Origin of the sequence: Aurantibacter sp., assembly GCF_039941195.1 — a bacterium.
In the GTDB taxonomy this organism is placed as follows: Bacteria; Bacteroidota; Bacteroidia; order Flavobacteriales; family Flavobacteriaceae; genus Aurantibacter_A.
Map to the genome: position 1 here is coordinate 1 of NZ_JBDVFA010000012.1, position 115343 is coordinate 115343.

Annotated in this window: 99 protein-coding genes and 1 other RNA gene (1 of these 100 running past the window's edge); 43 read left to right on the top strand and 57 right to left on the bottom strand. The window is 34.1% G+C overall.

Features of this window, described 5'->3' with window-relative positions:
• Window positions 1-627 (bottom strand): TGS domain-containing protein (locus ABJF52_RS01760; protein WP_348145409.1); only part of this gene is annotated, 627 nt, incomplete at its 3' end.
• 196 nt (window positions 628-823) lie between these two features.
• On the opposite strand from ABJF52_RS01760, the gene ABJF52_RS01765 reads away from it, so the two are divergent.
• From ABJF52_RS01765 to ABJF52_RS01775, 3 genes are read left to right on the top strand one after another with little or no spacing between them, the layout of a single operon-like run.
• Window positions 824-2701: a DUF1080 domain-containing protein gene (locus ABJF52_RS01765; protein WP_348145412.1), complete on the top strand. Its 1878-nt coding sequence runs from the start codon at window positions 824-826 to the stop codon at window positions 2699-2701.
• An 18-nt stretch (window positions 2702-2719) separates the two neighbouring features.
• Window positions 2720-4666, top strand: a complete 1947-nt coding sequence (locus tag ABJF52_RS01770; protein WP_348145415.1) for a sulfocyanin-like copper-binding protein — start codon at window positions 2720-2722, stop codon at window positions 4664-4666.
• A 29-nt stretch (window positions 4667-4695) separates the two neighbouring features.
• Window positions 4696-5328: a hemolysin III family protein gene (locus tag ABJF52_RS01775; protein ID WP_348145418.1), complete on the top strand. Its 633-nt coding sequence runs from the start codon at window positions 4696-4698 to the stop codon at window positions 5326-5328.
• 34 nt (window positions 5329-5362) lie between these two features.
• Here ABJF52_RS01775 and ABJF52_RS01780 read toward each other — a convergent pair whose 3' ends face one another.
• Window positions 5363-6283 (bottom strand): ThuA domain-containing protein, encoded by a 921-nt coding sequence (locus ABJF52_RS01780; protein ID WP_348145421.1) that lies wholly within the window; start codon window positions 6281-6283, stop codon window positions 5363-5365.
• Between the two features lie 136 nt (window positions 6284-6419).
• Between ABJF52_RS01780 and ABJF52_RS01785 the strand changes: the two genes are divergently transcribed.
• Genes ABJF52_RS01785 through ABJF52_RS01795 form a run of 3 tightly spaced genes read left to right on the top strand, consistent with a single transcriptional unit; the run spans window position 6420 to window position 10476 of the window.
• Complete coding sequence (locus tag ABJF52_RS01785) at window positions 6420-7661, top strand: PmoA family protein (RefSeq protein WP_348145424.1); 1242 nt, start codon at window positions 6420-6422, stop codon at window positions 7659-7661.
• A 5-nt stretch (window positions 7662-7666) separates the two neighbouring features.
• Window positions 7667-9043: a Gfo/Idh/MocA family oxidoreductase gene (locus ABJF52_RS01790; protein WP_348145427.1), complete on the top strand. Its 1377-nt coding sequence runs from the start codon at window positions 7667-7669 to the stop codon at window positions 9041-9043.
• A 50-nt stretch (window positions 9044-9093) separates the two neighbouring features.
• A complete protein-coding gene (locus tag ABJF52_RS01795) occupies window positions 9094-10476 on the top strand; it encodes a putative oxidoreductase C-terminal domain-containing protein (protein WP_348145429.1) in 1383 nt (460 codons plus the stop codon).
• A gap of 98 nt (window positions 10477-10574) precedes the next feature.
• Here the strand turns inward: ABJF52_RS01795 and ABJF52_RS01800 are convergent, their stop codons facing one another.
• Window positions 10575-11003, bottom strand: coding sequence for a DUF4268 domain-containing protein (locus ABJF52_RS01800; RefSeq protein ID WP_348145432.1), 429 nt, complete (start codon window positions 11001-11003; stop codon window positions 10575-10577).
• Complete coding sequence (locus ABJF52_RS01805; protein WP_348145435.1) at window positions 11003-11674, bottom strand: ZIP family metal transporter; 672 nt, start codon at window positions 11672-11674, stop codon at window positions 11003-11005. The genes ABJF52_RS01800 and ABJF52_RS01805 overlap by 1 nt, the downstream gene beginning before the upstream one ends.
• Before the next feature lie 78 nt (window positions 11675-11752).
• On the opposite strand from ABJF52_RS01805, the gene ABJF52_RS01810 reads away from it, so the two are divergent.
• Window positions 11753-12910, top strand: coding sequence for a THUMP domain-containing protein (locus ABJF52_RS01810; protein WP_348145438.1), 1158 nt, complete (start codon window positions 11753-11755; stop codon window positions 12908-12910).
• Between the two features lie 9 nt (window positions 12911-12919).
• On the opposite strand, the gene ABJF52_RS01815 is transcribed toward ABJF52_RS01810, so the two are convergent.
• From ABJF52_RS01815 to ABJF52_RS01830, 4 genes are all read right to left on the bottom strand, one after another.
• Window positions 12920-13705 carry a DUF6048 family protein gene (locus ABJF52_RS01815; protein ID WP_348145440.1) on the bottom strand — a complete coding sequence of 262 codons (786 nt, stop codon included), beginning with the start codon at window positions 13703-13705 and terminating at the stop codon, window positions 12920-12922.
• Window positions 13686-14183, bottom strand: a complete 498-nt coding sequence (locus tag ABJF52_RS01820; RefSeq protein WP_348145443.1) for a DUF6452 family protein — start codon at window positions 14181-14183, stop codon at window positions 13686-13688. Before ABJF52_RS01820 ends, ABJF52_RS01815 begins: the two co-directional genes overlap by 20 nt.
• Before the next feature lie 3 nt (window positions 14184-14186).
• Complete coding sequence (gene rlmD, locus ABJF52_RS01825; RefSeq protein WP_348145446.1) at window positions 14187-15596, bottom strand: 23S rRNA (uracil(1939)-C(5))-methyltransferase RlmD; 1410 nt, start codon at window positions 15594-15596, stop codon at window positions 14187-14189.
• Window positions 15597-15771: 175 nt separating this feature from the next.
• Window positions 15772-16944, bottom strand: a complete 1173-nt coding sequence (locus ABJF52_RS01830; RefSeq protein WP_348145449.1) for a mechanosensitive ion channel — start codon at window positions 16942-16944, stop codon at window positions 15772-15774.
• 257 nt (window positions 16945-17201) lie between these two features.
• Between ABJF52_RS01830 and rocD the strand changes: the two genes are divergently transcribed.
• Window positions 17202-18446 (top strand): ornithine--oxo-acid transaminase, encoded by a 1245-nt coding sequence (gene rocD / locus ABJF52_RS01835; RefSeq protein WP_348145451.1) that lies wholly within the window; start codon window positions 17202-17204, stop codon window positions 18444-18446.
• Between the two features lie 75 nt (window positions 18447-18521).
• Here rocD and ABJF52_RS01840 read toward each other — a convergent pair whose 3' ends face one another.
• Together ABJF52_RS01840 and ABJF52_RS01845 are read right to left on the bottom strand one after the other, a co-directional pair.
• A complete protein-coding gene (locus ABJF52_RS01840) occupies window positions 18522-18854 on the bottom strand; it encodes a CCC motif membrane protein (protein WP_348145453.1) in 333 nt (110 codons plus the stop codon).
• 6 nt (window positions 18855-18860) lie between these two features.
• On the bottom strand, window positions 18861-19181 hold the full coding sequence (locus tag ABJF52_RS01845) for a DUF2752 domain-containing protein (RefSeq protein WP_348145455.1): 321 nt from the start codon (window positions 19179-19181) through the stop codon (window positions 18861-18863).
• Between the two features lie 54 nt (window positions 19182-19235).
• Here ABJF52_RS01845 and ABJF52_RS01850 point away from each other — a divergent pair, with 54 nt between their 5' ends.
• The gene (locus ABJF52_RS01850; RefSeq protein ID WP_348145458.1) at window positions 19236-19784 is read left to right on the top strand and encodes a Smr/MutS family protein; all 549 of its coding nucleotides are present in this window, start codon (window positions 19236-19238) and stop codon (window positions 19782-19784) included.
• 4 nt (window positions 19785-19788) lie between these two features.
• Here the strand turns inward: ABJF52_RS01850 and ABJF52_RS01855 are convergent, their stop codons facing one another.
• Window positions 19789-20292, bottom strand: coding sequence for a hypothetical protein (locus ABJF52_RS01855; RefSeq protein WP_348145460.1), 504 nt, complete (start codon window positions 20290-20292; stop codon window positions 19789-19791).
• Between the two features lie 102 nt (window positions 20293-20394).
• On the opposite strand from ABJF52_RS01855, the gene ABJF52_RS01860 reads away from it, so the two are divergent.
• Window positions 20395-21543 (top strand): cysteine desulfurase family protein, encoded by a 1149-nt coding sequence (locus ABJF52_RS01860; RefSeq protein WP_348145462.1) that lies wholly within the window; start codon window positions 20395-20397, stop codon window positions 21541-21543.
• A 10-nt stretch (window positions 21544-21553) separates the two neighbouring features.
• On the opposite strand, the gene ABJF52_RS01865 is transcribed toward ABJF52_RS01860, so the two are convergent.
• From ABJF52_RS01865 to ABJF52_RS01875, 3 genes are read right to left on the bottom strand one after another with little or no spacing between them, the layout of a single operon-like run.
• Window positions 21554-22222: a hypothetical protein gene (locus ABJF52_RS01865; protein WP_348145464.1), complete on the bottom strand. Its 669-nt coding sequence runs from the start codon at window positions 22220-22222 to the stop codon at window positions 21554-21556.
• A gap of 24 nt (window positions 22223-22246) precedes the next feature.
• Window positions 22247-24715: a TonB-dependent receptor gene (locus tag ABJF52_RS01870; RefSeq protein WP_348145466.1), complete on the bottom strand. Its 2469-nt coding sequence runs from the start codon at window positions 24713-24715 to the stop codon at window positions 22247-22249.
• A 6-nt stretch (window positions 24716-24721) separates the two neighbouring features.
• A complete protein-coding gene (locus ABJF52_RS01875; protein ID WP_348145468.1) occupies window positions 24722-26413 on the bottom strand; it encodes a M23 family metallopeptidase in 1692 nt (563 codons plus the stop codon).
• A gap of 203 nt (window positions 26414-26616) precedes the next feature.
• Between ABJF52_RS01875 and ABJF52_RS01880 the strand changes: the two genes are divergently transcribed.
• The 5 genes from ABJF52_RS01880 to ABJF52_RS01900 all read left to right on the top strand — a co-directional run bounded on the left by ABJF52_RS01880 (window position 26617) and on the right by ABJF52_RS01900 (window position 29651).
• Window positions 26617-26907 (top strand): hypothetical protein, encoded by a 291-nt coding sequence (locus tag ABJF52_RS01880; protein WP_348145471.1) that lies wholly within the window; start codon window positions 26617-26619, stop codon window positions 26905-26907.
• 18 nt (window positions 26908-26925) lie between these two features.
• On the top strand, window positions 26926-27222 hold the full coding sequence (locus ABJF52_RS01885) for a cell division protein ZapA (RefSeq protein ID WP_348145474.1): 297 nt from the start codon (window positions 26926-26928) through the stop codon (window positions 27220-27222).
• A 55-nt stretch (window positions 27223-27277) separates the two neighbouring features.
• Window positions 27278-27388, top strand: a non-coding RNA gene (gene ssrS / locus ABJF52_RS01890) — 6S RNA.
• Window positions 27389-27515: 127 nt separating this feature from the next.
• A complete protein-coding gene (gene rny, locus ABJF52_RS01895) occupies window positions 27516-29084 on the top strand; it encodes a ribonuclease Y (protein ID WP_348145477.1) in 1569 nt (522 codons plus the stop codon).
• A 147-nt stretch (window positions 29085-29231) separates the two neighbouring features.
• Window positions 29232-29651, top strand: coding sequence for a CBS domain-containing protein (locus ABJF52_RS01900; protein WP_348145480.1), 420 nt, complete (start codon window positions 29232-29234; stop codon window positions 29649-29651).
• 105 nt (window positions 29652-29756) lie between these two features.
• Here the strand turns inward: ABJF52_RS01900 and ABJF52_RS01905 are convergent, their stop codons facing one another.
• From ABJF52_RS01905 to ABJF52_RS01925, 5 genes are all read right to left on the bottom strand, one after another.
• The gene (locus ABJF52_RS01905) at window positions 29757-31028 is read right to left on the bottom strand and encodes an adenylosuccinate synthase (RefSeq protein WP_348145483.1); all 1272 of its coding nucleotides are present in this window, start codon (window positions 31026-31028) and stop codon (window positions 29757-29759) included.
• Window positions 31029-31041: 13 nt separating this feature from the next.
• The gene (locus ABJF52_RS01910) at window positions 31042-31497 is read right to left on the bottom strand and encodes a transcriptional repressor (RefSeq protein WP_348145486.1); all 456 of its coding nucleotides are present in this window, start codon (window positions 31495-31497) and stop codon (window positions 31042-31044) included.
• Window positions 31498-31612: 115 nt separating this feature from the next.
• A complete protein-coding gene (locus tag ABJF52_RS01915; protein ID WP_348145489.1) occupies window positions 31613-33817 on the bottom strand; it encodes a RelA/SpoT family protein in 2205 nt (734 codons plus the stop codon).
• A 99-nt stretch (window positions 33818-33916) separates the two neighbouring features.
• The gene (locus ABJF52_RS01920) at window positions 33917-35095 is read right to left on the bottom strand and encodes a M48 family metallopeptidase (RefSeq protein WP_348145492.1); all 1179 of its coding nucleotides are present in this window, start codon (window positions 35093-35095) and stop codon (window positions 33917-33919) included.
• Between the two features lie 76 nt (window positions 35096-35171).
• A complete protein-coding gene (locus tag ABJF52_RS01925) occupies window positions 35172-35981 on the bottom strand; it encodes an RNA methyltransferase (protein WP_348145495.1) in 810 nt (269 codons plus the stop codon).
• A gap of 62 nt (window positions 35982-36043) precedes the next feature.
• Between ABJF52_RS01925 and ABJF52_RS01930 the strand changes: the two genes are divergently transcribed.
• From ABJF52_RS01930 to ABJF52_RS01965, 8 genes are read left to right on the top strand one after another with little or no spacing between them, the layout of a single operon-like run.
• Complete coding sequence (locus tag ABJF52_RS01930; RefSeq protein ID WP_348145497.1) at window positions 36044-36844, top strand: DUF6503 family protein; 801 nt, start codon at window positions 36044-36046, stop codon at window positions 36842-36844.
• A gap of 41 nt (window positions 36845-36885) precedes the next feature.
• A complete protein-coding gene (locus ABJF52_RS01935) occupies window positions 36886-37128 on the top strand; it encodes a MoaD/ThiS family protein (protein WP_348145500.1) in 243 nt (80 codons plus the stop codon).
• Window positions 37128-37547 (top strand): molybdenum cofactor biosynthesis protein MoaE, encoded by a 420-nt coding sequence (locus ABJF52_RS01940; RefSeq protein WP_348145503.1) that lies wholly within the window; start codon window positions 37128-37130, stop codon window positions 37545-37547. Before ABJF52_RS01935 ends, ABJF52_RS01940 begins: the two co-directional genes overlap by 1 nt.
• A 9-nt stretch (window positions 37548-37556) precedes the next feature.
• Window positions 37557-38264, top strand: a complete 708-nt coding sequence (locus ABJF52_RS01945; protein ID WP_348145506.1) for an amino acid racemase — start codon at window positions 37557-37559, stop codon at window positions 38262-38264.
• A gap of 11 nt (window positions 38265-38275) precedes the next feature.
• Entirely contained in the window at window positions 38276-38749 is a 474-nt protein-coding gene (gene moaC, locus ABJF52_RS01950) for a cyclic pyranopterin monophosphate synthase MoaC (RefSeq protein WP_348145509.1), read from the top strand.
• Window positions 38733-39329, top strand: a complete 597-nt coding sequence (locus ABJF52_RS01955; RefSeq protein WP_348145512.1) for an NTP transferase domain-containing protein — start codon at window positions 38733-38735, stop codon at window positions 39327-39329. The genes moaC and ABJF52_RS01955 overlap by 17 nt, the downstream gene beginning before the upstream one ends.
• Complete coding sequence (locus tag ABJF52_RS01960) at window positions 39326-40393, top strand: HesA/MoeB/ThiF family protein (RefSeq protein ID WP_348145514.1); 1068 nt, start codon at window positions 39326-39328, stop codon at window positions 40391-40393. The genes ABJF52_RS01955 and ABJF52_RS01960 overlap by 4 nt, the downstream gene beginning before the upstream one ends.
• Window positions 40384-41172, top strand: a complete 789-nt coding sequence (locus ABJF52_RS01965; protein WP_348145517.1) for a sulfite exporter TauE/SafE family protein — start codon at window positions 40384-40386, stop codon at window positions 41170-41172. The genes ABJF52_RS01960 and ABJF52_RS01965 overlap by 10 nt, the downstream gene beginning before the upstream one ends.
• Here ABJF52_RS01965 and ABJF52_RS01970 read toward each other — a convergent pair.
• Both ABJF52_RS01970 and moaA read right to left on the bottom strand, forming a co-directional pair.
• The gene (locus ABJF52_RS01970) at window positions 41169-42389 is read right to left on the bottom strand and encodes a molybdopterin molybdotransferase MoeA (RefSeq protein WP_348145519.1); all 1221 of its coding nucleotides are present in this window, start codon (window positions 42387-42389) and stop codon (window positions 41169-41171) included. The genes ABJF52_RS01965 and ABJF52_RS01970 overlap by 4 nt on opposite strands.
• Before the next feature lie 75 nt (window positions 42390-42464).
• Window positions 42465-43448, bottom strand: a complete 984-nt coding sequence (gene moaA / locus ABJF52_RS01975) for a GTP 3',8-cyclase MoaA (RefSeq protein ID WP_348145522.1) — start codon at window positions 43446-43448, stop codon at window positions 42465-42467.
• Between the two features lie 96 nt (window positions 43449-43544).
• Between moaA and ABJF52_RS01980 the strand changes: the two genes are divergently transcribed.
• On the top strand, window positions 43545-44555 hold the full coding sequence (locus tag ABJF52_RS01980) for an XdhC family protein (RefSeq protein ID WP_348145524.1): 1011 nt from the start codon (window positions 43545-43547) through the stop codon (window positions 44553-44555).
• A gap of 68 nt (window positions 44556-44623) precedes the next feature.
• Here ABJF52_RS01980 and ABJF52_RS01985 read toward each other — a convergent pair whose 3' ends face one another.
• From ABJF52_RS01985 to ABJF52_RS02000, 4 genes are all read right to left on the bottom strand, one after another.
• Complete coding sequence (locus ABJF52_RS01985; protein WP_348145527.1) at window positions 44624-45691, bottom strand: DUF3810 domain-containing protein; 1068 nt, start codon at window positions 45689-45691, stop codon at window positions 44624-44626.
• A 72-nt stretch (window positions 45692-45763) separates the two neighbouring features.
• A complete protein-coding gene (locus tag ABJF52_RS01990; RefSeq protein ID WP_348145530.1) occupies window positions 45764-46906 on the bottom strand; it encodes a peptidylprolyl isomerase in 1143 nt (380 codons plus the stop codon).
• Between the two features lie 79 nt (window positions 46907-46985).
• A complete protein-coding gene (gene gldI / locus ABJF52_RS01995; protein WP_348145533.1) occupies window positions 46986-47537 on the bottom strand; it encodes a gliding motility-associated peptidyl-prolyl isomerase GldI in 552 nt (183 codons plus the stop codon).
• Entirely contained in the window at window positions 47534-48547 is a 1014-nt protein-coding gene (locus ABJF52_RS02000) for a bifunctional oligoribonuclease/PAP phosphatase NrnA (RefSeq protein ID WP_348145536.1), read from the bottom strand. The genes gldI and ABJF52_RS02000 overlap by 4 nt, the downstream gene beginning before the upstream one ends.
• 183 nt (window positions 48548-48730) lie before the next feature.
• Between ABJF52_RS02000 and ABJF52_RS02005 the strand changes: the two genes are divergently transcribed.
• Window positions 48731-49150 (top strand): nucleoside-diphosphate kinase, encoded by a 420-nt coding sequence (locus tag ABJF52_RS02005; RefSeq protein ID WP_348145539.1) that lies wholly within the window; start codon window positions 48731-48733, stop codon window positions 49148-49150.
• Between the two features lie 84 nt (window positions 49151-49234).
• Here ABJF52_RS02005 and ABJF52_RS02010 read toward each other — a convergent pair whose 3' ends face one another.
• The 3 genes from ABJF52_RS02010 to ABJF52_RS02020 are packed head-to-tail and all read right to left on the bottom strand — an operon-like array spanning window position 49235 to window position 51043.
• Window positions 49235-49531 (bottom strand): DUF721 domain-containing protein, encoded by a 297-nt coding sequence (locus ABJF52_RS02010; protein ID WP_348145542.1) that lies wholly within the window; start codon window positions 49529-49531, stop codon window positions 49235-49237.
• A complete protein-coding gene (locus ABJF52_RS02015) occupies window positions 49531-49962 on the bottom strand; it encodes a hypothetical protein (RefSeq protein WP_348145544.1) in 432 nt (143 codons plus the stop codon). The genes ABJF52_RS02010 and ABJF52_RS02015 overlap by 1 nt, the downstream gene beginning before the upstream one ends.
• A 1-nt stretch (window position 49963) precedes the next feature.
• On the bottom strand, window positions 49964-51043 hold the full coding sequence (locus ABJF52_RS02020; protein WP_348145547.1) for a DNA replication/repair protein RecF: 1080 nt from the start codon (window positions 51041-51043) through the stop codon (window positions 49964-49966).
• Window positions 51044-51156: 113 nt separating this feature from the next.
• Here ABJF52_RS02020 and ABJF52_RS02025 point away from each other — a divergent pair, with 113 nt between their 5' ends.
• The 7 genes from ABJF52_RS02025 to ABJF52_RS02055 all read left to right on the top strand — a co-directional run bounded on the left by ABJF52_RS02025 (window position 51157) and on the right by ABJF52_RS02055 (window position 57421).
• On the top strand, window positions 51157-51924 hold the full coding sequence (locus ABJF52_RS02025; protein ID WP_348145550.1) for a tetratricopeptide repeat protein: 768 nt from the start codon (window positions 51157-51159) through the stop codon (window positions 51922-51924).
• Window positions 51925-51929: 5 nt separating this feature from the next.
• A complete protein-coding gene (ribH, locus tag ABJF52_RS02030) occupies window positions 51930-52409 on the top strand; it encodes a 6,7-dimethyl-8-ribityllumazine synthase (RefSeq protein WP_348145553.1) in 480 nt (159 codons plus the stop codon).
• Between the two features lie 157 nt (window positions 52410-52566).
• Window positions 52567-52866 carry a riboflavin synthase subunit beta gene (locus ABJF52_RS02035; RefSeq protein ID WP_348145556.1) on the top strand — a complete coding sequence of 100 codons (300 nt, stop codon included), beginning with the start codon at window positions 52567-52569 and terminating at the stop codon, window positions 52864-52866.
• Window positions 52866-54707 (top strand): DNA mismatch repair endonuclease MutL, encoded by a 1842-nt coding sequence (mutL, locus tag ABJF52_RS02040; RefSeq protein WP_348145559.1) that lies wholly within the window; start codon window positions 52866-52868, stop codon window positions 54705-54707. Before ABJF52_RS02035 ends, mutL begins: the two co-directional genes overlap by 1 nt.
• A 3-nt stretch (window positions 54708-54710) precedes the next feature.
• Entirely contained in the window at window positions 54711-55457 is a 747-nt protein-coding gene (locus ABJF52_RS02045; RefSeq protein WP_348145562.1) for a rhomboid family intramembrane serine protease, read from the top strand.
• A 55-nt stretch (window positions 55458-55512) separates the two neighbouring features.
• Entirely contained in the window at window positions 55513-56397 is an 885-nt protein-coding gene (locus tag ABJF52_RS02050) for a rhomboid family intramembrane serine protease (protein ID WP_348145565.1), read from the top strand.
• Window positions 56398-56401: 4 nt separating this feature from the next.
• Window positions 56402-57421, top strand: coding sequence for an endonuclease/exonuclease/phosphatase family protein (locus tag ABJF52_RS02055; RefSeq protein ID WP_348145568.1), 1020 nt, complete (start codon window positions 56402-56404; stop codon window positions 57419-57421).
• On the opposite strand, the gene ABJF52_RS02060 is transcribed toward ABJF52_RS02055, so the two are convergent.
• The 9 genes from ABJF52_RS02060 to udk form a co-directional block, all read right to left on the bottom strand.
• Window positions 57422-57733, bottom strand: a complete 312-nt coding sequence (locus ABJF52_RS02060; protein ID WP_348145571.1) for a DUF6122 family protein — start codon at window positions 57731-57733, stop codon at window positions 57422-57424. It lies immediately after the preceding gene.
• A complete protein-coding gene (locus ABJF52_RS02065) occupies window positions 57726-58358 on the bottom strand; it encodes a WbqC family protein (protein WP_348145574.1) in 633 nt (210 codons plus the stop codon). Before ABJF52_RS02065 ends, ABJF52_RS02060 begins: the two co-directional genes overlap by 8 nt.
• 79 nt (window positions 58359-58437) lie before the next feature.
• Window positions 58438-60138 (bottom strand): signal peptidase I, encoded by a 1701-nt coding sequence (gene lepB, locus ABJF52_RS02070; RefSeq protein WP_348145576.1) that lies wholly within the window; start codon window positions 60136-60138, stop codon window positions 58438-58440.
• 99 nt (window positions 60139-60237) lie between these two features.
• On the bottom strand, window positions 60238-60939 hold the full coding sequence (gene dapB / locus ABJF52_RS02075; RefSeq protein ID WP_348145579.1) for a 4-hydroxy-tetrahydrodipicolinate reductase: 702 nt from the start codon (window positions 60937-60939) through the stop codon (window positions 60238-60240).
• Between the two features lie 11 nt (window positions 60940-60950).
• Window positions 60951-61598, bottom strand: coding sequence for a DUF5683 domain-containing protein (locus ABJF52_RS02080; RefSeq protein ID WP_348145582.1), 648 nt, complete (start codon window positions 61596-61598; stop codon window positions 60951-60953).
• Window positions 61591-62493, bottom strand: coding sequence for a ParB/RepB/Spo0J family partition protein (locus ABJF52_RS02085; RefSeq protein WP_348145584.1), 903 nt, complete (start codon window positions 62491-62493; stop codon window positions 61591-61593). The genes ABJF52_RS02080 and ABJF52_RS02085 overlap by 8 nt, the downstream gene beginning before the upstream one ends.
• Window positions 62493-63266, bottom strand: coding sequence for an AAA family ATPase (locus ABJF52_RS02090; protein ID WP_348145587.1), 774 nt, complete (start codon window positions 63264-63266; stop codon window positions 62493-62495). The genes ABJF52_RS02085 and ABJF52_RS02090 overlap by 1 nt, the downstream gene beginning before the upstream one ends.
• Window positions 63267-63496: 230 nt before the next feature.
• Window positions 63497-63823, bottom strand: coding sequence for a septum formation initiator family protein (locus ABJF52_RS02095; RefSeq protein ID WP_348145590.1), 327 nt, complete (start codon window positions 63821-63823; stop codon window positions 63497-63499).
• Window positions 63824-64435, bottom strand: a complete 612-nt coding sequence (gene udk, locus ABJF52_RS02100; protein ID WP_348145593.1) for a uridine kinase — start codon at window positions 64433-64435, stop codon at window positions 63824-63826.
• Between the two features lie 164 nt (window positions 64436-64599).
• Between udk and ABJF52_RS02105 the strand changes: the two genes are divergently transcribed.
• Entirely contained in the window at window positions 64600-65817 is a 1218-nt protein-coding gene (locus ABJF52_RS02105) for a multidrug effflux MFS transporter (protein WP_348145596.1), read from the top strand.
• Between the two features lie 68 nt (window positions 65818-65885).
• Here ABJF52_RS02105 and acs read toward each other — a convergent pair whose 3' ends face one another.
• The 3 genes from acs to ABJF52_RS02120 all read right to left on the bottom strand — a co-directional run bounded on the left by acs (window position 65886) and on the right by ABJF52_RS02120 (window position 69754).
• On the bottom strand, window positions 65886-67793 hold the full coding sequence (gene acs / locus ABJF52_RS02110) for an acetate--CoA ligase (RefSeq protein WP_348145599.1): 1908 nt from the start codon (window positions 67791-67793) through the stop codon (window positions 65886-65888).
• Between the two features lie 29 nt (window positions 67794-67822).
• A complete protein-coding gene (locus tag ABJF52_RS02115; RefSeq protein ID WP_348145602.1) occupies window positions 67823-68188 on the bottom strand; it encodes a DUF779 domain-containing protein in 366 nt (121 codons plus the stop codon).
• A gap of 66 nt (window positions 68189-68254) precedes the next feature.
• On the bottom strand, window positions 68255-69754 hold the full coding sequence (locus ABJF52_RS02120) for an aldehyde dehydrogenase family protein (protein ID WP_348145604.1): 1500 nt from the start codon (window positions 69752-69754) through the stop codon (window positions 68255-68257).
• A gap of 214 nt (window positions 69755-69968) precedes the next feature.
• On the opposite strand from ABJF52_RS02120, the gene ABJF52_RS02125 reads away from it, so the two are divergent.
• Window positions 69969-70886 carry an AraC family transcriptional regulator gene (locus ABJF52_RS02125; RefSeq protein ID WP_348145607.1) on the top strand — a complete coding sequence of 306 codons (918 nt, stop codon included), beginning with the start codon at window positions 69969-69971 and terminating at the stop codon, window positions 70884-70886.
• Window positions 70887-70900: 14 nt separating this feature from the next.
• Here ABJF52_RS02125 and ABJF52_RS02130 read toward each other — a convergent pair whose 3' ends face one another.
• The 6 genes from ABJF52_RS02130 to nagB form a co-directional block, all read right to left on the bottom strand.
• On the bottom strand, window positions 70901-72613 hold the full coding sequence (locus ABJF52_RS02130; RefSeq protein ID WP_348145610.1) for a sodium:solute symporter family protein: 1713 nt from the start codon (window positions 72611-72613) through the stop codon (window positions 70901-70903).
• 80 nt (window positions 72614-72693) lie between these two features.
• On the bottom strand, window positions 72694-72954 hold the full coding sequence (locus tag ABJF52_RS02135; RefSeq protein ID WP_348145613.1) for a DUF4212 domain-containing protein: 261 nt from the start codon (window positions 72952-72954) through the stop codon (window positions 72694-72696).
• 73 nt (window positions 72955-73027) lie between these two features.
• On the bottom strand, window positions 73028-74107 hold the full coding sequence (locus ABJF52_RS02140) for an anhydro-N-acetylmuramic acid kinase (RefSeq protein ID WP_348145616.1): 1080 nt from the start codon (window positions 74105-74107) through the stop codon (window positions 73028-73030).
• Complete coding sequence (locus tag ABJF52_RS02145) at window positions 74107-75267, bottom strand: glycoside hydrolase family 3 N-terminal domain-containing protein (RefSeq protein WP_348145619.1); 1161 nt, start codon at window positions 75265-75267, stop codon at window positions 74107-74109. The genes ABJF52_RS02140 and ABJF52_RS02145 overlap by 1 nt, the downstream gene beginning before the upstream one ends.
• Window positions 75268-75333: 66 nt before the next feature.
• A complete protein-coding gene (locus ABJF52_RS02150; RefSeq protein WP_348145621.1) occupies window positions 75334-76848 on the bottom strand; it encodes a family 10 glycosylhydrolase in 1515 nt (504 codons plus the stop codon).
• A 62-nt stretch (window positions 76849-76910) separates the two neighbouring features.
• Window positions 76911-78860, bottom strand: coding sequence for a glucosamine-6-phosphate deaminase (gene nagB / locus ABJF52_RS02155; protein WP_348145624.1), 1950 nt, complete (start codon window positions 78858-78860; stop codon window positions 76911-76913).
• A 187-nt stretch (window positions 78861-79047) separates the two neighbouring features.
• Here nagB and ABJF52_RS02160 point away from each other — a divergent pair, with 187 nt between their 5' ends.
• A complete protein-coding gene (locus ABJF52_RS02160) occupies window positions 79048-79797 on the top strand; it encodes a DeoR/GlpR family DNA-binding transcription regulator (protein ID WP_348145627.1) in 750 nt (249 codons plus the stop codon).
• A gap of 6 nt (window positions 79798-79803) precedes the next feature.
• On the top strand, window positions 79804-80613 hold the full coding sequence (murQ, locus tag ABJF52_RS02165) for an N-acetylmuramic acid 6-phosphate etherase (protein ID WP_348145630.1): 810 nt from the start codon (window positions 79804-79806) through the stop codon (window positions 80611-80613).
• A 2-nt stretch (window positions 80614-80615) separates the two neighbouring features.
• Here murQ and ABJF52_RS02170 read toward each other — a convergent pair whose 3' ends face one another.
• Complete coding sequence (locus ABJF52_RS02170) at window positions 80616-81017, bottom strand: cytochrome c (RefSeq protein ID WP_348145633.1); 402 nt, start codon at window positions 81015-81017, stop codon at window positions 80616-80618.
• Between the two features lie 61 nt (window positions 81018-81078).
• Window positions 81079-82203, bottom strand: coding sequence for a PQQ-dependent sugar dehydrogenase (locus ABJF52_RS02175; protein ID WP_348145636.1), 1125 nt, complete (start codon window positions 82201-82203; stop codon window positions 81079-81081).
• 129 nt (window positions 82204-82332) lie between these two features.
• Here ABJF52_RS02175 and ABJF52_RS02180 point away from each other — a divergent pair, with 129 nt between their 5' ends.
• The 3 genes from ABJF52_RS02180 (at window position 82333) to ABJF52_RS02190 (ending at window position 93150) form a co-directional block, all read left to right on the top strand.
• Complete coding sequence (locus ABJF52_RS02180) at window positions 82333-90825, top strand: T9SS type B sorting domain-containing protein (RefSeq protein ID WP_348145639.1); 8493 nt, start codon at window positions 82333-82335, stop codon at window positions 90823-90825.
• A 100-nt stretch (window positions 90826-90925) separates the two neighbouring features.
• Entirely contained in the window at window positions 90926-91642 is a 717-nt protein-coding gene (locus ABJF52_RS02185; protein WP_348145642.1) for a prolyl oligopeptidase family serine peptidase, read from the top strand.
• A 20-nt stretch (window positions 91643-91662) separates the two neighbouring features.
• The gene (locus ABJF52_RS02190) at window positions 91663-93150 is read left to right on the top strand and encodes a sulfatase (protein WP_348145645.1); all 1488 of its coding nucleotides are present in this window, start codon (window positions 91663-91665) and stop codon (window positions 93148-93150) included.
• Window positions 93151-93156: 6 nt separating this feature from the next.
• Here the strand turns inward: ABJF52_RS02190 and ABJF52_RS02195 are convergent, their stop codons facing one another.
• The 9 genes from ABJF52_RS02195 to tsaD all read right to left on the bottom strand — a co-directional run bounded on the left by ABJF52_RS02195 (window position 93157) and on the right by tsaD (window position 108520).
• The gene (locus tag ABJF52_RS02195) at window positions 93157-94500 is read right to left on the bottom strand and encodes a VCBS repeat-containing protein (protein WP_348145648.1); all 1344 of its coding nucleotides are present in this window, start codon (window positions 94498-94500) and stop codon (window positions 93157-93159) included.
• Between the two features lie 227 nt (window positions 94501-94727).
• Window positions 94728-98288, bottom strand: a complete 3561-nt coding sequence (locus tag ABJF52_RS02200) for a VCBS repeat-containing protein (protein ID WP_348145650.1) — start codon at window positions 98286-98288, stop codon at window positions 94728-94730.
• Window positions 98289-98389: 101 nt separating this feature from the next.
• Complete coding sequence (locus ABJF52_RS02205; RefSeq protein ID WP_348145653.1) at window positions 98390-100141, bottom strand: RagB/SusD family nutrient uptake outer membrane protein; 1752 nt, start codon at window positions 100139-100141, stop codon at window positions 98390-98392.
• A gap of 17 nt (window positions 100142-100158) precedes the next feature.
• The gene (locus tag ABJF52_RS02210; RefSeq protein ID WP_348145655.1) at window positions 100159-103497 is read right to left on the bottom strand and encodes a TonB-dependent receptor; all 3339 of its coding nucleotides are present in this window, start codon (window positions 103495-103497) and stop codon (window positions 100159-100161) included.
• 317 nt (window positions 103498-103814) lie between these two features.
• Window positions 103815-105002 carry a class I SAM-dependent methyltransferase gene (locus ABJF52_RS02215; RefSeq protein WP_348145658.1) on the bottom strand — a complete coding sequence of 396 codons (1188 nt, stop codon included), beginning with the start codon at window positions 105000-105002 and terminating at the stop codon, window positions 103815-103817.
• 7 nt (window positions 105003-105009) lie between these two features.
• Window positions 105010-106098, bottom strand: a complete 1089-nt coding sequence (locus tag ABJF52_RS02220) for an AI-2E family transporter (protein ID WP_348145661.1) — start codon at window positions 106096-106098, stop codon at window positions 105010-105012.
• A gap of 3 nt (window positions 106099-106101) precedes the next feature.
• A complete protein-coding gene (locus ABJF52_RS02225; RefSeq protein ID WP_348145664.1) occupies window positions 106102-106749 on the bottom strand; it encodes a DUF4159 domain-containing protein in 648 nt (215 codons plus the stop codon).
• Window positions 106750-106758: 9 nt separating this feature from the next.
• On the bottom strand, window positions 106759-107466 hold the full coding sequence (locus tag ABJF52_RS02230) for a 16S rRNA (uracil(1498)-N(3))-methyltransferase (protein WP_348145667.1): 708 nt from the start codon (window positions 107464-107466) through the stop codon (window positions 106759-106761).
• 22 nt (window positions 107467-107488) lie between these two features.
• Window positions 107489-108520, bottom strand: a complete 1032-nt coding sequence (gene tsaD, locus ABJF52_RS02235; RefSeq protein WP_348145670.1) for a tRNA (adenosine(37)-N6)-threonylcarbamoyltransferase complex transferase subunit TsaD — start codon at window positions 108518-108520, stop codon at window positions 107489-107491.
• Window positions 108521-108655: 135 nt separating this feature from the next.
• On the opposite strand from tsaD, the gene ABJF52_RS02240 reads away from it, so the two are divergent.
• From ABJF52_RS02240 to ABJF52_RS02255, 4 genes are all read left to right on the top strand, one after another.
• Complete coding sequence (locus ABJF52_RS02240) at window positions 108656-113050, top strand: translocation/assembly module TamB domain-containing protein (protein WP_348145673.1); 4395 nt, start codon at window positions 108656-108658, stop codon at window positions 113048-113050.
• Between the two features lie 126 nt (window positions 113051-113176).
• Window positions 113177-114163 carry a 6-phosphofructokinase gene (pfkA, locus tag ABJF52_RS02245; protein WP_348145676.1) on the top strand — a complete coding sequence of 329 codons (987 nt, stop codon included), beginning with the start codon at window positions 113177-113179 and terminating at the stop codon, window positions 114161-114163.
• 23 nt (window positions 114164-114186) lie between these two features.
• Window positions 114187-115188, top strand: a complete 1002-nt coding sequence (gene gap, locus ABJF52_RS02250; RefSeq protein ID WP_348145679.1) for a type I glyceraldehyde-3-phosphate dehydrogenase — start codon at window positions 114187-114189, stop codon at window positions 115186-115188.
• 98 nt (window positions 115189-115286) lie between these two features.
• Window positions 115287-115343 carry the 5' end (the start) of an N-acetylglucosamine kinase gene (locus ABJF52_RS02255; RefSeq protein ID WP_348145682.1) on the top strand. The gene runs 795 nt beyond the window's last position, so only the first 57 of its 852 coding nucleotides appear in the window; its start codon is at window positions 115287-115289; its stop codon lies beyond the right edge, outside the window.

Sequence of the window (115343 nt, forward strand, 5' to 3'; positions counted from 1 at the left end):
GTTTTCATCGCCTTTATAGTAAGCGCCTGCAACACTTAAGATTTTTACGGCTTTAACAACTCCCGTATTAGGAATGTGGCCACCTCTACATAAATCAGTAAAAGTGCTATGGTCACAGAATGTAATTGTGCCATCTTCCAAATTGCTGATAAGATCAACTTTATATTCGTTTTTGCCTGTATAGTAGGACAATGCTTCTTGTTTGCTAACTTCTCGCATCTTGAAGTCGTGTTTTTCACGAGCAATTTGAAGCATTTTGTCTTCTATAGATTTAAAATCTTTTTCAGACAGTGTTTCATTACCAAGGTCTACATCATAATAAAAACCATTCTCTATAGCTGGACCTACCCATAATTTCACATTTGGATAAAGTTCTTCTAAAGCCTGAGCCAAAATATGAGCAGATGAGTGCCAAAATGCTTTTTTGCCTTCATTAGAACTCCAGGTATAAAGTATAAGCGACCCATCAGTTTCCAGTGGTGTTGTAGTTTCTACAATAGTATCGTCAAATTTGGCAGAAATAACATTTCTTGCTAATCCTTCACTAATACTTCTGGCAACATCAAAAGGTGTGACACCCTTATCGTATTCTTTTATGCTTCCGTCTGGTAATGTAATTTTAATCATATTCTACTTCTCAAAATAAGATGGCAAAGATAATGAACTCAAGCCTACTAATATATACTTAGGGCGGTACTTTTTAGAAGGTAATAAAGTTTTATGATTTTTTGAGTATAACGCTATATTGTACAATTTAAATTTATGGAGTTTTCTTGTATATTCACATAGTTTTTAACCTCCCCTTTTTTTAAATATTTGATTTATGAGGATTTTTATATGCCTAATTTTCACCGCACTTTTCTTTTATTCTTGTGGAGATAAACCTGTTGATGTTGAATCAACTCAAATAGAAATCGACCCCGTCAATTATTTACCTTTTGAAAAGATTAAATTGGAAAATTTGTCAGATTTCGAGCAAGTTTCTGAAAATTGGACAATAGCGGCAAGTGCTTTTGTAGACAGGACTGAAGATAAGACTATTACTTCAACTGAAGGAGTGGGAGTATTAGTGAATAAACCGGAGGAAGGGAGAATGGGTAATCTCTTTACTAAATTTGAACATGGTGACATAGAGTTAGAAGTAGACGTTATGATGCCTAAAAATTCGAATTCAGGGATATACTTTCAGGGTCGATATGAAATTCAACTATTTGATAGTTGGGGAGTTGAAAAACCAACTTATACGGATATTGGTGGAATTTACGAAGGTGATGAACATGAAGGCGTAAAAGGATTTGACGGGCAGGCACCAAATATTAATGCCGCTAAATCACCTGGACTCTGGCAACATTTCAAAATAATTTTTCATGCACCAAAATTTGATGATTTGGGCAATAAAATAAGGAATGCACAATTTGAGAAAGTTTGGTTAAATGGGGTGTTAATTCATGAGAATGCTGAAGTTACCACTCCTACAAGAGCGTCTGCTTTTAAAAATGAGCAGAAGACAGGACCGCTAATGATACAGGGCGATCATGGTCCCGTTGCCTTTAAGAATATCAGCTATAAATTATACGATGATAAAAGTGTTTCACTTTCGAATTTGAAATTGATTGAATATGAGAATAAGGAACAATTAATGCCTAACATAGATAGTTTAGTGCCGATAAGAGAAATAGTTGTCGATTCTATTTCTGTTCAAATGGTAAGTGGCGTTCGAACTCAAAGAATTTTAAAGTTTACAGGTGAATTACAAATACCTAGCAACGGTGAGTATCTTTTTGATTTAAAAGTTAATCAAGGTGGCGCTCAATTTATAGTTGATTCCGACACACTAATTAATCTAAATGGTAATTATTATTTGGATTCTTTAGGATTAGCAACCGTCAATTTGAAGACAGGCCTAACACCATTTACACTTATATATAATAAGCACAATCCTTGGGTAAAAGGTTTTAGTTTAGAAGTAGAGGGTCCAGGACTACAAAAGAGAGCTCTACAAGCCCCTAAATCTCTAGATTTGTCAAAGAATAAACCGACAGAAAGCATTAATGTTGACGTCTTGGATGAGACTATTACACAACGTAGTTTTTTAATGCATAATGGAAATAAAAGGACACATTGCATTTCAGTTGGCACACCAGAAAAAATTAATTATGCCTATGATTTAAACTTAGGAACATTATTGAAAGTGTGGAGCGGAAGATTCTTAGATGCTACACCAATGTGGCATAGTAGGGGACAAGAACAATTAGCTCTTCCTGCTGGTTTTACCGTTTCGTTTGATGGAGATTTAGCATTTTATAAACTAGAAAACAACAAGGCCATTTGGCCAATGGAAGGGAAGGTAAATAGAAAGCAAATGGGCTATGAGTTGGACAGGAATAGGGTGCCAACATTTTTATCGCAAATAGGGAATAGTGTTATTTCTGATAAAATGATACCATCTAACAAGCAACGTGCCATAAAACGAATTATTAATATAAAAGGTGATGAAGAAATTTGGCATAAAATTGCATCAGGAGAATCAATAGTTGCTCTGCCTGATGGCACATACCTTGTTAATGACGAGAGTTATTTTATAGCTTTTGATGTAGGAGATTCCACGAAGCCGATAATACGAAATAGCGAAGGAATGGATCAGTTGTTAATTGAAATTCCGGCTGGAGAACATTTAATTGAATATAATATTATCTGGTAAAATATGAATATGAGAATTATGAAGAAACTAATATTAGTATTTATATTATTAGGAATTGTAAATGTTAGCTATGCCCAAGAGAAATCGGATTTGGCTAAAAAAGAATCGAATTATTACAAAATAGTTGACGTGCCGATTCCTGATGATATAGAACTTGAGGTTGGTGGATTAGTGCTTACAGATAAGGATAAATTAGGAGTTTCCACAAGACATGGTGACGTTTGGCTAATTGATAAGCCCTATAGTCAAAAGCCTAATTATACTCGTTTTGCTCAAGGTCTTCATGAACCATTAGGTTTAAATTATAAAGATGGTAGTTTTTATTTGTCACAAAGAGGTGAATTAACACGTTTAACAGATAATGACGGAGATGATAAAGCCGATAGTTATAGAACTATTTATTCTTGGCCGCTTTCTGGTAATTATCACGACTATTCATACGGACCGAAATTTTTAGAAAATGGTGATATGTTGGTTACTTTAAATTTATCTTGGATTGGCCATGGGGCAAGTCTTGCAAAATGGAGAGGTTGGATGTTGAAAATTACACCTGAAGGAGAAATGACCCCATTTGCCACTGGTTTGCGCTCTCCATCAGGATTTGAGATTAACGCTGAAGGAGATATTTTTTATACGGAGAACCAAGGAGATTGGGTGGGTTCTGGCAGGATGACCCATTTAGAAAAAGGAGATTTTGCTGGTAACCCCGAAGGCTTAGTCTGGTCTGGCGATGAACAGTCACCGTTAAAGCTCAAAATGGAGGATATCGAAAGGGAATCAGGACTTAGTCTTTATGAGTACTCTAAAAAGGTTCCAGAATTAAAAGCGCCTGCAATTTGGTTTCCACATACTATACAAGGCATTTCAACTTCCGATATTTTATATGATACCACAGGGGGTAAATTTGGTCCGTTTGAAGGTCAAATATTTGTTGGGGATCAAGGGCATAGTAAAATAATGCGTGTTTTCATGGAAAAAGTTAACGGAGTCTATCAAGGAGCATCTTTTAATTTTGTTGAAGGGTTTTCCTCGGGCATACTTCGTATGATTTGGGGTAGCGATAACAGTATGTTTGTTGGTATGACGAGTAGGGGGTGGAGATCTACTGGAGGGGCTGAATTTGGTTTACAGCGTTTAATTTGGAATGGTAAAACTCCTTTTGAAATAAAAACAATGAAAGCCAAAGCTGATGGATTTGAATTAGAATTTACAAAGCCAATAAATATTAAAATGGCGAATAAAATTGAGAGTTATCAGATTACAAGTTTTAACTACAAATATCATTATAACTATGGTAGTCCCATAGTTGGACAGCAAAAAGCTTTGGTGACAAATGCTGAAGTTTCCAAAGATGGCCTTAGTGTTAAGTTAACCGTTGATGGTATGCGATTAGGTTTTATTCATCAACTTAAAGTGCCTAATTTGGAGTCAATTAATGGAGAAAAGATATTACATGATACTGGATATTACACCTTGAATGAAGTACCTGGAGGTAAATTAATTTCACAACCAACAGAAAGTATGGCGAATGCAAAAGCAGGTGTACTTCAAGAGAAAAGGGTTAATATAATGCCAATAACTTGGATAAATGGGGTTGATAAACAAATAGTTATTAGCACTAAGCCTGGTCTTAAATACGATATTGAAGAATTAGAATTGGAGGCAAATACTAAAGTTGAAATTACATTTAATAATAATGACGATATGATGCATAATCTGGTGATCACGCAAAAAGATGACGCCGTTGATGAAGTAGCACAATTAGCATTAAAATTAGGATTAGACGGTCCAGATATGAACTACGTGCCAGAAACTGATTTAGTTATTGCCCATAGTGGAATACTTGAGCCAGATTCTTCTGAAAAGGTTTTCTTTCAAACACCTAAAACCCCAGGTCAATATTGGATTGTTTGTACCTTCCCAGGTCACGCAAGTGTTATGCGTATTAAGTTGATTATAAAGTAAAGTTATAGCTAAAAACTTGTACAGATTTAATGCGTCAGAATACGGAATTAGAAAATGAAGAACGCTTAAATACCATTTCTCATGGTGTAGGATTCGTTTTGGCGATTTTAGGAATGATATTATTGTTGTTGCAAAATTCAAAAAAATCTCATTTTTCCACGGTGAGTATTGTTGTCTATAGCTTAACGTTAATTTCTATGTTTGGAGTGTCTACGCTATATCACTATTCTAAAAATCCAATTTTAAAAAAGAAATTACGAATAGTAGACCACATTAACATTTACTTCTTAATTGCAGGGACATATACACCTGTAGCACTAATTACATTAATAAGTGGTAATGGATGGTTAATTTTGTATGTAGTGTGGGCTTTTGCAATCTTTGGCACTTTTTTCAAGATATATTATACAGGCAAGTTTGAATTTTTGTCCTTGTTGTTATATGCCATTATGGGTTGGTTAATAGTGATTGATATTGATAATTTATCCAATTCACTGCCGAAATTGGGGATGTATTTATTATGGTTAGGCGGAGCATTTTATACAATTGGAATTATCTTTTATGCGATTAGGCGTATTCCCAATAATCATTTTATTTGGCACTTATTTGTAATAGGTGGAGCTATAAGTCATTGGTTAATGATTTATTGGGCAGTGGTTTAAAGTAATAACAACTATTTTCGAAAAAAGATAAAAATCAAGGTTTGCCAATTGGGGAATCGTCACATTTTAAATCTCCTACTACGTATTGCATACCATCCAAGAAAAATTGTAGTAATTCTGGATTCTCTAAACTTTGGGCATTATGCGATGGCGATGTGTAAAAAACTCTTCCTTTACCATATTTTTTTATCCATGCAACATAAATAATCTCATCCTTAACTTCTTTTTTCTGTCCTTCAATTTTATCTACTTCCATATAAAGCAAAGGTCTAAAGTTAAGTTCTGAATATGCATTTTTAAAAAAGTACGGTTCATCAACATGAGTTAGGCCATTCCCTTTAAATGCTTGTACCATTGGATGATTTGAGTCTACTTCTTTTACATGTATTTCTTGTTGTTTTGGGTGATAATCAAAACTTCCACCTGTTAGTCTACTAAATGGCATCGAGTTATTTTGAATAGTAATAGCGCCATGTAGTAACATTAATCCACCACCTTTAGCAATGAAATTCATGAAGTTTTGTTCATATATAGCAGCTTTCGTTTTAATTTCGATATCGCTTAAAGAAGTATTCTGGCTTAGTAAATCATTAAATAAATCACGATTCGGTCCACTAGGGTTAGAATTATTTAAGATAACAGCATCGTATTTATTAAGGTTTTTCTTTTCAAATTGTTCAATATCAAAGCCGATATGTACTTCAAAAACACCTGACTTTTTTGCCATAATTTTCAGCAATTCTATATTATGCGGAATAGTCCAATGATCAAAACCTGTAGCTTTCGAAAAAACTAATATTTTCTTTTTAGTTACATTTTTAACTGTTGGCTCAGAAGGAGCTAGCTTTTCAATTTTAGATAGCCATTCATCATCGATTTTAACTACCTCTAAGCTTTGAGCTGAAATGGTATTAATAAAAAAAAGAAGTAATAATGTAGATAAAAATCTATTCATGGTTGTCGTTTTTTGTGATTTATCGTTAACGTTAACGTTTTTGTTGCACACTTTTTCTATTTTTTCAAAAGTAATTGTAAATTACGGAATAATTACAAGAATTTAAGGTATTATTTTAATTGTCAAAAGCAAGTCAATGAGAATTATAAAAGGAAATTTAACGCTATTCTTTTTCCTAGTTTTATGTATAAGTTGCAAACAAAATGATGAACTTACTTTTGAGGTGGACAGTTATAAGGATAAGATGGGTGTTGTTCCAATCTTTGTAAATACAGATATTTTAAGAGGAAAAAACATTGACAATTACGCGCTTTTTCAAAATAAAAACAATGTTAATTATCAGCTAGAAGGAGATAAAGTTTGGTTTTTGCATAACCCTGATAAAGGTAATTCTTACGTTTTTAAGGAAACACAGAAAGATGGTAATTCTTCATTAGTTAATAATTTGGAAGTTGAAAAGAAAAATGGAAACCTTCAATTAATGCTCAAAGAATCACCAGTGGTTTCGTATCGATATGAAATGACGTACCCACCGGAAGGAATCGATTCAATTTTTAAAAAATCAGGATTTATTCATCCAATACTTACGCCAAAAGGAGACACTTTAACTAGAATTCAACCGTCAGATCATTATCATCACTATGGTTTATGGGGGCCATGGACACATACTAGAATAGACACAACTAGAGTAGATTTTTGGAATTTGGGTGAAGGGATGGGTACCGTACTATTTAAAGAAATTAAGGATACTATATCGGGCGATATATTTTCGTCATTTACTGCTGCTCAAGAGCATATCGATTTTAAAACACAAGATGCACCACAAGTTGCTTTAAATGAAAATTTACAAGTGCAAATTTGGGATTTAGATCGAGATGATCGCTATATGTTTGATTATAATACTTCGTTTAGTTCTCCATTAGAAAATGGTATTTTATTTGAACAATATAGATATGGAGGCGGCATTGGTTTACGATTTAATGAGCGCTGGAAAGCAGATAATTGCACCGTCTTAACTTCTGAAGGAAACGACAGGATAACAGCTGATGGTACAAACGCGAAATGGTGTATCGTAACAGGTGAATCTTCTGATGGGAAGGGTACAAATGGAATTTTGTTTATGAGTCACCCTAAAAATCGAATGCATCCAGAACCTATGCGAATTTGGCCTATTGATGGAAATGGTGGAAGAGGAGATATGTTCTTTGAGTTTTGTCCGATTCGACATGAAGAATGGAAAATAGAACCGAATAAGATGTATGACTTAAAATATAGAATGGTGGTTTTCGAAGGTGAATTAAATGCTGAGGAAGCTGAATTTTATTGGCAAACATTTGCTGCTCAACCAAAAGTAAAACAAATAAATCAACTCAATTAAAAAATATGAAACGAAGAAATTTTATAAATAAAACGGCACTAGGTACAGTGGCCGCTGTAGGTTTTCCAACAATTGTTCCTTCACATGTATTAGGGAAGGACGCACCAAGTAATAAAATCAATATTGGACAAATTGGATGTGGTAGAATTGCTCGAGACCACGATATTCATGATACGATTAGATTTGACCAGGCACATTATGTAGCTGTTTGTGATCTCGATTCAAAGCGTGCAGCAGATGCTAAAGTTTTAGTGGATTCTTTTTACCAAGAAAAGACGGGTAAAAAGAAATACATGAACACTAAGGTTTATGGCGATTATCGCGAAATGTTATTAAATAAGGATATTGATGCAGTGGTAATTAGTACACCAGACCATTGGCATTCGCAACCAGCTATGGAAGCAGCAATTGCTGGAAAGGATATTTATGTACAAAAACCCACTTCATTAACAGTCCGAGAAGGACAACAATTAAGAGAAGCAGTTCAAAAAAATAATGTGATTCTTCAAGTAGGTACACAACAACGAGCAATGCCGCAATTTAGGGTGGCTGCGGAGTTGGTAAGAAATGGAAGAATTGGAAAAGTGCATACAGTTAAAATAGGTTTGCCGGGGGATCCAGCAGGTCCAGAAGCTCCTGCAATGCCAATACCAAGCAATTTGAATTTTGATATGTGGTTGGGTTCTACTCCAGAAGTAGATTATACCGAAATTGGTGTTCACCCTCAAAATGATTATAGTAGACCTGGATGGTTACGTTCAAGAAACTATGGAGCAGGTATGATTACAGGTTGGGGACAACACCATTACGATTCAGCAGCGTGGGGAATGGATACTGAATTAACAGGTCCGATTTCAGTAGAAGCGTTAGCCGAGTTTCCAAAATCTGGTTTATGGAATGTTCATGGAGACTTTTTCGTAAAGCATGAGTATGCAAACGGTATAACGGTTTACACCAGTGGAGGCTATACAAATGGTATTAAATATATTGGTGAGGACGGATGGATATTTGTATCACGAGGTTCGTATACGGCATCAGCTAGTGATCCAGTAGATAAAGAAAAAAGTGCTAAGGCACTTAACGCTTCGGATCCAAAAATTTTGGAAAGTGTAATTGGGGAAAATGAAATTCACTTAGAGAAAATAGATGACCAACATGGAAATTGGCTTGATTGTATTAAAACTAGGAAGCAACCAATATCGCCAATAGAAAAAGGACACAAAGCTTGTACTGTTTGTTTAATAAGTGATATTGCCATGCAGTTTGATAGGAAATTAGATTGGAATCCTGATACTGAGATGTTTATAAATGATGATGAAGCTAATGCCTTGTTGCGTCGCGAACAACGTAAACCTTATGGTACAGATAATGTAAAAGTGTAACTATTATTTCATTATTTTTAGCTAATAAAGATGTCAATTAAATTAAAATAATGAAAAATAGCCTTACTGCATTTCTTGTGTTTTCTCTCCTAATTTCGTGTGGAGAGAAAAAAACTGTTGATTCGAATATGAAGGAAGATAAAGTTGAAAAAGTGAAATTGATGACCCTTGATCCTGGTCATTTTCATGCAGCTTTGGTGCATAAAAAAATGTACCCCCAAGTAGATTCTACGATTTATGTGTTTGCACCAGAAGGACCAGAAGTTCATGATTTTTTAAAGAAAATTGAAACTTATAATACGCGTGAAAGCGAGGCAACAGATTGGAAAGTTTTAGAAAATGTTTCAGATGACTATTTGAATAAAATGGTTTCTGAGAAACCAGGGAATGTCATGATAGTTGCTGGTAAAAACTCCAAGAAAATCGATTACATTTTAGCGGCAGTGAATGCAGGTTTAAATGTCTATGCAGATAAACCTTTGGTTATAAATTCTGACGGGTTTGAAAAGTTAAAGAAGGCCTTTAAGTTAGCGAAAGAGAAAGATGTACTTATCTATGATATTATGACAGAGCGTTTTGAGTCTACGACGATGATGCAAAAGTTGTTTTCGACAATGCCTTCAGTTTTTGGAGAGTTAATAGAAGGTACTCCAGAAGATCCCGCAATAGTAAAAGAAAGTGTACATCATTTTTTTAAGTACGTTTCAGGTCAAGCACTAGTTCGACCACCATGGTTTTTTGATATTAATGAGGAGGGAGAAGGCATTGTAGATGTTACTACCCATTTAGTAGATCTCGTTCAATGGGAAGCATACCCGAATCAAATTATAGACACTAGCGATATTGAAATGGTAAATGCCAGACGTTGGCCGACTGTACTTACAGATGAGGAGTTTGAGGGAGTAACTGGGTTAAGTGAATTTCCCGATTATTTAGATAAAGATTTGGTTGACGGAAAACTAAATGTTTATAGTAATGGTGAAATGACATATAAAATTAAAGACAAATATGCTAAGGTTTCTGTGATATGGAACTACCAAGCACCAGAAGGAACAGGAGATACACACTTTAGTATAATGAGAGGTACTAAAAGTGATTTGATAATTAAACAAGGACATGGTGAAAACTACAAGCCTGTTTTATATGTGCGACCTAAAAATAAGGAGGGGTTTGATGAGGTTATCAATGAAGCGATTGCAGGAGCAGTACAAATGCAATTTGAAGGAACAACAACCGAGTTAATGAAAGACGGTACATGGCGAATAAACATTCCAGATGAATTTAAGATTGGTCATGAAGCCCATTTCGGTCAAGTAACCTCTAATTATTTAAAGTATTTGGAAGAAGGTAAATTACCAGAATGGGAAGTGCCTAATATGGTTGCAAAGTATTATACAACTATTGAGGCCTACAAATTGGCGCGTGAGAAGTAATCTTTGAGAAAATATAAATTGCAATAATCAATTTGCTCATTTTCATCAACATAATTTATTCCCGGAAGTATGATTCCTAGAAGCTTTAGTTTGTTTGATTAAATATCAATAATATCTTTATATTCTAAGAAAAAATCTTCCAGTAATTTCATGTTTTTATCGAGAAACTGCATTGTTTCTTGCCAGGTGTTTTTGTTGTGAATGGAGACATTGTTTAATTCAAGATACACTTTAGATATCTCTTTACCATTTTCAAGAAAATAGGAATCATCAAAAATTGCTTCGGGCCAATATTCATCAGTTATTATCGATTTTAAAGAAATTAGCTTCTCCCATAGTGTAATTCTTTTCTCTAAGTCAACGGTATCTATGTCCATTGATACTCGAGCCTTTTTTACATCGAAATCGAATTTGAAAAGCAGTCCTTTTATTTTGGTATTGTATAAAATCCATTTACGAGGATACGATTTACCAAAGGCAATCCAGAAATCTTGACGTAATTTTTTAGATTCTTCTTTACTAAACATTAGATGAAATATGCAATTACTATACCGAGCATAATTACGGCTAATTTTCTAAGGTTAAAACTATGACCTTCTGAACTTTCGAAAAGGATAACCGTAGAAATATGAAGAAATACACCAATTACTAATGCCGTAATGGGTACATGATATTTGTCAAGTGCATCAAAATTTGCAGCGATGTATGTTCCAAGTGGAGTCATTAGAGAAAATAACGTTATGAAAACAAAGGCCTTCGAGCGCGAGATTCTTGAATTAAATAAGAAGATACTTAAGATTATAGCAATAGGTACTTTATGAATTAAAATTCCATATATAATACTTCCATCATGATCTATTGGAAAACCTTCTAAAACTGAATGAATGCATAAGCTGATAAAAAGCAAAACTGGAAAGTTGCTTTTTTCACTATCAATATGCACATGGCCATGTTCAGCACCTTTAGAGAAAAATTCAAGAAATATTTGCAACAATATTCCCGTCATAATAAATAATCCAACAGTTTTAGAATCGGATTGCTCATATACTTCAGGTAATAATTCGAAAATAGTAAGTGCCAATAGAAAACCACCACTAAACGCAAGAACGAGCTTAAAGTTGCTTTTATTCTTTAGTCTGGTAACTCGGACTAATATATAACTGAGCAAAACTGCAAGAATGGGTAATATATAAATCATTAAGTAAATTGGCTTTCTTGTAATTTGAGTGTCAAGGCGCAAAAATACTGTATTTTTGCGGCACAATTTATCATGGGTATGAACAATAATTTTAAAATGGTCGCGAAGACCCTTTTTGGTTTTGAAGAGATTTTAGCTAAAGAAATACGGAATTTGGGCGGCGGAAATGTAGTTCCAGGAGTACGAAGTGTGAGCTTTGAAGGGGACACAGGGTTTATGTATAAGGCTAATCTTTGTGCGAGAACGGCAATAAAAATTATTAAACCTATTCATTCATTTACAGTTAGAACTGAAAATGAACTATATCGTAATATCTACGCTATGGATTGGGTAGAATATCTTGCTGTTGATATGACTTTTGCAATAGATACTACAGTAAACTCTGACAATTTTACACATTCTTTATATGTGTCGCAAAAAGTTAAAGATGCGATCGTTGATAAATTTCGAAGTACAGACGGTAAGCGACCAGATGTAGATGTTAAAAATCCTGACTTGAGAGTCAATATTCATATTCAAAAGGAACATTGTAATGTTTCTATCGATAGTTCAGGTAGGTCTTTACACCAACGAGGTTATCGTACTGCTACGAATATTGCACCTATTAATGAAGTTTTAGCTTCTGGATTATTATTGATGAGTGGTTGGCACGGACAGTCCGATTTTATGGATCCAATGTGCGGTAGTGGTACTTTCTTAACTGAAGCAGCTATGATTGCATGTAATATTCCAGCAAATATTAATAGAAAAGGGTTTGCGTTTGAAAAATGGCACGATTTTGATGAAGAACTTTTTAATAAAATTGTAGATGTCAGTTTAAATAAAACAAAGGAATTTAATCACAAAATACTAGGATATGATAAGGCACCATCCGCAGTTAGAAAGACAGGTGATAATGTCGAAAATGCAAATCTAGAGGACTATATAACAGTAGAACGAAAGAATTTTTTTAAAACAGAAAAAAATACAGAAGGTCCACTTCATATGGTTTTTAACCCTCCATATGGAGAGCGATTAAATCTTGATATGGAAGAGTTCTATTCTTCAATAGGCGATACGTTAAAACAAGGGTATCCAGGAACAAATGCATGGTTAATTACTTCTAATATGGAAGCTTTGAAGTATGTAGGTCTACGTACATCAAAGAAAATAAAAGTTTTCAATAGTCATTTAGAATCCCGTTTTGTAAAGTACGAAATGTATGAGGGGAGTAGAAAAAGGAGAGATAAGCATTAATGCAAATAATTATTCTTCTGATTTTGGTTTCGGTTTTTCTTTTTCTTTAACTTTTTTTGGTTTCTTAGTTTTTTTATAGAGCGGTAAAAAATAAGTTAGCGTATAATTATATCCAACTCCAAATTTACTTCCATCAGTTACTTTGTTGAAACCTGGAATAAAGAGATCGTGAAAATTCGTATCACGATTAGCGTTGGATAGAAGGAATCCTATTCTAGCGCTAAATCCGAGGTATATATTTGCAAAAAGTTCACCTTTTATACCAACAACACCTTCAAGCCAAGACGCTGTTCTACCATCAAATTCTTTAATTTCTTCACTACCTAAGGAAAATTCTGTGCCATTCCAGTAACGGTCAGCATCATATATTCGATAATTATTTACTGTTTGACTATAGCTGCTAAAAGCGTAACGAGCACCAACAAATATTGAATTTTGTTCCCCATACCAATTGGCATACGTATTATAATCTATACCTAATTTTCCATAACTACCAGAAGTGGTAAAATTATATAAGGTTTCTTGCTTTGTTTTTTTCTCATTCCCAAATTCGCCCGCGATATATAATTTGTAATTCAAACGGTAATCGGCCACAAATTCAATTCCACTATATTCATCAGCTATCAGCCCAGTAATTGGTCTACTTAAATCTACACCAAAACGAATTCCATATTTTTGTTTATGGGTTACAATAGAAGAATCTATAGGAGTCGCCACTAATGTATCCGACTCTGTTTGAGCAGCGCCTAAAGCAAATACAAATGCAAAACAAAAACTAATGAAATATTTTAACATTTGTTATAGTGTCGTTTTGTGTTAGTGATGGGGTTAAAACTTCAATCATTTTTATCCAATTATTAATGGTTGGTCCTGTGCCCTCAATATTCTCAAAATTCATAACAAAACCACAGGCTCGTGATTTAAATTGTTCATTTAAGTCATAATTAAATACTACGGTGTCGATATCAGCTGTAGTTGAATCTGTAGGGGTTAAATTTCTTGTTATAAGAAAAGATGTTGATGTTCCATCCACACGAAGGGGAACTTGAATTTCGGTCGTTGAAACATTTTCGATTACTGGAAAGACAACATCATCCAAAATTCCTTGAACATTCAAAGAAGTAACCTCTTTTAACATTGAAGAGTCAAATTGATCATAAAAACGAATTACCATTTGTGGGGTAGCAGCATCTATACAAATGTCATCCTTTTCGCATCCCGAGAAAAATATGATTACTGTAAGAATACTAAAAACTAAAGCAATTTTTTTCATAGGCTATCGCTTTTCCAAAAGTACAACATTTTCAACATGGTGCGTTTGTGGAAACATGTCTACGGGCTGCACTTTTTTAATTACATAATCAGCGTCCATTAATTGTAAGTCTCTAGCCTGTGTTGCACTATTACAGCTAACGTATACTATTTTCTTCGGCGATATATTTAAAATTTGTTGTACCACATCTTTGTGCATTCCATCCCTAGGAGGATCAGTTATAATTACATCGGGTTTACCATTAGAAGCAATAAATTCTTCATTAAATACGTTTTTCATGTCTCCTACAAAGAAATCTGCATTTACAATTTCATTACGCAGAGCATTTTCTTTTGCATCCATAATTGCTTCAGGAACCGCCTCTATCCCTACAACTTTTTTAACATCCCTTGAAACAAATTGGGCAATAGTACCTGTTCCTGTATATAAATCGTAAACAAGATCGTCTTTAGTTAAGCCAGCAAAATCCCTTGTAATTTTATATAATTCGTACGCCTGATTAGAATTGGTTTGATAAAATGATTTGGCATTAATCTTAAATTTCAGCCCTTCCATTTCCTCAAAGATATGATCTCTGCCAGCAAAGCAAACTATTTCTTGATCGTATATCGTATCGTTTTGCTTTTGATTTATTACATATTGCAATGACGTAATTTCATTAAATGTATGCTTAATATGATTTAATAATAATTCTCTTTTATCGCTATCATCTTCATAAAACTGAATCATTACCATAATTTCACCAGTAGATGATGTACGTATCATTAAAGTACGTAATAGTCCACGCTGATTTCTTGGATTGAAAAAAGTAAGTTCATTTTTTTCTGAAAAATCTTTTATTTCATTTCTAATAGCATTTGAAGGGTCTGCTTGTAGATGACATTTCTCAATTTGTAGAATTTTGTCCCACATACCAGGAATATGAAATCCCAGGGCATTTTTATCATCAAAGATAATATCAGATTGTAATTCTTCTAATGTTAACCAACGGCTATCCGAAAAAGAAAATTCCATTTTATTTCTATAGAAATATTGTTCTTTAGAACCTAAAATCGGAAATACTTCCGGAAGCTGAAGATGACCTATTCGTACTAGATTATTTTCTACCTCCTTTTGTTTATAAAAAAGTTGGTGTTCGTAACCCATATCCTGCCATTTACAACCGCCACAAACTCCGAAATGCTGACAAACAGGTTCAACTCTTTTGTCTGAAAGTGTATGAAAATTAGTTGCAACACCTTCAAAATAAGACTTTCGCTTTTTAGTAGTTTGTACGTCTACAATATCACCGGGCACAGTATTTGTCAAGAAAATAACTCTACCATCAGGGGCTTTACCTATAGTTTTTCCTTTAGCGCCTGCGTCAACCACTTCAACATTTTCAAATATCTGGCGTCTTTTCTTTTTTCGCATGGGTCAAAAATAAGAATAGTAAAGTTCTCTAGGAGCTAAATTTTGTGGGGATACTATTAAAAAAAGTTAAAACTATTTTATTTGGTATAACTAAGCAGTACTATTTAATAGAAAAAGGCCCATCTCGCGACGAACCCTTTCCATACAAACAACCTAACCAAACTAATTTTATAATTTATTTTTGAGAATTGAATTTTTCTAAAATTCTACCCATTTGTTTTCCTGCTGCTTCTCTGCCTCCTAATCCAAAGGAAAGGGCAATGGTTATGGCAACCGTTCCGAGTGTGATACCAAAAGCCATGTTTATAATATCATCACCAATTCCCATAGTTTTAAGACCCATAGCTAAAAATATTGCTAGCACGCAAATTCTTACTATTGAAGCTATAAACGTATTATCATTTGTTTTAGCGATACTATTTTGTGCAATAGTAGAAACCCAATTACCGATAATAAGTATTATCAATCCGAATAAAATATTTCCTGATATATTTATAATGGTATTTAAAATTTCAGTAAGCCTAACAAATTCTAGTTTTTCAATGGCAGTCATAATTCCGAAAATCATTATAAAGAAATAGCAAATATCTCCGATTACATTTGATACATGAACTTTTTCTGAAAGACTACCTAAATTCATATTCTTTAGTAACTGGTCTAATTTTAAGGTTTTCAAAAGATCTTTTAATAGTTGCGTTACGAATCTACCACCTACTGCAAAGAATATGATGATAACTACAGCGACAAGTATTTTTGGGATTGCCACAAAAAATTGTTCTAACATATTGGTTGCCGGTAATGAAATGGTATCCATATTTAATATGTTTAAAGCAGCAATTAGTAGGGGAATGAAAATAAAAATAAAAACTATTTTTTTAAGTATGGCCACCAAATTTATATTCTCAGGTAGCTTTAATTTGGGCACAAATTTTTGAATAGTATCACCAGAAAGACCAACTAATTCGGATACTATTGTAGCTAGCATATAGCCAATATATGCTACTAAACCGGCTCCAATAATGTTTGGAATGAAAGTTAAAAAGCTGTTTAGTAAATTCTTTACAGGGTCTAAGACGTTTGTCATACCTAGTTTTTCTAAAACTAGCATAAACACAAAAATCATAATGAGAAAATATAGAAGCTTACCTATAAATTTTGAAAGCGTTATTTTATCGGTACCTAACTTATCATCAACCTTAGTTCTCTTGATAAGTTTTGTTATAAGTCTTTTAAGAAAACCAGCAACAATCCACCCTATAATTAAGATAGCTAAAGCTGCCAATGTGTTTGGAAGGTAGCCCCCGATAGAATTTGATAAGCTGTCCGTAATATTTTGTAAGAATTCCATATAGCGAAAAAAAAATGGTTAGTGTCTACTATTACGACACAGAATAAATAGATAAGTCACTTTTTTTAAAAAATAAAACTGATTACACGGTTTTTTGATTATCGAAAATTGACACAAAAACAAGATGAATTAAATAAGTTTTATTAGTTTTGGGGCTCTACAAGGATGATTTCTCTCCCACGCTGAATTTTCGAATCTTCGAAAGGAAAAAGGTATAGAAGGAATTACTGAAGTTTTATATTAAAGTAATTTACATCATGTCAATTTTACAAAAAATGTCATCTAAAGATGCGATAGCATTGGAAGAAAAGTACGGAGCACACAATTATCACCCGTTACCAGTTGTGTTAAATAGAGGTGAAGGTGTGTTTGTTTGGGATATGGAAGAAAAAAAATATTATGACTTTCTTTCAGCTTATTCTGCAATTAATCAAGGACATTGTCATCCAAAAATAGTGGATGCTTTGATTAGTCAATCACAAAAATTAACCTTAACATCAAGGGCCTTTCACAATAATATGCTTGGCAGGTATGAGGAATACGCTTGTAATCTTTTCGGATTTGATAAGCTATTGCCAATGAATACAGGTGCAGAGGCAGTTGAAACGGCCTTAAAAGTATGTAGAAAATGGGCGTATGAGAAAAAAGGAATCACGGAGAATGATGCACAAATTATTGTTTGTGAAAATAACTTTCATGGGCGTACTACTACAATTATTTCATTTTCTAATGATCCCGTCGCACGAGAAAATTTTGGTCCTTTTACCGATGGATTTATCAAAATTGAATACGATAACCTTAAGGCGTTGGAAACTACATTAGAAAGCAATTCGAATATTGCTGGATTTTTAGTTGAGCCTATTCAAGGTGAGGCGGGAGTATATGTGCCTTCAGAGAACTATTTAATCAATGCTAAGGCTTTGTGTGAAAAACATAATGTGCTTTTTATTGCCGATGAGGTGCAAACGGGCATTGCAAGAACAGGTAAAATGCTGGCTGTAGATCATGAAAATGTAAGACCAGACATATTAATATTAGGTAAAGCACTTTCTGGTGGAGTATATCCTATTTCTGCGGTATTGGCTAATAATGAAGTTATGGATGTAATTCATCCTGGAAACCACGGCAGTACATTTGGTGGAAATCCTATAGCAGCAGCTGTTGCCATGGCTGCATTAGAGGTAATTGAAGAAGAACAATTGGCTAATAATGCGCTAGAATTAGGTGAATTGTTTAGATGTGAAATGAATGCTTTTATTTCAAATTCTAACATAGTTAAAAAAGTACGAGGAAAAGGTTTACTAAATGCTATTCTAATAAATGATGCTGAGGAAAGTTCTACCGCTTGGGATATTTGTATGGCATTAAAGGAAAATGGTTTACTTGCCAAACCTACTCATGGTAATATAATCAGATTTGCACCACCATTGGTTATGGATAAAGAGCAGTTGTTAGACTGTGTGGATATTATTAAGCGCACGCTAATTAATTTTGAAAAGTAGGATAAAAAAAACCTGCCCTAAGTAAATTTTAGGGCAGGTTTTTTTATTTCTTATTAATTACAATTATTCAATCGGTTATTCACCTAGCATTTCTTCAATTTTTTCTTGCATTAATTCTTGATCTTGCAAACTCTCAAGTCCAAAAGTAGAAACTGCCCATACAGACATTAATAGGTAAATAGCACTTAGTGCAATACCTATGTAGGCTAAAATTTTACCAGTTTTTACATTTCCAAAATCAGTATACATTTCAGGGTTTTGATTGTATAGGGCAGTCGCTTTGTTCGCCATTACAACGGCAATAATTCCAAAGACAAGCCCGAGTACCCCATAACAGCAACAGGTTACAATTGAAAGAATTCCAAATACAAGTATAAGGGTAGCATTAGGTAGTTTTTGTTGTTCCATAATTTTTTAGTGGATTAGATGGTTCATTTTTAAAATATAGTTTATTATTATTGTTGTTCCTGTTAATATGCCTAGAAATATTTTTATTTGTGTTTCGAAACGGAATTTCACAAATTGACTAACAATTACGAATAAAACAAGAGCGACTAAGCCATAAATTGCTGGGTACATATCAAATGCTGCTTCAAATTCGCCTTTGACTAGATGAATTGCGGAGCGTTGCATACCACAACCCGGACAATCAATACCAAAAAGTTTTTTATTCATACACGGAAGCATAAAATCTTCTATAGAAACTAAAAGTGGTATTAAGGGTATTTTCATCATTACATTAATTACAAGCTGAAAATTAGCATTATTTTTGGAAAATATACTAAAAGCATGACTGTTTTTCAATTAGGAGATAAGGTTGAAGTGTTGGACGACACTATTTCAGGTGTGGTGATTTCTATTGATAATGATGAAGTTAGCATAGAAACTAATGAGGGGTTTGAAATGAGTTTCGAGGCCAAAGAATTGGTTAATGTTGAATCAAACGAAGATTTTCGAGTAAGTAGTTCTGATGTTTCTAAGGCAAAAGCTGAGAAGGAATTTGTAAAAAGAAAAAAAGTCAGAATAACCAGTAAAAAGGAACGAAATGCACCAAAAATGGAAGTTGACTTACATATAAATCAGTTGGTAAAATCTCCTAAAAACATGACTAATTTTGATATGCTAAATATCCAATTAGAAACAGCAAGACGGCAATTGGAGTTTGCTATTCGAAATCGTATTCAAAAAATTGTATTTATTCATGGAGTAGGGGAAGGTGTTCTTAAGCAAGAACTCCATACAATGTTTCGAAGATTTGAGAATTTAAAATACTATGATGCCGAATATAAAAAGTATGGTACAGGGGCAACAGAGGTATATATTTATCAGAATTCTTAGAAATCTATTCTGATTTTATAGAAGTAAATGTGCCGAAATCGTTTATAGTCAAGTCAGTAATTCGGTTATTAGTATCTGTTTCAAAAGTTACATCAGTCAATTCTATTGAATGTTCGAAAGTAGTTGAGTCAATTTCTATAGTATTAATTAATACCGTGCCATTGGAAGCAACAATTTCACTTATTGCTTGAGGATCAATAACCGGTACATCATCACAAAAATAGGTCTTACTTACAGTTCCGGAAAACAAACGATAGGTAAGGGTTGATCCCGAGCCAATTGTACTCTCTATTTGTTCAGCAGAGGCTTCGTTTAATAACTTTCCATCTTCTAGTTCCAAAATTAAGGCCTCATCATCATTAATTTTGAAAAATAGACCCGTGTCAATAGACCCCGTTTCACAAGTCTCAATATCTACACTATCAAAATCAATGGTTTCAATCTCAATGTCACCATCATCACAGGAAAATAATAGAAACATTAAACCTAGAAAAAAAGTTTTTTGCATGCTTCAAATTTAATGAACTTCTAGCTTTGTTTTAACGCCTATTGGGGAGAAATTAACGTTAATTAAATTATTTTTGCAAGATTAAATTAGGATTCAAGAAAAATGGAGAATGTTTATTTAGATAACGCCGCAACTACCTGTGTACGAAAAGAGGTAATTGATAAAATGCAAAAAGCATTAGCAGAATGTTATGGCAACCCTTCCTCAACACATAGTTTTGGTAGAACTGCAAAAACAGCCATAGAAACTGCTAGAAAAACTATAGCGAAATATTTAAATGCACATCCTTCCGAAATAATTTTTACTTCTGGTGGTACAGAAGCCGACAATATGATTTTGCGTTGTGCAGTACGTGACTTGGATGTAGAAACAATAATTACTACCAAAATTGAACACCACGCTGTTTTACATACCGTTGAGGATCTTGAGAAAGAGGGAAAAATAAAAGTGCATTATGTTAATTTGGACGAATTTGGAAATCCAGTTATTGAACATTTAAAAGTCTTATTGCAGCAGGATGATTCTAAAAAGTTAGTTAGTTTAATGCACATAAACAATGAAATAGGAAATAAAATTGATATTGATGCAGTTTGCGGCATTTGTAAGGAAAATGAAGCGCTTATTCATTCAGATACTGTTCAGTCTATAGGTCACTATATTTGGGATGTTAAGAAAACTCCAATTGATTTTATGACGGCAGCAGCTCATAAATTTCATGGACCTAAAGGAATTGGGTTTGCGTATTTAAGGAGAAATAGTGGGTTAAAACCGATGATTTCTGGTGGGTCTCAAGAGCGCGGATTTCGGGCAGGAACAGAATCTTATCATAATATTATTGGGCTTGAAGAAGCTTTTGTACAATCATATGATAATTTGGCTGTTGAAAGAGCGAAAGTACTAGCATTGAAAGAATATTTTATTGAAAGATTAAAACAGGAAATACCAGGAGTAAAATTCAATGGTTATTCTGCAGATAATCATAATAGCACTTACACTCTTGTTAATGTAAACCTGCCAGTTTCACCAGAAAAGGCATTAATGTTACTATTTAATTTAGATGTGAAAGGTATAGCATGTTCTAAAGGGAGTGCTTGCCAGTCGGGCAGTAATTTAGGTTCGCATGTATTAAATCAGGTGCTAACAGACGATGATTTACAAAAACCATCATTACGCTTTTCATTTTCAATATATAATACAATAGAAGAATTGGATTATACGGTTTCGGTAATTAAGGAGTTCATAGAAAAATAGGCAGAACTATTTATTTGTTAGTTCCTTCTCTTTTCTTTCTATCTTTTTTACGCTCTCGATCGTAAGGGAATTTTCTCGCTGCTTGCTTCATCATTTGGTCAATAAGGTCAATAGTGTTTTTGCCTGTTTTTTTATTGATTTTCTTTTCGTATTTCCAAAGTAACTTTCCTGTTTTACCATCACTTATTTTTATACCGATTCTGCCATAATCAGATGCTCCAGAGAAATAATCAAGAATACTAAAGTCGGTAGGAATGCCCTCCGATAATAAAATTGTTAGGTCTATATTACCACTTATTACACCGTCAACACCGAGAATTTCAGCGAGCTGTTTTGTGGTGTAAATATCCATATTTTCATAGTCAATGTTATTCTGTGTTAATATGGCTTTTGTGTCTTTAGTGTTTTGAAATTCTACAACAAATTTTTTCTTCTTTTTTCTTTTAGAAAAATAAGTTTCTAAAGCGTTTTGTACGGCATAACCTTCTCTTTCTTCCAAAGCTTTTAACTCTTTTTTCGAGAGTTTTTCATCTAAATTGAGGTTGGTTAAGAAGGGTAATATTGCTAGAGTCTGTTGTTCAGCAGCTAATTCGTCAAATCTAGTGTTCTCATAAATATTCTTCTGTGCATTTATTACAAAAGTTACCATTAATAAAAACGGTAGAATTAAATTTTTCATGATACCTCTTTTGATGTACATATTTTAAAAACGCATTTTCAATCTTAAATTTAAAACTCTACTTGTCATAAAATTAGGAATAGCATATTCATATTTGCTATCAACATCGCGTACCCAAGTATTGGTAATAGAATTTTGATTGTTGAACATATTAAAAATTTCAATACCGATGCTCAAGTCTTTAAATTTATTCAACCAATGTTTTCTTGGATAGTTCTTATCAGCATCTGCAAAAATATAGGAAATTCCCAAATCAGCACGTTTGTAATCAGTTAATCTATTCTGAAAAATATAGGGGTCGGCATAACTTGGTGAACCACCTGGCACTCCTGTATTATAAACTAAATTTAAATACATTTTTAAATTAGGAATGTTAGGAATATAATCTTGAAACAAAAGGGCAACTTTTAGGCGTTGATCAGTTGGTCTAGAGATGTAACCCTTCGAAGCTATATTTTCTTCAGTTTGCAAATATCCAATACTAACCCAAGATTCTGTACCAGGTACAAAGGCACCATTCAATCTTACTTCTGCACCGTAAGCGTATGCGATAGCATTGTTGTTTGCACTGTAGCGTATCCGTACATCATCTAAAGTATATGTGTTTACGTTATTAAGATTTTTATAATATACTTCACCCGTAAGATTAAATGGACGTTGCCAAAGTAAAAAACTATATTCCGTACCCAATACGGCATGTATTGCATTTTGAGCTTTTACATCTGAATGAATAATTCCTTCGTTATCTCGAAGTTCTCGATAAAATGGAGGTTGATGATAAAGACCTCCGGACAATCTAAAAATAATATCCTTTTCCCAATTTGGCTTTACTGCAAATTGTGCTCTTGGACTAAATACACTTTGTTGAATTTTGGGTACATCTGTACCGCTAACCGTCCACAAATGTCCGCGAATACCTAAATTATAATAAATATCTGTTGCTCCCCATTGATCTCGCTTACTAATTTGAGCAAAGGCTGTAAAACGATTTGTTTTTACAAAATTCGTTGCATTTAAACCGGTATAAGGGACTAATTCTTCATCATAAACTTCGTAAGGTTCGTTATTAGAAAAATCTGTTATAGGAGGGCGAATACTAAAACCAACTGAATCGATAAATTCTGATTCTCTTAATTGGTCGCGAATATCTTCGTGTGTGAATTTTGTACCCCATTCTAATTTAGTCTCATCTTTGCGATAGGTACCTTTGTGTTGTAAATTAAAAATAAGTGCGTCTAAGTCATTTCTAGTTCTGTTATATTGAGATGCCAGTCCTCTAGAAGCTACGGGGTCCCCTAAAAAATTTTCATCCAAATCAGATGCAATTCCTCCCAATTCATATGTTGCAATAATATCTGAATATTCTTCTTCTGTTGTATGGTAAATTGATGAAATTAATTTAAGATCAATATCGTCATTTAAATGATAGGTGCCTTTTAATGCCCCAAATAAGGTGCTATATCTATTTTTTTCATTTCCTTGGTATAGAACAGTAAGCTGTCTGGGTTGATTTAATGTTCCAAAATTCGTTTCTCTATTTAAAGGTTCATTTTGATAATCGTTAACCGAAATATTTCCTAAAAACCCTAAATCAAATTTATTTGAAAAACGATAGTTGGAGTAGCTCTGAAGGTCAATAAAAACCGGATTGAAGTTAGCTGTGGTTTCTTTACTATTTACCAATAGACTATTGTTTCTGTATCGCAAACCGGTAATGCTTCCGAATTTTTTATTTTTAGATAGCGTTTCTACAGCAGCACTGGCTCCTAAAAAACTTAGGTCTAATTGAACTTCGAAAGTAGTAGGATTTTTATAAGTAATGTCAAGCACAGAAGATAGTTTGTCGCCATATTTTGCTTGAAACCCGCCTGGAGAAAATTTTACATTTTGTGTGAGGTCGCTATTAACAAAACTTAAACCCTCTTGTTGGGCAGCTCGAATTAGAAAAGGGCGATACACTTCAATTTCATTGATGTAAACTAAATTTTCATCGTAATTACCACCTCGAACAGAGTATTGCGTGCTTAGTTCATTGTTAGAAGAAACGCCAGGGAGTAATTTTAAAATGTTTTCAACACCTGCATTTGCACCTGGTATACGACGAACCAGTTTTGGAGGAACGGTGGTAACGCCTTCTACATTTTTTTCGCCAGTTGGAGTAACTGTTACTCCATCAACCTGAATAGCATTGGCCTTCATAATTGGGTTAAATTCAAAAATCTCATTTGTGTTTAGAATAAGATTTTCAACCACTATATTTTTTAATCCTAAAAATGAAAATGTAATAGAAGTTTCTTTATCCGCTATTATATTAAGTAAATAAAAACCATTTTCATCGGTAAATGTTCCACCACCAGAAGTACTAATATTTACTTTAGCTATAGGTTCATTTTTTTCATCAAGTACAATGCCAGTAATTGATGCAGTTTGTCCAATCAAATGATTCGATTGGAAAAAGAGAAGTATTATAAAAATGGTTTTTAGAAACTTCAAACCGTTTTATTTTCTGTAGAAAGTACTTGTAAAGGTAGACGTATTCCCTACATTATCAGTTACTTCAACTTTTAAAGTGCAATCTTTTTTATCGAGAATTTTATCATCAAAATTATAAGTGAGAGTACTCCTTTTTGGTTCATACTCCATTAAAATCCATTCACCATTTAAAGTGGCTGAATAGGTATTGATACCGCTGAGGTCGTCAGAAATTCTTAATCTTAGATAACTATAATTGTTTAGCCATTGTTTTTCTTTAAAATTTGATGCTTTAATTTTAGGAGCAACAGTATCTTTTGCCAAAGTATAAGTACCTAAATTTCTGGTACGGGTCGTAAAAGTTTCCCCTCTTTTATAGGTTGATGAATAACTTGGCTTGTTGTACTTTCCTAAACGCGCAATGAAAAGTTGTTTGCGTTCCTCCTTAGAATATTTTGAAACATCAAAAGTTATGGTAAAATTTCTATGTGCGGCAACACGACTATTGTGAATGGTGACCGTATCTTTTCCTTTTTTAAGATCTATAAAGAAATTATTGTAAAATGTATTTGTTGGGAAATATACATTTGCAGCCCCTAAATCATAATTGTTTGGTTTTTTAGCTACTATATAGTTTTCTGTTTTTTCAGATTTATCTACATTTTTAAGAACTTCTTTCATGCCACGTACTGGTATAATAGCTTTTACCTTATTACCCTCAAAATCTTTAAGCAAAATCTCGACATTATAATCCAGTCCTTCTTTAATATCAATTTTTCCGTTGTTGTATAATTCAGTATATATACTTAATTTATTACTGGGAGTCTTAAAAAGCCTTTGTATTTTTTGTCGGTACTTCCCGTAATAATCATAATCAATTAATGTATTGATGTATCTACTTTCAGTAAAAGAGAAAGTTTCAAACTCGTATTCTGAATATACTTTGCCGTTTATGGTTTGTGTGGCAGAAAACAGTCCATTTTTGTTAGCGGCCAAATCTTGTCGATCAAAAGCTATCACACCAAATCCAATAGTGCCTATTGCTGTAACCTCGTCTGCCAAAAAAGTGCCGTCTTTTTGTCTTTTAAAATTTATTGCTGTTCTAGTATTACTTTGGTTTATTTGTGAATTATCTGAAAGCGGATAGCCAAAAAGCTTCACCAAACTTGGATTTGTTGCATCGAGAACGTGAAACCCATAAAAAAGAGGATTAGTCGGTTTTTCACTAACACTACTTCTAATTTCAAAATGTAAGTGTGGCCCAGAAGAGCTACCCGTATTTCCACCATAGGCGATTACTTGGCCCTTTTCAACTTTCACTTCACCAAAATCAGGAAACACTTCAACTTCGTAAGAACGTTTTTTGTATTGTACTTTTTTGATATATTCTTCAATTTCTGGAGCGAATTTTTGCAAGTGTCCATAAACTGAGGTGTACCCATTTGGGTGTGCGATATAAATTACTTTGCCATAACCCCAGTGCGCTATTTTTATTCGCGTAACAGTTCCATCACCAATTGCGTAAATGGGTAAGCCTTGTCGTTGTTGTGTTTTTATATCGATACCAGAATGGAAGTGATTTGACCTAAGTTCACCAAAAGAACCGGCCAAAATTAAGGGTATATCCATCGGAGACCTAAAGGCATCTTTGGGATATTTATCTTGTGCAAATATGGTTGTGCACAATAAAAGTAATAAACCAAATGTGGTTTTTTTCATAATCAAAATCAAGGTAAAGCGAAGGTAATTAAACACATCGACTTCAAAAAAAGTCGGTCAAAATATATTTTCGCCCTTCATTTTAACGAAAAATACCTTATCCTGTTGCCTAGTTAAAGTATTACTTTAAGAAATTTTGGAAAAAGCATTGCTAAATTGTAAGATGTATGTTAACTTTGTGTATAACGCATTGAGTTTAGTAAATGAGCGAATTGGTCAAAATTGTTGACTCACTGGAGAACAAGATTAGTAAATTGTTGCATAAACTAGAGCTTTTAAATCAGGCAAATAGTAAATTGGAACAAGAGCTAAACTCCATTAAAAATAATCACCAAAGTGTGCAAAACTCTGTTTCAGAATGGGAAGAGAAGTACAAATCGCTGGTGTTAGCAAACTCAATGCTTGGCAGTAATACAAATAAAACAGAAGCTAAGCTTAAGATAAATACATTGATTCGTGAATTGGATCATTGCATTGCCCAACTGGCTGAATAATAAATAGTTTATATATTAATGGCGGAAAAGCTCAAAATAAAGCTTTCGATAGCAGATAGAGTATACCCTCTAACGATTGACCCCAGTCAAGAAGAAGGTTTACGCAAAGCCGCTAAAAATATTGAACAGTTGGCAAAGAAATTTGAACAAAACTATGCCGTTCGAGATAAGCAAGATGTGTTAGCCATGTGCGCACTTCAATTTGCTTCAAAAATAGAACAGCGTGGAATAGATAGTTCATCAGGTACACAAGAGGCCGTTGATCGCCTTTCTGCACTAGATGATTTGGTTAGTTCAAAGCTTGGTTTAAAATAAATACGTTCTTTAAAATACATTAGTTACTGCCCACATTGGTAATATCTTTTGACAAACTCAACATTAATTTTGTTTAAAAAGGGTGAGTTTAAGTTGTAAAAGCAGGCCTTACTTGTATAAGGATCCTTGATCAGCTTGGTAGCCCTAAACCTGTTTACTGGAGTTTGTACAAAACTTCTCCAATGTGGGCTTTTTTTATGCAAAACTTAAGGTTTTGCTAATGCGGCTAAGAGGTCGCGTATCAGACTCAAAATGCTCTAGTTAACACTAAAGTAGTACTTAAATTTAATCATATGGATAATATCACAATAGCGGTTGCGGCCGTTGTAGGCCTAGTAATAGGTTTTTTAATAGCAAAGTTTATGGAAAAAGGTAAAGCCTCCAAGACTGTTGCTAATGCTAAGAATGATGCTAATAGCATTATAAAAGATGCAAAATTAGAAGCTGAGAGTATTAAAAAAGATAAGATTTTTCAAGCAAAGGAGAAATTCCTTGAACTAAAAGCAGAACACGAAAAAGTTATAAATAATAAGGATAAGAAAATTAATGAAGCTGAAAAACGTACACGTGATAAAGAATCACAAATTAGTAGTGAACTAGCAAAGAATAAAAAATTGAATGATCAGTTGGGTCACAAGCTTAAAGAGGTTGAACATAAAAATGATTTTTTAAGTAAGAAGCAATCTGAGCTTGAAAAATTACATACCAGTAAAGTTCAGCAATTAGAAGTGATATCAGGTTTATCTGCTGATGACGCGAAAGGACAGTTAATGGAGTCGTTAAAAGAGACTGCCAAAACTGAGGCCATGGCATTTATTCAAACTACTGTGGAGGAAGCGAAACTTACAGCACAGCAAGAAGCTAGGAAAATTGTTATTAATACAATTCAAAGAGTAGGAACAGAAGAAGCTGTTGAAAATTGTGTTTCAGTTTTTAATATAGAATCTGATGATGTTAAAGGAAGAATTATTGGTAGAGAAGGGCGTAATATTAGGGCGCTAGAATCTGCTACCGGTGTTGAGATTATTGTAGATGATACACCCGAAGCAATTATTTTATCATGTTTCGATTCTGTTCGTAGAGAAGTAGCTCGTTTATCATTACATAAATTGGTGACAGATGGAAGAATACATCCAGCTAGAATTGAAGAAATAGTAAAAAAGACTGAAAAGCAAATTGAGCAAGAAATTGTAGAAGTAGGAAAGCGTGCGATAATTGATTTAGGTATTCATGGTTTACATCCCGAATTGGTACGAGCAGTGGGTAGAATGAAATATCGTTCGTCTTATGGTCAAAACTTATTACAGCATTCAAGAGAGGTTTCTAAGCTTTGCGGTATTATGGCAGCCGAATTAGGTTTAAACCCTAAAATAGCTAAACGAGCTGGTCTTTTACACGATATTGGTAAAGTGCCAAATACAGAGGCGGAAATTGAAACACCACATGCTATTTTAGGAATGCAATGGGCAGAAAAATATGGCGAAAAAGAAGATGTTTGTAATGCCATAGGAGCTCACCATGACGAGATTGAAATGAAGAATTTAATCTCTCCAATTGTTCAAGTTTGTGATGCAATTAGTGGCGCGAGACCTGGAGCAAGAAGACAAGTGTTAGATTCTTATATACAACGTTTAAAGGATTTAGAAGAAGTAGCTTTCGGTTTTGCCGGTGTTCAAAAAGCTTATGCAATTCAAGCTGGTAGAGAACTTCGGGTTATTGTAGAAAGTGAAAAGGTAACTGATGAAAAAGCTTCGCAATTGTCTTTTGAAATTTCACAAAAAATACAAACAGATATGACCTATCCTGGTCAAGTTAAGGTAACAGTTATTCGCGAAACACGTGCAGTGAATGTAGCGAGGTAACGATCAAACTAATTTATTTTAACGGGGCTTTTTAGCCCCGTTTTTTATTAAATTAACATTTATTCTTTTCCGTCTTTTTATGATTATTATCATGGTTTTAGAGTCCGTTAGTTTGTAGTTTTAATTTGAATTTAAAATTAGATTACGATGAAAAAGCGAACACCAATTTCTGAGATTATGACTAAAAAAGTCATTACTTTAAATACTACTGATGATTTGGATACTGCCGAACGTCTTTTTAAAAAGAATAATATTAGGCACATTCCTGTTGTATCTGGAAAAGAGGTAATTGGAATGTTAAGTTTAACGGATTTGCTTCGAATTAGTTTTGCCGATGCAACAGAAGACGAGGATGAATCTGTTGAAACTATAGTGTATAATATGTTTACCATTGAACAGGTGATGGCAAAGAATTTAATCAGTGTTTCTTCTACAACAACGATAAAAGAAGTGGCACAAATATTATCTAAAAAGGAGTTTCACGCCATTCCAGTAATTGATAATGGAGCGATAAGCGGCATAGTAACTACAACCGATTTAATTAATTATTTAATCGAGCAGTTTTAAGTAAGAATAGACTATTATCTAATAGCTCCTAAGAAAAATAGATTCATTAAAAAAGCCCTTTATTGACACTAAAATAAAGGGCTTCTAATAAAAGTTATAGAATTTTTATCTATGAATTGTTTGTGTTCTATCGGGACCTACAGATACTATTGAAATAGGTACTTCTAGTTCTTTTTCTAAATAGTCGATATAGGCATTAAGAGTTGCCGGCAATTCGGAATCAGAACTCATTTTGGTAAGGTCATCCTCCCAACCATCGACTTCCGTATAGATAGGGGTTACATTTTCAGGTTCTATATTATAAGGCAAATGCGATATTTCTTTTCCTTGATAGTTATATGAGGTACATATTTTTAGGGTATCAAATCCACTTAAAACATCACCTTTCATCATCATAAGGTTGGTTACACCATTTACTTGTACGGCATATTTTAACGCTACTAAATCTAACCAGCCACATCTTCTTGGACGGCCCGTTGTTGCTCCAAATTCATTACCTACTCTTGCCATTGTTTTACCATCGTCATCAAACAGTTCGGTAGGGAAGGGGCCACTTCCAACTCGCGTGGTATAAGCTTTAAAAATTCCAAAAACCTTTCCAATTTTATTTGGTGGTACACCCAATCCAGTACAAGCACCAGCTGCTGTTGTGTTAGATGATGTAACAAATGGGTACGTGCCAAAATCTATATCAAGTAGGGAACCTTGAGCTCCCTCTGCTAATATTTTTTTACCTTCACGTTGTGCTTGGTGTAAGTATTCTTCACTATCAATAAAAGTTAACTTTTTAAGTTCTTCAACACCTTCACAAAATTCTACTTCCAAATCTTTTAGGTCGTATTCTAGATCAACATCATAATAGTCAATCATACTTTCATGCTTATCCGCTAATGCTCTGTACTTGTCTTTCCAGTTATCAAGTTCAAGATCACCAACGCGCATACCATTTCTACCGGTTTTATCCATGTAGGTTGGACCTATACCCTTTAAAGTTGAGCCAATTTTAGCTTTACCTTTAGAAGCTTCAGATGCAGCATCAAGTAAACGATGCGTAGGTAGAATTAAATGAGCTTTTCTGGAAATAAAAAGCTTTGACTTTGTATCTAGATTGAACTTTTTTAAATTGTCAAGTTCTTTTTTAAATATTACGGGATCAATTACTACACCATTACCTACTACGTTAACAGCATTATCGTGAAATATGCCTGATGGAATGGTATGCAATACATGCTTAATCCCATCGAATTCTAAGGTGTGTCCAGCATTAGGGCCACCTTGAAAACGGGCTATGATATCATAATTCTTAGTAAGTACGTCAACTATTTTTCCTTTTCCTTCGTCGCCCCATTGGAGGCCTAACAGTAGATCTACCGCCATGTATTAAATGCAATTATTGGTTAGTGGATTTTTCTTTATTTTTTGTTCCGTAAAAATATAGTGAGTGGTTGTTAATTTTTATGTCAAAAACTTCTTCTATTGTTTTTTTTATGGATTGTATTCTAGGATCACAAAATTCCATTACTTCACCGGTATCGGTTAAGATAACATGGTCATGTTGTCTATCAAAATACGATTTCTCGTATTGCGCTTGATTTTTGCCAAATTGGTGTTTCCGCACCAATTTACATTCAAGTAAAAGTTCTATTGTATTATAAAGAGTAGCTCTACTAACCCTATAATTTTTATTCTTCATATTAATATATAACGACTCGATATCAAAATGATCTTCGCTTTCATATATTTCTTGAAGTATAGCGTAACGTTCCGGAGTTTTTCTATGTCCGTTTTCCCCTAGAAAAGAGGTGAATACACTTTTTACAATGTCTTGATTTTTATTTTTCGCCATGATAGTACAAATACCGCCAAAGATGTAAATGTACGGCTATATTTCAATATAGATTACGGAGTAAGCTCGAAAGTTTTCAACCTAAAATTGTATAATTAATAGGGTGCACCGAAAATTAAAGCCTTCGCACCTTATCTATACCGTTAATATCTTTCAATTTCTCGGTAAGAATTTTAATCATTGCTTTGTTTTTTACCACTACGGTTATTTTACCTGTAAAGGTTCCACCATCAGTACTAAAATTTAAATTACGCATATTTACGTTCAAATTATCTGAAATCACTTCTGTAATATCACTTACAAGACCAAGATTATCAATACCTGTTAATTGTATCACAGCCTTAAATTCTTCTTGAGATGAGTCAATCCATCGCGCATTAATAATGCGATACGCATAATGTGCTTGCAATGAGATTGAATTCGGACAATTTTTATTGTGAACTTTTATTCCTTCATTAACACTTATAAAGCCAAAAACTTTATCTCCTGGTATGGGGTTACAACATTTTGATAAGGTATATTCTAATTTTTCTTCCTCCTTACCAAAAACTAACATGTCATATTTAGAAGTAATTTCTTCTTTGTCAATGTTTTCTTGTACAGGGCTCCTTCGCATTTTATTCTTAAAGAAACTGATGAAAGCATTGTTGTATGATGATGCGAAGTCTTTAATCATTTGATTATCAATAACCCCAATGCCAATGCGATAGAATAAGTCTAGACTCGTACTTAGTTTAAAATGGGCTACCATTTTATTAATTGAGTCTTCATTTAATTTAATTTTTTGCGACTTTAATTTTCTCCGCAAAGTTTCTTTTCCTTCAAGCGAAATTGATTTTTTCTCTTCTCTTAATGAAGATTTTATTTTTGCCCTTGCCCTTGCAGTAGTTGCATAATCTAACCAGTTCTGATTTGGTTTTGCTTGATCAGAGGTCATAATTTCTACTTGATCTCCACTATGGAGGGTAGTATTTAATGGAACTAGTTTTCCATTAACCTTGGCACCTCTTGTTCTTAGTCCTACTTCTGTATGTACATTAAAAGCAAAATCTAAAGGAGTAGCTCCTTTCGGCAGTGATTTTAATTCACCTTTTGGGGTGAAAACAAATATTTCTTTTGAATAAAGGTTAAGCTTAAATTCCTCAACGAAATCTACAGCGTTAGTATTAGAACTTTCTAAAGCTTCTTGCAACTTGTTTAGCCATACTTCAATTCCCTGTTCCTTTTGGTCTCCATGTTTATACTTGAAATGAGCAGCATATCCTTTTTCAGCAATTTCATGCATACGTTCACTACGAATCTGAACTTCAACCCAACGTCCTTTTGGCCCCATTACAGTAATATGTAGCGCCTCATAACCAGTGGATTTCGGAGATGAAATCCAATCGCGTAATCGAACTGGGTTGGGTGTGAAGTGGTCTGTTACAATCGAATATATTTTCCAAGCTATAAACTTCTCATTACGTGCATCAGCCTTGTATATAATTCGGATTGCAAATTTGTCATAAATCTCATTAAAATTTACATTCTGCGCTTTCATTTTTCTACGAATAGAAAAAATAGATTTCATTCGACCTTTAATGTAGTAATTAAGCTTTTCCTTTTTTAAAGTAGCATCAATTATTCCAGAAAACGCATCAATATAAGCTTGTTGTTCTTCCTTAGATTCTTCAATTTTACTTGCAATATCTTTGTAAACATCTGGCTCGGTATATTTTAAACTAAGATCTTCGAGATCGGTCTTAATATTATAGAGTCCAATACGGTGTGCTAAAGGCGCATATATATAAAGTGTCTCAGACGCCATTTGAACCTGTTTGTGTTCAGGCATGGCATCCATGGTGAGCATATTATGATATCGGTCAGCAATTTTTATGATAATTACTCGAACGTCATCGTTCAAAGTAAGCAGCATTTTCCTGAAGTTCTCTGCTTGTTGCGAGGTACTCGTATCTTTTTTAAGGTGAGCAATTTTGGTCAATCCATCAACTATTCTGGCAATAGTTTCTCCAAACATTCTTTCAATGTCATCAAGAGTGTACTCTGTATCTTCAACAACGTCATGCAGTAAAGCAGAAGCAATGGAAGTGGCATCTAATCCTATTTCAGAAGCTACAATTTTAGCTACAGCGATAGGATGAAAAACATAGGCCTCGCCAGATTTTCTTCGCTGATTTTTGTGCCCATCAACAGCAACCTCAAATGCGGAACGTATCAGTTTTTTATCATCGTCAGAAAGCGTTTGATAACTGATACCCAGCAATTCTTTGTACTGCTTGGCAATTTCCTTATTCTCTTGTTCTATAGCTGTTTGCGTCATACTATATTAAAAATACGCCGATCTTTAATAGTACACAACAAAAATTACATCTAGTGTATATTTAAACGACCAATGTAGAATAGGGGGTTAGTGGATATTTTATGACCTCAAGTTTCGAATTCTTTCAACTAAAGGAGGGTGAGAATAGTGCATGAATACAAAGGCCGGATGTGGGGTAAGATTGCTCAAACTATTTTTAGACAATTTTTTCAATGAGGTGATTAAAGGCTGGCCTGTAAAAGTTTTTTTAGCATAATCATCGGCCTGAAATTCAAATTTACGGGAGAGGTAATTCATAATTAATCCCGTTAATTCAGATATGGGACTATATAGAATTCCAAAACCAATAAGTGCTGCATGAAAACTAGGTTGCAATACGCCTATAGCATGAGAGACCTCAGGATTATTGACAAAAAGTGAAAGAACAAATAAAGTCAATCCTGTTAATAAAAGTGAAGCAATCATATTAAAAATAATATGTTTTCGTTTATAATGTCCAACCTCGTGAGCGAGTACTGCTACAATTTCATCGACATTTAAATCATTTATTAAGGTATCGTAAAGCGTTACTCTTTTTTCTCGCCCAAAACCTGAAAAATAAGCATTGGCTTTTGTGGACCTTTTAGAACCATCAATAACGAAAATATTCTTTAATTCAAATCCAACCTTTTCTGCGTAAGTAGTGATTTTAGTTTTTAACTCACCTTCTTCAAGCGGAGTTTGTTTATTAAAAAGCGGAACAATTAATCTGCTATAAAATAAGTTCATAAATATTGAAAATACCGCTACAACCGCCCACGCGTACAACCAAAAATTATTACCTGCCCATTGAAAAAACCATAGTATAAGTGCCAAGATTCCACCGCCTACAATGGCGAGCATAAACCAACCTTTAATTTTATCAAGGATAAAAAGTTTCGGAGTAGATTTATTGAATCCAAATTTCTCTTCTATAACGAAAGTTTGGTAGTAAGAGAATGGGGTTGTAATAATGGAACTGCCAATCATTATTATTCCAAAGAATATTAGCGCAATTACAATAGGTTGATTACTCATACTCCTTGCAAGTTCGTCTACCCACTCAAATCCACCAAAAAGCAAAAATGTTAAAGTCAACAGTAATGAGAAAGTTGAACTTAGTAATCCAAATTTATAATTGGTCTGTTTATAATCTTGAGACTTACGATATTCTTCTTCGTCAAAAACATCAGCTAATTCATTAGGCACAGGGTCACTAAAGTGTTTAGCATTTAAATAATTCATAACTGTTTCCAGCATGAATTGAAAAATTAAAATTGCAATAATGATGTAGAAAAAGTAGTTCAAATTTCAGATTTAAAAGGTAAAGCGTTGACTAATTAAAATTACGTTGTCTTTTAGCTTCAAAGATAAGTATTGCTGCAGATACCGATACATTCATTGAGTCAATTTGACCACTCATAGGTATTATAAGGTTTTGGTCGGTATTGTCAATCCATTTTGCCGTTAATCCTGTAGATTCTGTACCCATAGTAATAGCTGCAGCACCTGTGAAATCTATTTCTGCATAATTTTTAGATGCCTGTAATGAGGCCGTGTAAATTAAGATGTTATTTTCTTTTAAAAAAGAAATTACCTCTTCCGAACTCGCAATAGCAACGTTATTAGTAAATACACAACCGACACTAGATCGGATAATATTCGGATTGTATAAATCAGTTTTAGAATCTGCAATTATTACGGCATCAATATTTGCTGCATCAGCTGTGCGTAACATAGCTCCAATATTACCCGGTTTTTCAGGCGACTCAAGCACCAGTATTAAAGGATTAACTTTTTTAAATTTTAAAGAACTTAAGTCGTGATCTTTAGCTTCAACTATTGCAATTAGTCCTTCAGTTGTTTCTCGATAAGCTAATTTTTGATAAACCGCTTTTGAGATTGAAATGATTTCTGAAATTTTATCGCCTAGGAACAAATTTGAAATTGCTTTAAGTTCGATTAAATCTTCCTGAAAAAATAGGCTTATAATTTTATAGTTACCATGTAACGCCAATTGCAATTCTCGCTGGCCTTCCAAAATAAATAATCCTGTTTTCTTGCGTTCACGAGATTTTTCTTTTAGTAAGAGAACTTTCTTTACTAAAGCGTTTTGAACACTACTTATATGTTTAATTTCGGTCATCAGAACAAATGTAAAGAAAAGTGAAAGGGTGCGACCAAGAGTATTCAATCTAAATGTAAAAAATGAAAAAAATTTTATCGATTATCGTAGTGTTTATGCTTTTTGCCTGTAAGGAAAACGACAAAAAAGAAGCAATTGAAGGAGTAAAGCAGAATACAAAAATTGAGGAGGTATCTGTTTCAAGAAGTAATATGGATAAAGTATTTGAAGCCCATGGAGGAATGGATTTATGGAAAAGCCAACGTACTTTAGCTTTTATGTTGCCTAATCCTGATGATGCTGAAATCCATACTATTGATTTGCGTACTAGAAAAGAAAAAATTAAAACTAATAATTGGATAACCGGATCTAACGGGAAAGATATTTGGTTGTTAGACGAAAGAAACTCTTACAAAGGCGATCCTATTTTTTATCATAATTTGATGTTCTACTTTTATAGTATGCCTTTTGTTTTAGGAGATAAGGGTATTAATTATTCAGAGGTTGAAAATTTGGAATTTGAGGGAGAGAGTTTTCCAGGAGTCAAAGTTTCCTTTGATGATGGCATTGGAGTTTCCTCAAAAGATGATTATCGATTATTTTATGACCCAGAAACATATCAAATGAAATGGTTGGGTTACACCGTTAGTTATCGAACTGGAGAAAAGTCTGATAAAGTAAGCTGGATTCGATACGATGATTGGAATACAACAGGTGGTTTAGTGCTTCCAAATTCTATAACTTGGTATGCCAACGAAAATGGTTTGATTACCGAGCCCCGCAAAACTGTTAATTTCGAAAATGTTGAAATAAGCAAAGATGCTAAACCTAGTGAATTTTACGATTTACCAGAAAATGCCAAAGTAGTTACAAAGACTAAATAAATGGGTATTTTTAAGTAAATTGAGCCTTATTTTAAATTCATATGGAATTGTTGTTATTCGGCATCGCTAAAGATATAGTTGGGAAATCTAATATTGATTTATCGCAAACTTCCGCGCTGCCAAATTCGGTAGCGGATATAAAGGTATACTTAACAAAAGAGTATCCCGATTTTTTAAAACTGTCATCATTTGCTGTAGCTGTCAATAGTGAATATGCCACTGATGATATTATTTTAAAAGATGATGACGAAATAGCAATAATACCACCAGTAAGTGGAGGCTGATGCAAAAAACAATTATTGAGATAGTTGATAATTTAAATGTTGACGGCGTATATAAGGAACTCACAGACCCTAAAAGCGGGGGTATATGTGTTTTTGTAGGTACGGTACGCGATTTTACCAATAATGAGGAAGTAGTATCACTAGAATTTGAAACGTATAAAGCGATGGCGCTAAAAGAGATGCAAAAAATTGTAGATCAAGCTATGGTGAAATGGAATTTGAATAAGGTAGTAATGCGGCACGCGGTAGGTGTTAAAGAAGTTGAAGAGCCAGTAGTTATTATTGGAGTTTCTTCTGGCCATAGAGATGCTTGTTTTGCAGCTTGTCGATTTATGATTGACACTTTAAAGGAGACTGTACCTATCTGGAAAAAAGAAGTATTTAAAAACAAAACAGTGTGGGTTTCTGCGCATCCTTAAAATTGGCACATGAAAAAAATAGGATTAATTGGAGGTATTAGTTGGGAATCAACCCAAATGTATTATAAAATAATAAATAGGAAGGTTCGAGAAATTTCTGGTGGATTTCATTCTGCTAAATGCACTATTGAATCTGTTGATTTTTCAGAAATTCATGCTTTACAGGCTATAAATGACTGGAATGCTTTGGATCAAAAAATGGTTGAAGCAGCCACAAATTTAAAAAATGCGCAAGCAGATGTAATTCTAATTTGTGCCAATACAATGCATTTGTGCAGCGATGCAATTACTACGGCGGTAGATTTACCATTAATACATATTGCTAGAGCTACTGGAGAGAAGATAAAGGCTAAAGGCTTAAGCAAAGTACTTTTATTAGGTACTAAGTTTACCATGGAACGTGATTTTTTTAGAAACATTCTTGCTGATGAATTTAACATTGAAGTATTAATTCCAGTCGAGACCGATAGAGAAGTCGTTCACAATGTTATTTATGAAGAGCTAGTTCATGGTAAAATTAACGCTGGTAGTAGAGGACAATATGTACGTATAATTTATGAGGCTGTAAAAAATGGAGCAGAAGGTGTTATTTTAGGGTGTACTGAAATCCCACTTTTAATTGAACCAGAACATGTGTCGATTCCTACTTTTAATACTACACAAATCCATGCGGAAAAAGCGGTGGAATTTGCATTAAATACTGCCGTACTAAATTAAAATACTTTAAAATGTCGAAAGAACTCTCACATATCGATGAGGAAGGCAATGCTTCAATGGTAGATGTTTCTAACAAAAAAAGTAGTGTTCGAAATGCGATTGCATCTGGAAAAGTGATTTTTCCTGTAGGTGTTTTTGAAAAACTTGCTGAACAAGATTTTCTAGGTCATAAAGGAAGTATTATTCAAACAGCAATAATTGCTGGAATTCAAGCGGTAAAAAAAACCTCAGAATTGATTCCGCTTTGCCATCAAATTAATTTATCTAAAATAAATATTGATATTATTCCAGTTAAAAATGCATTACAAGTAACTTGCCATGTAAAATGTAATGAACAAACTGGTGTTGAAATGGAAGCACTAACGGGAGTTTCAGTTGCCGCCTTAACTATATATGACATGTGTAAAGCCTTATCACACGATATTAAAATATCTGAAATACAATTAGAACAAAAAACAGGTGGTAAAAATGACTTCAATCGCTAAATTAAACGGACTAGTTTTGTCTGGAGGGAAAAGTACCCGCATGGGCACAGATAAGGGTTTGATAACTTATCACAAAGTTCCGCAACGCGAACATTTGTATAACCTATTAGGTGAGGTATGTGATCATACTTTTATTAGTTTAAGAGGTGAGCAAGAAAAAGAAATGTCCCATGGTTTTGCAACCTTAGCTGATGAAGATAAATTTAGAGGACCTTTTAATGGAATTTTATCGGCGCATAATTTTGACAAGAAAGCCGCATGGTTGGTTCTAGCATGTGATTTACCTTTAATAGATATAGCTGCATTAAAAGAATTAATTGAAGCTCGTGACCCTAATAAATATGCGACAGCTTTTGCTAATGATGAAAACCCGCTTCCAGAACCATTATGTGCAATTTGGGAGCCTCATGCACTTCAAAAAGCAATTACTTATCTAGAGGCTGGTAATGGAAGTTGTCCACGTAAATTTTTGATCAATAATGACACGAAATTAGTCTTTCCAAAAAATAAAAATGTAATCCTGAATGCAAATTCAGTACAAGATTATAATGCGGCGTTGACGAAAATATCTGTAATATGAATTCTGGCCGGTACAATAGACAAAATATTTTAAAAGGTTTTGGACCTAGTGCTCAACAGCAATTGACCAATGCTAAAGTTTTGGTTATAGGTGCTGGTGGGTTAGGAATACCTGTATTAACCTATTTAAATGCGATGGGTATAGGTACTTTAGGTATTGTGGAACAAGATAGCGTATCGGAAAGTAATTTGCATCGACAAGTAATTTATACAGAGTCTGATATTGGCCGACCAAAAATTGAGGCTATACAAGAGAAATTGATGGCCCAAAATTCGCAAACTAAATTTGTTAGTTATGATACTTTTCTCGTTAAAGAAAATGCATTAAAAATTATAGCGGATTATGATTTAGTTGTTGATGCTTCAGATAATTTCCCAACTCGTTATTTAGTAAATGACGCCTGTGTTATCTTAAATAAACCATTTGTTTATGGAGCGTTACACGGTTTTGAGGGGCAAATAAGTGTTTTTAATTATATGGGTGGGCCAACCTATCGTTGTCTTTTTCCAGAAATGCCAAAGGCTGATGAAGTACCCAATTGCAATGAGCATGGGGTATTGGGTATTCTCCCTGGTATAATAGGAAATTTACAGGCTCTGGAAACTATTAAAGTAATCGCGAATATTGGAGAGGTTTTATCAGGAAAGTTGTTGATATTCAGCGCACTTGAACAATCGTATCAAAAGATCAAGTTTAAGGTGAATACTAAAAATTTGTTGATTACTGAATTGCTAAATACGTACGAATGGCAGGACCCTTGTGAAGTAGTGCCTTCGATTTCGGCTAATAAAATTCAGAAGTTAATTACAGCTAAAGCCCAAATAATAGATTTGAGAACAAATGAAGAATATTCAGATTTTCATTTAGCAGAAAGTGTACATATTCCCTTGAATGTTATTGAGGCTAATTTACAGAAAATTGATTTCTCAGTACCGGTTTATTTACTTTGTCAATCAGGTAAACGTAGTGAGATGGCCTTGAAAAAATTGCAAAAAAAATATCCAATGACATCATTATATAGTATTTCTGGGGGACTAAATCAGTATTTGGCGACATGCTCTTAACAATACCAGAACTCGCTTTTTTAGTGTTAGGTTTTTTTATAGTTTCTGCCTTATATTCTTCAGTTGGTTTTGGTGGTGGGTCCAGTTATTTAGCAATTCTTACTCTTGTTTTTACTAGTTTTTTTGCCATACGTAGTACAGCTTTGGTATGTAATTTAGTTGTAGTTTCTGGAAGTACATATCTGTTTCATAAAAAAGGTTATTTAGATTTTAAAAAATTTCTTCCCTTTGTATTATCTAGTATTCCATTGGCATTTTTGGGTGCCCGTTTTAGATTACAAGAGCACATCTTTTTTATAATTTTAGGTACAGCTTTAATTATTTCAGCGTTGGCATTAATTGTTCAATCCGTGAGTATATCTAAATCTAATGAGGTTAATCCAAATTATCCATCGTATGTTACATATTTATTGGGGGCGGGCATAGGATTGCTTTCTGGATTAGTTGGAATAGGTGGTGGTATTTTTTTAGCCCCTATTTTAAATTATATGAAGTGGGATAAATCGATAAAAATAGCAGCTTTAGCAAGTTTCTTCATACTTGTGAATTCTATTTCTGGTATTGGAGGATTATTGACAAAAGGTACGTTCGAAGTGCCATGGGTTGAAGCCATAGCTTTAATAATTGCAGTACTTATTGGGGGACAATTAGGAGTCCGTATGAGTTTAAATCAGTTTACTGGTAAGAGTATAAAATTAGTAACTGCTGTTTTAGTGTTAATAGTAGGAGTGCGCGTTTTATTAATAAATGGCTTTCAGTTTAGTTTTTTGAATGCTTAAAAAATATTCCGAAAACGTACAAATGGGTAAACCTCACCTTTTTTAAATTCACTTTTATGTTGTGGAAGAATTAATAAACCATCGGTATGCGTTAAATTAGTAAAGTCACCAGAACCATTACCTTTTATTGGGTTAGCTACTAAATTTCCTTGTGCATTACTTTCTAATGTGGCTTCTAAAAAATAAACTAAGTTTGGTTTAAATTGGATGTCTTTTTTTAATTTAACATACAAGGTATTCTCTTGTAAACCCAACGACTTTTTTAGCCAGTATTGAATATAAATATAGGTGCAAACAAAAGAAGAAACAGGATTACCGGGAAGTGCAAAAATCTTTTTACCAGCTTCATTTGTTCCGAACCAAAAAGGTTTACCTGGTCGTTGTTGAATTTTATGGAAATGTTTTTGCACCTTTAATTCCTGTAAAACTTCAGGGAGATAATCAAACTTACCTTTAGACACTCCTCCAGTAAAAATAAGTACGTCAAAACTATCAAGTAAATTGGCAATGGCTTTGATCATTTCTTCTTTATGATCTGCTACGTGCTCAAGCTCGGCATTTATTCCCCATTCTTTTAAAGTTGCCTGAATTCCGTATACATTAGATTTTCGAATTTGATGCAATTCGGGCACTTCTTCAATTGGCACTAATTCATCTCCTGTAGAAATAATTACAGTTTTTGGTAGCTCAGTTATTTTTAGTTCAGCTTTTCCAATTGTTGCTGCGATATTTATTTCGGCACTTGATATCTGTTTGCCTTTGGATACAATTACATTTCCTTCAGCGATATCCATACCTTTAAAATGTATGTTTTGCTTGAACTTTAAGACATCTATATTTATAGTAACGGTGTTAGTCACTTCATTGATACTTAGATCTTCATATCTAATAACCGTATCTACTCCTTTAGGTAAAACTGCACCAGTCATCACCTCTATACAATTTTGATTGTCTTTCAAGGTTTTTTGAGACGTACCAGCAGCGGCAATTTCTTCAATTAGGAATTCGCGTTGTCCTTTTTTAAACTGTTCGTAAACAATTGCAATTCCGTCCATAGTAACACGATTAAAAGGAGGGAAGGGGCGATCAGCAATTAAATCTTCAGCAAGATAAGCACCGATACAATTTTCAATTTCTCGCAATTGAATTGGGAGAACACTGGTGTTTTCAACTAAAATAGATAGTGCATTTTCGTAAGTGATAAATGTATTATTCATTTTTCAGTAATTCACTTTTGGCTTTATATTTCTAGTAGCTTAAAAATTTGAGTTTCTTTTTGCTAACTGCCAACATCATCCTCCAATACTACTCATGCTTTGCAACGCTGATTCTGGTGATTTACGCATTTTTTCAGCTTCAAAGCCGTCTTTTGGTTTTAGCCGAATAAGTTCAGCAAATTTATTGGCCAATTCCTTGTCTGAAACTCCTGAGCGTACAAAGTCACGAATATTAAAAACACCATCATCGTACAAACAACTTTTAATTTCACCTTTTGCTGAAATTCGTAATCTATTACAAGTATTACAGAACGTTCTAGAGAATGCAGCTATAACTCCAATATTACCCTTATACCCGGGTACTGAAATTAAGTCGGCCGTATCACCATGCTTACTTGCTATTTTATTAAGAATTGGGTAATGGGCATTTAAATCTGCATAAATATCCTTAGCAGAATACATTTCAATGTTTTCCTTATAACCACCGTTAAATGGCATTTCTTCAATAAATCGAACATCAACATTAAAGTTTTTCGAAAGTTCAGCAAGTTCAATAATATCTTGTGTATTAATGCCTTTCATAATAACGGCATTCAGCTTTATTGCAAATCCATTTTCAATTAATAAATGGAAAGTTTTCATTACTTTTTCAAAATCGTTCCTGCGCGTAATTTTATGAAATCGCTCAGCATTTAATGAGTCAATGCTTAAATTAATTTTCGTAATTCCTAATTCTTTCAATCGCTTGATATGCCTTTGTAAAAGCGTTCCATTAGAAGTTATGTGTATTGCATTGAAGGCATCAATTTCAGAAGTACGCTCTAACAGTTTCATAAAATCTTTTCGAAGAAAAGGTTCTCCACCAGTGAACCGTACTTTTTTAAATCCTATTCCACCTAGTACTTTTAAAATTCTAGTAATTTCTTCATAAGTAAGTAATTCTTTTTTTGGCTCATATATTATGCCTTCAGCTGGCATACAATAGAAACAGCGTAGATTGCATCGGTCCGTTACCGCGATGCGCACATATTCTATTTGTCTGTTAAATGAGTCAGTCACTAGCTTTTAATTTGAACGTGTAAATTACGAACTTTCAAGATAAACATAGTGGTAATTGCTTTTGTAAATATTTTATTTTAATAACTTGCCTTAGGTATGACATATGAACTTAAAAACATAGTTGCTGCATATTTGGTAGCAAATAAATTAATGCTAAAGACTGCCTTGGCTACTGTAGTTGCTTTGGATGGCTCTTCTTACAGAAAACCTGGTGTGCGGATGTTACTAAGAGAAGATGGACAAATGACAGGTGCTGTGAGTGGTGGCTGTGTTGAAAAGGAAATTTTACAGCAATCACAAAGTGTTTTTAAGAAAGGCATTGCGAAAATGATGACCTATGATGGGCGTTATCGATTGGGTTGTGAAGGCATGCTCTATATACTAATTGAGCCTTTTGAACCAACAGAATTATTTATTTCATCTTTTGAGACTGTTTTAGAGCTACGTAAAGAAATTAAGGTAAGTTGTTTCTATTTAAAACAGGAAGGAGAAAATACAAATATTGGTACCCTTTTTAATTTTTTAGATGAGGATTATTCCGTCCAAAAATCTTTTGAAAGAGATGCGGAATTTTTAATTTTTGAGGAAATAAAAGCACCTTGTTTTCAATTGGTGCTTTTTGGTGCGGAACATGACGCAGTTCAATTAGGGAAATATGCTGCCAATACAGGGTGGGAGGTAACCGTTATTGCTGCTGCTGCAGAAGAAAAAACACAGGAAGACTTTCCAGGAATAAAGCAATTTGTTGCAGTAGAACCCGAGTTGTTTGATGCCAATTCAATTGATGAGAATACGGCTGTAATTTTAATGACACATAGTTATGTACGAGATTTAAAATATTTATTGGCCATAAAAGATACATTACCTGTTTATTTGGGTATACTTGGGCCTTCAAAAAGACGTGAAAAATTATTAAATGAATTTATTGAGCGATTTCCAGATTTGAATGAAGAATTGTTGAATCGAGTTTACGGTCCTGCCGGACTGAATATTGGAGCTGAAACAGCACAAGAAATAGCAGTGTCAATAGTGGCAGAAATATTGTCAATTGTTCGAAAGCAAAAACCAATGTTACTAAAAGACAAATCAGGTGGAATACATAGTTAGATTTATATTTTCATTAAGCAATCTAAAATATGTATTGTGAAATCAATTCTTCAATTTTAGTAGGATATTTATAAAGGATATTTCTGATGATAATTTACCAGTAAGGCTACCACTTTACTATAACTTTCAATACCGTCTTTTTGATTATTAGCCTTTAAAAACGAATTAAAAATTGATTTAAAAACTGGCTCTAATGGATTTTCATGAGCCATCCAAAAATCGGTCACTTCTTGGTAATTCTTTAATATTCCAGGGTTTAATTGAGAGTATAATCTATCGAATGTTTCTTGGTCATTCGCTCGAATATCATTTAGGCAATAGCCAATCATATAGGTGTAAGCAGAATATCTAAAATATAAATCTTCATTACTAACTGCAGCGAGGTAACCAATGAAATTTGTTTCATTCTCTGCGGAATACCCTATTTGATGTCCTACTTCATGACTACTTATAAATGGATCTCTAAACTTTGGCATTATTCCATTAACTTGAGCTTCATTGGTAAATGGATTTAAGTATCCACCGTAACCCATATAAGTTAGAAGAGTGCTAAATAAAGACCTTTTAATACTTGGTGCAGTGTAATTCCATTTCGGATATATTTCACTTAATTTTTGATATCCAATTTTGGACATCGCTAATATTTCTGATTTAGAATAGGGTATTATAACAGCCTTAGCAGTATCATTGGTAATTTGAAAGTGAATGGAATTTGACTTAGCAACCAAGTCTTCGGTTAAATTAATCAGCTCTGGTTTGGTATAAGTAATCGCTATTTCAAGTTTTTTATTAATTGGTTGCCGGTAGTAGTTTAATCCCCACAAGAAGTGAAAAGTAAAATAAACAATTGATAAAACCATTAGAACATCTCTTAGAAATGGATAGATATTATATCTAATTTTTTTTCTATTTCTGATTAAATAGCGAACAGCTAATATTATAAGGCAAGCATACAGAATATCGCCAATAGAAAAAGGAAGCCATCCAAACAGAATTCTAAATAGTTTACTTATAATTGGATAAATACCATGGCTATAATATGTTTCAATCCATTCTGGTTTTGTAGCCAAGAATTTCACCAATAGAATTTGCGGAAACAGAGAAAAAGCAATTATACTTTTTAAATAGTATCTCATTGGTAATTCATTTGGCTAAATAGTGGGTAAAAAAAGAGGCTTGCATTGCAAACCTCTTTTAGTATTTAAATTTTATTTCGCTTGATTTATACCTGTGAGTTCTAAATCAAAAACTAAGTCTGCATTTGGAGGAATCACGTTTCCGGCACCTTGAGCGCCATATCCTAAATGAGGCGGAATAAAAACGCGTAGTTTATCACCAACTTTCATGCTCAAAACTGCTTCTTTAAAACCTGCAATCATTCTTGCATCTGGGCTGTAGACTACGGGCAAAGGAGAGTAGCTACTATTCTCGTCAAAGGTGCCATATTTTTTTGCAACTTCAGCATAACTACTATCAAATAAAGAACCATCGGTTAAATAACCTGCATAATCAACAAGAACATTCTGGCCTAATTTTGGTTTATCACCAGTTCCTTCGTTTAATTTTAAAACTTTTAAACCAGAAGGTAGTTCTTCAGCTTTTTCCTTTTGCGCCGTTAACTCAGTAACAAAATCTGCTTTCATTTTATTTAGAGCTGCAATTTTTGCTTCCTCATCAGCAAAATATTGCGTCATTACCGCCACAGCATCAAAGTTTTTAGCTGCCTTACCATTTCTAATAATTGAAACAGTTTTCATAGAAACAGGGTCTATTGGTTTATCACCAGCAGCAGTTTTAACATTAGCAATGGAATCTACAACATTCATACCTTCAACAACTTCACCAAAAACAGTATGACAACTAACTCTCGGGTTTTTACATTGCTTTAGAAAGCCATTTTCGTACCCATCTAAAAAAGGAGTAGCCTTATGTGTTATAAAGAATTGGCTTCCATTGGTTTCGAATCCAGAATTAGCCATAGAAAGAATTCCCTTTTTATCGTGATGTAAAGAATCAGTTAATTCATCAACGAATTTATAACCAGGATTTCCAGCACCAGTGCCAGTAGGGTCACCACCTTGAATCATAAAATCTTTAATAACTCTATGAAAAGTCACGCCATCGTAATACTTTTTACCTTTGAATTTTTCACTTACAAACGGACTAGTTCCTTCTGCTAGAGTAATAAAATTAGCAACAGTAACTGGAGTATAATCTTGCTCAAGTCTTACAATTATTTCTCCTTTATTCGTTTGTATATCAGCAAAAAGCCCATCTCCTAAATCGGCATACTGACTCTTACAGCCTGTAAATGCAATTGCTACGGCCAGTGCAAAGATTATTTTATTCATTTTTCTAAATTTAAATATCATTTGTTTGTTTTAATTGTGATATGTTAACTGTTCAATATGGTTAAATCAATGATTATAATTATTGAATACTATCTATTGGTTTTTCAATTTTTATAATGGCCACAGTTGCCTTTAATGGAATGTTAGAGCCAATTTTATCATTATCTCCGTGATAGCCGTAAGCTAGAGAAGATGGAAATAGAAAAGTTGCAGTTTCGTTTTCTTTCATCAATTTTATACCGTCGCGAAGTCCTTGAAACATTTCTTGCTTGTCTACTTTATAGGTTTTTATTCCAATGTCTTGCATTGAATAAATAGTGTCGTTATCTAAAGCAAGAATATTGTAGGTCATGGTCACCAAATCATCTGTTTGCGCAGTATTTGTGTCCTCTTCGTTTTTCTTAATAAAAGTATACCAAGAACCAGTAGCACTATGCTCATAGGTGCTCGTTGTATCCGATGTAATTAAATTTTCAATTAATTTTTCTTCAGCCTCTAATAATTTTCTACTTCGCTCTGCAGATTCCTTATAAAAATTAGCAGATGTAACTTTTACTGGTTTTCTCGGCTCTGGACCCTCACCACAACTAACAATCGACAGTATGAGAAAGGCTGAGATTATATTTCTCATATTAAATCCGTTTTATAATTTTCTAATAATTTCGTAAACTTTTCGGTAGTTTCATTAATTGATAAATCACTTTTTCCACCAGCGGCATTATCATGACCACCACCTTCAAAATGATTTCGTGCAAACTGATTTACTGAAAAATCACCTACAGATCTAAACGAAATTTTAATAATTCCTTCTTCACTGTTCTCAATAAAAATTACCGCAAATTTAATTCCTTTTAGCGTTAAGCCATAATTCACAAAACCTTCGGTATCACCTTTTTTGTAATCACAGGAATTGAGTTCTTCTTGAGTTAGGGTGATGTAGGCAGTGTTGTAATCATTTAATATTACCATATTATTAAGCGCTATTCCTAATAATTTTAGCCTACTTGAATTATTTGTATCATAAATCTGATGATGTATTTCTGTGTTTTGCGCTCCCTTATCTATTAAGTCTGCAATAACACGATGTGTTCGGCTTGTCGTAGACCTAAATTTAAAAGATCCGGTATCGGTCATAATACCTGTGTAGATACAAGTTGCTATTTCTGGCGTTATTTTATCTGTATCATTTAGGTACTCGATAAAATTGTAAACCATTTCACAAGTTGAACTCATGCTTACATCTGAATAGGTTATTTTAGCGTAGTCTGCAGGAGCTTGATGATGATCAATCATTATAAATTGAGCGGTAGCTTCACTTAAATAATTTTGCATTTGACCAATTCTGCTTAGATGATTAAAATCTAAAGTAAAAATTAGCGTCGCTTTAGAAATTCTATCTTTAGATTGAGAATTTTCTTTTTCAAAATTTAATATAGCTTCATTTCCGGGAATCCATTTTAAAAAGTCAGGAAAGTCATTTGGTGAAACCACATCAACATCTTGCCCCATATTTTTTAAATAATGCCAAAGCGCCACAGTAGATCCAATAGCATCGCCATCGGGATTTTTATGTGGAACAATTACAATCTTTTGGGGAGTAGATAGTAGGTTTTTTACACTGTTAATATCCTCTAAATTCATGGACGCAAAGATACAACTATTAACATATTAAGGAATAGACGAAATCAAAAATAGTCAGATTTCCATCAATGCTCGAGTACTACAAATGTAGTTTGTCTTATAATAAATGCTATTTACAGAGGCATAACATGAAAAGGTTGTAGGTTCTAATGAAAACCGTATTTTTGCCCAAAATTTTATAGTATGACAACCAATAGAACGTTTACAATGATTAAGCCAGATGCCGTAGAAAATGGGCATATAGGTGCTATTTTAGAAAAGATATCTTCAGCCGGATTTAAAATTGTGGCTTTAAAATATACGCAATTAAGCTTACGTGATGCTCAGGAGTTTTATGCGATACATAAAGAACGTCCATTTTTTGGGGAGCTAGTTGAATTTATGACCAGAGGTCCAATTGTATCGGCTATTTTAGAAAAAGATAATGCTGTTGAAGATTTTCGCGCGTTAATTGGTGCTACTAATCCAGCTGAGGCTGCTGAAGGCACAATAAGAAAGTTATACGCTACTGATATTGCAGAAAATGCAGTACATGGTTCTGATAGTGATGAAAATGCAGCTATCGAAGGAGCTTTTCATTTTTCAGGAAGAGAAATATACTAAACATATAAGTTTAAGAAGAAGAATATAAAAAACCGTTAAATCGTACGATTTAACGGTTTTTTATTTGTCAATAGTAAGTACTATCTATCTCAAGACAAGTTTTCGTATCAAATCTTTACCTAATTCTTCATTTAACATTGAAACAATCTTAGATTTCCCCATACTTAGTTCATCACGTAGTACAGAAGAGGACAACGAAACATAAAGTATATGGTCTTTGTATTCAACAGAAGTAGTGTAATTATTTACACCATTACCCATTAATTTTACCCAAGCATCACGAGCTTCAACTTTTTCCATTCCTTTTTCGAGCTTATTTTTTTTTAAAAATTCGTTTAAGGCTTGGCCCATGTTAATATGTTCATTTCTTCGTTTGGCCATTATTTCAGAATATTAAAAGGTTGAAAGCGCTTGTAGTGATAGGTGATTCCGTCTAAGTTACGAACAGAGTAATTATTTTCGGAGAGGGCTACCAATAACTCTGAACGTTGGTCAACTACACCTTCATTTATATTGTTTGTATAGTTAATAGAAAATCGTCCCTTATTATCAGTGATTACAATTATATCGGTATCATTGGTAGTATTAAATGTGCCATCTAATTTGGGTTGCACTTTTTTTCGAAACCCCTTTTTATTCTCAATTTTAATAAAATCTACACTTGTATTTACTCCATATTCTTTAGAGCTTCCATCTGTAAAAATCACCTCTTCAATTTCCCAATATCCATTCAAGAAGTTAAGGTCTTTTTCGGCCACTTCACTTTTGCACGAGCAAAAAATAAATAAAACAATAATAGCTACCTTTTTCATCTTACAATTTAAATATTTTATAAGATTGATGTATGTTTTTAACAATGTTTTCTGTGCGATCAGCATGTGTGTCACTAAGAAAGATTTGTCCGAAATTTTCATTATCAACCAAGGCTATAATATGTGCCACTCTATGTTCATCTAATTTATCGAAAATATCATCCAAAAGTAGTATAGGTGTTGCTTTTGCTTGTTCTTTTATAAAATAAAATTGAGCAAATTTTAAGGCTATTAAAAATGATTTTTGCTGCCCTTGACTTCCAAATTTCTTAATAGGATGTCCGGCTATTTCAAAACTTAAATCATCTTTATGAATACCAACAGATGTGTATTGTAATGCACGGTCTTTGTCTAAATTTTTTTCAAGAAGTGTAAGGATGGTATTTTGTGAAACTTTACTTTGATAACTCAGTGATACTATTTCATTACCTCCCGAAATTTCTTCATATTGTTTTTTGAAAATAGGAATAAAAGTGGCCATAAAAGCCTCACGTTTTTCAAATATTTCTTGCCCAAAATCATTTAGTTGTTCATTGTAAACCGCTAAGGCATCAGCATCAAAGGTTCTGTTTGCTGCAAAGTATTTTAATAATGCATTTCGTTGGGCTAAAACCTTATTGTACTTTAATAAAATTTCTAAGTAAGATTTATCTGATTGTGAAATAACGCCATCAATAAATTTTCGTCTGGTGTCACTACCCTCAATAATAAGATCTCGATCGGCAGGTGAAATAATTACTAGGGGTAGTAGGCCAATATGATCAGAAAGACGATCATACAATTTTCCATTTCGCTTAATAGCCTTTTTTGCACCTTTTTTTAAGCTACAAACAATTTTTTCAATACGTTCGTTTTTCGTGAATTCACCATCAATAACAAAGAATTCTTCACCATGTTTTATGTTTTGACTGCTAACAGGGTTAAAATAACTTTTGCCAAATGAAAGATGATAAACGGAGTCTAATATGTTGGTTTTACCAATACCGTTGGCACCTACAAAGCAGTTTATTTTCGCATCGAACTCAAAATCTGATGAGTCAAAATTCTTGTAATTAAGTAGCGAAAGTTTATCAAGATGCATTTTTTATTCTATTTTTCGGAGGTAAGGACGTGCAAATTATCGAAAAATAACGGATAAATTCAACTCTGGTTTTCGATAAAAACTTTATTTTTGCGCGATAATTAATAATTGGAATGGCAACATACAAGAAAAGAGGGAACAAACCTAAAAACAAAGTTGAAGAACAACAGTTTGATACACAAGACAGTACAACTGCTGAGGTTTTTAGCACATTGGATGAAAGCGCATCTAAAACAGAGGCGTGGGTTGCCAAAAATCAGAACTACATTCTAGGCATAATCGGTGTTATTGCCGTAGGCGTTTTGGGTTATTTAGGATTTCAATATTTGGTACAAGAGCCGAAAGAAGCAAGTGCTGCAAATGAAATGTACTATCCTCAACAATATTTCGATGAAGCTTTAAACAATGCAACTGCAAAAGATTCACTTTTTAGTTTAGCTCTAAATGGAGCGGAAGGAAAATATGGCTTTTTAGATATTATTGATGAGTACCCTGGTACGAAATCAGCTAATCTTGCCAATTATTCTGCTGGAATGGCATATTTAAATATGCAAAAATATCAAGAAGCAATAAGTCATTTAGAAGATTTTTCTTCAGATGATGCTATATTAGGAGCCTTAGCAAAAGGAGGTTTAGGTGATGCATTTATGCAATTAAATCAGCCTGCTGATGCTTTAGGTTACTATGAAAGTGCTGCAAATCATAATAAGAATGATTATACAACACCAAAATTTTTATACAAAGCAGGAGTTGCTTCTTTGGAATTAGGTGAAAAAGACAAGGCTTTAAAATATTTTGAAAGGGTAAAGAATGAATTTTCAGAATCTGACGAGGCTAATACTATTGATGCCTTTATTGGTATGGCTAAAAGTGGAAAATAAATCCAATGGCTACAGCAAATAAAAACTTATCATTTTACGATAAAACTAAAATTCCGAATGCGAAGCTTCTTCGATTCGGAATTGTTGTTTCTGAGTGGAACGACGAAATTACAGAAGGACTCTATGAAGGTGCAGAAGCGGCCCTTTTAGATTGTGGTGCGATTTCGGAGAATATTATTCGTTGGAATGTTCCCGGTAGTTTTGAACTTACCTACGGTTGTAAAAAAATGATTACTTCTACAGAAATCGATGCAGTAATCGCAATTGGTAGTGTAATTCAAGGTGAAACCAAACATTTCGATTTTGTATGTAGTGGTGTTACACAGGGCATAAAGGATTTAAATGTGAAATACGATACACCTGTTGTTTTCTGTGTGCTAACAGATAATACTATGCAACAAGCAATAGACCGTAGTGGAGGAAAGCATGGTAATAAAGGAGCAGAGGCTGCTATAGCTGCTATTAAAATGGCTACATTAGGATAGCATTGGTGAAAAGCTTACTTATTTGATAAGTAAATTATTAGCTCTAAAACTACTTTTTTTCTTATTTCTATTGAATTTCGAGGTTTATAAGGTTGCTTTAACAAAATTTAGCTGTTGAAACACGGCATGTTTTTTGATTTTAATTAACTTTGAGGCTATGAGTTTTCTAAGAAAATTTACGAAGTTAGGTAAGAACAAAACGTTCGACTATTCACCACGTTATTACGACGACAAAGGTGAAGGGAGTCCATTTAAGTTAGAACACCGTTTTGATAAATACAGAACTACGGCTCATGTTACACGAGGATTAAAAGGAAAGTTTGGTAACGCTATTGAAGATATGCGCAAAGAAGGTGATAGAAACCTTAGGTTGCGAATGATAGTTATTATTGCAATTTTAATCTTCGCTTTTCTATATGTCATCGATTTTGACATTTCTATATTCTTTCCGCAATAATGGCAGATATCATAAAACTTTTACCTGACCATGTCGCTAATCAGATAGCTGCTGGTGAGGTTGTGCAGAGACCAGCATCTGTTGTAAAGGAATTGTTAGAGAACGCTATTGATGCAGGAGCAAGTACTATAAAACTTATTGTTAAAGAAGGTGGTAAAACTTTAATTCAAGTGGTTGACAATGGCATAGGTATGAGTACTACCGATGCTCGATTAAGTTTTGAACGGCATGCTACTTCTAAGATTCAAAAAGCTGAAGATCTTTTTAAATTGGGTACAAAAGGTTTCCGTGGTGAAGCCTTGGCATCTATAGCGGCTATTGCTCATGTAGAAATGCAGACAAAGCCCGAACAAGATGAGATTGGTACACATATAAAAATTGAGGGAAGTAAAATTATTTTTCAAGAAACTTGTGCTACTCCAAAAGGAACATCACTTTCTGTAAAACATCTTTTTTTTAATATCCCGGCAAGACGCAATTTTTTAAAGTCGAATCAGGTAGAATTAAGGCATATTACAGATGAATTTCATAGGGTAGCCTTGGCTCATCCTAAAATTTCTTTTCAGTATTATAGCAATGGTAGTGAGCTTTTTAATCTTCCTAGTTCAAATTTAAGACAGCGCATCGTTAACGTTTTTGGTTCTAAAACAAATCAAAAATTGGTTCCCGTTAATGAAGAGACTCAAGTTGTAAAAATTTCAGGATTCATTAAAAAACCGGAATTTGCTAAGAAGAGTAGGGGGGAGCAATATTTTTTTGTGAATAATCGCTTTATTAAAAGTGGATATTTAAATCATGCTGTAGTAGCTGCTTTTGAAGGATTAGTAAAACCCGGGACACATCCTGGTTATTTTTTGTATTTAGATGTTGATCCAGGTACTATAGATATTAATATTCACCCGACAAAAACAGAAGTAAAATTTGATGATGAGCATACCTTATATGCGATTATCAGATCTACAATAAAACATAGTTTAGGTCAATTTAGCGTGGTACCTGCATTAGATTTTCAGCAAGATCAAAATTTAGAAGTACCTTATTCATATACTAATAAAGGTGTAGAACAACCGAAAGTTGAGGTGGATTCAACATTTAATCCTTTTGCTGAGAATAAAGGTGGTACTATGCAAATGCCACGAAAGAAATCAACAAAAGGGTGGGAAAATCTATATGTTGGACTAGAATCTAAAGTAGGTAAAGAGGTTGATTTTAGCAGTTTGAGCTTTGAATCGGAGACAATTACGGGTTCTGTTTTTGATACTGATGAAGAAGAGTTAAAATTGGCCAGTACTACTTTTCAATTGCATGGCAAATATGTAGTGACTACTGTACGTTCGGGAATGCTTATAATTGATCAAGGTAGGGCGCATCAGCGGGTGCTTTACGAACGTTTTCTAAAACACGGAACTTCGCAAGAATCTGTAAGCCAACAACTGTTATTTCCATTAAAATTAAGTTTTAGCAAAAATGAATTAAATGATTTGTTAGAAATTAAAGAAGATTTGAATGCTTTGGGTTTTGCGTTTGGAGATACGGATGAAGAATCTATTGAAATAAAAGGGGTGCCAGTATCTATGACTGAATCTGATGTGGCTAGTGTAGTTGAGCAATTATTGTACGATTTTCGAGAAAATACAGTTAGTGAGAGTTTTTCTCAAACGGATCGTCTTTCAAAATCTTTGTGCAAAGCTTTAGCCATAAAAACAGGTGAACGTTTGGATCAAGAGTCGCAATTAGCTTTAGTGAATGACTTATTTGCTTGTAAGGAAGCTACTATAAGTCCGTTTAATAAAAGAATATATATCACGATAACTGAAAACGATATCGCAAATAAATTTTAATCTATGAATTTTCAGATTTCAGATGCAGTAAAACATTTGCTTATTATTAATGTACTATTTTTTTTAGCTACTCAGATTTATGGTGATCAAATGTATCAGTGGTTTGCACTTTGGTTTCCTAAAAATGCAAATTTTGGTATCTGGCAAATAGCCACTCATATGTTTATGCATGGTGGTTTTTCTCATATTTTATTTAACATGTTTGGTCTTTGGATGTTTGGTGTTCCAGTAGAACGCTATTTGGGAAAAAATAAATTTTTATTCCTATATTTTTCAGCTGGACTTGGGGCCGTATTATTTCAACTAGGGAGCTACTATTTTAATTATATCCCTGCATTTGATGAGTTGATTAACTCAGGTTTGTCTAGTGTACAAATTGTAGAGATGCTTACAACTAATCAAACTAATATAGAATTAGTAGGTAATCAGTTAGCCAATTTAAAAGAGCTTTATCCAATTTATAATGCTTCTATGGTAGGAGCATCAGGATGTATAATGGGTATATTGGCAGCTTTTGGAATAATGAATCCAAATGCTGAATTGATGTTGATTTTCTTACCAATTCCGATAAAAGCAAAATATTTTATTCCAGGAATTATATTACTTGATGTCATTTCTGCGGTTTCTGGACAATCTTTCTTTAGTCCGAGTAATACGGCGTATATGGCCCATGTTGGTGGTGCTATTGTTGGAGGATTAGTGATGTGGTATTGGAAGAAAAATAGTTTTAATAATCGACGTTGGGATTAATACAGTAATTGGTGAATAGTAATACTTACATAGCGCCAAATTTGAAAAAAGTAACATGAATACAGGTGGCTTACGATATAAATACGCAACATTAAGCATTGCTGAAAAGCTAATTGCTATTAATGTGGTGGTTTTTATTTTAAATGCTTTACTACCTTTTCTTTTAGGTTTATCGCAAAATGCAATTGACAAATGGTTTGAGTTGCCAAAGGATTTTTTTGATTTTTTAATGCAACCATGGTCGTTGATAACCTATTCTTTTTTTCACGGTGGTTTTATGCATCTTTTTTGGAATATGCTGCTGCTGTATTTTTCGAGCCGGATATTTTTAAACCTATTTGGAGATCGAAAATTTATAAATGTATATTTTCTTGGGGTTATTGCAGGAGGCCTTTTATTTATGTTCAGTTATAATGTACTGCCAGGTCTTCTAAATATTGCAACTTCTGGAATTATTGGTGCTTCAGCAGGTGTAACGGCAATTCTTATCTTTATTTGTACCTATATTCCAAATCAAGAAGTTCGCGTAATCTTTTTTAATATTAAACTTTGGTATTTAGGAGCTTTCGTAGTTTTATCCGATTTAATTCAAATTCCTTATGGTACAAATGCAGGAGGACATATAGCTCATTTGGGTGGTGCATTTTTAGGTTATATGTACGCTAGACAATTAACAAATGGTCGAGATATTGGTGAGGGCTTCTCGAATTTTATAGATGGAATTACCAATTTATTCAAAGGCAAAGAAAAGAAAGGTCCTTTAAAAACGGTTTATAAAAAACAAGCAAAATCATCCAATGCTAAACGGCCAGTAAATTATGAAAAGGAGAGCCGTCAACGTAAGATTGATGCAATCTTAGATAAGATTAGTAAATCTGGTTATGAGAATCTGTCAAAGGCAGAGAAAGATTTCTTGTTTAAGGCCGGTAAAGAAGATTAAATCGATGAGGCATTTATCTTTTATTAATAAAATAATATTTGCCTTTAATATTCTTATCGCATTATTGTTACTTGTGGATTGTTTGAGTCCGTATGTTTCAGTAACAACAATTTCATTCTTACCTTTTCTCGCCTTAGGAACTCCAATTTTAGTTATTGTCAATGTGATGTTTCTTGGATATTGGGTTTTAAAAGGTAGACGTCAATTTATACTTTCTCTTATTGCATTAGTGTGTGGTTATCTTTCATTGGGCACATTTATTCAATTTAATAATGAAAATAATAGCTCAAAAGATGATTTAAAAATTATGAGCTATAATGTGCGGCAGTTTAATTCTAATCTCAATCTGGAAAGTAAAACAGTGTTTGAGGATATTAAGGATTTAGTTGCAACTAGTGGAGCTGATATAGTATGCTTTCAGGAAGCCTCTAATAAATATAAAATGAAACCTTTTGACTATCCTTATAAATATATATCGGAGAAACCTAGAGGGCAAGTACGTACAGGAATAAGTATTTTTTCGAAATATCCTATTATAGAGGCTGAGACAATTCTTTTCACTGAATCTGTGAATAATGGCTGTTATGCTGATATTTTGGTCTCCAAAGATACTATTAGAGTATATAATTTACACATGCAATCTTTAGGGATTACACCAGGGCATGGAATAATTAGAAATAGCGATTCTCAAAAGCTTTATAAAAAATTAACTAGTAAGTTTTACAAGCAGGAGACTCAAGCAGAAATAATAGCAAAGCATAGTAAAGATGTATCTTATAGAACAATAATCACAGGGGATTTTAATAATAATCAATATTCTAGAACCTATAATATTTTAAAAGGGGATAGGTTAGATAGTTTTGATGAAAAGGGTAGTGGTTATGGCAGAACGTTCAATTTTCATCGCATGCCTGTACGAATAGATTTTATGCTAGCAGATCCAGGTATAGAGATAACTTCGCACAAAAATTTTAATCAAGTGTATTCAGATCATTTTCCAATATTGGCTACTTTTAGGTTGTAATTAAATTAACCAGCAATCTGTGATATCTGCAATGATATGAATTAGTAATGCTAAACCTATTATTCTAGTCTTTTTGAATAAAAGTAAAAATATGTAGGTCGCAATTGCCCAATAGGAATGTAGGGGGTGAAAACCAATACTGCAGCGGTCATGGTCAAAAATAGGATTTGCAAAAATATGGTCGATATCTATTAGAATTCCTGCAAGGAGAATTAAAATAATTGTAAGCCTTTCTTCTTTTTTAAAAAAAAGAAATCCGATTGCAATAGGGACTAGAAAATGAATTCCGTAATGGAGAATAAACCTAAGCATTTAATAAACTTAAATCTTGTGATTTTAAATATTGATTAGAATTAGGGCCTTCATTAAAAAGTAAATCTAGTATACTCGTATTTTCAATAAAATTATGTCTATCACCAAATACCTGTTCGTATTCCTCAAAATTAGTATCGATTTTAATTTTTGTACTTACCAAAGAACGTGCATCTAAAAGTCCTTCAGGGTTTTTAATATAGCTCTCAGTTTTATTTTTAGAAGTTTCTATTTGCAAACTTTCCGTGATGGCTTCAATAGTTTTTAAATTGAAATCCAATAGAAACTCAAAATTATTATTATAAAGTGGAGCAATATCATCTTCATAAAATTCAAAATATGGGGAGGTGCGATATGCAGTTTGAAGAGTTCGCCAGTGTTGTCTTTGCCATGCATAACTATTTTCAATTTTTATGTCTTTATATTTCTGTCGTCCGATATTACCACCAACATGGCTAATGGGTATGCTGAGTAGGTGCTGTCCGCGGTCGTTGCATATTTCACAGCGATTTCTGTATGTTTGCTTTTGAAAATTATCTTCTACCTCCCAAACAATTTCATTTTGAATAATTGTAGCAAAGCTTACAATGTTGGGAAAATACGTAGGGTGTAAAAGGGTTTTCACTTTTAATTAAATATCAAATTATAAATATGTGATTTATAAGAGATGAAAAGTATTTTAAATTTTGGTTTAAATAAACAAATTACTCATTAGACTTCTTCTTTTTCCAAATATAATCACCAACAAAATAGAGTACTAAAGCAATTAAGAAATATTTAAAATAAGATACTGGTTCTCCACTTCCATGTACAGTTGTGAATATCCGATCCCATCGGGGTCTCCAATTCGTAATACCCTCTTTAAAATTATCAAAACTCATCCATATAAAAATAGGCGTACCTACGATATGGTTTTCTGGCACATAACCCCACGAGCGGCTATCTTCAGAGCCATCTCTGTTGTCACCCATCATCCAGTAATAATCTTGTTTAAAAGTATAACTATCAGCAACTTCTCCATTAACAGTTACTTGATTTCCTTTTACTCCAACCGTATTGCCTTCGTAATCTCTAATTATTTTTTTGTAAAGTGGCAGAACTTTAAGGTTTAAAGCGACTGTTTTTCCTTTTTCCGGAATATATATCGGTCCCATTTGATTCGTATTCCATGGGTAATCTGCACTTTGAGGAAATGCTCTACTGTCCGCCATTCCTTTAGGGAGAATTACTCGAACTACTGAATCTATTTGTGTATTTGCCTTTAAAGCCGCAACCATTTCATCGGTTAATTTAGCCTGTCGTGAAAGACTACTTTCTTCAGTGATAGCTATTCCATATTGACGTATTACCGAAACAGGAATACCACTTTCTTTTGTGTAGATTTCTTGTTTACCATCTTCCCTGGGTTTAACACCCATTACGTAATTATTAAGAACGTTTGCTTGTTCAGCTGTTAAATTACCAACGATATACTTCCTTGTAAAATCAGTAACTCCAATTTCAGCTAAAAATTTAGACGAGACTCCTTTTTTCGCATAAATCTCATGATCAAACATTGGTTTAGCTCTATCGGGTAAAACGTTTTGTTCCCCATTAATGAAAACAAAATTATCGCGTACTTCTAAAGAATCCCCAGGTAAACCCACGCAACGTTTAACGTAATTTGATTTTTTATCAATTGGTTTATCTACACCCTTTTCACTTCTATGAAAACGTCTTACAGTATCAGCTGGCCAACTAAAAACTACTATTTCATTACGCTTTATTTTTTTAAATCCTGGAAATCGCATATAGGGTAATTGCGGTTTATTTAAATACGATTTAATACCTAAAACAGGAATTGTATCATGCACCATTGGCGCCGCAACAGTTGTCATTGGTACACGGGCTCCATAATGAAACTTGCTTACAAAAAGTAAATCACCAATTCGTAAAGTACGCTCCAAAGATCCCGTTGGAATAACATAAGGTTGGATAAAATAGGTGTGTACCAAAGTAGCTGCGACAATTGCAAAAACAATAGAACTAACCCATTCACCTGCAGCAGTTCTTGGGTTTAAATCACGTTCTTCAACGTAAGTAACGTCCAACGCATAGTTTACATAATAGATGTAAAAACCTAAGGATAGAATTACAGCCCATGTTTCCCAAAGTTTATTTCTGCCAAAACTCCTAATAGTTTCTACCCATACGACTGGGAACATTAATAGATTAATAATTGGTATAAATAAGAGTACAACCCACCATTTTGGTCGGTTTATTATTTGCATAAGTACTATGGCATTATAAACAGGAATTGCAGCTTCCCAAGCCTTTCTGCCTGCTTTTACATAAAGTTTCCAAGTCCCCAAAAAATGGATGACTTGAACAATTAGAATAAAAATAATCCACTGTAATCCGTCCATAAGAAATTAATATTGATATTCTGGTTTTATGATTTAAGGCTTATTAACCTGCTAATTGTTATGCAATTAAGTGTATTTATTGGAGTATTATTGTATTCGTTAACCAAGGTTTAACACATCTTTCATAGAAAATACTCCTGTTTTTCCATAAATCCATTCTGCCGCAATCACAGCTCCCAAAGCAAAACCTTGTCGATTATGAGCGGTATGTTTTATTTCAATTGAATCAATTTCATTCTCATAGGCTACCGTATGGGTGCCTGGTGTTGTACCAATTCTTTTTGATGTAATTGGTATTTTGGTTGCATCTTTCCCGTCCAATTCCCAGGCATTAAAGTCAGAATTTGAAATCACACCTTCAGCAATTGTAATTGCCGTTCCACTTGGCGCATCTAGTTTTTGAGTATGATGAATTTCTTCTAAAGCAATTTTATAATCCTTTAGGTTATTCATCATTTTGGCTAGGTATTCATTCAATTCAAAAAAAACATTAACACCCAAACTAAAATTTGAAGCATAAATAAATGCCCCATTTTTTTCTTCACATAAGGCAATTGCTTTGTCATAATTTTCCAACCAGCCTGTGGTTCCTGAAATAACAGGCACATTATTTTCGATGCACGCCTTTATATTTTTAAAAGCAGCGTTGGGCATACTAAAATCTATTGCGACATCAATATTATTATAATCTGGTTGGTCTGAATCAACATCAATTTTAGCCACAATTTCATGCTTTCGCGATATGGCAACATGTTCAATCATTTTACCCATTTTACCGTATCCAAAAAGTGCTATTTTCAATTTTCTAGTTTTTAAAATTTAATTATTAACGCCATACCATAATTAGGATTGAGTGTTACCGGATCTATTTCCATAAATGGTTCGAAATCCATACTTAGGTCTTCATCAACGTTAAACTGTTTTAAATGAGCATCCACATTGGCGTCAACTATATTTAATGCATATAATGCAATTGTAGCTACCAACCATAAATCGCGATCATTTTGAAATCTCTCTTGTTGATTTTCTAGCACCTCATCTGAAAAATCAGGGTCAGCACCAATAGCATTATTGTTATCGCGGTCATAAAATTCATCATCAGTAAAGCCAGCCAATCTTCTTTTAAATGCTGTTCTAAATCGGTTGTACCAATCATTATTCCATGTATACATATATACGCCCCCACCAATGGCTCCATATACTAAAGGAACTTTCCAATACCGTTTATTGTAGATTTGACCTAAACCAGGAAAAACAGCAGAATAAAAGGCAGCTTTACTTGGCGCTAAAGGGTTAATGGGTTTCTTTTTTACAACGATAGAATCCGATATAACAATTCCCTCATCTTTTAAATTTTGTTGTAGTGAATCAGTTTCTTGATCTATTGGTTTCTCTTCTTGTCCATACGAAAAGCCAATAAACAATAAACTAATAAATAAAAAATGTTGGAGTCTATGCACCGGTAATAACTTTTTTAATTCTGTTGAATTCTTCCTCAGACGTAAATGGTATAGTTATTTTTCCCTTTCCCTTTGCGGTTGTTTTTATAGTGATTGCAGCTTCTAAATATTTTTCGAGTTCTGTTTTACCTTTTCTCGAAAATTCTGGAATAGATTTATTTAAAGGTGTAGGTACGGAATTAGAGGTGCCTTCCTTAAGAGCTTTAACTGCTTTTTCAGTGTCACGTACTGATAATCCTAAACCAACGATTTTTTCATAAAGTGCAATTTGGCTTTCTTTATCTTCAATATTCACTAAAGCACGCCCATGTCCCATGCTAACAAAACCGTCCCTTATACCGGTTTGAATAATAGGGTCCAATTTTAATAATCGAATATAATTGGCAATGGTTGAACGTTTTTTTCCAACACGATCACTCAATTTTTCTTGAGTCAGTTGAATTTCATCAATTAAACGTTGGTATGATAATGCGATTTCTATAGGGTCTAAATCTTGGCGTTGAATATTCTCTACCAAAGCCATTTCTAACGATTCTTGGTCGTTTGCAATTCTAATGTAAGATGGAATTGTTTGTAGCCCTACTAATTTTGAAGCTCTATGGCGTCTTTCACCAGATACCAACTGATACTTGTTGAAATCTAGTTTACGAACCGTAATTGGTTGAATTACTCCTAGTTCTCTAATTGAGTTTGCTAATTCATGTAAGGCTTCATCGTTAAAATTTGATCTTGGTTGAAATGGATTTACTTCAATAGCATCAATGTCGATTTCAACGATATTACCAACAACCTTATCTGCATTCTTATCAGCTACGGATTGTATGTCATTTTCTGGGTCTTTCAATAGTGCTGAAAGTCCTCTACCTAATGCTTGTTTTTTGATAGCTTTTGCCATTACGCCATTTCCATATTTTTCTTAACAACTTCGTTTGCCAAGTTGAGATAGTTTGTTGCTCCTTTACTACTTGCATCATATTTTATAATACTTTCGCCATAACTAGGTGCTTCGCTTAAACGAACATTTCGTTGAATAATAGTATCAAATACCATGTCAGCAAAATGCTTACGTACCTCTTCTACCACCTGATTTGATAATCGAAGCCTAGAATCGTACATCGTCAACAACATCCCTTCAATATCCAATTCGGGATTATGAATTTTTTGAATGCTTTTAATCGTGTTTAATAATTTTCCTAAACCTTCTAATGCAAAATATTCACATTGTATCGGAATAATTACTGAATCTGCTGCTGTTAAAGCATTTAAAGTCAATAGGCCTAACGATGGTGCACAATCGATTAAAATATAATCGTAGGAATCTTTTAGTTCCGTTATCGCCTTTTTCATCATGTACTCGCGCTCATCTTTATCTACCAATTCAATTTCAATAGCAACTAAATCAATATGCGAAGGAATTAAATCTACATTCGGCGATTCTGTGGCTATTATGGTGTCTTTGGCAGTTTTAGAATGTTCTAATAATTGGTAAGTGCCAGATTCCACGCTTTCGACATCAATACCAAGACCAGATGTAGCATTGGCTTGGGGATCTGCATCAATCAAAAGCACTTTTTTTTCAAGTACACCAAGTGAAGCGGCGAGGTTAACCGTAGTAGTTGTTTTGCCAACTCCACCTTTCTGATTTGCTATTGCAATTATCTTACCCATGATTAACATCATTTAAGGGGTAAAAATACGATTAATAATAAGGCGAAAAAATGAATTTTGTTAACACAAAGTGAATAAGTAAGGAGCCTGCGTTAAAGTTGGTTAAATCTTAAATGAACAAAATAGTTCGTTTGAGCAATTTTATTTCACTATTGTAACTACTACAAGCCTTTAAAAATTAAAATATTGTTTGACGGAATTGAAATTTACATGAGCCATCAACATGCAAATTACTCCTTACTATTAAGGCTGTCTTCGTATTCAATAATAAATATTTCCTCTTCTTTTTTCTTAAGATAATACTGCTCTCGAGCAAATTTTTCCATTTCCTTTGGATCTGAGAGTTTTTGGATTATTTTCTTGTCCTTATCAATTTCTTCTTTCAAAAATTGTTGCGTTTTTTCAAGACTCTTTATTTGCTTTCTAAGCTCCAAATGTATTAGCAGAGAGTTGGTGTCAAAAAAAACCATCCATATTACAAAAACAGTAAGAACTAGAACATACATATTGGTTAAGAAACTAAACCATTTTTTCTTTTTAAGGTCTTTGTAGCCCATTTATAGCCCTAATTTTTGATTGATAACCCCACGTACTATATCCACTGCTACTGTATTATACTTATTATTTGGAATAATAATGTCAGCATATTCTTTACTAGGCTCAATAAACTGCAAATGCATTGGTTTTATGCTAGTTTGATATTTTTCTAATGTGTCATTTAAATCCCAACCACGTTCGTTAACATCTCTTTTTAATCTTCGAATTAGGCGTTCATCCGAATCTGCATGAACATATATTTTAATATCCAACATTTTTCGAATCTTTGCATTGGTTAAAATTAATATCCCTTCCACAATTATAACTTTACATGGGTGCGTAAGAATAGTTTTTTCTGTACGGTTACATTCTAAAAAAGAATATACCGGTTGATTGATAGCTTGTCCATTTTTTAACTGCGATAAATGCTTTTCAAGTAATTCAAAATCAATTGACTGTGGATGGTCAAAATTCGTTTTCCTTCGTTCTTCTAATTCAAGATGAGACAAATCATTATAGTAAGAATCTTGCGAAATTATACTTACTTCACCAATAGGAAGTTCGTTAATAATTTGATTAACAACTGTAGTTTTTCCGCAGCCGGTACCACCTGCAATTCCTATAATTAGCATTCTTGATAATTTTTATCAAAAGTACATATTTGCATGTATATACTAAACCGCTTTATTGTAAGAAACAAGATATTCTTAAAAATGAAAAAACTTTTCAATGTTAAAGGTTCAATTTAAGTGGACTTATAATTTAGGTTCTATGCGTATATAACTACTTTTGCAGGATGCAAAATGAAGATGTAAAACCAAATTTCGAATTTGTGGCTTTAATGGCAGCATTAATGTCAATAGTTGCTTTAGCCTTAGATGCTATTTTGCCGGCGATTTCTCATATAGGAATAGCAATTAATAGTCTTGACCCTATTAAGAATCAATTATTGATTACCATGATATTTCTGGGACTTGGTCTTGGGCAATTGTTTTTTGGGCCGTTGTCGGATAGTTATGGGAGAAAACCTATAGTGTATATTGGCTTTGTCTTATTTATTGTTGCGAGTATCATTTGCATATTTGCGCCATCTTTAGAAATAATGATAGTAGGTAGAGTATTGCAAGGGATAGCACTTTCTGCCCCAAGAACAATGGCAATTTCCATTATTAGAGACACCTATAAAGGTGATTATATGGCACGCGTAATGTCATTCGTTACAGCATTCTTTATTCTTATTCCGGTTGTGGCTCCTGCAATTGGTAAATGGATAATGGATGATTATGGTTGGCAAGCTATATTTTATGTACAATTGATTTTCGCACTAGTAGTAGCAATATGGTTTTGGAAACGGCAAGTCGAAACCCTTAAACGAGAATACAAAATTCCATTTAGCATAAATGTATTTTCGACTGGAATTAGGGAGTTCTTTAAATATAAAGAAACTGTTGCTTTTACGTTTATTTCAGGTTTCGTTACAGGTGCTTTTTTGGTTTATTTAAGTGGTTCGCAACATGTTTTCGAGGATCAATATGGTTTAGTAGAAGAGTTTCCATATATATTTGCCGGCTTGGCTATTTCTATTGGACTTTCTACATTTTTGAACGGGACTTTAGTTTTACGATTTGGTATGCGAAAATTGTCTTTTATGGCACTTTTGGCCTTTTGTTCAATAGCCTTGGTTTACGTTATTGTTTTCTGGGGAAAACCAAATCCAAGTGTACCAGTATTAGTTGCATTTTTAGCTTGTCAATTTTTCTGTCTGGGATTTTTATGGGGGAATTTTAGATCCATTGCCATGGAACCTATTGGACATATTGCAGGAATCGGTGCTGCTATAAATGGATTTATTTCTACGGTACTATCTGTACCAATTGCACAATACATAGGTGGCTTTGTGGATAATACAGTCTGGCCACTGTTTTTGGGCCTCGCAATATGCGGACTAATATCGGTATTAATATTTGTAATATTAGGCGAGAAGCCATTGCTAGCAAGAAGAGTATTACGATAAATTGAAAACAAAAAAGCTGTCGAAAATTATACAATAATTCGCGACAGCTTTTACTATTGAAACGCACGTTAAAGCGAGTTATCCATAATCTCTTTTACTACTTCAGGATTTAACAAAGTACTTGTATCTCCTAAATTTGTAGTGTCTTTAGACGCTATTTTTCTAAGTATCCGTCGCATAATCTTGCCACTTCTAGTTTTTGGAAGCCCAGAGACAAATTGAATTTTATCCAATTTAGCAATAGGTCCAATCTGTTCGGTAATCTGTTGATTAATTTCCTTACTTAAATTATCGCGATCTCTAGTTTCACCAAATTCTTTCAATATAATATAGCCATAAAGGGCATTTCCTTTTACATCATGTGGGAAGCCAACTACTGCAGATTCTGCAACAGCCGGGTGTTCATTAATTGAATCTTCTATCGGTGCTGTACCCAAATTATGGCCAGAAACAATAATTACATCATCTACTCTGCCAGTAATTCTATAATAACCTACAGCATCTCGTAAAGCGCCATCACCAGTAAAATACATGTTTTTATATGCCGAAAAATAGGTGTCTCTATATCGGTCATGATTCCCCCAAATTGTTCGAGCTATTGAAGGCCATGGGAATTTTATACACAATCGACCATCTACCTGATTGCCTTTTATTTCTTTGCCTTCTTCATCCATTAATGCAGGCTGAATACCAATAAATGGTAAGGTTGCATAGGTTGGTGTAGTGGGAGTGACATAAGGTATTGGAGTAATCATAATACCTCCAGTTTCAGTTTGCCACCAAGTATCAATAATAGGACTTTTCTTCTTACCAATATTGTTGTTGTACCAATGCCAAGCTTCTTCATTAATGGGCTCTCCTACAGATCCTAAAACTTTTAGTGATGATAAATCGTATTTTTCAACAAACTCTAAATTTTGTTTAGCTAGTGCTCGTATAGCAGTAGGTGCTGTATAAAATTGATTTACTTTATGCTTTTGTACCACTTCCCAAAAGCGGCCATAATCAGGATAGGAGGGAACACCTTCAAACATAACGGTAGTGGCACCATTTGCTAATGGTCCATAAACTATATATGAGTGGCCCGTAATCCATCCAATATCGGCAGTACACCAATAAACATCATTTTCTCTATATTGAAACGCATTTTTAAAGGTGTAAGCACTATATACCATATAACCACCAGTAGTATGCACCATTCCTTTAGGTCTGCCAGTAGATCCAGAAGTGTATAAAATAAATAAAGGGTCCTCAGCATTCATTACTTCGGCAACACAGTCGGCATAAGCTTCGTCTAATAAAGGTTGCAACCAATGGTCTCTACCTTCTTTCATTTCAATTTCGCTATTGATTCGTTTCGCTACTAAAACATTCTCAACGCCAGGACAATCTTCTAAAGCTTTATCAACAATTCCTTTTAAATCTATAGTTTTAGAACCGCGATATGAGCCGTCGGATGTCAAAACTATTTTACAGTCAGAATCATTAATTCTAGTGGAAAGTGCATTTGCAGAAAATCCTGCGAAAACTACGGAATGAATGGCTCCTATTCTAGCACAGGCAAGAAGAGAAATAGCCAATTCGGGAATCATAGGAAGATAAATACATACGCGATCTCCTTTTTTAACTCCTTTGTCTTTTAGTACATTGGCCATGCGACTTACGCGTTCGTGCAACTGTCTATAGGTTATGTGCTCAGCTTCCTCATAAGGATTATTAGGCTCAAAAAGAATTGCTGTTTTTTCACCTCTTGTTGGTAAATGTCTGTCAATACAGTTCTCTGTGATATTAAGTTTAGCACCCTCAAACCATTTAATTTCAGGTTTTGAAAAGTCCCAACTTAATACATTGTCCCACTTTTTACGCCAAACAAAATGTTCCTCAGCAATTTCTTCCCAAAAAGCTTCTGGGTTTCGAACAGATTTTCGGTAAACTTGATAATATTCTTCTAAGTGTTTTATGTGATAATTACTCATTAATTTAAGTTGAAGTTTGGATAAGCAATTTAAGATATTTGTGAGGAATTAAAAAAGGTATTTTCTTCTTCTGTTAATAATCTTGAAATAACTATGAAACGCAGTCCTAACGGAATTTCTAATGAAAAACTAGAACCCCTTCCTTCGGTAATGTCTATGGTAAGATGTGTGTGTTTCCAATACTCAAATTGGTCTTGATTCATATAAAAGTTTACATTTTCAATTTTTCCTAAATGGGTGTCACTTTCATCAAGATACATTTCACCTTTTTCAAAAATCATTGGGGAAGACCCATCGCAACAACCACCACTTTGATGAAAAATAAGTTCTCCGTATTTATCTTGTAATTGTCTAACTACTGCAGCTGCTTTATCTGTAATTGCTATTCGTTGCATAACTATAATTTTAAAAGGCTGAATCTATTTAAAATTCAGCCTTGTTTAATTTAAGGATTACATTTTTTAAAAGAAACCTAGCTTATTTTTATCGTAAGATATAAGCATGTTCTTCGTTTGGCGATAATAATTCATCATCATTACATGATTCTCTCTTCCAAATCCTGATTTTTTGTAACCACCAAATGGTGCATGCGCAGGGTACGCATGATAGCAATTTACCCACACTCTACCTGCTTTTATCGCTCGTGGAATTTGGTATAATTGATGTGCATCTCTTGTCCAAACTCCTGCTCCTAAACCGTAAAGCGTATCGTTAGCAATTTCGATAGCCTCTGCTTCATCTTTAAATTTAGTAACACAAACAACAGGTCCAAATATTTCTTCCTGAAATACTCTCATTTTATTATGGCCTTCTAAAATTGTAGGTTTTATATAAAATCCATTTGCAAATTCACCATCTAATTTATTCGCCTCACCACCAGTTAAAACCTTGGCACCTTCTTCAACGCCAATTTTTAAATACGATTGAATTTTCTCATATTGATCATTGGATGCTTGAGCACCCAACATGGTGCCGGTATCATAAGGATTATCCTGTATTATTGCATTAGTTCGCTCAATAACACGTTCCATAAAAGCATCGTAAATGTCTTCTTGCACCAATAATCTAGAGGGGCAAGTACATACTTCGCCTTGGTTAAATGCAAATAAAACAGCACCTTCAATTGCTTTGTCTAAATAAGCATCGTCTTCATCCATAACAGAATTGAAAAATACATTTGGCGATTTACCGCCAAGCTCCATAGTAACTGGGTTCAAGTTCTTTGATGCATACTGCATAATTAATTGCCCGGTTGTAGTCTCACCCGTAAAAGCGACTTTATCTACTTTAGAACTTGATGCTAGCGGTTTCCCAGCTTCTGGGCCAAAACCATGAACAATGTTAAGTACGCCTGGAGGAAAAACATCAGCAATTTTCTCCATAAGTAAAGTAGCAGTTGATGGCGTTTGTTCTGCGGGTTTTAAGACCACACAATTACCAGTTACTAGTGCAGGAGGTAATTTCCAAGAGAGCATCAACAATGGAAAATTCCAAGGTATTATTTGACCAACTACACCTAGAGGTTCTTTAATATTCATGGAAAGTGTGTTAGCATCTAATTCTGTTGCACTTCCTTCTTCAGCGCGAATGCATGCCGCAAAATAGCGCCAATGATCTACAGCTAGCGGTATATCAGCATTTAATGTTTCGCGAATAGGTTTGCCATTATCACAAGTTTCTACTAAGGCAAATTCTTCTAAGTTTTCTTCGATAATATCAGCAACTTTATTTAAAAGTGCTGCTCTTTCTGCGGCTGAAGTATTTCCCCAGGAATCTTTAGCGGCGTTAGCGGCATCTAATGCTAATTCTATATCTTCTTTTTGTGATCTAGGATACTTCGCTATTAAACTATTATCAACTGGGGAGGTATTGTCAAAATATGCTCCACCGACAGGTGCTACAAATTTTCCATTGATAAAGTTGTCGTACTTTTCTTTGAAATTCGGTTTTGAATAACTCATTAGTATAATTTTTAAGATTAAGTGTTACAGGTATTTAAAATTGAGCTTTATTAATGATTTGTTAAATGCGTAATAAATGACCTGAAAAATTACGTATTATTGATTTTTTATAAATTTATTTTATTAAATAGTGATATGGTTGCACGTATTTATTATAAATTAGAACATATCTATTATTCGCTCTTATTGAAAAGTTAATTTGGTATTATTGATTATGAAACAATTACTAAGTCACCATACAAGTACTAGAAAGCTCACTACTTTGGTAGAGAACAAGACTACTTATAATGCAAAATATGCTGAGTTGAATATTTATGAAACATATCAGTTGGCAGAGAAGGTGGTTTTAAAATTTGATTTCCCAGTAATTGCGAGTATGCTCACTGGCAAAAAGATAATGCATCTTGAAGGTTTAAAACCTTTTGATTTTTATCCTGGTGAGTCGGTTGTAATGCCTGCGCAAAAAGAAATGGTTATCGATTTTCCGATTGCCACAAAGAATACACCTACTCAATGTTTAGCCCTAGGTTTGGATGCTCATAAAATTGATGAAGTAGTACAGCATTTTAATTATCAAGTAGCAATTGAAGATGAGAATAACGAATGGTCACTTGATAATTCGCCATCACATTTAATAAATAATTCAGATGTAAATATTTTGGTAGAACGTTTGGTTTGTACTTTCACAAATACTAATAAATCGAAAGATGTATTGTTGGATTTAATGATTCAAGAACTTATTGTTCGGTTGTTACAAACGAAAGCCAAATCGATTATTCTTAATGACTGCGAAAATATGATTGATGATACGCGCATTGGTATGGTTATCAAATACATTAAAGATAACTTAACAGATAAGGCAATCAGTGTAGATCATTTAGCAGAGAAAGCCTGTTTAAGTGCTTCACATTTTCATAAAAAGTTTAAAAATACTCTTGGAATATCTCCCATCGATTATATTAATTCTGAAAAAATAAAATTCGCTAAAAAGTTAATTAAAGAATCCAAAGATTTTACAATTGCCGAAATAGCTTATAAGTCTGGATTTAATAATACTAGTTATTTTAACCGACAGTTTAAAAAGATGGAGTTAATGACCCCACAACAGTTTAAAAATTCTATCTCTGTTTAATCTATAAGCTATTGTTAATGGTCAATTGCTTCACCGGCATTACTAGGAATACGAATGTCTTCCACAATACGCTGCACATTTTCAGGGGGGGCAGGTGTAAATTGCATAATTACTATAGAAACAATAAAGTTAACGAGCATAGCAACACTTCCAAAACCTTCAGGTGAAATACCAAACCACCAGCTAGCTTTTAACCCTTCAACTGCTTCTTTTCCACCATCAAAAATTCCAAATTTAAATTTAAGCATGTAAAAGAGCATTAGCGATATGCCAATAACCATACCGGCAATTGCACCTTCTTTATTCATTTTCTTGTAAAAAATACCGAGTACAATGGCTGGGAAAAATGATGCTGCTGCAAGACCAAAAGCTAATGCGACCACAGCGGCGACAAAGCCAGGAGGGTTAATGCCAAAATAACCAGCGATAACAACAGCAACAGTAGCTGCTCCTCTCGCTGCCCAAAGTTCTCCTTTATCTGAAATATTTGGATTAACAACTTTTTTAATTAAATCGTGAGAAACTGATGCTGAGATTACCAGTAACAAACCAGCTGCAGTTGAAAGAGCAGCTGCAAGTGCCCCAGCAGCTACCAAAGCAATTACCCAGGCAGGTAAATCAGCAATCTCTGGGTTTGCCAATACCATTATATCTCTATTTACATTGAGTTCATTTACGCTTTCGTCAGCAACATATTGAATTTTACCATCTCCGTTTTTATCATTAAATGAGATTAAGCCAGTAATTTCCCATTTTGAAAACCACTCAGGCATATCAGCATAAGGTTTGTTATTTACTGTGTCAATCATGTTTGTACGAGCAAAGACTGATACAGCTGGTGCAGCAGTATATAAAATAGCAATAAGTAATAATGCCCACCCTGCCGATTTACGGGCATCTTTTACTCGTTTTACGGTAAAGAAGCGAACGATTACATGAGGTAACCCGGCAGTACCTACCATTAAGGCTAAGGTGATTGCAAAAACATCAGCCATTGATTTCGAACCGCTAGTATATTCCTCAAAGCCTAACTCAGTTGATAGTCCGTCTAATTTGTCCAATAAGAATACACCAGATCCATCACTCAAAGTAGCTCCCATACCCAATTGTGGAATAGGGTTACCTGTCATTTGAAAGGAGATAAAAATAGCAGGAACCATAAAAGCAAAAATCAGAACGCAATATTGTGCAACCTGTGTATAGGTAATGCCCTTCATTCCACCTAAAACAGCATAAAAAAGAACGATAACCATTCCGATGATAACTCCTGTAGTCATATCAACTTCAAGAAAACGTGAGAATACAAGGCCCACACCTTGCATTTGACCGGCAACATAGGTGAAAGAAACAATTAATGCACAAACTACAGCAACCATACGTGCTGTTTTTGAATAATATCGATCCCCAATAAAATCAGGAACGGTAAATTTTCCAAATTTTCGTAAATATGGGGCTAGAAGTAGGGCTAGTAACACGTATCCGCCAGTCCAACCCATTAAATAAACGGATCCATCATAACCTGCGAAAGAAATAATACCGGCCATGGAAATAAATGAAGCAGCTGACATCCAATCTGCAGCTGTAGCCATACCGTTAGCAAGTGGTGATACACCACCACCGGCTACATAAAATTCTTTCGTAGATCCAGCTCGAGACCATATGGCAATGCCAATGTATATTGAAAATGTAATGCCGACTAAAATATACGTCCAGATTTGAACACTCATAAGTTTGGTTTTAAATGTTTTTCCAAGGTTATTGGAAAAAAGTTGGTTTTAGTAATTGGTGTTTTGAATTGAAGTATTACTTATTCATCGTATCCATATTTCTTGTCTAGTTTATTCATCAATCGTACATACACGAATATGAGTACAACAAATACATAGATAGAACCTTGTTGCGCAAACCAGAAGCCTAATTTAAACCCACCAAGTCGAATAGTGTCAAGAGCGTCTTTAAAAAGAATTCCAGCGCCGTAGGAAACAATGAACCATATGGCTAGAAGAATAAAGAGGTATTTTACATTTTCTTTCCAATAGGCAGACGCCTTTTTCTGATTCTCTGACATGAATAAATATTTAATTTAATGAACTCACTAATATAATAATTTACAGGTGCTAAATACTAGGCTTTATCGACTTTTAACAGGGTAAAAAAATCACTCCGCTAGATGAATTTGTTACAGCTCCCGTAACTGATTTTAGCACATTGATTTTATTTTCTAACCTGAGTACACCCATAAGTGCGAATACAAGAGCTTCTTTAAATTCTATTAGTTGTTTTGAGGTTGGAACAACTTTTATTTCAGCACCCAGTTTATTCCGTAATACTTCAATTAGAAATTCGTTTAGAGCCCCACCACCTGTAACAAACAATGAGTTTTCATTGGTATTACAATGTGCTTTAATTTGATTGGAAACTTGCTCACAAATATGGTGAACACTAGTACATAAAAGATTTTCCATGTTATCTTCGGTACGGTCAACAATAGGGGCGACTTCTTTAACAAACCATTCATATCCAATAGATTTTGGAATAGGAAGTTTATAATATTCTAGAGCATTAAGCCGTTCTAACATCATTAAATTAATAGTACCACTTTTAGCTATTTCACCACCATCGTCATAATCAATTCCATTTTTTCTTGTGATGTAATTTAGAATCATATTGGCTAAACCAATATCATATGCTATGCGTTTATCATCTTTTTCAAATGATACATTACTAATGCCGCCTAGGTTTAAACAAAAAGTATAATTACTAAAAAATAATTTATCGCCTATTGGCACTAAAGGAGCTCCTTGACCACCTAAGGCAACATCATTAGTTCTAAAATCACAAATTACTTTTTGATTACTGGCATTTGCTAAATGTTGACCTGAACCAATTTGAAAAGTTAAACCATTTTCCGGCTGATGGTGTGTTGTATGACCATGACTAGCAATAGCATCAACCTCAAGGTCATTTTCTTTAATAAAAATATTGGCTTGTTCGCCCAGCCAAGTACCATAGGTATTATGAAATATTAAAAGTTCATCTGCAGCCAAGTGAATGGAGTTCTTCAATTTAGTTTGCATTTCTCGGGAATATGAAATGCTCTTGGTCTTTTTAATTTTAAACTTATAATTAGCATCTTCTTGCCAAATTTGGCAGTATGCAAGGTCTAATCCATCTAATGACGTACCTGACATTAAACCAAGAATGCTGTAGCTTTTTGTCATTACAAACTAGATTTTAAGTGTTGTATTCGCTTGTAACTTTCATTTATTCGATCTTCTGAAATTTTTCCTTGTTCCACCAATTCTAGAATATGACTAATCGCTTTTGTGGCAATTTCAGAGTCAAACGGAATTTTTTTACAATCTAAATCATTGTTAGGACAAGGAGCAGCATTATTGGAAAACAATAACATATCTACACCTGCTATAATTGCTTTTTCTATAGATGTTTCAAAATCATAAAAATTTGAGATTGCTCTCATTTGCATATCATCCGAAATAATTACACCTTCAAATTCATATTTTTTTCGAAGTAAATTATTAATAATTTTATAGGAGAGGGTGGAAGGTAAGGTGTCTAAGTTTTGATTATAAACATGCGATGTCATTATAGTGCGGATGGACTTATTCGCTATAAATGTTTTAAAGGGGATTAATTCTTTTTCAGTCCACGTTTTGGTAACATCAGCTAAGCCTTTATGAGAATCTTTATCCGAACTCCCATGACCAGGAAAATGTTTTGGCACACATACTATTTTTTGTTTTTGATGTTCTTTTAGAAATATATCAGCATTTGGAATAACAATTTCCAAGCTATCGGAAAAACTTCGTTCTCTAGCCCCAATAATAGGATTTTTTGGATTTACATTTACATCTAAAACAGGACCAAAATTCATATTTATACCTAATTCCGCTAATTCTACTGCCATGTTGTGCGCCCATAATTTAGTAGAATCTAGATTTTTTAAACTAGCTATTTTTTGATGCGATTTATGATATTGAAATCCGTCTTCTTTACTTAAACGTGTAACAAAACCGCCCTCTTCATCTATTGAAATAAATAATTTAGTTTCGTCAATTGCTTGAAGGCCCGAATTTAGCTTTTTTAACTGTGTAGGTGAGGTGATATTTCGTTTCTGAGTTTCTTTTGATGGTAAGTCTCTGCTGTAAAGCACCACGCCTCCAATATTATTCTCGGCAATCATTTTGTAGATAGGATCTTGAGGAGTTACAGTTGTACCTCGAAAGCCGACCATTATCATTTGGCCAATTTTTTCTTTTAGTTCGGTGTTCTCTTTTTTCTCAACAGTGTTTTTTGAGTTGCAACAAGAAAGCAATAGCAATACTAATATTGAAAACGTAGATAAGATAATTCTTTTCATAAATATGTATTTCAAATAGTCTTTTATGAGTTATTGTTGTATCTCGAAAAGTCTATTTTTCTAAAGTTATTTATTAGGTTGTTTTAAATGTACGATTATAGGTTCAGATTCTTGTCCGAATAAATCGATAAACGTTAGAGCTATGTGTTTTCTTCTATCGGTTATTGCAGCGGCCAAAGAAACAATGTCATTATGTATTGGCTCTTTGGATAACAGTTTTTTAATAGGATAATCTTCTTTACTTTTTTTACCTGAAGGATATACCATGGCAAAACGATATCTTTCCAAGTTTTTAAAGATCAGATCAGTAATAGCATTCTTTTCTTCAATCTCTTTAAGTTCAATTTTTTGCTTTGGTTCTGGGTTATTGTTACGAATAACAGGTGTTAAAGCATTTCGTTTATACAATTTTTTCTTAACGAGAGCGACTACATCATCGTTGTTTTTCATTAAACTTTTCGCACTAAAAAACACATTCCCGGTAACAGCTGTAGTATTTCTTGCAAGCACTAATTGGTCCGGAAGTTCATTAATATTATCCCATGCCTTATCACTATTGTTTCGAATTTTATAAGGTCCATTACCGATATAAAGATTAGTGTTATAACTATTATTTGCCCACCAATCGACAATTTTAATATGTGATGCGACAGATAAATTCATACTCCAATAAACTTGTGGAATTAGATAGTCCAGCCAGCCTTTATTCATCCATAGTAATGGGTCGGCATACAAATCCTCATAAGTAGTTTGGCCCGCTTTTGTGTCAGAACCTTTTGAATCTGTTGAATTGTTTTTCCACACGCCGAATGGGCTAACACCAAATTGAACCCATGGCTTACTTTTCTTAATGGTATTGTAACTAATTTTTATCAGAGAATCCATATTTGAGCGACGCCAATCACCAATCGTTTGGTTAGGAAGTTTATAGAATTCATAGGTTAAAGAATCATTAAAAACTTCATCTTTTATAGTATACGGGTAGAAGTAATCATCAAAATGAATGGCATCCACATCAAAATTTGTAACAATTTCATCTATAACGGAAGCCATTCTCTTACGCACTTCAGGTACACCTGGATTGTAATAGTATTTCTTACCATATTTCAGCATCCATTCTGGGTGGATATTAAAATCATGAGTAGGACTTAAAATATCTGTTTTTAAATCAAAAGTCGCACGGTAAGGGTTAAGCCAAGCATGGAATTCCATACCTCTATTATGAGCTTCGTCTATCATCCATTTTAAAATACTTTGATTAGAATTAGGAGGGTTACCTTCCAAGCCAGTTAAAAAACGAGACCAAGGTGCATATTCCGATTCGTAAAATGCATCGCCGGCTGTTCTAATTTGAACGATTGCAGCATTAAAATTTAAATCCTCATAGAAATCTAGGATTTTAAGATAATCTTGCTTTTGTTTAGCAATGGGGTCATTACCATTTTTTGGCCAATCGATATTTACCACAGTGGCTACCCAAAAACCTCTAAACTCCCTTTCTGGTTGCGGTATTTTTTTAAAAACTGAACAAGAGTTTAAAAAAATAATAAGAACTAATGGGAAAAGTAATTTTTTAAACATAGATAAAAAAAAGGCCTATTTGCATTTAAAAATAGGCCTTTAAGAGTTATATAAACAACAAATTAATCAAATTTATGTCTTACAAATGCTTCCATTGCCGCATAATCAGATAGTCCAAGAGCTCTATATCGAGCAGCAGTATCCTTATTTCGTTCTTCAGCTCTCATCCAGAATTCTCTGGAATCATCTCCTTGAAACATTACACCATCTTTTTGAGATTGATGACAAAATATAGCATAGCGTTTTTTAAGTACTTGCCCTGGACTCATAGGCACCGCCATTTCAATTTCATTGATATCCCACTCATGCCATGCACCTCTGTACAGCCATAACCAACAATCTTTCATGAATTCTTCAGATTGCATTTGCTCCATAGCTTCAAAGACTGCATCAAGACAAACTTTATGGGTTCCATGTGGATCAGCTAAATCACCAGCTGCAAAAATTTGGTGTGGTTGAATTTCTCTGATGTAATCTTTCATTATTTCAACATCAGCATCAGATAAATTATCTTTTTTTATCGTTCCGGTTTCGTAAAAAGGAAGATCAAGAAAACGAACGTTTTCATCATCTAGACCAACATACCGTGTTGCAGCATAAGATTCGCCACGTCTAATATTACCTTTTAGTTTTCTTACTTCTAATGTGTCAAAACTACTTTCGTTTTTAGCTTTTATAGAATCGATAAGTTTTTGAGCTTCACCAGTAGGACTAATACGTTTAGCAATTTCAGCATATCGAATTGCATCAGTATCTGAAACAGCAATATTACCTGAAGTTTGATAAGCAACATGTACCTCATGCCCTTGCTCAACCAAACGATCAAATGTACCTCCCATAGAAATTACATCATCATCTGGGTGTGGACTAAAAATAATTACGCGTTTTTTAGCCGGTAATGCTCTTTCTGGTCTACTGGTGTCATCGGCATTCGGTTTTCCGCCGGGCCATCCAGTAATAGTATGTTGTAACCTGTTGAACATTTTAATATTCAAGTCGTACGAATCCTGTACAGACAATAATCCCGACATACCGTTATCGTTATAATCCTTGTCTGTTAAACTTAAAATAGATTTGTTATTTTCATTACAAAGCCAAACAATTGCTTTCCAAGTTAGACTTTCTGTCCATTCTAAAGATTCATCTACTAACCAAGGTGTCTTGTTTCGAGTTAACTCCGCACCTGCAGCTGAATCGAGAACAAAAGTGCAGTTTTTATGTTGTTGCAAATATGTAGCAGGTACTTGTGAAGAAATTTCTCCTTCAACGGTTTTTTTAATAATCTCTGCTTTGTTTTGACCCCACCCTAGTAAAACTAGTCGTTTAGCATTCATTACAGTGGAAATACCCATTGTAATGGCTTTTCTTGGCACATTATCAATTCCTAAAAATGCTTGAGCAGCATCAACTCTAGTAATATGGTCTAAGGTTATAACTCTTGTGCCAGAATTAAAGTGCGAACCTGGTTCGTTAAAACCTACATGTCCCGTTCTACCAATACCTAATAATTGAAAATCAAGCCCACCGAATTTTTTAATTGCTTTCTCATAAGCCAAACAATAATCAATAACAAATTCTGGTGCTACGGTGCCATCCGGAATATGAATGTTTTCACGTGGAATATCAATATGATTGAATAAATGTTCATGCATGAAGTACCAATAACTCTGACGATTATCTTTCTCCATGGGTAAATATTCGTCCAAGTTAAAAGTCACTACATTGGAAAAACTTAAACCCTCTTCTTTATGCATTCTTACAAGTTCTTCATAAACTCTAATAGGAGAGGAGCCTGTAGCCAAACCTAGCACACAATTTTTATTAGCATCTTGTTTTTTACGTATTAATGCAGCGATTTCTTGTGCTACTTTAATAGACGCCTCGTTTGAATCTTCGAAAATTACATTATGTATTTTCTCAAAACGTGTTTCTTCAAAATGGCCTACTGGTTTATAACCAATGTCAATACCGGTTGTTTCTTGCTTTTGTGTCATTATTAATGTTGCTAACATAAGGTTTGAACTATATTTTTAGAATCAAGCAAATGTAGGCATAAATTTCAATTTTTGCAGCTTTTTGCTTTTTATTTTGCAGTTTTTTGCATTTTTAACGATTTAATAATATTGAAACGGAATAAAACAGCAATTTGTTATTATTCATTATCTTTGGGCTTTAAATTGGATTTTTAGCAATAAATGGATGTTAAAAGAAGAAAGACAACAAACTATTCTAAATGTTGTAGAATTACATAATAGAATATTAATAACTGATATTGCCGAAACACTTGATGTTTCAATCGATACCATTCGTCGTGATATAAAAGAATTAGATGCCGACCACAAACTAAAGAAGGTTCATGGAGGTGCTATTTCGTTAGGGTTTACCACGAATAGTGTTAAAAATAATAATATTTATAAATTAGAGCAGAAGACCACCATTGCTGAAAAAGCGTTGACTTTACTAAAAGATGGTTCAGTAATTTTTGTGGATGGAGGTACGACTTGCAATGAGCTGGCTAGATTAATTCCTAATGACATTGAGTTAACTTGTTTTACACATAGTATTCCTGTTGCAATGGAGTTGCTGACTAAATCTAATGTAACAGTTATATTGATTGGAGGGCAAGTTTCTAAAGAATCACAAATTTCTATTGGGGCAAATGCGATACATAATCTTTCTGAAATAAAAGTAGATTATAGTTTTATTGGCACTGGTTACGTTGATTCTTATTACGGTCTTACTGAATTTGACTGGGATATTGTTCAAGTAAAAAAGGCAATTATTAAATGTTCAAAGAAAACTGTGCTATTATCAATTTCTGAAAAGTTAAATTCGCAGCATCGTTATAAAAGTTGTGATATTAATGCCATAAATACGATGATTACGGAATTAAATCCGGAAAACGAACTACTTAATTCATTTAGAAACCACGATATTAGAATTTTATAAATAGCTATGAGTTATATTAAAATAACAGAAACCCCTTCGAATCACGATAATTTAGAGCAACTAGATACTACCTCAATTCTTACTAAAATGAATGAGGAGGACAAAAAGGTTGCGGATGCGGTTGCTGCAGTAATTCCAGAAATCACAAAATTAGTAGATGCCTTGGCAGAACGCTTTGAAAAAGGAGGGCGATTATTTTATATTGGTGCTGGTACCAGTGGAAGATTAGGAGTGTTAGATGCTTCAGAAATACCACCAACCTACGGAATGCCACACGAGCGCGTAGTAGGAATTATAGCCGGGGGTGATGTAGCCATTCGTAAATCTGTGGAAAATGCTGAAGATGATCGTTTACAAGCGTGGAAAGATTTAATAACTCATAAAATAACGGACATTGATGTGGTAGTGGGCATTGCGGCCTCAGGAACAACTCCTTATGTTTTGGGTGGCATTGAAGCAGCAAAGAAAAATGGAATACTTACAGCTGGGGTTACCAATAATCCAGGTTCGCCGTTATCAGAAGCAGCAGATATAACTATTGCAATGAATGTAGGACCTGAGTTTGTTACAGGAAGTACGCGAATGAAAAGTGGCACTTCACAAAAATTAGCATTAAATATGATTTCTACTGCCTTAATGATAAAAATTGGGCGCGTAAAAGGTAATAAGATGGTAAACATGCAGCTAAGCAATGTGAAACTCGTTGATCGTGGTGTGCGCTATGTTTCTGAGGGGTTAGGGATTGAATATGCAGCTGCTGAGAAATTACTTAAAGAACATGGTTCTGTTAAAGAAGCACTTGATGCAGGAGCGTAATTTTATTTTGTAATAGATTCAACTTCTTCGATAGTTACGATTTTATCTGAAGAATTACCCCATGAGTTTAAAATGAAATTCATAACATCGGCAATTTCTTCATCTTCTAATCCAGGATTTGGCATAGCATTATTGTAACTAATACCATTTACGATAATGTCAGCCTGTTGTCCATATTTCACGCCACGAATACTAGCTTCTCTATTTTCCAATAAATAGTCGGATTTAGCTAATGGTGGAAAAGTATGGGCGACACCTTCACCGGCATCTAAATGGCAAGTAACGCAGAAATCGGCATAAATTTCGCTCCCTCGCTGCATACTTGCTTCAAGTTCGGACTCTTGAAGTAGAAAAATTGAGAAACTTGTGATAATTGTAAAATATAGAAAGAGAAACGTTTTCATATGATTTTTGACAAAATGTGGATGCTAAACGATGTATTGCAATTAAAAATTAGGCCTGCATTTATTTATTTGGTACTAGTTTATAAACGCCTTTACCTTCCACACCTACGTAGATTAGGCCATCTGGACCTTCAACTACATCACGTACACGCCCTAAACCTTTAATTAATTCAATTCTATCCGTCACTTTTGTGCCATCAAGTTTTAGCAGTTCGAGATATTGAAATTTTAAAGATCCAACTAATAAAGCGCCTTTCCAATCGGCACCATAATTTTCAGTAGTAATGAATGCCATACCACTTGGTGCGATAGAGGGTAACCAATAATGTATCGGTTGTTCCATACCTTCTTTAGCTGTGATATCAGTAATTGGTGTGCCACTGTAATTAACACCATAAGTTATTACAGGCCAACCATAGTTTGCACCTGGTTTAATTATATTAATTTCATCACCCCCTTTTGGTCCATGTTCATTATCCCAAATATCTCCTGTAAAGGGGTTTTTAATTAAGCCCTGCGGATTTCTATGACCGTAGCTGTATATTGCTGTTTTCGCGCCTTCAATAGCTAGAAAAGGATTGTCTTCAGGAATTCTTCCATCATCATAAAAGCGATAAATTTTACCGCCGTCTCGAGTTAAGTCTTGAGGATTATCGTCTCTAGCTCCTCTTTCTCCAATACTTAAGAAAACGTATCCTTTGTTATCAAATTCAATTCTTGAACCAAAATGTTGTCCTTTTGTAGTGTTAGGTGATCCCTTGTATAGTAACTCTTTGTTTATTAGTGAGTTGTCTTTTATTTTTGCACGCATAAATGCTGTATGTCCACCTTTTTCTTCACCGTCCTCTGAAGCATATGATAGATAAATCCATCCGTTGTTTTTATAATCTGGATGAACAGCAATATCTAATAATCCACCTTGCCCTCTTTCGTAAACTTCAGGAACATTCGATATTTTATTGCGTTCTCCATTTTTAAAAAGATATAAATTACCAGATTTTTCAGTAATAAGCATTTCACCATCAGGAAGGAATGCAATACCCCATGGAATGGTGAGGTCATCGACCAAAAGTTCTTCATGAAAAGGAATGTCGTTAATTGTAGTGACCTGATTAACAGTATCCTGTCCGCAAGAAAAATTGAACGCTACAACGATTAAATAAAGGGATACGATACTTTTCTTCATAATTCAACGTTAAAATAATATTGTTATAAGGTATGAAAGTATCTAAAGATAAAAAATATAAGTTCAAATAAATACACTGAGAATATTTTGACCCCAAATCTAAGTATTCTAATTAATCAGTCTTAACCTATGCACCCTACAAAAAGCAAGCATCTACTGTATGCTTTACTATTGATTGTTTCTTCAATAGTGGGTACCTCTGCAATTGCTAAAACAAATGTTTTAGAATTACTTTCTGAAGTTTCGACAGTTTTTGAAAGTGAGAGTGCCACAATAGAAATAAACAATGGTTCAGAACCTACAACTACATTCGAGAAGAACACATTAAAAAATCAAGATTCGAAAATTGCTATTGCGCCGATGTTTGCAACAATATTTGCGGCACCTGATGACAGTGACGTTTGTTCTGATGATGGTCTAGAAGTAGCTTTATTCAATCTCTGTGGTGATTCTGACAATAGAATAATCACCTTAAGTGGCGGGCCATATCCAAGTGCAGAGTGGGAAATATTAGGAGGTTCATGTTCACCAGACCTTACGGAAACTTGTCCCGTACGTACCAACAGTTGTTATAGCAACGTGCATACTGGTGCAGATTATACTTTGAACGCAGCTTCCATACCAGCAGGTACAGGTGCTGAATTTCGAGTATTAGTTGGTGGCGTTTATCATTATTTCGAAGTTAAGAAAAGTACAATAACACAATCTTATGTAAAAACAGATTTTATCTGTGGTGTAGATGGTGAAATACAAATTACTGGTCTTTCGAGTGCTTATGAGTTTAGCATGGATAACGGTAGTGGTTTTGGACCATGGCAAGGACCAATATTTGGCAATTTAAATCCTGGAACTTATAATATAAAAGCTCGTTTAAAAAGTACTCCTGGTGCTTGTGAATATCCATATCAACCAATTACGATTGATCAATTGGATATGGGTATCGATGTAACCTTCGTAGATGCTTTATGTTCAGGTGATACGGGATCTATAACTGTTTCTGTAACTGGTGGAGTACCTGGTCCTTTTAAATATACACTTTTGGATGAAAGTTTAGTAGCTCAGGAGTTTACTTCGTTTATTGCGGATAATCCATATACCTTCTCTGCTGTTAGTTTCGGTACTTATACAGTGCAGGTAGAAACGCAACAGTGTCAAGGTGATCCTGGAAATGGTATAGACCCACCTCGACAAAATCGTGATACTTCTAACAACCCTATTGTTATCGGTAACGGTTTAGATGCCTTAGATGCTTCCACAGAAGTAAATAGTAGTTTTGGTTGTTCAACAATTACCGATGTAGATATCACTGTGAATACCACAGGTGGTTCTGCACCTTATACTTTTACGGTAAATGGAGGGCCTTCGCAACCATCTTACACAGGAACAACAACATACACGGTAACATCCCCAGGAACTTATGATTTTATTATAACCGATGATAATGGTTGTACTATACCTGCTACTGCAAGTGTAGAAAACTTAGATCCGCCGGATGTAACTGCTAATGGAATTGATGGCACATGTTCCAATGGTGGTGCTAAAATAAATTTTAATGTAACTGATCCAAAAGGATATAATCTTTCCTATCGTGTTAATTCTGGTGACCCTTGGGATACGAATCCACAAATTTCAGTTCCAGCAGGTACATATAACGATATTGAAGTTCGGTATCAACAAGGAGGGTTTGAGTGTACTATGACTTTAGCACCAGTTACAGTTAATACTGTAGGTGTTATTAGCGGAACAGCTTCTAAAGTTTCAGATCGAACTTGTGATGGAAGTGGTGGTGTAAATGGTGGTCAAATTGACTTCGGAGGCACCTATTCAGGAGGTTCAGGTAGTGGATATGTTTTTAGTATAGATGGAACGAATTTCACAACAACAGAATCATATCCAAACTTAGGTCCAGGGACTTATACGCCAATGATTGAAGATGGTGGTGGTTGTCGTTTAGAACTAACACCAATAACTATTTTGGATGTAGATCCACCAACTGATATAGATTTTGTTACATCAGATAGCAATTGTGCTGCAAATACGGTAGATGTTCAATTAGTTCCTACAAGTGGAGCTACTATTGATAATTATAGTATTATTAGTCCAGTTAGCATTAATAATGGAGCAAATGACACTTTTGACAATCTAGATGCTTCGCAATCTTATATATTTCAAATAACAGACTCAAATAATTGTACGTATACCGAAGGATATTCTCCTGACATAATCAGTAGTATTCGCGCAAGAGTTAAATCGGGTGGAGATTTAAAAGTTTGTACGGGAGCAACAGATGGTACAGGAACCTTTTTAATTGATGGTTTCGCTAATAATTATACTTATAATATTAATGGTGGAACGGAAAGTAGCCCGCAAAATGATGGTGAAGTAGTTCTTCCGCTATCAGGAGCGGGTACATATACCATTAACATCACTGATGCTGATACGGGTTGTACAGATAGTGCTTCTTTTGATATTGAAGAACCTGCAACCGCAATAACACTTACAGGAGATGTTACAGCAATGTCTTGTGCCAATGGTAACTTAGGGCGTGTAGTAGCAAATTCTTCAGGTGGTTGGGGAAGTAATAGATATGAACTAGAATACCCTGATAGTTCTACAGCAGGACCAAAAGCTGGTACTGTTTTTGGCAACTTGTCGCAAGCAGGATCATATACATTAACTGTTGAAGATGTAGAAGGTTGTACAGCGACCTTCACTTTTAGCCTCACACCATTAGATGCACCAACTATAGCATTTGATGCTGCTAGCTCTGATTTATGTTATGTTGCTGGAACAGGTGCGACGGCTGCTGTAACTGGCGCAGCAGGTAGTGACCCTACACTTCAATATAGAATTAATGGCGGTACATTACAAGTAAGTCCGGTTTTTAATAGCTTAACACCTGGCACATATAGTATTGAGGTAGTGGACGGAAACAATTGTAGCGCGAATATTAACGTTACGGTAAATGCACAGTTAAGAGTAAATACAAGTATAGAAACGGAAATACCTTGTGGTGGAGCACCAGGTGAAATACGTGTTGAAGTCTCCGGGGGGTATACTTTGGGTGCAGGTACTAAACAATATGAGGTAAGTTTAAATGGTGGTGCTTTTGGTAGTGCTACACCTTTAACCTCAACAAATTTTTTATATAGTACAAATGTACCTGGTGATTATGTTTTTAGAGTAACGGACAATGAAAATTGTGTCGCAGAATCAAGCTCAATTACATTGAATCCACCCGTAAATATCGATCCTGCAGCAGTAGATGTTATTCCAGTAAGTTGTGGAAATACTGGGAATGGAGTTGTTACAATCACCCCAGATGCTACAAGTGGTATTCCTCCTTATGAAATAAGTTTTAATGGAGCACCATTTGGTTCACAATCTGTTTTCTCAAATTTGTCAGCTGGTACTTATCCATTTTTGGTACGAGATTCAAGAGGTTGTGTAACTGTGCCAGCAGATGCCGTTGTAGGAACAGATCCTACGGCAGCACCAAATGCTACGGTTACTGAAGAGCCTGCTACTTGTAATGTTGGCGGGGGCCCAGTAAGTGGTGGTGTTAACATTACTGGAGTAACACCGGGAAGTCCAGATTATACGATTATAATTTTAGATAATTTAGGCAACCCAACTGGTATTCAGGAAGATAATGTTAGTGTTTTTCCTCATCAAATTTTAGACCCTGCATTAATACCAGGTGACTACATTGTTGTCACTTTAGATTCAAATGGGTGTCGTGATGAAGATGCGGTAACCATTACGGAATCAACAATTAGTGTTGTTCCAGATTCAGTTGTTCCCACTTGTTCATTATCCGGTTTTAGTAATACTGTCGAAATTTTTGGAGGAACAGGACCGTTCTTAATTCGTTTAGAAAATGACCCAGCTGCACCCGTATCACCAAACCCAGGTCCTCGAAGACACACGTTTAACGGTTTACAGTATGGTGTAACATACACCGTAGAGGTTACGGATACTGCAACAAATTGTATATATTTCGAAGAAATTCCGCCAGTTGATGGCCCATCTTTTGATGTTACTGCAACATCGACTCCTGACTTTTGTGATGTGAATAGAAATGGTGAAATCACTTATGAGGTAACTGGATTTACTCTTGGGCATCAATTACAAATTGACATTCTTGATAATTCAGATGGATCAATTACGAATGTAGAAACGGTAACACCATTATCAGACCCTTATTCAAATACACATTTAGCTATTGCTGGTGATTATCAAATAATAGTAACGAGCTTAAATGATAATTGTCAGGATGCTGTAGGAATAATTGTAGAACAAAACTTACCAGGAATAGATATTCTTGTAGAAGAGCCACAAACTTGTAATACACCAGGTCAAATCGTTGTTCAAGGGAATGGTGGTGATGGTGGACCTTATGAATTTGCTTATATGGCCTCAGGTTCAACTCCAGTTGCTGGTGATTGGACAACAGAGACGTCGTATATCGCGAATGCAAACACCTATGATGTTTATGTGCGAGACGGTAGTGGTTGTAGTTCTTTTGCAATAGCTACTATAATTCAAGATGACTCGGTATTGGATCCTCCAATAACTTCAGTAGTCAATCAATGTATTGTAACTGCAACAGCTTTTGATATTACAGTTACGGTACCAAATACTGTGGATACGCCTAGGTTTACTTTAGGCGGTGATGAACGAATGATTCCAGATTTAGTTGATAATGGAACACATTGGGAATATACCTATACAGTATCTAGTCCAGGTACTTATTTTGTAGATGTAGTAGATGCCAATGGTTGTTCTAGTCAAGGAACCGCGGTTGTTTATGATTTCTTATCCATTTCTGCTTCCTTTAGTTCGGACCCAACTTGTAATGCCGCTGATGGGGAAATAGAAGTGTTACCAATTGGAGGAAGTGATAATTTTAGTTATCAATTGCAAGATAGCGGAGGAACTAATATTGGAACACCTATTTTAGGTGATAGAACACAAGGACAAATACCAAATGTTGCTCCAGGTAGTTATATTATTGAAGTAACGGATACAGAAACAGGTTGTGATGTATCGGTTAACGTTAATTTGGATGCTGCAACACTACCAATCATTGATACCATTCATGAGAATGATATTTCTTGTGAAGGTGAGGATGACGGTAGTATAGATATTATTTTACAAGCAGGAACGGATATTGATGGCCCAATAGATTATAGACTTTTAGATTTTACAACAAGGAATTTAATTGATAGTAATGCCTCTGGTTCATTCATAGATCTTGTACCGGGTAGTTATGAAGTTGAGGTCGTAACTGCGCGAAATTGCATTGTTTTGTCCGGAGAGTTGGAAATCAACGAACCGTTACCTTTTACAATTTCAGCAAGTGCACCAGATTTTGCCTGTGAGCCGGGAGCGAACCGATATAGTTCTACGATAGTAACAGTTTCAGTAGTAGACCCAGGAACTGCTGGTCTAGGACCTGATTATCAGTATAGTATTACAGGTTTTTCTAACTATCAATCCTCTAATACTTTCGAGATTGTAGATAATGGAGACCCAGCTGGCCAAACAATTACAGTATATGCAATTGATGCTAATGGATGTGAAACAACAACTAGTGTATCAATCGCAGCGCCAAGTGATGTAACACCGACAATTACTGAAATTGATCCATTAAATTGTAGAGATGATGAAAGGGTAAGAATATTTGTACCTGCAACGCAAACTGCTAGTTTTACCGTAAGTACGGTGGCAGCAATTGCTATTGCACCAGTTTCAAACACTCCGGGAAATGATTATGTGGATATCTATTTACCTGAACCTGGTGACTATTTATTCGAACTACAAGATGATGAGCCAAATGGTTGTGCTTATCCATTACCAATACATACTGTAAATGTACCTATTGTACCGACTGTTGTAATTACAGAAGCATCACCAATTTCATGTTTTGGGGCTAGTGATGGTGAATTATCAATAGAAGTAACAGATTATTCAGGGGTATACACATATAATGTATATAGCGGAAGCGACCCTACAAAGACTACAATAATCGCAACAGGATCTTTCGATACGGCTAATAATCCTGAAACTATAACTGGTTTAGCTGGAGGCAACTTTTTTGTAGAAGTGGTATCAACTGGTATGCCATTTTGTAGTGGGGATAGTAATGTGGAGACCATACGTTCGCCAAACGGGGCTCTTGATGTGAATGCTGTTGAGATTGGTAATGTGGGTTGTAATGAAGATACTGGTCATATCGAAGCTACGGGTATTAATGGATGGGATACAGTTGCCTATGAATATAGATTATTACGTGATGACGGTTCTGGTTATGTAGAATTAGTGCCTTTTGGAACAAGTAATGATTTTGAAACCTTAGCAAGTGGAGATTACCAAGTTGAAATTAGAGATACCGAAGGTTGTACGGATACAGTAAATATTACTTTGGATCCAATTCCAGCCATTGAAGCAGGTATTCGAGAGCCTCAAGCACTTGTTTGTCCCAATGGTAATAATGCAATTTTAGAAGCATTTGATCCATCTTCTGGTGATGAAACCACTGCAACTGCTGGAGCAACAGGAGGGTATCCAGGAGCGGGTTATAATTACAGATTATTATACTTAAATAGCAATGATAATACAGATATTGCTTCGGCTAGTGGATTACAAAATTCACCAACTTTTATTGGCGCGAGTGGCGGTTATATAAGTGGTGGGTGGTATGCTATTGAAGTATCTTCGAGTTTTAATTGTATTGGAGTTACCAATCCATACTTTGTGAATCCTCCACCTCCAGTTCAACCTAAATTAATTCAAACAGCAGTACCAGGTTGTGGAGGTCAAGGTGAAATACAATTAAGTATAGAAAATTATAATGCATCTTTTATCTATGAGATTCAACCACTTGAAAATGGAGTTGTAGTTGGACCTTATTCTGATATGACAGGACAGACGATGCTTTTTACTAGAAGCGCAGGAATTAGTTATCAATTTGATGTACGTAAAAAGAACGCTTCGAATACATGTTTGGCAGTAAGAACCGGTGGTATTACTATGACTGATGCTGCCGCAATAGAATTTTTACCAAATTCACCAGTAGATGATATTTCGTGTTCAGGTGAACTGGATGGACGAATAGAATCATTTACAAATGGAGGAGTTGGTGGCAATCAATTTTACTTGTATAGTGGAGACCCAGTAGATGCCTATACTCCCGACACTGGTGCAACGTTAATACGAGGTCCACAAGATCATGGAACTTTCGAAGGTTTAGATGCCGGTTCCGAATATTACATTACAGTCACCTCTGGTGCTACTTGTCAGGCAATAGCAGGGCCGTTTGAGATTACAAGACCAGTTCCAATTATTTTTGATGCGACACCAGAACCAATTTCATGTTTTGGTGAATCTGATGGTAGAATTGAAATTGAAGTTAATAGTGGTGGTGTAGGGTTATTGCAATTTGCAATTGCTCCTAACTTCAATGAGTTTTTTAGTGACCCTGCTACACCAGGAGCATACACTTTTGAAGATTTAGCTGCAGGAACCTACGAAATTTTGATTCAAGATGAGAATGGTTGTTTTGAAAAAGATTTTATTACCGTAGTTCAACCAGATGAATTGATTATAAGTAATATTGCGACTACACCAGAAACGTGTATTGGGTTTGAAGATGGAACGGCGCAATTAACCATAACCGGTGGAACTCCATTTGTTGATACGATTACAAATGAGGAATATTTTGAAACTAAGATTGTTGGACCTAATTCGGATGGCTCTGAAGTTTTTGAAAGAAATGATAGTTTATATTTTGAAAATTTAATTGGAGGTGAAGGATATATTGTAATTGTACAAGATGCTAATCTTTGCTTTACAGATGTAATTATTCCGATTGAAATAGGGGTTGATTTAACTGCTGATCCTAATATTCAATATGGTTGTGATGGTATATTCCCAAATAGTACTGTTACTATAGAAATGTTGGACACCAGTCTATATCCAGAATTGTTATTTGCATTGAATCCGCTTGACCCAACTGATGCGACAAGCGCAAATGCTTCTAACACTTATACTTGGGGCGATCTTGATGCCGGTGACCATACAGTTTATATATATCATGAAAATGGTTGTACGAACATTGTAGATTTCGTTATGGAAGCATACGATCCTTTAACATTATCAGCAGAGAAAACAGGTCCAAATGAAGTTACAGCAATTGCCGAAGGAGGTTATGGAGGTTATACGTATTCTTTCCAAGGTCAAAATCAAGGAGAAGACAATGTTTTTACGACTAATGAAAGTACAATTGTTACTATAGAAGTTACAGATGTTACAGGATGTGTGGCAGTCGTAACAATTCCATTTGAGTTTACCGGTATGCTAGAGATTCCTAATTTCTTTACACCAGATGGTGATGGAAATAATGATGTATGGTATCCAAAGAATAGAAACTATTTCCCGAATATAGAAGTCATTATTTATGATCGATATGGAAGGGTAGTGGCTCGCTTAGATCAGGTATCCAAATGGGACGGTAATTATGAATCCAAACCATTGCCATCTGGTGATTATTGGTATGAAGTTAATGCTAATGACAAGAGTAAGACGCACTATATAGGTCACTTTACATTGTACCGATAAAAGTTATAAAAAATGAATAAACGGGCTCCATTTTGGTGCCCGTTTTTTGTAGTTTAAATTCTTCAAAAATTTGTGTATCTTTTCCTTCTAAAGGAATTAAATGAAATCATATTTTGTGCTTTTCATGGCCCTATTACTTTTACAAAGTTGTAAGGCGCAATCTAAATCTATTTTGATTGAGGATACTATTGAGACGATAGTAAAAGAAGATTTTCATTACTATTTATATTTTCCTGAGGCTTATGAGAGTAGTGAAAATGAAGAATTTCCGATTCTGTTATTTCTTCATGGTGGAGGAGAATCGGGTGGTGACATAGAAGAAATTAAATCTAATGGACCTCCAAAACTAATTGCAGAAGGCAATGAATTTCCATTTTTGATATTAGCACCACAAAATCCACACGTAAAAAAATGGTGGAATACACGGGCTTTGATAAAATTATTAGATGAGGTTGTCGCTAATAATAGAGTAGACAAAAAAAGAATTTATATAACAGGATTAAGTAGAGGTGGAGGTGCGGCATGGGAGTTAGCTGTTCAGTATCCTGAAAAATTTGCCGCTTTAGCTGTAGTTTGTGGTATGGCACCATTGCCTTATGCGAATTGGTTAGATAAAGATATGCCAATTTGGGTTTTTCACGGAACAGAAGATAAGTCTATACCTTTCTCCGAATCTGAAGATATGGTGAAGAAGTTGAAAGCTATGGGACATAATATAAAGTTTACTGCATATGAGGGTGTAGGCCATAATTCTTGGGAAAAGGCATATACAACGGATGAACTTTATGAATGGTTTGTAAAACAACATCGAAATTAATAATGAAAACTATATGTATTATGGATTTTAAAAGAAGTAGTGCCATTTTAATACTTTTTTTTATCGTCTTTGGGGCGAGCGCAAAAAATACCGAACCTAAGCCAGGTAGTAAAAAGAAGCCAAGAAATGTAATCTTCATTTTAACAGATGATCATCGGTACGATTATATGGGCTTCACCGGAAAAGTGCCGTGGCTGGAAACACCAAATATGGATAAGCTCGCCTCAGAAGGGGCCTATTTGCCAAATACTTTTGTAACTACTTCACTTTGTTCTCCAAGTCGCGCCTCAATTTTAACAGGTCAGTTTTCCCATTCACATACCATTGTAGATAATCAAGCTCCAGACCCTGGAAATCTTACTTATTTTCCTCAATATTTACAAAAAGCGGGCTATCAGACGAGCTTTTTCGGAAAATGGCATATGGGTGACCATGGCGATGAACCACAACCTGGTTTTACCCATTGGGAAAGTTTTCCAGGACAGGGTGTTTATTACAATCCTACATTGAATATTAATGGCAAACAAACTGCCTATAAAGACTCTACTTATATCACCGATTTGCTAACTGAACATGCTATAGATTGGCTTGATAAACGAGATAAGAAAAAGCCATTTTTTTTATATTTATCACACAAGGCTGTTCATGCAGGGTTTCAACCAGCGAAAAGACATAAAGGGAAATATAAAGGCAAAAGAATTGCATTACCTACTACTTATGATCAAACTAAAACGGGTGCTTACAAGGATTTAAAATGGCCACAATGGGTTGCAGACCAAAGAGTGAGTTGGCATGGGGTTGATTATATGTATCATGAAAATGAAGGTATTTATGATATGGTCGTAGATTATTGCGAAACACTTTTAGGCGTTGACGAAAGTGTCGGTTCTGTTATGGATTATCTTAAAAAGGAAGGTTTGGATGAATCCACATTAGTAATCTATATGGGTGATAATGGTTTTAGTTGGGGTGAACATGGCTTAATTGACAAGCGTCATTTTTATGAAGAATCTGTAAAAGTACCTTTACTAGTTCGCTGTCCGGAATTATTCGAAGGTGGAAAAACGCCTCAACAAATGGTACAAAATATAGATATTGGTCCAACCGTTTTAGCTGAAGCAGGGGTTAAACAACCAGAAAATATGCCTGGGGTATCTTTTATACCCATATTAACGGGAGATACAAGTGTTCCTAGTCGTAAAGAGGTATTTTATGAATATTATTGGGAATATGATTTTCCAATGACACCCACTGTTTTTGGTATGCGTACTGATAAATATAAATACATGAAGTTTCAAGGTATATGGGATAGAAATGAATTATATGATTTGGAAAATGATCCTGATGAAATGTATAATTTAATTGCTGATCCAGATAAACAAGAAATTGCAAAATCAATGTCTATTGCGATTTACGATTGGTTGGAGCAAACAAAAGGAATGCGAATACCTTTAAAACGCACAGTTAAATATCGTTTTGGTGATTTTAAACATAAGAATGAGTACTAAAGAGCATTATTCATCTAAATGGTGAATTGTTTTATTCTCAAGTAGCATTAAATCTATATTAGATGTTTTCCAAGCTTCTGTTAAATGTTTAGGTGCTTTTGCAAACGGGTGAGAAAATGAACTCAAAATAATATCTTGATCACCATCCTTATCTACATCACCAATATCCATTAGAAACCAATTCCCAAGTTTTGAATTTTTAAAAGTAAACGGATTAAATTGAAAGTTTTCTGATGTCTTATTTTCTAGATAAACAAATGAGTACCCAGGTTTTTTTTCATAATCTGGAAATGTAGATACTATTCCAAAATCTATATCTCCGTCTAAATCAAAATCATTTGAAACAACTCTGGTAGCACCATTTACGGCAAAAAAGTATTTTTCTTCAAAATTATTGTTGCCGTTATTTATATAAATCCGTAAGCCGTGGTAAGGTTTTTGCACAAAACTTTTATCAGCATTGTCACCATTGACGGTTACAATATCAAAATCTCCATCATTATCGTAATCGACTAATTCAAACCAACTTGAGCCATAAACCGGACTAAATTTTAGTACATTTTCTGCTACAAATTCTAAATTTTCTTTTTGATATAAAATTGTAACACCTTCACGACCTTGTGAGGTAAGCGTTACCAAGTCTTGTTTACCATCACCATTCATATCTTGTACAATAGTACGTATACAACCCGACATATTTAGTAGGGTCTTCTTTTCGTAACCATGCCTTTTTGTTTTCTTTAATAATGATAATTTACCCGTCAGATTCCCAAATTCACTTACAACCAGCTCTTTTTTACCATTCCTATTTAAATCGTCTACAACCGTATTAACTGGTCTCTGAAGTGGAAAAGGAATTTGTTCTAAACTGTCTTTAGAAATAATTTCAATTCTACCGTTTGCAATTTCAGATGGATAAAGTTCACCAACGATAGTAATATACTTTAAAGTGTTTGTTTCCGTTATATCTGTTATTGCTGGGCGTATTTTTTTGTTTGTCGTAGTATTATTTTTTTCAAAGTTGTATTGCATTATATTACCGCTCATATCTGCGGATGTAATACTATTTTTCTGTTTATTATATTTTAAATGAGTAATATATGTGCCTGGGGTACTATCTAAATTAATAGCCTTGTGTATAAATTGAACTAATTCTTGAGGTTTTTTATTTTCATTACTAGAAACTAATGAATCGGGAGCCATAGCAATGATATAATTTCTTAAAAGTGTCCAATCTTCCATATTCATTCTAGGCGAATTAGGAAATAAACCAGTTTGCTTTATAGCTTGTTGTTCTGAATTAGAAAGATTTATATAAGGGTCATTATTAGTATCTATTATGCCTAGCATGGCAGCCATGTCTGGTAACACACCGTTTTTCCATACTTCTTTAGGCAGGTTGTCAATTTTGGGTAAAAGATGGCAAGTAGCGCATTGATTATTATATAAAATTTCTGCTTTTTTATTAGAATTAGAACTGCAAGAAAATTGGATGAGTGTAGAAATACAAAATATAAAATTTATTAAAACATGTTTGATCTTAATGTATACTTGCATATTTGTCAAAAGCAGTTGAATTAAAGCTTACGAGTTAGATTTCCTAAATTGTCAAAACAACGAATCTCTGTTGCTTGATTATTTATAGACAAACTTCTGCTTGATTGAGATTGAAAAGTATTACCCCAATAAAACTCATAAAGAGAAACTTGTCCATTTGAATATTTTACTTCTACTTTAACTTCATTTGGTTCTATATCAAGTTTCCGTAAGTTTAAAGATTGTGAAGGTTTGAAGGCTTTTAAAGTATCATTGTTTTGAGATGCTACAATCAGATTTTCATTGTCTGAGGTTGAAATGTAAACTAAAGCCTTAGCATTACCTGGAACGAAAAATTGACTTTTTTCTAAATCAATATTTAAGAAAGAACTATTGCCCGTATTTTTAAGCACTACTCCACTTAGTGCATCAGCTGGGCCTTGTTGAACTTCCATACCAAAATCATTTCCTACTAAAATCAAATCGATATAATTATCTTCATCAATTTGCATGGGTAAAATTCCAAAAATGGGCCCTTTTTGAGCATCAATAGGTAAAGAATGTATTTTAAATTTATCATTGCCTAAATTCTCAATCCATGAAGAATTCATGTAATTAAAAGAAAGTACTTTAGCACCATCTAATAAACCATCTGAGAACATTTCTTTTAAGGTCAGTTCTCCAAATTCTCCAAAAGAGTTAATAGATTTTCTAATACCTACATATTGTTTGGTGAGATCTTGCCAAGGATGATATAAATATTCTTTTCTTACTCCAATACTGTCACGCAAATAGTAAGACATTAACGGATCTATTTTTCCATTTTTATCTAAATCTTTAGCATATAACTTTATTGGTTCTTCAGGGGTACCTTTAAAGTTAATATTTGAGCCGTAATTTCCCGCTATATAATCGGTATCACCATCATTGTCTAAATCAGCAGCGGCCAAACTATTCCACCATCCAAGATTTTCGTTCATTCCTGTGTTATCAGTAATCTCCACTAGTTTACCATGGTCATTTTTAAAAAAACGAATCGGCATCCATTCACCTGCGAGTATTAAATCGGGCCAAAAGTCATTATTAAAATCTGTCCATATAGCATCACTAATTAAACCTGAGAATTCTATTTCTTTGGACACTTCGTTTGTTACGTCTACAAATTTAGGCTGACTAGGAGTACTTTCGTTTCTTAAAATATATGATTTATCGGACAAAGGGTAGGAGAAGGGAAGAACACGACTGCCTATAAATAAATCTAAATCACCATCTCGATCAAAATCAGCTGCTTTAACTGTGCTAGAATTCGTTTTGAAAATGGGCAATGCATTTGTACTAATTTCAAAATTCCCTTTGCCGTCGTTGATAAGTAATAAGTCTTGATAATTTTGATGATTTGCAGGATATTGTGCGCAACCGCGAGCAATATATAAGTCAAGATCTCCATCTGAATCTGCATCAAAAAGTAAAGTAGCAGAATCTTCTTCTAATTGTTCTTCACTTTTATAAGATACTTCTTTAGACTTAAAAGTGCCATCAGCATTCTGAATAAACCAATTCTCTGGATTACTTCTGCTTCCAGCAATAAACATGTCATCTAGCGAATCACCATTAATATCTCCAACGGCTAAGGAGGGACCATACTGCGAAAATTTATGAGGAATAGTCGTTTGGAAATTAAAATCTATAAAATCCATATCCGGCGAGAAATAATCTAATTTAAGAGTGTCACTTACTTCGCTAAAAAGAACATTTTTAGATATTGCTTTTTTACTGACAGCTATGGTATTTTTAATATCATACTTAATTTGTACTGTTGTATTATTAGAGATGTCTTTGATTTTTTGTAATCTACCACCTGGCCAAACTATTTTCAAACTATCAATTTTAGTGTCCTCCCCAAGTCCAAAATGAATTTTGTTTTCGGGTTGAGAAAGGTAGCCTCTACCAGTAATAATTGTTTTTTTCTGAGACTTCCCATTTGCATAAATTTCTATAACAGAACCAATTGCTGCTGGGTTCTGTTCATTGCCAATTAATTGAAATCTGAGATGTTTTTTATTAGGCTCCAATTCAGTTGTTTTGTTTTCCATTAAAAGAACATCCTCATTGATGTTATTAATAATTAAATCTAAATCACCATCGGCATCCAAATCGCCATAAACAGCCCCGTTAGAATAAGTGCCAAAATTTAATCCCCAATCACTAGTGACATCTTTGAAGGTTTTATCTCCATTATTTTTATAGATGAAATTTGGAATTTTTATCTGTGGTATTGCTGCTATTAGTCTTTCTTTTGAAACTAATTTACTTGCTGTAGCTCTAAAATCTCCAAAATCTCTATCGGTAACATCTTTTGGAAAGCCATTAGTGATTAACAAATCCTGAAAACCATCGTTGTCATAGTCGGCAAACAATGGCGCCCAACTCCAATCAGTTTCGTGAATACTAGCATACATTCCCAAATCTGAATAAATAGGCAAACCTGTTTCAGGACTAAATCCTTGATTTATTTGTAGTGTGTTTCGTGTATATTGTTGTTCGTATTTATATTTTTTAGTAAAAACTTCTTTTTGATAATTACTTGGCCCCTGAAAAAGTTTTTTACGCTTATTATAATAGGGTTGCATTTCAGTTGTAAATAAATCTAATTTCCCATCATTATCTATATCAGCAATATCACTCCCCATGGAAGAGAGGCTAAAATGTTTAAACAAGTCACCTGCGCGATTTGAAAAAGTTCCATCTTGATTATTAATATAAACTAAGTCGTTGCTTAAGAAGTCATTGGCTACATAAATATCCATCCACCCATCTAAATTGAAATCATTAATAAGGCTGCTATGACTGTATCCATGATATCTTATACCCGCACTATCTGATACGTTTACGAAAACAGGTCTATTTAAAGAATCATTCCATTTATTTTCATACAAACGATCCTTTGAAGTTGATGTACCATCGTCTTCTAATGGACTAAATTGTGAAGGGTTAATTCCTTCAATTCTGTTAACACCTATGAATAGATCTAAATCATTATCATTATCATAATCAAAAAATTGAGCATGTGAAGAATACGTGTCATCAGCAATTCCATATTCCTCAGCCATTTCTTTAAAGACCGGGATACCATTTTTATTTAACCCTTGATGTATGTATAGTACGTTTTTTCGACGTAAAGAATCTTTATAGAAAGTATTGCAAACATAGATGTCTAAATTTCCATCGAGATTAAGATCAATCATCGAAATACCGGAAGACCATATCAGGGAATCTGGTTTACTTACATTGGCTTCTTTCGTAATATCTTGAAATTTCAATTTTCCTTTATTGAGATAAAGTTTATTGTCTACTTGATTGCCAGCTAAGAAAACATCATCAAGCCCATCGTTATTTAAATCACCAAGAGCAATTCCAGCACCATTGTAAACAAATTCATTGTCTAGTATATTAATAGAATCGTTTTCAAACAATTGATTATTAAATATAAGATTCGAAGAACTTTTATCAACTACTTCAAACCTTGAATTACGTATGTTTTCAGAACAGGCGCAGAGTAGCAAAAATAAACTGGCCAATATTATAAATAGATTTTTAGACATAGTTGAGCATGTGAATATTACAAAGATGCAAGTTGGTTTTTAAAGTAACAAAAAACCCTGACCAATTATGATCAGGGTTGGTATAAATGATAGTACTACTATTAGTAATTAGGATTTTGAGTTAAGATTCCAGGTTGCAGGTCTATTTGAGCTTGTGGAATTGGTTGATACTCATTTTTGCCAGCAGAAAAACTAGCACCGCCAAATTTTTCTGATAAGTATTGAGACTCATAAGCTAAATATTCATTTAATTCTTCAGCTGCAATTCCCCATCGAACTAAATCGAAGAAACGGTGTCCTTCTCCTGATAATTCAAGTTTACGTTCGAAACGAACTGCTTGCGTAGCATATTCTTTATTTGGAAAAGATGTATATTCTGAAATCACATAATTAGCGGCATCTAAACCTGTGTCATAATCTTTTACCCAATACTCAGCTCGTGCAGCTCTTGCTCTTACTAGATTAACATATTCCATAGCTTTATCTAACGTACCTGCTTCTATTTCAGCCTCTGCAGCCATTAATAAAACGTCAGCAAACCTAATAATGTTATAATTCATAGTGGCATATCCTCTTGTCCATGAGCTGGTATCGGTATAATCCGCTTCTTGAGATTTATAGTAAATAAACTTTTTAGGAGAATATGGTCCACCATATCCAAAACTACGAATCCATGCAGAACCTGGGTGATCTTTCCAGTCTAAATAAGGTATACCCATTCGCCCAATAGAATGATCAATACGCGGATCTAATGGACCAGAATCTTCAACGAATGTTGCTTCATCTTCTTTATCTACTATAACATGTTTGAAGTTATTAGCCACTTCATTTGCAGGATCGTTATATGATTTGTCTAATAAAGGTAAACCTTCAGCAGTTGTTCTAAACGAATTACCCAACTCAATACTTGGTTGAAAGAAACCACAACAGTTTCCAGGTCCTTCTGAACCTGTATTGTAAGGATAATTTAAATCATCAAAAGCATTGGCATTTTGAACATCACCCGTGTTTTTAGCAGATTCAACATCTAATACGGCTTCTGCATGGTTGTCGTTAGCTGAATCGAAGATTCTAGGATAATCATCTAATAAGGCATATTTTAAGCCATTAGAGGTTACTCCATTTGCGATTACATCATCAAACCAAGTTTTCGCTTCAGCGTATTTACCTTGATATAATTTAGCTTTACCCATATACGCAGCTGCAGCCCATTTATTAACTCTTCCTGCACCTGTTTCAGCAGCTAGGTTATCATATGCGTATTGAAAATCAGATTCAATTAAAGTCCATACATCAGGAGTGTTAGCAAGCTCAATTATTTCCTCAGCAGCTACTGTTTCATCAAAAACAGGAATACTATTAAAGTGTTTTTTTAAATCAAAATAGTAGTGTCCTCTAAGTAATCTAGCTTGACCAGAAAGGTTCGCAGCATCGGCAGCACTAAGATCAGTGTTTGCTGCAACAGCACTTAATACAGAATTAGCTCTGCTAACCCCTTCGAAACGACCTCTCCATAAAAAGTCTAAATCGCCTTGTGTTGCATCGTGTGCATAACGCTGAACTGGGTTAATGGTACTATAGTCACCGGAATCTGTTCCTTTGTTAGCATCTCCTCCTAAAATTGATCCAGTTACCCAATGATTAGGGCCTTCAAATCTATTTCCAAATACACCATTTATTGCGGAGTATGTACCAATTAATAAATTTTCTATACCTTCTTTGGTTTGCACTTGTGCATCGGCCAAAGAACCAGTAGGAGTTACTTCTAAGAAGTCATCGCTACATGAAAATCCTAGTAATAGCACCATACTATATGCTATTAATTTGTTCGATTTTATTTTAAATGTTTTCATATTATTTTTTTGTCTAATTATAATCCTAATTCTAAGCTAAAAACATAACTAGGTGTTACTGGGAAGTTACCCGTATCAACCCCAAAGTTTGTATCTGGACCAGCAACCATAGGATCTAAACCAGTATACTTCGTGATAGTCCAAATATTATTCGCAGCGAAACCAAGTTTCATTTTATTAATTCCAATTTTATCTAATAAGTTTTGATCAAACGCATAACTTAATGACAAGCGTTGTAATCTAAGATAGGAACCATCTTCTACATACCAAGAGTTAGCAGCACCTGATGTGTATAAATTAGTTGCTCTTTCAAAAATAGGAGCTTCAGCATTGTCCCCTAATTCAGGTGTCCATGAATTTAGTACACGTTCTCCTTTAGCCGATCCTTCAAAGGTACCTTGAAAATCTGTGTACCATTTTGATTGGTTATAGATTTCGTTACCTAAAGAAGCATACCAATAGGTTTCAAACTCAATATTTTTATACTTTAAGTTCAAAATAGCACCACCGGTAAAATCAGGTACCGCACTACCAATAAAGGTACGGTCATCAGCAGTAATAAGCCCATCCCCGTCAATATCTTCATATTTAAATCTACCTAAACTAGCTTCACGATTTAAACCTGCAGCTTCTCTTGCGTTATTCTCTGCGTCTACATCAGCTTGAGAATTAAAATAACCTATCATCTTATAACCAAAAAATGAAGACATAGGCAAGCCTATTTGGTTTCTAACCATTGTATTACCTCTAATTGATGGACCATCAAAATAGTCAATATTCGGAGCTAATGATGTTATTTCATTATTTAGGAAAGAATAATTGGTTGTTATTTCAAAAGATAAATCTTCAGTGAAATTCCCACGTCCAATAATTTGTAAATCTACTCCTTTGTTCTCCATAGAGGCTATATTTACAGCGGGAGCAGATGCCCAAGAACCTACTACTGCAGGTAAAGGAACTTCATACAGTAGATCTTCAGTTTCTTTGGACCACCAGTCTAAAACAATATCTAATTTGTTATTGAAGAAACTAGCATCGAAACCAATGTTTAAAGTAGTTGAAGTTTCCCATTTAGCAGCTGAGTTTCCAATTCTACTTCGTGCAAAACCTTCACTAGCACCATCATTGGTTCCGGCAATTGGATAGAAAGTTCTTGCTCTATCAGATCCATACAACGAATATTGGTTATTAGGGTCAACATTAGTATCGTTACCCATTTTACCCCAACCGCCTCTAAATTTTAAATCGGAAAGGACATCTTGATCTTGTAAGAATGGTTCGTCAATTACACGCCATGCAGCGGAAAATGCAGGGAAAACACCATATCTGTTTTCACTACCAAAACGTGATGATCCATCTCGCCTAACAACACCAGCTACATAGTATTTTTCATTAAAGTTATATTTTAATTCACCAAATACAGAAGAGTAGTTTGCGCCTTTATACCAATTACTTTGTACAACTGGGTTTTGTACAGCTGACAAATCTTGGTAATCTAAATCCGTTGAAAATGGATTTTGACCAGATCCAGAAATATTTCTACCTGAACCTGTATTTAATGATTCTATACCCGCTAAAATTTTAATACCGTGCTTTCCAAATGTTTTTTCATAGGTTGCTGTATTGGTAAAAGTCCAATTAAAACCATATCCTCCGCCTTCTCCAAAAGAGTTATTGGCTTCAGTTTCAGAATCACCTAAATATTTGTAGTTATAATCAACATAATGGTAATTGTTATAAGTGCCACCAATACTTGTTCTAACTGTTAAACCTTCCATTATATTAAAGTTGGCATATAGATTACCAAAACCACCTATACTATAACTTTTATCGTCCCCTGCATTTCGTTCAAGTCTACGAACTGGGTTTCTAGGATTATTGAAACCAGCTGCCTTAGTACTTGCATAACTGCCAAACTCGTCGTAAACTGGAATAATTGTTGGCATACGATAAGCAGATAAAACTTCAGACTCGTCATCTGCTACATCTACACCTCCACTACCACCAAAGATCCCAACGGCTGATCTATAGGTTGTTTGAAAATTTTCTCCAATACTCAACCAAGGTGTAACATCCCATTCAGAGTTAAATCTAGCTGTATATCTTTTGAACTCTTGCTCTAATACAATACCAGATTGTTGTTGTGAAGATAAACCTAAGTAATATCTGCTATTTTCACTACCACCTTTAAAACCCATTGAAAAACGAGTTTGTGGTGCAATTCTTGTGATTTCTTTATACCAGTTAGTACCTTCAAGATTTGGTTTTATTAAAAAAGTTTCATCCGGATTTGCCGCGTATGCCGCCTGTATTGCAGCCATATCTACACTGCCATAAACCCCATTATCTCCATTGGCATGTAAATAATCCGGAAATGTAGGAGTAGCATTTGTGCCATATTGTGGATGATCATAATTTGGTAATGTACCTGGAGCTGTACCTTCAGCAATTGCATTATTTCGATACGACTGATGTGTCCATTCTGCCATTTCTTGCGGATTCAACATTTGCGGGGCGCCGGCGACATTTGGATCAGTAACACCACTAATCAAGCTAATATTTAATTCCGATTTAGTATCACCTTTTCTTCCTTGCTTTGTGGTATAAACAATAACTCCATTTGCAGCTCTTGCGCCATAAATTGAGGCAGCTGCCGCATCTTTTAATACAGAAGTATTTAAAATATCATCAGGGCTTAAAAAATCGATATTTGTAGTTGGTACACCATCTACCACATATAATGGAGAGTTATTACCGAATGAGTTGAAACCACGAACTCTAATTTGACTTGTTGTTCCTGGTTGTCCATTAGAAATAACGGTAACACCTGCAACTCTACCTTGCAATTGCTGTTCAACATTACCAGAAGGTATTGCTGCTAGTTCTTCAGCTTTTACAATAGAGACTGCAGCCGTAGTTTCTCTTTTACTTTCTGTAGAATAACCAGTTACAATTACTTCTTCGAGTGCAGCGGCATCTTCAATTAATGAAGCATTTACAGTTGAGTTGCCATTAACTGCGATTTCTTGAGCCTTAAATCCTATATAGCTAAATATCAAAGTCGCATCTGAATCTGCCTCTATAGTGAAGTTACCATCAAAATCAGTTTGTGTACCTGTAGTAGTGCCTTTTACTAGAACATTTGCACCAGGCAATGGAGCACCCGTATCATCTGTTACAATACCAGTAATGGTAGACTGTACGGTATTATTAATTTTTACTTTAGTTAAATTAGTTTCTGGATTTGCCATTGCCATTTGAGCACCAAGGCAAATCACCAGCGTTAATAAACCTACAGAAAAAGAAGACCTCTTCCTTTTAGGCTTTAACGAAGCGAAATCGAATTTTAGATTCATAATCATTTGTTGTTTTGTTAGTTTAAATTAATCTTGAAATTGTAAGGTTTTTCAATGAAAGTGCGCAAGTTCACAGACATAGAAAAATTTAAAACAGTGTTAATATTAAGAAATAATTATGATATCCTACCAATAACTAATAATAATTTAACTGCGAATTTGTCAATATGGAATAAAATTATTGCTAAAATCGAATTTAAACCCAATAGAATATAGGGCTTATGTAATAATTTAAGAAATGATAATTTTTTAACTTTTCTTTTGTAGGATAAATTTCTAGGATGATTTATTGGTGAATTATATTACGAAATCAAGTTTTATAAAGCGTCTATTTTAGCACACTTTAAAATTATTTTTTCATTTTCCATATTTCTAGTAAAAAACAAATAGACTTTTCCACCATCTTTAATATTATGTTTTTTTCTGATTTGCGCAACGCTTTCAGGAAAATTACGGATGCTAATATTGGCTTTGTTAAGATTTAAGCTTTTGAGTGCTGCTTTATTATAGGGTATAATCTTATTAATTAGGAATCGACGTCCGGGAAAATCAAGAAGATATTCAGAGGTATATAAATGACTATGCTCTTGTAGCTTCTTTACGTTTAATCTTTTACTAACAAGTTTAAATGCTCCAGACTTTAAAATTGCGGCATTTGGTTCATAAAGATAATTTAGAGGTAATGATAAGTCCGTTAGTGCATTTACCTCATCATAATAATTAAATTCAAAGGATTGATTTTCATCCTTTTTAATATTAACAGTCTTTATTAATATTGACTCATTGTAATTTTTATTTAGTAGCCAGAGCAGTTCTTTTACTTCATTATTTACAGCAACAACGTGTATTTCTAAGACATTTTTAAGTTCTTTAATGCCATAAGATAAATCATGTAGTGGTGAACTTTTTATTAAAACTGTTTCCGATTTATCAAAAAGAAAATCGAGATGCAATACAACATTTGGCCCGCAATCTGCAAATTGGAAAACTTTGCCTTTTACATCATTTCTTCTAGAGGGGTCTAAATAAATACAATCGAACTTCTTAGTTTTGTCGCATAGAAATGAAATTCCATCCTTAGGAATTGATTGAATATTCTTTGCCCCAAGTATTTTATGATTATAGGCAGCAATTTGAGCTAATTCCGCATTTATTTCACAATAATAAACTTCGTTAAATAATTTGGAGAAAAAATACGAATCAACACCAAAACCTCCAGTTAAATCTATAAGAGAATTTCCATTAACTATTTGTGCTTTATAGTGAGCTGTAATTTCTGAAGAAGTTTGCTCTACATTGAGTTTTTTAGGATAATAAATTGCTTCAGTAGAAAACCAAGTTGGAAGTTTTTTTTGGCACTTTTTTTTTGACTCTATTTGTTGAACTAACTCTTTTTGAGATACTTCCTTAAAAAGTTGCTTTTTTAATACTATTGACATTATATCTGAACCTAAATTTTCATTTATAAAATTCTGTATGTCAGTATTTAGTATGTGTTTATTCAAATTTATACTATAAGTCTTTCGTTAGTGATTTTACTGTTTTGTTTTCGGCTAAAAATTCCTTTAAAATCACCTTTATTGCGGTGTAACCCGGCACGGCAACAATCATTCCTACAACTCCAAAAAGTAAGCCTGCAATGATAATTACAAGAAATATTTCCAAAGGATGTGATTTTACGCTATTCGAAAAAATAAAAGGCTGAGAGAAAAAATTGTCAATTAGCTGACCCATGGTTAATCCTATTAAAATATAACCAGTTTTAGGTAGAATAACAGTGCTAAAATCTGCACCTAAATTACTTGTCATTGTTAGCAATATCATTAATACGCCTCCTATTATTGGGCCTATATATGGAATCACGTTAAAAAGTGCGCATAAAAAGGCAATTACAATTGCATTTTCTATACCTACAATTAATAGTACAATAGTGTAAATAATGAATAGAATAAGAATTTGAAGCAATAGTCCAACAAAATATCTAGAGAGTAGATTATTAATTTTATCGATAGATTTAATGGTTCTTTGTTCGTTTCTATCCGGAACAAAAGCTAATATTCCAGATTGAAGTAGTTTACTGTCCTTTAAGAAGAAAAAAGAAATAAATAATACGGAGAATAGTCCGATACTTAAATCACCGAGGGTACCCATAAGTGAATTCAAAAAATTGGGTATGAAACCAAAATCGAGGTTTGCAAAAATTTTAGATTCTTGAATACTTTCTTCAATATCCGATTGGCTCAAACCTAAATACTGAGTAATTTCTCGGTATAAACCTTCTACATTTTGTTGCAAGTCTTCAATGTCTAAAAGTGAAAGGTTTTTTCCCTGTTCTGCTAAAAGGGGTACAAACAATGCTAGTATCCCCCCCAATATTCCAAGTATTAACACCATAGTTAATACCACAGCTAAGGTGTTTGGAAATTTTAATTTATGTCGCAAAAACAAGATTACAGGCCTTCCTATTAAGGCTATTACAGCAGCAATTGCGAGATATGCTAAAACCGATTCTATTTTATACAGAAAATAAAGTCCTAGAGCTATTGCCGCAATTATGCCCAAAGCTCTAAGTATGCCACTTGAAATAGTTTTTGCTGTCATTTATTAATTTTTAAATGCATAAGAAATAATATTAGCTCCCATTTTAAGCGCTTTTTCTCTAATTTCTATAGGGTCGTTATGCACAGACGCATCTTCCCAGCCATCACCTAAATCACTTTCGAAAGTAAAAAGTAATACTAATCTATTTTCATAAGTTATTCCAAATGCTTGAGGTCTTTTTCCGTCATGCTCATGTATTTTAGGTAATCCATCAATAAACCTATATCGTTGATTAAATATTGGATGGTTAACACCTAATTCTTCTAATGTTAAATTTGGAAAAATTTTTACTATTTCTTTTTCAAGATAAGGTTTCATTCCATAATTATCATCAATATGCAAAAACCCACCAGATAGGAGATAGGTTCTTAAGTTGTCTGCTTCCTCATCTGAAAATACAACATTACCATGACCTGTCATATGGACCATAGGGAATTGAAAAATTAAGTTGCTTCCCACTTCAACTGTCTGTACTTTTTCTTTTATTCTTGTATTTAGATTGGTGTTACAATAGCGAATTAAATTGGGCAGTGCCGTTGGATTTGAATACCAATCTCCGCCTCCATTGTATTTCAAAATAGCCAACTCTTGCCCTTGAATAGGTAGCAAAAAGAATAGGAATAAAACAAATACAATCTTAATAATTTTCATAAATCAATTTTAGGTATTGTTTATAACGGCTACAGTAGCACAAGCGACAAGTGCTGCCGTTTCGGTTCGCAATCTATTTTTACCTAACGAAACAGGTAAGAAGCCTTTTTCATAAGCAAGTTTAATTTCGTTAGAACTAAAATCACCTTCAGGCCCTATAAGAACGGTGACGTCGTTATCTGCGGCAACTCTTCGCTTTAGTTCCATTTTTTCACCTTCTTCACAATGCGCAATAAATAAAAGTCCTTCTTTTTCAAGATTAAGATAATCGGTTAACTTAATCGCTGGATTTAATTTTGGTAAAAAAGCTTGTAGTGATTGTTTCATTGCAGATTGCAGAACTTTTTGCATGCGCTCTAATTTTATAACCTTGCGCTCAGAATGTTCACATATAATAGGTGTAATTTCATTGACGCCAATTTCTGTAGCTTTTTCTAGAAACCATTCGAAACGATCATTCATTTTGGTAGGCGCTACAACCAAATGTAAATAGTGCATTGCCTTATGTTTTTTTTCTTTGGAAATAATTTCAGCTTTGCATCTTTTTAAACTAGCATCAATAATTTTTGCTTGATATATGTAGCCCTTACCATTTGTTATAAAAAGTACGTCGTCTACCTTTTTACGTAAGACTTTTACAATATGCTTGCTTTCTTCAGATGAAAAAGAAAACTGAGCTATTGAATTATCAAGGGTAGGATTATAAAAGAGTTGCATTGCTTTTTTTATAATTTAAAAACTATTCGCTTAAACGATATCGCGGTTGCGCTGTAATACTTTGATCTGAGAAAAACTCTTGTTTATATTTCAAATATCCAACTATACCTATCATAGCAGCATTATCCGTACAATATTCAAATTTAGGAATATATGTGAACCAGCCATGGTTTTTTTCGGCATCCTTTAAAGCCATGCGTATTCCAGAATTTGCTGAAACCCCACCTCCAATTGCAACACTTTTTATACCTGTCTGCTTAACTGCTTTCTTAAGTTTATCCATAAGAATTGAAATGATTGTATATTGTATAGAAGCACAAATGTCATTCAAGTTTTCACTGATAAAATCAGGGTTTTCTTTAACAGCTTTCTGAATAAAATATAAAACACTAGTTTTAAAACCGCTAAAACTAAAGTTTAGACCGTCAACTTTTGGCTTAGGAAATTTAAATTTATGTGGGTCGCCAAGTTTAGCATATTTGTCAATAAGTGGCCCGCCAGGGTAGGGAAGTCCTAATATTTTAGCACTTTTATCAAATGCTTCGCCAACGGCATCATCTAATGTCTCGCCTAAAATTTCCATTTCAAAATAATCTTTTACCAAAACAATTTGTGTATGGCCTCCACTAATTGTCATTGCTAAAAACGGAAATTCTGGGGAAATAGAATTTTCTTCATCCGTTATAAAATGAGCTAAAATATGGGCTTGCATATGATTAACTTCAATTAATGGAACGTTTAATCCTAATGCTAAAGATTTAGCGAAAGAGGTTCCAACAAGAAGTGAACCCATTAGTCCAGGTCCGCGTGTAAAAGCTATGGCAGATACTAGTTTTTTGTCGATATTTGCTATAGCTAAAGCTTGATGTACAACAGGAACTATATTTTGTTGATGTGCTCTTGATGCAAGTTCAGGAACAACACCACCATATTGCTCATGTATTTTTTGTGTAGCCACAACATTGCTAATAACCTTTTGGTTCATTAAAACAGCGGCTGCGGTGTCATCACAAGAAGATTCTATAGCTAGAATGTAAATAGTTTCATTTTCCACTTAGTTTGGAATAAAAATTGGAGTACGAAGATAAAACAAAAGAGCACTATCAAAAAACTAAGAAAAATACTGGTTAGAACACTTTTAGTGTTGTTTTTGATATGCGTTCTTGGCACTATTATTTTATCCTTGCCAATGGTGCAAACTCGTTTTGCTAAATATGCCACCACTACTATAAATAAAGAATTTGGGACTAATATAAATATTAGCAAATTAAGGGTTTCCTTAATGTCTTGGGATACCGCTTTGGAAGGTATCTATATTGAAGACTACGAAAAGGATACGCTTTTTTATATACATGAACTTTCTACCTCTGTTTTGAGTGTCAAAAATATGATGGATGGAAAGATGGAATTTGGTGAAATTGATATTGATAAACTTGACTTTAAGCTAATAAAATATCAAGATAGTACCAGTACCAACCTTGAAGTTTTTATAGATAAGTTAGATGATGGAAAACCCAGAAAGCCTGGAACACCACCCTTCTTTTTTTCATCGTCTAATGTCCATATTGCAAACAGCCATTTTCGACTTATAGATGAGAATATGGAAAATAAAAATGTTCTTGATTTTGAAAAATTAAATATCACTGGTAACGATTTTCAGATACTTGGCCCCGAAGTGGACGTTGATATTAAGAAAATGAATTTCAGTAGTACTAGAGGTATAGATGTTAGTAATATGATTACTAATTTCAAGTATACCAAGCAACAAATGCGATTCGATTCATTAACCATAAAAACACCAGAATCTGAGTTGTTAGGTAATTTACAATTTGATTATGATCGGAGCGATTTTGCTGATTTTTTTAATAAGGTAAATGTTTCTGCCCAGTTTAATGAATCTACTGTTGCTTTCGATGAAATTAACATGTTGTACAATAGGTTTGGAAAGGGAAATAAAGCTTCTTTTTCATCAAATATTAGTGGCGTTTTAAACGACTTAAATACGAACGAACTTTTTGTAGTTTCAAATAATACAGGAATTAGAGGAGACTTTAATTTTAAAAATTTATTTACAAAATCCGAACCATTTTCAATGGATGGTAAACTAAAGAATGTAACTACAAGTTATTATGAATTACGTTCATTATTACCGAATATCTTGGGTCAGTCATGGCCTACCTCATTTCAAAAATTAGGTCAGTTTACCATACGTGGTGATGCCTTTATTACAGAGACTTCTATTTCAACAAAAGTTAATTTAAATACCGCTATAGGTAGTAGTTATGCGGATTTGGATATGACCAATATCAATAATATTGATAATGCTACCTACAAAGGATTTATTTCATTAATAGATTTTGATTTAGGCAATTTTGTTGAAAATAAAAGTTTAGGGAAGGCTACTTTAGATTTTAATGTAGAAGGTAAGGGCTTTGTGCAAAAGAACTTAAATACTGAAATTATAGGACAAGTCTATTCGCTAGTCTTCAATAATTATGAATACAATGACTTAAAGGTGTCGGGTCTTTTAAAAGAAGACCTTTTTGATGGTTCTTTAGTTAGTAATGATGAAAATGTGCAATTTAGTTTTAAAGGATTAGCAGATTTAGGATTAGATGGTAATAACTTTAATTTCATTGCTTCCGTAGATTATATGGATTTAAAGAAATTGAATTTTATAAATGATAGCGTTTCTATTTTTAGAGGAAATGTTAATATGGACATTTCTGGTAATTCGCTCGATAATTTTGTTGGTGATATTAAATTTACTAAAACCAACTTTGAGAATAAAAACGACACGTATTATTTTGAAGATTTTAAAGTGTCTTCAACTTTTGAAAACGATTCCATTCGCGTTATCGATATTAATTCTCCGGATATTATTACTGGTTACATGAAGGGGAATTTTAAGGTAAGCGAGTTGGATAAATTAGTAAAGAATTCTTTGGGTAGTATCTATACCAATTACCGGCCTTTTGAAATTTCTGATGGGCAAACTTTAAATTTTAATTTTAAGATTTACAATAAAATTGTTGATGTCTTTTTTCCCGAAGTTACCTTCGATCCAAACACTTTTATAAAGGGTAATATTATTGCAGATGATGGGGATTTTAAATTGAATTTTAGATCACCATTTATAGCAGCATATGGCAATCAAGCCGATAAAATTAATGTTACAATTGATAATAAAAATCCGCTGTTTAATACTTTCGTTTCAGTTGGTGATTTATCAACCCCTTATTACGACGTAAAAGATTTTAATTTAATTAATACCACCTTAAAAGACACGCTGTTTTTTAGAACAGAATTTAAAGGTGGCAGTGAATTTAATGATAGCTATAATCTTAATTTTTATCACACATTTAATAAGGAAAACAAATCTGTAATCGGTCTTAAAACTTCAGATGTAAGTTTTAAAGGCAACAAGTGGGTGTTAAATAAAGATGGAGATACTAAAAATAAAGTGATACTAAATCGTACACTCGACAGTATTAGCATTCAAGAAATTGTAATGCATAACAATGTTGATGAGGAGATTAAATTAAAAGGGCAATTAGCAGATTCAACATACAAAGATTTAGAATTACAATTTAAAATTGTTTCCTTAAATAAGATTACTCCTGGTATAGATAGCTTAAGGCTACAGGGTGAAGTAAATGGTAAATTACATGTTTTGCAAAAAGATGATATTTACCTGCCAACTTCTAATTTAAATATTGAAGATTTTGGTATAAATGACATCCGTTTAGGGGATTTATCTATTGGTATTGTCGGTAACCGAGATTTAACAGATTTTGTTGTAAATTCTCAAATTACAGATAAGGGTATAGAGAAGTTGGGAATCGTTGGTAACATTAAAAACAAAGGTGATTTACCAGAGGCCGATTTACTAGTCAATTTTAGCAATTTTGACTTAGAACCATTTGCTCCATTGGGTGAAGGTGTTATTAGTAATATTAGGGGTGATTTAAATGGTAATGCTCGAATTAAGGGAGAAGTTAATAATCCTGATTTTAGTGGAATATTAACCTTAGATAATGCAGGCATTGGCATACCATTTTTAAATGTGGATTATGATTTTGCTAAGAATTCGCGGGTGAATTTAGAGAAACATACTTTCGATTTTGATAATATTTTATTGACGGATGTAGCTACTGGTTCGAAGGCTGTAATTGACGGTACCATAAAACACGATTATTTTAAGAAATGGGGGTTAGACTTTAATGTCGATACTAAGAATGATCGTTTTTTATTGTTGAATACTGAATTCGATGAAGAATTTCTTTATTATGGAACTGCATATTTAAATGGTAAAGGAAGAATATATGGTCCTACAAAAGCTTTAAATATAACCGTGGATGGAAAAACGGCTCGAGGTACTTCATTGAAAATTCCATTGAGTGATGTAGCAACAGTAGGTGATTATTCATTCATCAATTTTGTAGATAAAAGAGCAGTTGAGACTGAAGATGAAGTACGAATTTTAGATACTTTTCAAGGTATACAAATGGAATTCGATTTAGATATTACTGATGAAGCTGAAGTTGAAATAGTTACCGATACACAAACAGGTAGTTCGTTAAAAGGTACCGGTGAAGGACCTATGTTAATGCGAATTAATACCAAAGGAGATTTTCAAATGTTTGGTGAATATGTAGTTGTAACAGGAGAATTTAATTATAAATTAGGAGGAGTAATTAATAAGCGTTTTGCGGTTGAGCCTGGTGGGAATATTTATTGGAATGGTCCGCCACTGGGAGCAGAAGTAAATATGAAGGCAGTATATTCTTTAAATGCTAACCCGGCACCGTTATTAGATAGTCAATATACACGAAGAATTCCGACCGACGTTGTTATTTTAATGCGAGGTGAGTTGGAAAATATGGATATTGAATTTGATATTGAATTTCCGAGTACAAATTCCATCGTAAAATCCGAATTAGAATATGCCTTGCAAGATCCAACAATAGAGGAGAAGAATGCCATATTTCTATTGGCACAAGGTTCATTTGTAAACGATCAAAGCGGTCTTAGTTCTCAGGCAGTTACTGGTAATTTGATTCAATCCGCATCCGGTTTATTAAATCAGGTTTTAGGTGGTGATAACGATAAATTTAATTTAGGGCTCTCCTATGAGCAAGGTATACTTGATCGTAGTTCAGATATTCAGACGGAAAATAGGTTTGGTGTAACAGTATCCACAAAAATAAGTGATCGTATACTTTTAAATGGAAAAGTGGGTGTGCCGGTTGGTGGCACCACTGAAACTGTTGTAGCGGGAGACTTTGAGTTACAGTTGTTGTTAAATGAAGATGGTACGTTAAGTGCAAAATTTTTCAATAAGGAGAGTGAAATACAGCAGTTTTTAGGTGAAGAACTAGGCTACACTCAAGGTGCTGGTATATCGTATCAGGTTGATTTTGATAGTTTTAAAGAGCTATTTAGAAAAATATTTAAAAAGGAAAAATCGGAGGAAAATATAATTCCGCAAACTATAAATCAGCCTGGTAGCGTTATGCGGCAGGATAGTCTTATTCGTTTTTACCCAAAATTAAGTACAGCGTTGGCACCCGATAGTGAATAAGTGATATTGTTTTAATTTGAACTTAAAGTTATTATTGTGTTACTTCAAGCGCTATCCTGTAAAAATCTACATTTATAGGTAACATTTTAATATTTCTTTGCTACTTTTGTTGGCTTAAAATTTTTGATGAAGTCCACAATAAAAAAAATAGGTGTTTTCACTTCTGGAGGAGATTCACCTGGAATGAATGCAGCCATTCGTTCAGTTGTTCGAACGTGTGCATATCTTAAAATTGACTGTGTAGGAATTTATAGAGGGTATCAAGGTCTCATCGAGGGAGATTTTAAAGCAATGGATGCCCGTAGCGTAAATAACATTATTAACAAGGGTGGTACTATTTTAAAATCTGCTCGTTGTGATGATTTCCGAACGAAGGAAGGTAGAGCTTTAGCTCATCAAAAACTTAAAGCTGAAGGAATAGACGCTTTGGTTGTAATTGGTGGCGATGGGAGTTTTACTGGTGCGCTCATATTTAATAAAGAATACGACTTTCCAATAATGGGTATTCCTGGAACTATTGATAATGATATTTTCGGAACGACCTTTACACTTGGCTTTGATACAGCATTAAACACTGTTGTTGATGCTATTGATAAAATTAGAGATACAGCAAGTTCTCACAATCGCCTTTTCTTTGTAGAAGTTATGGGCCGTGATGTGGGTCACATTGCTTTAAATGCAGGTGTTGGCGCTGGTGCGGAAGAAATATTAATTCCAGAGGAAAATATAGGTCTTGAGCGATTATTAGAATCGTTGAAGCGAAGTAAAAAGTCTGGTAAATCTTCAAGTATTGTTATTGTGGCCGAAGGTGATAAGTCTGGTAAAAATGTTTTTGAACTTAAAGAATATGTTGAAGAACATTTACCGATTTATGATGTGCGTGTTTCAGTTCTAGGTCATATGCAACGTGGAGGTTCACCTTCTTGTTATGACAGGGTTTTAGCAAGTAGAATGGGAGTGAAGGCAGTAGAAGCTTTATTAGAAGGAAAAACTAGCCTTATGGTTGGAGTACGTGATAACGATTTGATTTTAACACCAATTGAGAAGGCTATAAAAGGTCATACTAAATTGGATAAGGAACTTATTAGAGTTTCAGATATAATGACAACTTAAATACTAATTAAAAAACAAGAAGAATGTCAAATTTAAAAATAGGAATAAACGGTTTTGGTAGAATAGGAAGATTGGTTTTCAGAGCATCTATTAAAAGAGGTGATGTAGATGTAGTAGCTATCAATGATTTATTAGATGTAGAGCACTTAGCATATTTACTAAAATATGATTCGGTACACGGTAAATTTGACGGTACTGTTGAAGTAGAAGGTGGTCATTTAGTCGTGAATGGAAAAACGGTAAGAATTACAGCTGAAAGAGATCCAAAAAATATTGCATGGGGTGCTGTTGGTGCTGATACCGTTGCAGAATGTACGGGTATTTTTACAACTTTAGAAACTGCTCAATATCATATTGATGGTGGGGCAAAGAAAGTAGTTATTTCGGCTCCTTCTAAAGATGCGCCTATGTTTGTTATGGGTGTGAATCATTCAGAAGTAAAGGCATCAGATGCTATTGTTTCAAATGCTTCTTGTACAACAAATTGTTTAGCTCCTGTTGCTAAGGTGTTAAATGATAACTTCGGAATAGAAGAGGCTTTGATGACTACTATTCACGCGAGTACTTCTACTCAATTTACAGTAGATTCACCTTCAAGAAAGAATTACAGATTAGGTCGTTCAGCAATGTTGAACATTATACCTTCTACTACTGGTGCTGCTATTGCCGTAACCAAAGTAATTCCAGCTTTAACAGGAAAACTTACAGGTATGGCATTTAGAGTGCCTACTGCTGATGTTTCAGTTGTTGATTTAACAGTAAGAGTTAGTAAAGAAACTTCTTTAGAAGAAATTAAAAAGGCGTTTAAAGCTGCTTCGGAAGGAGAATTAAAAGGAGTGTTAGGTTATACAGATGAAAGTGTAGTTTCTCAAGACTTTGTAAGCGATCCAAGAACAAGTATTTTCGATGCAGAGGCTTGTATTGAATTGAATTCTGGATTCTTTAAATTAATTTCTTGGTATGATAATGAGGCTGGTTTCTCTAATAAAATGCTAGATTTAATTCAGCATGTAAATACACTTTAATTTACATAAATTAGTAAACACAGGATTTAAGGAATACTAAAATCCTGTGTTTATAGTTATTACTCTTCACAAAATTCCTTTAATCCTAAAAGTAATATATGATTCTAATAGTTGATAGTGGTGCAACCAAGGCAGATTGGATAGCTTTAGATGAA

Bases quoted from the DNA above. Each gene is read 5' to 3' on its own strand.
- ABJF52_RS01765 (WP_348145412.1), top strand. From the start codon at position 824: ATGAGGATTTTTATATGCCTAATTTTCACCGCACTTTTCTTTTATTCT.
- ABJF52_RS01770 (WP_348145415.1), top strand. From the start codon at position 2,720: ATGAAGAAACTAATATTAGTATTTATATTATTAGGAATTGTAAATGTT.
- ABJF52_RS01775 (WP_348145418.1), top strand. From the start codon at position 4,696: ATGCGTCAGAATACGGAATTAGAAAATGAAGAACGCTTAAATACCATT.
- ABJF52_RS01780 (WP_348145421.1), bottom strand. From the start codon at position 6,283: ATGAATAGATTTTTATCTACATTATTACTTCTTTTTTTTATTAATACC.
- ABJF52_RS01785 (WP_348145424.1), top strand. From the start codon at position 6,420: ATGAGAATTATAAAAGGAAATTTAACGCTATTCTTTTTCCTAGTTTTA.
- ABJF52_RS01790 (WP_348145427.1), top strand. From the start codon at position 7,667: ATGAAACGAAGAAATTTTATAAATAAAACGGCACTAGGTACAGTGGCC.
- ABJF52_RS01795 (WP_348145429.1), top strand. From the start codon at position 9,094: ATGAAAAATAGCCTTACTGCATTTCTTGTGTTTTCTCTCCTAATTTCG.
- ABJF52_RS01800 (WP_348145432.1), bottom strand. From the start codon at position 11,003: ATGTTTAGTAAAGAAGAATCTAAAAAATTACGTCAAGATTTCTGGATT.
- ABJF52_RS01805 (WP_348145435.1), bottom strand. From the start codon at position 11,674: ATGATTTATATATTACCCATTCTTGCAGTTTTGCTCAGTTATATATTA.
- ABJF52_RS01810 (WP_348145438.1), top strand. From the start codon at position 11,753: ATGAACAATAATTTTAAAATGGTCGCGAAGACCCTTTTTGGTTTTGAA.
- ABJF52_RS01815 (WP_348145440.1), bottom strand. From the start codon at position 13,705: ATGTTAAAATATTTCATTAGTTTTTGTTTTGCATTTGTATTTGCTTTA.
- ABJF52_RS01820 (WP_348145443.1), bottom strand. From the start codon at position 14,183: ATGAAAAAAATTGCTTTAGTTTTTAGTATTCTTACAGTAATCATATTT.
- rlmD (WP_348145446.1), bottom strand. From the start codon at position 15,596: ATGCGAAAAAAGAAAAGACGCCAGATATTTGAAAATGTTGAAGTGGTT.
- ABJF52_RS01830 (WP_348145449.1), bottom strand. From the start codon at position 16,944: ATGGAATTCTTACAAAATATTACGGACAGCTTATCAAATTCTATCGGG.
- rocD (WP_348145451.1), top strand. From the start codon at position 17,202: ATGTCAATTTTACAAAAAATGTCATCTAAAGATGCGATAGCATTGGAA.
- ABJF52_RS01840 (WP_348145453.1), bottom strand. From the start codon at position 18,854: ATGGAACAACAAAAACTACCTAATGCTACCCTTATACTTGTATTTGGA.
- ABJF52_RS01845 (WP_348145455.1), bottom strand. From the start codon at position 19,181: ATGATGAAAATACCCTTAATACCACTTTTAGTTTCTATAGAAGATTTT.
- ABJF52_RS01850 (WP_348145458.1), top strand. From the start codon at position 19,236: ATGACTGTTTTTCAATTAGGAGATAAGGTTGAAGTGTTGGACGACACT.
- ABJF52_RS01855 (WP_348145460.1), bottom strand. From the start codon at position 20,292: ATGCAAAAAACTTTTTTTCTAGGTTTAATGTTTCTATTATTTTCCTGT.
- ABJF52_RS01860 (WP_348145462.1), top strand. From the start codon at position 20,395: ATGGAGAATGTTTATTTAGATAACGCCGCAACTACCTGTGTACGAAAA.
- ABJF52_RS01865 (WP_348145464.1), bottom strand. From the start codon at position 22,222: ATGAAAAATTTAATTCTACCGTTTTTATTAATGGTAACTTTTGTAATA.
- ABJF52_RS01875 (WP_348145468.1), bottom strand. From the start codon at position 26,413: ATGAAAAAAACCACATTTGGTTTATTACTTTTATTGTGCACAACCATA.
- ABJF52_RS01880 (WP_348145471.1), top strand. From the start codon at position 26,617: ATGAGCGAATTGGTCAAAATTGTTGACTCACTGGAGAACAAGATTAGT.
- ABJF52_RS01885 (WP_348145474.1), top strand. From the start codon at position 26,926: ATGGCGGAAAAGCTCAAAATAAAGCTTTCGATAGCAGATAGAGTATAC.
- rny (WP_348145477.1), top strand. From the start codon at position 27,516: ATGGATAATATCACAATAGCGGTTGCGGCCGTTGTAGGCCTAGTAATA.
- ABJF52_RS01900 (WP_348145480.1), top strand. From the start codon at position 29,232: ATGAAAAAGCGAACACCAATTTCTGAGATTATGACTAAAAAAGTCATT.
- ABJF52_RS01905 (WP_348145483.1), bottom strand. From the start codon at position 31,028: ATGGCGGTAGATCTACTGTTAGGCCTCCAATGGGGCGACGAAGGAAAA.
- ABJF52_RS01910 (WP_348145486.1), bottom strand. From the start codon at position 31,497: ATGGCGAAAAATAAAAATCAAGACATTGTAAAAAGTGTATTCACCTCT.
- ABJF52_RS01915 (WP_348145489.1), bottom strand. From the start codon at position 33,817: ATGACGCAAACAGCTATAGAACAAGAGAATAAGGAAATTGCCAAGCAG.
- ABJF52_RS01920 (WP_348145492.1), bottom strand. From the start codon at position 35,095: ATGCTGGAAACAGTTATGAATTATTTAAATGCTAAACACTTTAGTGAC.
- ABJF52_RS01925 (WP_348145495.1), bottom strand. From the start codon at position 35,981: ATGACCGAAATTAAACATATAAGTAGTGTTCAAAACGCTTTAGTAAAG.
- ABJF52_RS01930 (WP_348145497.1), top strand. From the start codon at position 36,044: ATGAAAAAAATTTTATCGATTATCGTAGTGTTTATGCTTTTTGCCTGT.
- ABJF52_RS01935 (WP_348145500.1), top strand. From the start codon at position 36,886: ATGGAATTGTTGTTATTCGGCATCGCTAAAGATATAGTTGGGAAATCT.
- ABJF52_RS01940 (WP_348145503.1), top strand. From the start codon at position 37,128: ATGCAAAAAACAATTATTGAGATAGTTGATAATTTAAATGTTGACGGC.
- ABJF52_RS01945 (WP_348145506.1), top strand. From the start codon at position 37,557: ATGAAAAAAATAGGATTAATTGGAGGTATTAGTTGGGAATCAACCCAA.
- moaC (WP_348145509.1), top strand. From the start codon at position 38,276: ATGTCGAAAGAACTCTCACATATCGATGAGGAAGGCAATGCTTCAATG.
- ABJF52_RS01955 (WP_348145512.1), top strand. From the start codon at position 38,733: ATGACTTCAATCGCTAAATTAAACGGACTAGTTTTGTCTGGAGGGAAA.
- ABJF52_RS01960 (WP_348145514.1), top strand. From the start codon at position 39,326: ATGAATTCTGGCCGGTACAATAGACAAAATATTTTAAAAGGTTTTGGA.
- ABJF52_RS01965 (WP_348145517.1), top strand. From the start codon at position 40,384: ATGCTCTTAACAATACCAGAACTCGCTTTTTTAGTGTTAGGTTTTTTT.
- ABJF52_RS01970 (WP_348145519.1), bottom strand. From the start codon at position 42,389: ATGAATAATACATTTATCACTTACGAAAATGCACTATCTATTTTAGTT.
- ABJF52_RS01980 (WP_348145524.1), top strand. From the start codon at position 43,545: ATGACATATGAACTTAAAAACATAGTTGCTGCATATTTGGTAGCAAAT.
- ABJF52_RS01985 (WP_348145527.1), bottom strand. From the start codon at position 45,691: ATGAGATACTATTTAAAAAGTATAATTGCTTTTTCTCTGTTTCCGCAA.
- ABJF52_RS01990 (WP_348145530.1), bottom strand. From the start codon at position 46,906: ATGAATAAAATAATCTTTGCACTGGCCGTAGCAATTGCATTTACAGGC.
- gldI (WP_348145533.1), bottom strand. From the start codon at position 47,537: ATGAGAAATATAATCTCAGCCTTTCTCATACTGTCGATTGTTAGTTGT.
- ABJF52_RS02000 (WP_348145536.1), bottom strand. From the start codon at position 48,547: ATGAATTTAGAGGATATTAACAGTGTAAAAAACCTACTATCTACTCCC.
- ABJF52_RS02005 (WP_348145539.1), top strand. From the start codon at position 48,731: ATGACAACCAATAGAACGTTTACAATGATTAAGCCAGATGCCGTAGAA.
- ABJF52_RS02010 (WP_348145542.1), bottom strand. From the start codon at position 49,531: ATGGCCAAACGAAGAAATGAACATATTAACATGGGCCAAGCCTTAAAC.
- ABJF52_RS02015 (WP_348145544.1), bottom strand. From the start codon at position 49,962: ATGAAAAAGGTAGCTATTATTGTTTTATTTATTTTTTGCTCGTGCAAA.
- ABJF52_RS02020 (WP_348145547.1), bottom strand. From the start codon at position 51,043: ATGCATCTTGATAAACTTTCGCTACTTAATTACAAGAATTTTGACTCA.
- ABJF52_RS02025 (WP_348145550.1), top strand. From the start codon at position 51,157: ATGGCAACATACAAGAAAAGAGGGAACAAACCTAAAAACAAAGTTGAA.
- ribH (WP_348145553.1), top strand. From the start codon at position 51,930: ATGGCTACAGCAAATAAAAACTTATCATTTTACGATAAAACTAAAATT.
- ABJF52_RS02035 (WP_348145556.1), top strand. From the start codon at position 52,567: ATGAGTTTTCTAAGAAAATTTACGAAGTTAGGTAAGAACAAAACGTTC.
- mutL (WP_348145559.1), top strand. From the start codon at position 52,866: ATGGCAGATATCATAAAACTTTTACCTGACCATGTCGCTAATCAGATA.
- ABJF52_RS02045 (WP_348145562.1), top strand. From the start codon at position 54,711: ATGAATTTTCAGATTTCAGATGCAGTAAAACATTTGCTTATTATTAAT.
- ABJF52_RS02050 (WP_348145565.1), top strand. From the start codon at position 55,513: ATGAATACAGGTGGCTTACGATATAAATACGCAACATTAAGCATTGCT.
- ABJF52_RS02055 (WP_348145568.1), top strand. From the start codon at position 56,402: ATGAGGCATTTATCTTTTATTAATAAAATAATATTTGCCTTTAATATT.
- ABJF52_RS02060 (WP_348145571.1), bottom strand. From the start codon at position 57,733: ATGCTTAGGTTTATTCTCCATTACGGAATTCATTTTCTAGTCCCTATT.
- lepB (WP_348145576.1), bottom strand. From the start codon at position 60,138: ATGGACGGATTACAGTGGATTATTTTTATTCTAATTGTTCAAGTCATC.
- ABJF52_RS02085 (WP_348145584.1), bottom strand. From the start codon at position 62,493: ATGGCAAAAGCTATCAAAAAACAAGCATTAGGTAGAGGACTTTCAGCA.
- ABJF52_RS02090 (WP_348145587.1), bottom strand. From the start codon at position 63,266: ATGGGTAAGATAATTGCAATAGCAAATCAGAAAGGTGGAGTTGGCAAA.
- ABJF52_RS02095 (WP_348145590.1), bottom strand. From the start codon at position 63,823: ATGGGCTACAAAGACCTTAAAAAGAAAAAATGGTTTAGTTTCTTAACC.
- udk (WP_348145593.1), bottom strand. From the start codon at position 64,435: ATGCTAATTATAGGAATTGCAGGTGGTACCGGCTGCGGAAAAACTACA.
- ABJF52_RS02105 (WP_348145596.1), top strand. From the start codon at position 64,600: ATGCAAAATGAAGATGTAAAACCAAATTTCGAATTTGTGGCTTTAATG.
- acs (WP_348145599.1), bottom strand. From the start codon at position 67,793: ATGAGTAATTATCACATAAAACACTTAGAAGAATATTATCAAGTTTAC.
- ABJF52_RS02115 (WP_348145602.1), bottom strand. From the start codon at position 68,188: ATGCAACGAATAGCAATTACAGATAAAGCAGCTGCAGTAGTTAGACAA.
- ABJF52_RS02120 (WP_348145604.1), bottom strand. From the start codon at position 69,754: ATGAGTTATTCAAAACCGAATTTCAAAGAAAAGTACGACAACTTTATC.
- ABJF52_RS02125 (WP_348145607.1), top strand. From the start codon at position 69,969: ATGAAACAATTACTAAGTCACCATACAAGTACTAGAAAGCTCACTACT.
- ABJF52_RS02130 (WP_348145610.1), bottom strand. From the start codon at position 72,613: ATGAGTGTTCAAATCTGGACGTATATTTTAGTCGGCATTACATTTTCA.
- ABJF52_RS02135 (WP_348145613.1), bottom strand. From the start codon at position 72,954: ATGTCAGAGAATCAGAAAAAGGCGTCTGCCTATTGGAAAGAAAATGTA.
- ABJF52_RS02140 (WP_348145616.1), bottom strand. From the start codon at position 74,107: ATGACAAAAAGCTACAGCATTCTTGGTTTAATGTCAGGTACGTCATTA.
- ABJF52_RS02145 (WP_348145619.1), bottom strand. From the start codon at position 75,267: ATGAAAAGAATTATCTTATCTACGTTTTCAATATTAGTATTGCTATTG.
- ABJF52_RS02150 (WP_348145621.1), bottom strand. From the start codon at position 76,848: ATGTTTAAAAAATTACTTTTCCCATTAGTTCTTATTATTTTTTTAAAC.
- nagB (WP_348145624.1), bottom strand. From the start codon at position 78,860: ATGTTAGCAACATTAATAATGACACAAAAGCAAGAAACAACCGGTATT.
- ABJF52_RS02160 (WP_348145627.1), top strand. From the start codon at position 79,048: ATGTTAAAAGAAGAAAGACAACAAACTATTCTAAATGTTGTAGAATTA.
- murQ (WP_348145630.1), top strand. From the start codon at position 79,804: ATGAGTTATATTAAAATAACAGAAACCCCTTCGAATCACGATAATTTA.
- ABJF52_RS02170 (WP_348145633.1), bottom strand. From the start codon at position 81,017: ATGAAAACGTTTCTCTTTCTATATTTTACAATTATCACAAGTTTCTCA.
- ABJF52_RS02175 (WP_348145636.1), bottom strand. From the start codon at position 82,203: ATGAAGAAAAGTATCGTATCCCTTTATTTAATCGTTGTAGCGTTCAAT.
- ABJF52_RS02180 (WP_348145639.1), top strand. From the start codon at position 82,333: ATGCACCCTACAAAAAGCAAGCATCTACTGTATGCTTTACTATTGATT.
- ABJF52_RS02185 (WP_348145642.1), top strand. From the start codon at position 90,926: ATGAAATCATATTTTGTGCTTTTCATGGCCCTATTACTTTTACAAAGT.
- ABJF52_RS02190 (WP_348145645.1), top strand. From the start codon at position 91,663: ATGGATTTTAAAAGAAGTAGTGCCATTTTAATACTTTTTTTTATCGTC.
- ABJF52_RS02195 (WP_348145648.1), bottom strand. From the start codon at position 94,500: ATGCTAGGCATAATAGATACTAATAATGACCCTTATATAAATCTTTCT.
- ABJF52_RS02200 (WP_348145650.1), bottom strand. From the start codon at position 98,288: ATGTCTAAAAATCTATTTATAATATTGGCCAGTTTATTTTTGCTACTC.
- ABJF52_RS02205 (WP_348145653.1), bottom strand. From the start codon at position 100,141: ATGAAAACATTTAAAATAAAATCGAACAAATTAATAGCATATAGTATG.
- ABJF52_RS02210 (WP_348145655.1), bottom strand. From the start codon at position 103,497: ATGAATCTAAAATTCGATTTCGCTTCGTTAAAGCCTAAAAGGAAGAGG.
- ABJF52_RS02220 (WP_348145661.1), bottom strand. From the start codon at position 106,098: ATGACAGCAAAAACTATTTCAAGTGGCATACTTAGAGCTTTGGGCATA.
- ABJF52_RS02225 (WP_348145664.1), bottom strand. From the start codon at position 106,749: ATGAAAATTATTAAGATTGTATTTGTTTTATTCCTATTCTTTTTGCTA.
- ABJF52_RS02230 (WP_348145667.1), bottom strand. From the start codon at position 107,466: ATGCAACTCTTTTATAATCCTACCCTTGATAATTCAATAGCTCAGTTT.
- ABJF52_RS02240 (WP_348145673.1), top strand. From the start codon at position 108,656: ATGGTGCAAACTCGTTTTGCTAAATATGCCACCACTACTATAAATAAA.
- pfkA (WP_348145676.1), top strand. From the start codon at position 113,177: ATGAAGTCCACAATAAAAAAAATAGGTGTTTTCACTTCTGGAGGAGAT.
- gap (WP_348145679.1), top strand. From the start codon at position 114,187: ATGTCAAATTTAAAAATAGGAATAAACGGTTTTGGTAGAATAGGAAGA.